The 115343-nt window shown below is 60.1% G+C and carries 101 protein-coding genes (1 of these 101 running past the window's edge); 34 read left to right on the top strand and 67 right to left on the bottom strand.

What is annotated here, in order from left to right; translation table 11 throughout:
* Nucleotides 1-345: the 5' portion of a GNAT family N-acetyltransferase gene (locus tag HB633_RS27575; RefSeq protein WP_213781335.1), read on the bottom strand. The gene continues 183 nt to the left of window position 1, outside the view; 345 of the gene's 528 nt are visible here — the first part of the coding sequence; its start codon is at nucleotides 343-345; the stop codon falls past the left edge of the window.
* A 241-nt stretch (nucleotides 346-586) separates the two neighbouring features.
* On the opposite strand from HB633_RS27575, the gene HB633_RS27570 reads away from it, so the two are divergent.
* Nucleotides 587-1573, top strand: a complete 987-nt coding sequence (locus HB633_RS27570) for a substrate-binding domain-containing protein (RefSeq protein ID WP_213781404.1) — start codon at nucleotides 587-589, stop codon at nucleotides 1571-1573.
* Nucleotides 1574-1623: 50 nt separating this feature from the next.
* Here HB633_RS27570 and HB633_RS27565 read toward each other — a convergent pair whose 3' ends face one another.
* From HB633_RS27565 to uxuA, 6 genes are all read right to left on the bottom strand, one after another.
* On the bottom strand, nucleotides 1624-2532 hold the full coding sequence (locus HB633_RS27565; protein WP_213781334.1) for an SMP-30/gluconolactonase/LRE family protein: 909 nt from the start codon (nucleotides 2530-2532) through the stop codon (nucleotides 1624-1626).
* Between the two features lie 26 nt (nucleotides 2533-2558).
* Entirely contained in the window at nucleotides 2559-3554 is a 996-nt protein-coding gene (locus HB633_RS27560; protein WP_213781333.1) for an ABC transporter permease, read from the bottom strand.
* Nucleotides 3551-4486: an ABC transporter permease gene (locus HB633_RS27555; RefSeq protein WP_213781332.1), complete on the bottom strand. Its 936-nt coding sequence runs from the start codon at nucleotides 4484-4486 to the stop codon at nucleotides 3551-3553. Before HB633_RS27555 ends, HB633_RS27560 begins: the two co-directional genes overlap by 4 nt.
* Nucleotides 4483-5982, bottom strand: a complete 1500-nt coding sequence (locus HB633_RS27550; protein ID WP_255581208.1) for a sugar ABC transporter ATP-binding protein — start codon at nucleotides 5980-5982, stop codon at nucleotides 4483-4485. Before HB633_RS27550 ends, HB633_RS27555 begins: the two co-directional genes overlap by 4 nt.
* A 61-nt stretch (nucleotides 5983-6043) precedes the next feature.
* Nucleotides 6044-7081: an ABC transporter substrate-binding protein gene (locus HB633_RS27545; RefSeq protein ID WP_213781331.1), complete on the bottom strand. Its 1038-nt coding sequence runs from the start codon at nucleotides 7079-7081 to the stop codon at nucleotides 6044-6046.
* A gap of 74 nt (nucleotides 7082-7155) precedes the next feature.
* The gene (uxuA, locus tag HB633_RS27540) at nucleotides 7156-8205 is read right to left on the bottom strand and encodes a mannonate dehydratase (RefSeq protein WP_213781330.1); all 1050 of its coding nucleotides are present in this window, start codon (nucleotides 8203-8205) and stop codon (nucleotides 7156-7158) included.
* 144 nt (nucleotides 8206-8349) lie between these two features.
* Between uxuA and HB633_RS27535 the strand changes: the two genes are divergently transcribed.
* A complete protein-coding gene (locus HB633_RS27535; protein ID WP_213781329.1) occupies nucleotides 8350-9084 on the top strand; it encodes a FadR/GntR family transcriptional regulator in 735 nt (244 codons plus the stop codon).
* On the opposite strand, the gene HB633_RS27530 is transcribed toward HB633_RS27535, so the two are convergent.
* Together HB633_RS27530 and HB633_RS27525 are read right to left on the bottom strand one after the other, a co-directional pair.
* Nucleotides 9081-10124, bottom strand: a complete 1044-nt coding sequence (locus tag HB633_RS27530) for an alpha/beta hydrolase (RefSeq protein WP_213781328.1) — start codon at nucleotides 10122-10124, stop codon at nucleotides 9081-9083. The two genes, HB633_RS27535 and HB633_RS27530, sit on opposite strands and share 4 nt — an antisense overlap.
* A 71-nt stretch (nucleotides 10125-10195) precedes the next feature.
* Nucleotides 10196-10510: a DUF4148 domain-containing protein gene (locus tag HB633_RS27525; RefSeq protein ID WP_213781327.1), complete on the bottom strand. Its 315-nt coding sequence runs from the start codon at nucleotides 10508-10510 to the stop codon at nucleotides 10196-10198.
* Between the two features lie 203 nt (nucleotides 10511-10713).
* Between HB633_RS27525 and HB633_RS27520 the strand changes: the two genes are divergently transcribed.
* Together HB633_RS27520 and HB633_RS27515 are read left to right on the top strand one after the other, a co-directional pair.
* Nucleotides 10714-11442 carry a hypothetical protein gene (locus HB633_RS27520; protein WP_213781326.1) on the top strand — a complete coding sequence of 243 codons (729 nt, stop codon included), beginning with the start codon at nucleotides 10714-10716 and terminating at the stop codon, nucleotides 11440-11442.
* 442 nt (nucleotides 11443-11884) lie between these two features.
* Nucleotides 11885-14056, top strand: a complete 2172-nt coding sequence (locus HB633_RS27515; protein ID WP_255581220.1) for a filamentous hemagglutinin N-terminal domain-containing protein — start codon at nucleotides 11885-11887, stop codon at nucleotides 14054-14056.
* A 12-nt stretch (nucleotides 14057-14068) separates the two neighbouring features.
* On the opposite strand, the gene yghU is transcribed toward HB633_RS27515, so the two are convergent.
* Entirely contained in the window at nucleotides 14069-14941 is an 873-nt protein-coding gene (gene yghU, locus HB633_RS27510; RefSeq protein WP_213781324.1) for a glutathione-dependent disulfide-bond oxidoreductase, read from the bottom strand.
* A 104-nt stretch (nucleotides 14942-15045) separates the two neighbouring features.
* A complete protein-coding gene (gcvA, locus tag HB633_RS27505) occupies nucleotides 15046-15936 on the bottom strand; it encodes a transcriptional regulator GcvA (protein WP_213781323.1) in 891 nt (296 codons plus the stop codon).
* Between the two features lie 103 nt (nucleotides 15937-16039).
* Between gcvA and HB633_RS27500 the strand changes: the two genes are divergently transcribed.
* The 3 genes from HB633_RS27500 to HB633_RS27490 all read left to right on the top strand — a co-directional run bounded on the left by HB633_RS27500 (nucleotide 16040) and on the right by HB633_RS27490 (nucleotide 19228).
* Nucleotides 16040-16882, top strand: coding sequence for a DMT family transporter (locus HB633_RS27500; protein WP_213781322.1), 843 nt, complete (start codon nucleotides 16040-16042; stop codon nucleotides 16880-16882).
* A gap of 337 nt (nucleotides 16883-17219) precedes the next feature.
* A complete protein-coding gene (locus tag HB633_RS27495) occupies nucleotides 17220-18113 on the top strand; it encodes a LysR family transcriptional regulator (RefSeq protein ID WP_213781321.1) in 894 nt (297 codons plus the stop codon).
* A gap of 110 nt (nucleotides 18114-18223) precedes the next feature.
* Nucleotides 18224-19228, top strand: a complete 1005-nt coding sequence (locus HB633_RS27490) for an aldo/keto reductase (protein ID WP_213781320.1) — start codon at nucleotides 18224-18226, stop codon at nucleotides 19226-19228.
* A gap of 68 nt (nucleotides 19229-19296) precedes the next feature.
* Here HB633_RS27490 and ilvD read toward each other — a convergent pair whose 3' ends face one another.
* From ilvD to HB633_RS27470, 4 genes are all read right to left on the bottom strand, one after another.
* Complete coding sequence (ilvD, locus tag HB633_RS27485; RefSeq protein ID WP_213781319.1) at nucleotides 19297-21159, bottom strand: dihydroxy-acid dehydratase; 1863 nt, start codon at nucleotides 21157-21159, stop codon at nucleotides 19297-19299.
* 146 nt (nucleotides 21160-21305) lie between these two features.
* Nucleotides 21306-21728 (bottom strand): VOC family protein, encoded by a 423-nt coding sequence (locus tag HB633_RS27480; protein WP_255581207.1) that lies wholly within the window; start codon nucleotides 21726-21728, stop codon nucleotides 21306-21308.
* Between the two features lie 117 nt (nucleotides 21729-21845).
* Nucleotides 21846-22547 (bottom strand): TetR/AcrR family transcriptional regulator, encoded by a 702-nt coding sequence (locus HB633_RS27475; protein WP_213781318.1) that lies wholly within the window; start codon nucleotides 22545-22547, stop codon nucleotides 21846-21848.
* A gap of 28 nt (nucleotides 22548-22575) precedes the next feature.
* Nucleotides 22576-23829, bottom strand: a complete 1254-nt coding sequence (locus tag HB633_RS27470; RefSeq protein WP_213781317.1) for a multidrug effflux MFS transporter — start codon at nucleotides 23827-23829, stop codon at nucleotides 22576-22578.
* 148 nt (nucleotides 23830-23977) lie between these two features.
* Here HB633_RS27470 and HB633_RS27465 point away from each other — a divergent pair, with 148 nt between their 5' ends.
* The 3 genes from HB633_RS27465 to HB633_RS27455 are packed head-to-tail and all read left to right on the top strand — an operon-like array spanning nucleotide 23978 to nucleotide 25279.
* Entirely contained in the window at nucleotides 23978-24313 is a 336-nt protein-coding gene (locus HB633_RS27465) for a metalloregulator ArsR/SmtB family transcription factor (RefSeq protein ID WP_213781316.1), read from the top strand.
* Nucleotides 24310-24837 carry an SRPBCC family protein gene (locus tag HB633_RS27460; RefSeq protein WP_213781315.1) on the top strand — a complete coding sequence of 176 codons (528 nt, stop codon included), beginning with the start codon at nucleotides 24310-24312 and terminating at the stop codon, nucleotides 24835-24837. Before HB633_RS27465 ends, HB633_RS27460 begins: the two co-directional genes overlap by 4 nt.
* Nucleotides 24838-24862: 25 nt before the next feature.
* Nucleotides 24863-25279, top strand: coding sequence for a DUF1801 domain-containing protein (locus HB633_RS27455; RefSeq protein WP_213781314.1), 417 nt, complete (start codon nucleotides 24863-24865; stop codon nucleotides 25277-25279).
* Here HB633_RS27455 and HB633_RS27450 read toward each other — a convergent pair whose 3' ends face one another.
* On the bottom strand, nucleotides 25280-25723 hold the full coding sequence (locus tag HB633_RS27450; protein WP_218626872.1) for a MarR family transcriptional regulator: 444 nt from the start codon (nucleotides 25721-25723) through the stop codon (nucleotides 25280-25282).
* Between the two features lie 69 nt (nucleotides 25724-25792).
* Between HB633_RS27450 and HB633_RS27445 the strand changes: the two genes are divergently transcribed.
* Complete coding sequence (locus HB633_RS27445) at nucleotides 25793-26941, top strand: NAD(P)/FAD-dependent oxidoreductase (RefSeq protein WP_218626871.1); 1149 nt, start codon at nucleotides 25793-25795, stop codon at nucleotides 26939-26941.
* Nucleotides 26942-26961: 20 nt separating this feature from the next.
* Here the strand turns inward: HB633_RS27445 and HB633_RS27440 are convergent, their stop codons facing one another.
* The 5 genes from HB633_RS27440 to HB633_RS27420 all read right to left on the bottom strand — a co-directional run bounded on the left by HB633_RS27440 (nucleotide 26962) and on the right by HB633_RS27420 (nucleotide 33389).
* Nucleotides 26962-28209: an amidohydrolase family protein gene (locus HB633_RS27440; RefSeq protein ID WP_213781312.1), complete on the bottom strand. Its 1248-nt coding sequence runs from the start codon at nucleotides 28207-28209 to the stop codon at nucleotides 26962-26964.
* 44 nt (nucleotides 28210-28253) lie between these two features.
* A complete protein-coding gene (locus tag HB633_RS27435; protein ID WP_213781311.1) occupies nucleotides 28254-29567 on the bottom strand; it encodes an MFS transporter in 1314 nt (437 codons plus the stop codon).
* Between the two features lie 171 nt (nucleotides 29568-29738).
* On the bottom strand, nucleotides 29739-30659 hold the full coding sequence (locus HB633_RS27430) for a LysR substrate-binding domain-containing protein (protein WP_213781310.1): 921 nt from the start codon (nucleotides 30657-30659) through the stop codon (nucleotides 29739-29741).
* A gap of 64 nt (nucleotides 30660-30723) precedes the next feature.
* Nucleotides 30724-31911 (bottom strand): hypothetical protein, encoded by a 1188-nt coding sequence (locus tag HB633_RS27425; RefSeq protein ID WP_213781309.1) that lies wholly within the window; start codon nucleotides 31909-31911, stop codon nucleotides 30724-30726.
* Nucleotides 31912-32324: 413 nt separating this feature from the next.
* Nucleotides 32325-33389, bottom strand: coding sequence for a sugar-transfer associated ATP-grasp domain-containing protein (locus HB633_RS27420; RefSeq protein WP_213781308.1), 1065 nt, complete (start codon nucleotides 33387-33389; stop codon nucleotides 32325-32327).
* A 653-nt stretch (nucleotides 33390-34042) separates the two neighbouring features.
* Here HB633_RS27420 and HB633_RS27415 point away from each other — a divergent pair.
* Both HB633_RS27415 and HB633_RS27410 read left to right on the top strand, forming a co-directional pair.
* On the top strand, nucleotides 34043-35062 hold the full coding sequence (locus HB633_RS27415) for a glycosyltransferase family A protein (protein WP_213781307.1): 1020 nt from the start codon (nucleotides 34043-34045) through the stop codon (nucleotides 35060-35062).
* A gap of 40 nt (nucleotides 35063-35102) precedes the next feature.
* On the top strand, nucleotides 35103-36410 hold the full coding sequence (locus HB633_RS27410) for an oligosaccharide flippase family protein (RefSeq protein WP_213781306.1): 1308 nt from the start codon (nucleotides 35103-35105) through the stop codon (nucleotides 36408-36410).
* Between the two features lie 5 nt (nucleotides 36411-36415).
* On the opposite strand, the gene HB633_RS27405 is transcribed toward HB633_RS27410, so the two are convergent.
* The 7 genes from HB633_RS27405 to HB633_RS27375 all read right to left on the bottom strand — a co-directional run bounded on the left by HB633_RS27405 (nucleotide 36416) and on the right by HB633_RS27375 (nucleotide 43898).
* Nucleotides 36416-37084, bottom strand: a complete 669-nt coding sequence (locus HB633_RS27405) for an HAD-IA family hydrolase (RefSeq protein WP_213781305.1) — start codon at nucleotides 37082-37084, stop codon at nucleotides 36416-36418.
* A 41-nt stretch (nucleotides 37085-37125) separates the two neighbouring features.
* Nucleotides 37126-38088: a hypothetical protein gene (locus HB633_RS27400; protein WP_213781304.1), complete on the bottom strand. Its 963-nt coding sequence runs from the start codon at nucleotides 38086-38088 to the stop codon at nucleotides 37126-37128.
* A gap of 3 nt (nucleotides 38089-38091) precedes the next feature.
* On the bottom strand, nucleotides 38092-39135 hold the full coding sequence (locus HB633_RS27395) for a hydroxyacid dehydrogenase (RefSeq protein WP_346730376.1): 1044 nt from the start codon (nucleotides 39133-39135) through the stop codon (nucleotides 38092-38094).
* 73 nt (nucleotides 39136-39208) lie between these two features.
* Nucleotides 39209-40189: a D-allose ABC transporter permease gene (gene alsC / locus HB633_RS27390; RefSeq protein ID WP_213781303.1), complete on the bottom strand. Its 981-nt coding sequence runs from the start codon at nucleotides 40187-40189 to the stop codon at nucleotides 39209-39211.
* Between the two features lie 20 nt (nucleotides 40190-40209).
* Nucleotides 40210-41721 carry a sugar ABC transporter ATP-binding protein gene (locus HB633_RS27385; RefSeq protein WP_213781302.1) on the bottom strand — a complete coding sequence of 504 codons (1512 nt, stop codon included), beginning with the start codon at nucleotides 41719-41721 and terminating at the stop codon, nucleotides 40210-40212.
* A 29-nt stretch (nucleotides 41722-41750) separates the two neighbouring features.
* Nucleotides 41751-42698, bottom strand: a complete 948-nt coding sequence (alsB, locus tag HB633_RS27380) for a D-allose transporter substrate-binding protein (protein WP_213781301.1) — start codon at nucleotides 42696-42698, stop codon at nucleotides 41751-41753.
* Between the two features lie 57 nt (nucleotides 42699-42755).
* The gene (locus HB633_RS27375; RefSeq protein WP_213781300.1) at nucleotides 42756-43898 is read right to left on the bottom strand and encodes a Gfo/Idh/MocA family oxidoreductase; all 1143 of its coding nucleotides are present in this window, start codon (nucleotides 43896-43898) and stop codon (nucleotides 42756-42758) included.
* A 172-nt stretch (nucleotides 43899-44070) separates the two neighbouring features.
* On the opposite strand from HB633_RS27375, the gene HB633_RS27370 reads away from it, so the two are divergent.
* Nucleotides 44071-45312 carry an ROK family protein gene (locus HB633_RS27370; protein ID WP_213781299.1) on the top strand — a complete coding sequence of 414 codons (1242 nt, stop codon included), beginning with the start codon at nucleotides 44071-44073 and terminating at the stop codon, nucleotides 45310-45312.
* A 90-nt stretch (nucleotides 45313-45402) separates the two neighbouring features.
* Complete coding sequence (locus HB633_RS27365; protein WP_213781298.1) at nucleotides 45403-45918, top strand: metal-dependent hydrolase; 516 nt, start codon at nucleotides 45403-45405, stop codon at nucleotides 45916-45918.
* 13 nt (nucleotides 45919-45931) lie between these two features.
* Here the strand turns inward: HB633_RS27365 and prpR are convergent, their stop codons facing one another.
* A complete protein-coding gene (prpR, locus tag HB633_RS27360; protein WP_213781297.1) occupies nucleotides 45932-47884 on the bottom strand; it encodes a propionate catabolism operon regulatory protein PrpR in 1953 nt (650 codons plus the stop codon).
* A 186-nt stretch (nucleotides 47885-48070) separates the two neighbouring features.
* Between prpR and HB633_RS27355 the strand changes: the two genes are divergently transcribed.
* Complete coding sequence (locus HB633_RS27355; RefSeq protein ID WP_213781296.1) at nucleotides 48071-48958, top strand: isocitrate lyase/PEP mutase family protein; 888 nt, start codon at nucleotides 48071-48073, stop codon at nucleotides 48956-48958.
* Between the two features lie 41 nt (nucleotides 48959-48999).
* Entirely contained in the window at nucleotides 49000-50328 is a 1329-nt protein-coding gene (locus HB633_RS27350; RefSeq protein WP_346730375.1) for an MFS transporter, read from the top strand.
* 46 nt (nucleotides 50329-50374) lie between these two features.
* Here the strand turns inward: HB633_RS27350 and HB633_RS27345 are convergent, their stop codons facing one another.
* The gene (locus HB633_RS27345) at nucleotides 50375-51523 is read right to left on the bottom strand and encodes a porin (protein WP_213781295.1); all 1149 of its coding nucleotides are present in this window, start codon (nucleotides 51521-51523) and stop codon (nucleotides 50375-50377) included.
* Nucleotides 51524-51817: 294 nt separating this feature from the next.
* Between HB633_RS27345 and HB633_RS27340 the strand changes: the two genes are divergently transcribed.
* From HB633_RS27340 to HB633_RS27325, 4 genes are all read left to right on the top strand, one after another.
* Nucleotides 51818-52216: a metalloregulator ArsR/SmtB family transcription factor gene (locus HB633_RS27340; RefSeq protein WP_255581204.1), complete on the top strand. Its 399-nt coding sequence runs from the start codon at nucleotides 51818-51820 to the stop codon at nucleotides 52214-52216.
* On the top strand, nucleotides 52123-52551 hold the full coding sequence (locus HB633_RS27335; protein ID WP_213781293.1) for an SRPBCC domain-containing protein: 429 nt from the start codon (nucleotides 52123-52125) through the stop codon (nucleotides 52549-52551). Before HB633_RS27340 ends, HB633_RS27335 begins: the two co-directional genes overlap by 94 nt.
* Before the next feature lie 20 nt (nucleotides 52552-52571).
* On the top strand, nucleotides 52572-53318 hold the full coding sequence (locus tag HB633_RS27330) for a thioredoxin family protein (protein WP_213781292.1): 747 nt from the start codon (nucleotides 52572-52574) through the stop codon (nucleotides 53316-53318).
* 101 nt (nucleotides 53319-53419) lie between these two features.
* On the top strand, nucleotides 53420-54388 hold the full coding sequence (locus HB633_RS27325) for a LysR family transcriptional regulator (RefSeq protein ID WP_213781291.1): 969 nt from the start codon (nucleotides 53420-53422) through the stop codon (nucleotides 54386-54388).
* Here HB633_RS27325 and HB633_RS27320 read toward each other — a convergent pair.
* From HB633_RS27320 to HB633_RS27310, 3 genes are read right to left on the bottom strand one after another with little or no spacing between them, the layout of a single operon-like run.
* Nucleotides 54371-55285: a glyoxylate/hydroxypyruvate reductase A gene (locus tag HB633_RS27320; protein ID WP_213781290.1), complete on the bottom strand. Its 915-nt coding sequence runs from the start codon at nucleotides 55283-55285 to the stop codon at nucleotides 54371-54373. The genes HB633_RS27325 and HB633_RS27320 overlap by 18 nt on opposite strands.
* The gene (locus HB633_RS27315) at nucleotides 55285-56055 is read right to left on the bottom strand and encodes a class II aldolase/adducin family protein (protein ID WP_213781289.1); all 771 of its coding nucleotides are present in this window, start codon (nucleotides 56053-56055) and stop codon (nucleotides 55285-55287) included. Before HB633_RS27315 ends, HB633_RS27320 begins: the two co-directional genes overlap by 1 nt.
* A 30-nt stretch (nucleotides 56056-56085) precedes the next feature.
* Nucleotides 56086-57405 carry an MFS transporter gene (locus HB633_RS27310; protein ID WP_213781288.1) on the bottom strand — a complete coding sequence of 440 codons (1320 nt, stop codon included), beginning with the start codon at nucleotides 57403-57405 and terminating at the stop codon, nucleotides 56086-56088.
* A gap of 259 nt (nucleotides 57406-57664) precedes the next feature.
* On the opposite strand from HB633_RS27310, the gene HB633_RS27305 reads away from it, so the two are divergent.
* Both HB633_RS27305 and HB633_RS27300 read left to right on the top strand, forming a co-directional pair.
* Nucleotides 57665-58705: a LacI family DNA-binding transcriptional regulator gene (locus tag HB633_RS27305; protein WP_213781287.1), complete on the top strand. Its 1041-nt coding sequence runs from the start codon at nucleotides 57665-57667 to the stop codon at nucleotides 58703-58705.
* 45 nt (nucleotides 58706-58750) lie between these two features.
* Nucleotides 58751-60085: an MFS transporter gene (locus HB633_RS27300; protein WP_213781286.1), complete on the top strand. Its 1335-nt coding sequence runs from the start codon at nucleotides 58751-58753 to the stop codon at nucleotides 60083-60085.
* A gap of 59 nt (nucleotides 60086-60144) precedes the next feature.
* Here the strand turns inward: HB633_RS27300 and HB633_RS27295 are convergent, their stop codons facing one another.
* The 5 genes from HB633_RS27295 to HB633_RS27275 form a co-directional block, all read right to left on the bottom strand.
* Nucleotides 60145-61338, bottom strand: a complete 1194-nt coding sequence (locus tag HB633_RS27295; RefSeq protein ID WP_213781285.1) for a phosphotransferase — start codon at nucleotides 61336-61338, stop codon at nucleotides 60145-60147.
* An 8-nt stretch (nucleotides 61339-61346) separates the two neighbouring features.
* Nucleotides 61347-61949: a nicotinamide riboside transporter PnuC gene (gene pnuC, locus HB633_RS27290; protein WP_213781284.1), complete on the bottom strand. Its 603-nt coding sequence runs from the start codon at nucleotides 61947-61949 to the stop codon at nucleotides 61347-61349.
* Between the two features lie 49 nt (nucleotides 61950-61998).
* Nucleotides 61999-64158 (bottom strand): TonB-dependent siderophore receptor, encoded by a 2160-nt coding sequence (locus HB633_RS27285; RefSeq protein WP_255581202.1) that lies wholly within the window; start codon nucleotides 64156-64158, stop codon nucleotides 61999-62001.
* A gap of 254 nt (nucleotides 64159-64412) precedes the next feature.
* Nucleotides 64413-65453 carry an alpha/beta fold hydrolase gene (locus tag HB633_RS27280; protein WP_213781282.1) on the bottom strand — a complete coding sequence of 347 codons (1041 nt, stop codon included), beginning with the start codon at nucleotides 65451-65453 and terminating at the stop codon, nucleotides 64413-64415.
* 21 nt (nucleotides 65454-65474) lie between these two features.
* Entirely contained in the window at nucleotides 65475-66299 is an 825-nt protein-coding gene (locus HB633_RS27275) for a methyltransferase domain-containing protein (protein ID WP_213781281.1), read from the bottom strand.
* 373 nt (nucleotides 66300-66672) lie between these two features.
* Here HB633_RS27275 and HB633_RS27270 point away from each other — a divergent pair, with 373 nt between their 5' ends.
* Entirely contained in the window at nucleotides 66673-67551 is an 879-nt protein-coding gene (locus tag HB633_RS27270; protein ID WP_213781398.1) for a crotonase/enoyl-CoA hydratase family protein, read from the top strand.
* Nucleotides 67552-67593: 42 nt separating this feature from the next.
* Here the strand turns inward: HB633_RS27270 and pdeR are convergent, their stop codons facing one another.
* The 3 genes from pdeR to HB633_RS27255 form a co-directional block, all read right to left on the bottom strand.
* Nucleotides 67594-69609: a cyclic di-GMP phosphodiesterase gene (gene pdeR, locus HB633_RS27265; protein ID WP_213781280.1), complete on the bottom strand. Its 2016-nt coding sequence runs from the start codon at nucleotides 69607-69609 to the stop codon at nucleotides 67594-67596.
* Nucleotides 69610-70094: 485 nt separating this feature from the next.
* Nucleotides 70095-71915: a diguanylate cyclase gene (locus tag HB633_RS27260; RefSeq protein WP_213781279.1), complete on the bottom strand. Its 1821-nt coding sequence runs from the start codon at nucleotides 71913-71915 to the stop codon at nucleotides 70095-70097.
* On the bottom strand, nucleotides 71915-72940 hold the full coding sequence (locus HB633_RS27255) for an extracellular solute-binding protein (RefSeq protein WP_255581217.1): 1026 nt from the start codon (nucleotides 72938-72940) through the stop codon (nucleotides 71915-71917). The genes HB633_RS27260 and HB633_RS27255 overlap by 1 nt, the downstream gene beginning before the upstream one ends.
* 500 nt (nucleotides 72941-73440) lie before the next feature.
* Between HB633_RS27255 and HB633_RS27250 the strand changes: the two genes are divergently transcribed.
* The 3 genes from HB633_RS27250 to HB633_RS27240 all read left to right on the top strand — a co-directional run bounded on the left by HB633_RS27250 (nucleotide 73441) and on the right by HB633_RS27240 (nucleotide 77641).
* Complete coding sequence (locus tag HB633_RS27250; protein WP_213781277.1) at nucleotides 73441-74532, top strand: hypothetical protein; 1092 nt, start codon at nucleotides 73441-73443, stop codon at nucleotides 74530-74532.
* Nucleotides 74533-74707: 175 nt separating this feature from the next.
* Nucleotides 74708-76285 carry a PAS domain-containing methyl-accepting chemotaxis protein gene (locus HB633_RS27245; protein WP_213781276.1) on the top strand — a complete coding sequence of 526 codons (1578 nt, stop codon included), beginning with the start codon at nucleotides 74708-74710 and terminating at the stop codon, nucleotides 76283-76285.
* A gap of 363 nt (nucleotides 76286-76648) precedes the next feature.
* Nucleotides 76649-77641, top strand: a complete 993-nt coding sequence (locus tag HB633_RS27240) for an Abi family protein (protein ID WP_213781275.1) — start codon at nucleotides 76649-76651, stop codon at nucleotides 77639-77641.
* 6 nt (nucleotides 77642-77647) lie between these two features.
* On the opposite strand, the gene HB633_RS27235 is transcribed toward HB633_RS27240, so the two are convergent.
* The 11 genes from HB633_RS27235 to HB633_RS27185 all read right to left on the bottom strand — a co-directional run bounded on the left by HB633_RS27235 (nucleotide 77648) and on the right by HB633_RS27185 (nucleotide 90890).
* Nucleotides 77648-79036: an FAD-binding oxidoreductase gene (locus HB633_RS27235; protein ID WP_213781274.1), complete on the bottom strand. Its 1389-nt coding sequence runs from the start codon at nucleotides 79034-79036 to the stop codon at nucleotides 77648-77650.
* 31 nt (nucleotides 79037-79067) lie between these two features.
* Entirely contained in the window at nucleotides 79068-79841 is a 774-nt protein-coding gene (locus HB633_RS27230) for an SDR family oxidoreductase (RefSeq protein WP_213781273.1), read from the bottom strand.
* Nucleotides 79842-79843: 2 nt separating this feature from the next.
* A complete protein-coding gene (gene rpiA, locus HB633_RS27225) occupies nucleotides 79844-80599 on the bottom strand; it encodes a ribose-5-phosphate isomerase RpiA (protein WP_255581201.1) in 756 nt (251 codons plus the stop codon).
* Between the two features lie 16 nt (nucleotides 80600-80615).
* Nucleotides 80616-81461, bottom strand: coding sequence for an SIS domain-containing protein (locus HB633_RS27220; protein WP_213781272.1), 846 nt, complete (start codon nucleotides 81459-81461; stop codon nucleotides 80616-80618).
* Nucleotides 81451-82173: an HAD-IA family hydrolase gene (locus HB633_RS27215; protein ID WP_213781271.1), complete on the bottom strand. Its 723-nt coding sequence runs from the start codon at nucleotides 82171-82173 to the stop codon at nucleotides 81451-81453. The genes HB633_RS27220 and HB633_RS27215 overlap by 11 nt, the downstream gene beginning before the upstream one ends.
* A complete protein-coding gene (gene xylB / locus HB633_RS27210; protein ID WP_213781270.1) occupies nucleotides 82170-83738 on the bottom strand; it encodes a xylulokinase in 1569 nt (522 codons plus the stop codon). The genes HB633_RS27215 and xylB overlap by 4 nt, the downstream gene beginning before the upstream one ends.
* 11 nt (nucleotides 83739-83749) lie before the next feature.
* The gene (locus tag HB633_RS27205; protein WP_213781269.1) at nucleotides 83750-85195 is read right to left on the bottom strand and encodes an aldehyde dehydrogenase family protein; all 1446 of its coding nucleotides are present in this window, start codon (nucleotides 85193-85195) and stop codon (nucleotides 83750-83752) included.
* A gap of 34 nt (nucleotides 85196-85229) precedes the next feature.
* Entirely contained in the window at nucleotides 85230-86243 is a 1014-nt protein-coding gene (locus tag HB633_RS27200; protein ID WP_213781268.1) for an ABC transporter permease, read from the bottom strand.
* A gap of 17 nt (nucleotides 86244-86260) precedes the next feature.
* Nucleotides 86261-87793: a sugar ABC transporter ATP-binding protein gene (locus tag HB633_RS27195; protein WP_213781267.1), complete on the bottom strand. Its 1533-nt coding sequence runs from the start codon at nucleotides 87791-87793 to the stop codon at nucleotides 86261-86263.
* Nucleotides 87794-87871: 78 nt separating this feature from the next.
* Complete coding sequence (locus HB633_RS27190; RefSeq protein ID WP_255581200.1) at nucleotides 87872-88984, bottom strand: sugar ABC transporter substrate-binding protein; 1113 nt, start codon at nucleotides 88982-88984, stop codon at nucleotides 87872-87874.
* 409 nt (nucleotides 88985-89393) lie between these two features.
* The gene (locus HB633_RS27185; RefSeq protein WP_213781266.1) at nucleotides 89394-90890 is read right to left on the bottom strand and encodes an acetyl-CoA hydrolase/transferase family protein; all 1497 of its coding nucleotides are present in this window, start codon (nucleotides 90888-90890) and stop codon (nucleotides 89394-89396) included.
* A gap of 228 nt (nucleotides 90891-91118) precedes the next feature.
* Here HB633_RS27185 and HB633_RS27180 point away from each other — a divergent pair, with 228 nt between their 5' ends.
* Together HB633_RS27180 and HB633_RS27175 are read left to right on the top strand one after the other, a co-directional pair.
* Complete coding sequence (locus HB633_RS27180; protein WP_213781265.1) at nucleotides 91119-91886, top strand: SDR family oxidoreductase; 768 nt, start codon at nucleotides 91119-91121, stop codon at nucleotides 91884-91886.
* Between the two features lie 177 nt (nucleotides 91887-92063).
* Entirely contained in the window at nucleotides 92064-92765 is a 702-nt protein-coding gene (locus HB633_RS27175; protein WP_213781264.1) for a response regulator transcription factor, read from the top strand.
* Here HB633_RS27175 and HB633_RS27170 read toward each other — a convergent pair whose 3' ends face one another.
* The gene (locus tag HB633_RS27170) at nucleotides 92766-94550 is read right to left on the bottom strand and encodes a hybrid sensor histidine kinase/response regulator (RefSeq protein WP_213781263.1); all 1785 of its coding nucleotides are present in this window, start codon (nucleotides 94548-94550) and stop codon (nucleotides 92766-92768) included.
* Between the two features lie 213 nt (nucleotides 94551-94763).
* Between HB633_RS27170 and HB633_RS27165 the strand changes: the two genes are divergently transcribed.
* Complete coding sequence (locus HB633_RS27165) at nucleotides 94764-95591, top strand: hypothetical protein (protein WP_255581199.1); 828 nt, start codon at nucleotides 94764-94766, stop codon at nucleotides 95589-95591.
* On the opposite strand, the gene HB633_RS27160 is transcribed toward HB633_RS27165, so the two are convergent.
* Together HB633_RS27160 and HB633_RS27155 are read right to left on the bottom strand one after the other, a co-directional pair.
* Complete coding sequence (locus HB633_RS27160; protein ID WP_213781262.1) at nucleotides 95572-97401, bottom strand: FAD-binding oxidoreductase; 1830 nt, start codon at nucleotides 97399-97401, stop codon at nucleotides 95572-95574. The genes HB633_RS27165 and HB633_RS27160 overlap by 20 nt on opposite strands.
* Nucleotides 97402-97433: 32 nt before the next feature.
* Nucleotides 97434-97748 (bottom strand): antibiotic biosynthesis monooxygenase, encoded by a 315-nt coding sequence (locus tag HB633_RS27155; RefSeq protein WP_213781395.1) that lies wholly within the window; start codon nucleotides 97746-97748, stop codon nucleotides 97434-97436.
* Nucleotides 97749-98057: 309 nt separating this feature from the next.
* Between HB633_RS27155 and HB633_RS27150 the strand changes: the two genes are divergently transcribed.
* Nucleotides 98058-99269, top strand: a complete 1212-nt coding sequence (locus tag HB633_RS27150; RefSeq protein WP_213781261.1) for an MFS transporter — start codon at nucleotides 98058-98060, stop codon at nucleotides 99267-99269.
* Between the two features lie 6 nt (nucleotides 99270-99275).
* Here the strand turns inward: HB633_RS27150 and HB633_RS27145 are convergent, their stop codons facing one another.
* The 12 genes from HB633_RS27145 to HB633_RS27090 all read right to left on the bottom strand — a co-directional run bounded on the left by HB633_RS27145 (nucleotide 99276) and on the right by HB633_RS27090 (nucleotide 111187).
* The gene (locus HB633_RS27145) at nucleotides 99276-100190 is read right to left on the bottom strand and encodes an ion channel (RefSeq protein WP_213781260.1); all 915 of its coding nucleotides are present in this window, start codon (nucleotides 100188-100190) and stop codon (nucleotides 99276-99278) included.
* A 172-nt stretch (nucleotides 100191-100362) separates the two neighbouring features.
* Entirely contained in the window at nucleotides 100363-101481 is a 1119-nt protein-coding gene (locus HB633_RS27140) for an FUSC family protein (protein ID WP_213781259.1), read from the bottom strand.
* Between the two features lie 399 nt (nucleotides 101482-101880).
* Nucleotides 101881-102750 (bottom strand): 4-hydroxy-tetrahydrodipicolinate synthase, encoded by an 870-nt coding sequence (gene dapA, locus HB633_RS27135; RefSeq protein ID WP_346730373.1) that lies wholly within the window; start codon nucleotides 102748-102750, stop codon nucleotides 101881-101883.
* Between the two features lie 108 nt (nucleotides 102751-102858).
* Nucleotides 102859-103824: an iron-siderophore ABC transporter substrate-binding protein gene (locus HB633_RS27130; protein WP_346730380.1), complete on the bottom strand. Its 966-nt coding sequence runs from the start codon at nucleotides 103822-103824 to the stop codon at nucleotides 102859-102861.
* A gap of 11 nt (nucleotides 103825-103835) precedes the next feature.
* Nucleotides 103836-104639 (bottom strand): siderophore-iron reductase FhuF, encoded by an 804-nt coding sequence (gene fhuF / locus HB633_RS27125; protein ID WP_213781257.1) that lies wholly within the window; start codon nucleotides 104637-104639, stop codon nucleotides 103836-103838.
* Nucleotides 104636-106717 (bottom strand): Fe(3+)-hydroxamate ABC transporter permease FhuB, encoded by a 2082-nt coding sequence (gene fhuB, locus HB633_RS27120; RefSeq protein WP_213781256.1) that lies wholly within the window; start codon nucleotides 106715-106717, stop codon nucleotides 104636-104638. Before fhuB ends, fhuF begins: the two co-directional genes overlap by 4 nt.
* Nucleotides 106714-107547 carry an ABC transporter ATP-binding protein gene (locus tag HB633_RS27115; protein WP_213781255.1) on the bottom strand — a complete coding sequence of 278 codons (834 nt, stop codon included), beginning with the start codon at nucleotides 107545-107547 and terminating at the stop codon, nucleotides 106714-106716. Before HB633_RS27115 ends, fhuB begins: the two co-directional genes overlap by 4 nt.
* The gene (locus tag HB633_RS27110) at nucleotides 107544-108551 is read right to left on the bottom strand and encodes a TauD/TfdA family dioxygenase (protein ID WP_213781254.1); all 1008 of its coding nucleotides are present in this window, start codon (nucleotides 108549-108551) and stop codon (nucleotides 107544-107546) included. Before HB633_RS27110 ends, HB633_RS27115 begins: the two co-directional genes overlap by 4 nt.
* Before the next feature lie 63 nt (nucleotides 108552-108614).
* Nucleotides 108615-108857, bottom strand: a complete 243-nt coding sequence (locus HB633_RS27105) for an MbtH family NRPS accessory protein (RefSeq protein ID WP_213781253.1) — start codon at nucleotides 108855-108857, stop codon at nucleotides 108615-108617.
* 100 nt (nucleotides 108858-108957) lie between these two features.
* The gene (locus tag HB633_RS27100; protein ID WP_213781252.1) at nucleotides 108958-109635 is read right to left on the bottom strand and encodes an RNA polymerase factor sigma-70; all 678 of its coding nucleotides are present in this window, start codon (nucleotides 109633-109635) and stop codon (nucleotides 108958-108960) included.
* Between the two features lie 166 nt (nucleotides 109636-109801).
* Nucleotides 109802-110131, bottom strand: a complete 330-nt coding sequence (locus HB633_RS27095) for a hypothetical protein (protein ID WP_213781251.1) — start codon at nucleotides 110129-110131, stop codon at nucleotides 109802-109804.
* 84 nt (nucleotides 110132-110215) lie between these two features.
* Complete coding sequence (locus tag HB633_RS27090; RefSeq protein ID WP_213781250.1) at nucleotides 110216-111187, bottom strand: LysR substrate-binding domain-containing protein; 972 nt, start codon at nucleotides 111185-111187, stop codon at nucleotides 110216-110218.
* A gap of 418 nt (nucleotides 111188-111605) precedes the next feature.
* Here HB633_RS27090 and HB633_RS27085 point away from each other — a divergent pair, with 418 nt between their 5' ends.
* The 3 genes from HB633_RS27085 to araH all read left to right on the top strand — a co-directional run bounded on the left by HB633_RS27085 (nucleotide 111606) and on the right by araH (nucleotide 115249).
* Nucleotides 111606-112610 (top strand): arabinose ABC transporter substrate-binding protein, encoded by a 1005-nt coding sequence (locus tag HB633_RS27085; protein WP_213781249.1) that lies wholly within the window; start codon nucleotides 111606-111608, stop codon nucleotides 112608-112610.
* Nucleotides 112611-112684: 74 nt separating this feature from the next.
* Entirely contained in the window at nucleotides 112685-114193 is a 1509-nt protein-coding gene (araG, locus tag HB633_RS27080) for an L-arabinose ABC transporter ATP-binding protein AraG (protein WP_213781248.1), read from the top strand.
* A 51-nt stretch (nucleotides 114194-114244) separates the two neighbouring features.
* A complete protein-coding gene (araH, locus tag HB633_RS27075; RefSeq protein WP_213781247.1) occupies nucleotides 114245-115249 on the top strand; it encodes an L-arabinose ABC transporter permease AraH in 1005 nt (334 codons plus the stop codon).
* Nucleotides 115250-115343: the final 94 nt, after the last annotated feature.

Below are 115343 nucleotides of genomic sequence, written 5' to 3'. Positions count from 1 at the left end.
TGTCATCAACTGGTGCGCAATGCCTTTTCGGCGTCCCCTGCGATGCACCAGCATCTTCGCAACATCGGCACGATGCGGCTGGTTCTCAGGCTGAGCCAGAATCAATTGCACGGTGCCGAGAACGCGCTCCTCGCGGTCTTCTGCGACAAGCAGCGCACGCTCGCCGCGCACCACACCTTCGCCGACGCCGCGCCAAAACGCGAGCGCTTTCTCGCGCGACAGCGGCAGCATGAAACTCACCGAGGCGCCACCTTCCACGCAATCGATCAGCACGTCGGTCAATGCTTCAACGTAGGACATGACTTCATTGGCGCCAATGCGTCGTACGCTTACCTCGTCGGACATGCGGTTCTCCGGATATTGACCAAGGCGGAATATTGCCAGCACCAAAAATTCATTGGTGCTGTTTTCATTGGATACGCTTGACGCAGCCACTGCTGTGCGCTCAATTGCGGCAAAATGATACCGTGGCGAGCGCGGCTCGAACCATGGACGGCGCTTGAATCACATCACATACGATAGGAGACAGCACGTGCAATCAGGCAGACTGGCTTGGAGGGTTCTCAGCGGGGCGGTATTTGCGGGGATCGCAATTTCGTCGGCATCACCGGCGTCGGCGCAAGTGGCAACCGGCGATACATCCGCGCAAAAAATCGCGTTATCGAACAACTATGCGGGCAACAGCTGGCGGCAGATGATGCTGAAGAGCTGGTCCAACGTCGCGGATGCAGCGGTCAAGCAGAAGGTCGTCGCGGCCGCCCCCACCTTCACCACCGCCGAAAGTCAGGCGACCGAACAAGTCCAGCAGATCCAGAACCTGATCCTACAGGGCTTCAAGGCCATCGCGGTCGACGCGGTTTCACCCACCGCGCTCAACGGTGTGATCAAGCAGGCGTGCGCGGCGGGCGTGACGGTCGTGTCATTCGATGGCATCGCAACCGAGCCGTGTGCTTACCGGATCGCCGTGGACTTCCAGGGCATGGGCAAGATGCAGGTGGACTATCTGGCCAAGCGCCTCAACGGCAAGGGCAACCTGCTCGAAATTCGCGGGCTCGCCGGCGTCTCGGTCGATGACGAGATTCATCGCGGCATGGTGGACGAGCTGAAGAAATATCCGAACCTGAAAGTGGTCGGCTCGGTGCATGGCGACTGGACGCAAACCGTCGCGCAGAAACAGGTGGCGGGCATCCTGCCAACGCTGCCGCAAATCGATGGCGTGCTCACCCAAGGTGGCGATGGTTTCGGCACGGCGCAGGCGCTGAAGGCCGCGGGCAGGCCAACGCCGATCATCATCCTCGGCAACCGTCAGGAGGAACTTGCATGGTGGGCCGATCAGAAGAAGAGCGGTTACGAGACCATGTCGGTGACCATTCCGCCGGGTGCATCGACGTTTGCGTTCTGGGTGACGCAGCAGTTGCTGGCCGGCAAGAAGATGCCGCATGACATCCGCATGCCGGTGCTCGAAGTGAAGCCCGGAGAGCTCGAAGCCGTGCTGGCGAAAACGCCGCCCGGGTCGCTCGCAAACAAGGAATACACGCGCGAAGAAGTGGTCGCGGTCGTGGACGGGAAGTAGTGAATTGGCAGCGCCGGTTTGAAAGGCCGGCGCTGCCTGATAGCCATTGTTCAGCGTGCAGCGCCCCGAACGCCGACATGCAGCGCATACACGGAGGAAGTCGCCGTAATGAACAAGCGGTTTTTGTGCAAACCACCGAACGTGAGATTGGCCACCACCTCGGGAATCAGGATCTTGCCAAGCAACACGCCATCCGGCGCATAACAATGCACGCCGTCGTCCGCGCTGGTCCAGACGTTGCCATGTTCGTCCGTTCTCAGTCCATCGGGCACACCGGTTTCCATCGATATGAAGACGCGTCCGTTGCGCAATGCGCTGTCGCTCGCGACATCGAAGACACGGATATGGCGCGGGCCGTTCTCATCGTGCGACGCGCCCGAGTCGGCAATGTACAGACGCGATTCATCCGGCGAAAACGCCAGCCCGTTGGGCTTGACGAAGTCATCGGTGACCAGTCGAACATGGCCGTCGTCCGGGGAGATGCAATACACGTTGCATCGGCCGATATCGCTCGGCGCGCGGAAGCCTTCGTAGTCGCTCATGATCCCGTAGTCGGGATCGGTGAACCAGATCGCGCCGCGCGAATCCACGACAACGTCGTTCGGCGAATTGAGGCGCTTGCCTTCGAAATGCGATGCAAGCACGACCACGCTGCCGTCATGTTCCGTGCGGCTGACCCGACGGCCGCCGTGTTCGCACGTGACGAGCCGCCCTTCCCGGTCGCGCGTATTGCCGTTGCTGTAATTCGAGTTGGATCGATAGACGCCCACGCCCATGCCCGGCGCCCATCGCATCATGCGGTTGTTCGGGATGTCGCTCCAGATCAGTAAATCGCTTGCCGGAAAATACACGGGACCTTCGGCCCATAAGCACTCGCTGGTCAGCTTTTGCAGCGGTGCGTTGAGCTGGACCAGCGTGCGAAAGCGCGGGTCGTGTACTTCAAGCTCATCGGATTTCATCTGCTTGTCCTTGTTTAAATTTTCTCTTAGCGCAATGCCTTGCCGCCAGCCGCTACCGTGACGACGATGATCAGCACTCCGTACACGATCGACCGGACACCGGCATCGGCGCCGACCGCGTTGAGTACGGCATTTGTGAGGAACAGGAACATCGACGCGCCCCACACGCCGGTAATGGTCGGCTTCCCACCTGTCACGAGCGTGCCGCCGATCACGACCACCGCAATCGATATCAGCATGTACTCCACGCCCATGTCGAGCGACGCGCCGCCGGACACCGCCGCGAGCAGCAACGCCGTGAACGCCGCGATCACCGATGACAGCACATACGCAATGCATCGGGTCCAGTGCACATCTACACCGGCAAGCCAGGCCGCGCGCGAATTTTGTCCGATGGCGGACAAGCGCCGTCCATAGATGGAACGATGCAGCAGTACGCCGAGCAACAGCGACAACACCAGCGCCGCCAGCGCAATGTACGGAATATGCAGAAAGCGTCCCGTCGCAAACGCGCCGAGCGCGGGAGGCGGCGGCGGAAGCTGACGGCCCTGTGTGATCGCGAGCGACTGGATGATGAAGCTCGACGACAACGTCGCGATGATCGGCGGAATCCGTAGCAGCCGGATCAGCGCATAGTTCGCCAGCCCGACCGCGATACCCACGCCGACCACGGCCGCCAGACCGAGCGCGATCTGGCCGTTCGATCCGTTCATCACGTGCATGCTGATCACGCCCGCGAGCGCGATCGTGGACGGCACCGACAAGTCGATGTTGCCCACGCCCGATGTAATGACCAGCATCTGCCCGAGGCCGACCAGCACCATGAACACGCCGTAGACCAGCGCCGTCTGCGCGACGTTGCTTGCAATCGAGAAGCCGAAGATCGTGACGATGGCGAACCAGACCAGGACCGCGCCCACGAACGACCACGCCCACGGCGCCTGAATGCTTTTGAGCTTTGCCAGAAGGCCGGCATTTGCCGCTGAAGCCGACTGCGTTTCGCTAGGTGTTTGCAGGCTCATTGACGGTCTCCGCGTTGCAACAGCACGCGCAGTGACAGCACGACGATCAGGATCGCGCCTTGCATGCCGACCTGCCAGTCCGACGAGATGTTCAGGAACGCGAGGAACGAGGCCGCAAGTGTCAGCGTGATCGCGCCCAGCACGGCGCCGACCACCGAGACACGTCCGCCAACGAACTCCCCGCCGCCGAGGATCACGGCCGCGATCGACAACAAGGTGTATCGCAGGGCGAGATTGGCGTCGGCCGATGTGGTCAGGCCCAGCAACGACAAACCCGACATCACGCCGAACAGCCCTGCAATGCCGTAAAGCGTCGCCTTGCTGCGCACGAGCGACCAGCCAAAGCGCCGCATTGCGCGCGGATTGCCGCCTGCGCCACGAATGCGCACACCCGCCGACGAACGCATCAACAACAGATGTCCAATCAACGCAATCAACGCCGACCAGACGATGGGCGCCGCAATCCACGGCGTCTGATAATTCATCGCTGTGCCAAGCCATTCAGGGCTTGTGCCGCCCGGCGACGGCAGCAACACGATCGCAAGTCCGCTCCACACGAACGCCAGTCCGAGCGTAACGACAATCGATGGAATCTGCCTCAATTCGATCAACGCGCCGACGGCCGCATAGGCCAGCACGCAGCCTGCCAGCGCCAGCGCGCCGAGCCAGGGCTGCTTGACCAGCAGCGTCGCGCCGATGCACGCCACTAGGCTGACGAACGGGCCTATCGATAAATCCAGGTCGTTGACCGTGATGATCGCGAGTTGCGCGAGCGTCGCAAGGACGATCGGCACTGCGAGATTGAGCAACAGGCTCGAGCCAAAGTAACTCAGCGTGGCCGGCTGCAGGAACAGGATAGGCACGAGCACGGCGACGAGCGATATGGCCGGCAGCATCGCGCGCAATCGCGCCTGGGTAATCGCAAACGTCATGCGGCTTGCTCCTCGAAACTCGCGGCCAAGAGCGCTTCTTCCGTGCATTCGTCGGCGTGAAGCACGCGCGTGACGGATGCCGAACGAAACACATAGGTCCGGTCGCAATGCGACAGTTCTTCATTCTCGGTCGTGTACCAGATGAAGGTACGGCCCTTGGCGGCTTCGTCACGTACGAGTTGATAGATATCGCGCTTCGTGCCGACATCGACACCGCGCGTGGGATCGTCCATCAGGACCAGATCGGCGTCCGACGCCAGCGCCCGTGCGAACAGCACCTTCTGCTGGTTGCCGCCGGAGAGCGAAAGAATGCCAGCGTTCATCGATGCACCCCGGATCCCGATCTTCGCGCGCCATGCTTCCACGACTGCTCGAGCCGCTGCGAAGTCAACGAGCCCGAAGCCCGGCCGGCGTTTCTCTGCGGGCGACCCGCCGCTCAGCCAGCGCAAATCGAGATTCTGCGCGATCGACCATACGGGAAATACGCCGTCGCGGCCGCGGTCGCCGGCAACGAACGCGACCTTCGCGCGCCCGGCTCCGCGGCCTGTTGCGGCCTCGTAAATGGCAAGCAGCGCTTCGGTCTGCCCTTGCCCTGCGAGCCCGGCAAAGCCGATCACCTCGCCGCGCGATGCCTCGATCTTGGTGCGCCGCCCTGCACCCAGCGTCCAGTGATACTGCGGCCCTGCCGCGCGTTCGACACGCTCACGCACGGCGCCCGTCGTCTTGTCGGCTTCGAGGTGCTGGCCCATCGCGGTGATGATGGCTTCGCGGCTGAGATTGTCGCGCCCGAGCACGCCCACGATACCGCCGTCGCGCATCACCATCACGCGGTCGGCCACCCGCTGTATCTCGCCGAGCATATGGGTGATCAGCAGGCAGGTGATGCCGCTCTCGGCCGCCTTGCGCACGAAGGCAAGCAACTGTTCGGCGGTGTGGGCATCGAGAGAAGACGTGGGTTCGTCGAGGATCACGAGACGCACAGGGGTGTCGGTGACCGTGAAAGCACGGGCAATCTCGACCATCTGCCGTTGCGTCAAGGTGAGATCAGACACGAGTTCGGTGCCGTTCAAACGGTTGCCGGGAAAGATCTCTTCGAGCTTTTTGCGCATGAGCGCGGTCACCTGCCGCCGCCATCCGCGTCCGCGCAATTGCGGATGCACGATGCACATGTTCTCCGCAATGCTCAGGTTCGCGCAGAGCGACAACTCCTGGAACACGCAACGCACGCCCGCGTGGCGCGCGGCATTGGCGTCGTAACGCGGCGACGGTGTGCCATCGACTTCGATCTCGCCTTGCGTTGGCTCGAACACGCCCGCAAGCACGGCCATCAGCGTGGATTTTCCTGCGCCGTTATGCCCCGCGATACCCACACATTCGCCCTGCAAGAAGCTGAAGTCGATGTCAGTCAGCGCACGCACGCGGCCAAACGTCTTGCTGATTCCCTGAAACCGGATCAGCGCTTGACCGCTTGTCTCTTTCATTTTTATTTCGCCCATTCACATGCTCCGCGTGTCTGGTTACGACGTGACGCGCCCGCCCGTGGCGAGCGCGTTCAGCTTACTTCTTGTCGAGCAGCGCGACGGTTTGCGGCAACGTGTATGTCACGTCGCTGATACCGCCTTGAGGCGTCGCCGAGAGCTTCGCCTGCAACTGCTCCTGCGAGATCTCCAGAAGCGGCACGTTGATGGTCACGTCCTTCGGGATCTTCTTGCCGGCGAGCACTTGCTGCGCGACCCAGAATGCAAACGAGACAGCGCCCGGCGGATTGGACAGCGAACGCGACTGGTAGCCATTCTTCGACTGTTCGTTCCACCAGTTGAGCTCTGCATACGTGCTGCCGATGATCATTGCGGGGACCGGACGGTTCGCAGCCTTGAAGGCCTGCGCAATGCCGAAGGACATCTCGCCCTCGGTCGCCACGCCATCGACTTGCGGCAACGTCGGCAGGATACCGGCCACTGCTTTTTGCGCCACCGACTGGGTCCAGTCGCCGTTCACAGAACCAACGAGCTTCAGTCCCGGATACTTCTTCAGACCGGCAAGTACGCCTTCGTGCATGAGGTTATCGACGGAAATACCCGCCACGCCGCGCACTTCGAGAATATTGCCTTTGCCGTTCAGACGCTTGGCGAGAAAGTCGACGCCCGCTTCGCCCCAGCCCTTGAAATCGAAGTTGACGCGGTAGGCACAGGGTTCATCGACAATGCCGTCGAAGGACACCACGACCACGCCGGCCGCGCACGCTTTCTTGATCGTGCCATTGAGCGCGGTGGGCGACACGGCGTCGATCACGATCGCGTTGTAGCCCTGAAGAATCAGGTTCTGGACCTGCTGCGCCTGCTCCGTGACCTGGTTTTCAGCAGTAGTGAAGGCCGGTGCGGCGGCGACTTTCTTGTCCTGAACAGCCGCCGTCGATACCGCGCCCCAGCTCTTGAGCATCGACTGACGCCAGGCGTTGCCCGCGAAGCTGTTGGACAGCGCAATCTTCTTCTGCGACGTGTCGCCGGTCGCCACCTGGGCGTGCGCCGCCGAGCCGAAGCATGACGCCACTGCCAGCGCAAGCGCGCCGAACCGCTGTTTTCCTGAACCGATCATCGATGTTGTCTCCTGTTATCACAGCGTTTTTGATTTTGATGCTGCGTGCGTTTGCGTGTGCATTCGCGTCTTCGCTACGCCACTTCCTTTGCCTTACGGATACCTTCCCAAAGTCCGTTCAGGTAAACCGCGCCAAGCGCGCGATCGTAAAGACCGTAACCGGGCTTGCCCGTCTCGCCCCAGATCATACGACCGTGGTCCGGGCGGATGTAACCGGTGTAACCGGCATCACTATAAGCCTGCATGATCGCCGCCATGTCGAGCGAACCATCTGCCGAACGATGCGCCGTCTCGTGAAAGTCGCCCTTGTCGTTCACCTTGACATTGCGCATGTGCGCAAACGGAATGCGTCCGCGCGCGGCGAACTCGCGCACCATCGCGGCGACGTCGTTGGCGGTATCGGCGCCGAGCGAGCCTGAACATAACGTAAGCCCGTTCGCAGGACTATCGACGATAGCCAGCACGCGCTCCAGGTCCTCGCGATTCTTGACGATGCGCGGCAAACCGAAAATGGGCCGCGGCGGATCATCAGGATGAATCGCCATGCGAATCCCCGCCTCTTGCGCCACGGGAATGATGCGCTGCAAAAAGTACTCGAGGTTTTCCCACAGCCGGGCTTCGTCGCATGAGGCGTATTCGGCCAGCAGCGCGCGCAACTGGCCTGCGTCGTAGCTCGTGTCCCAGCCGGGCAACTGGATGCCATCGTCAGGATTGATGTTCGCGACCGTGTCGACATCGAATGCAAGCGTGGTCGAACCGTCGGGAAGGCGCTTTTCCAGCGTGGTGCGGGTCCAGTCGAACACAGGCATGAAGTTGTAGCAGACGACCTTGATGCCGGCCGCGCCGAGGTTGCGAAGCGTCTCGCCGTAGTTCGCGATCAACGCGTCGCGCGAAGGCTTGCCGAGCTTGATGTCCTCGTGCACCGGCACGCTTTCGATCACGTCCAGCGCCAGACCCGCCGCGTGAACGGTGTCCCGCAACTCGACAATTTTCTGCAGCGGCCAGACATCGCCGACGGGCACGTCGTAGATCGCCGAAACGATCCCGTACATGCCCGGGATCTGGCGAATGTAGGCGAGCGTGACCGGATCGTCCTGGCCAAACCACCGGAAGGTCATCTTCATGTCTGTACCTTGCTGGAATGCAACGTGAACGCTCGAAATGCTATGCTCGCGAACGGCGCGCTGGTCAGGTGGTCAGGCCACTCGACCGCCGAGGCAGTATAGCGACTCGCTTTTGGGCGCGCAATTAATTGATGGAGTGAAGTGATGGACCTGCCGAATCTCAAAGCAGAGCGCTTGTATCAGAAGATTTCGACGCTGCTTATCGGCCTGATCAAGGACGGCACGTTTGGCCAGGGAGTGGCCTTACCAGCCGAGCGCGAGCTGGCAAAACAACTGGGCGTTGGCCGGTCGTCGGTGCGTGAGGCGCTGATTGCACTGGAGATAGCGGGCTGGGTCGAGATCCGCACGGGCACGGGCGTGTTCGTCCGTCAGCCCGATGAAACCCGCGCACAAACCACGGCGGCCGAGGCTGCGGCCGACGCGGAGTTCAGCGCCGCCGACTTGCTGGCGGCGCGCGCGGTGATCGAAGGCGAGATTGCCGCGCTCGCGGCAAAGAACGGCACCGATGCGCAGCGTGAGGCGCTGGCACGCAACATCGGCATGCTGGAAGCGCAGTCGGTCAACAACGCGGCGTTCCTCGACGAAGACAAACGCTTTCATTTGCTCATCAGCGAGATGACCGGCAACGCGGTGCTGACTGAAGTAATGACTGTTCTCTGGAACAAGCGCTACAGCCCCATGTTCACGCACCTCGAAACCTTTTACGCCGACAAGCACATTCCCGCTGCAATGAACGCGGACCACCGGCGGATCGGCGAGGCGATTCTCAATCGTGATGCACGCGCCGCGAAGAATGCAATGCGCGCGCATCTTCGCCACGTGCATCACAAGCTGTTCGCGGATACGCCGGATGAAGACGCGTGTAAGGACGCCGGTTAAAAACGAGCTACATCGATGATCGCGTCAGCGAACGCTTTCGGCGCTTCCTGCGGCAGGTTATGCCCTATCCCGCCGCTAATATTCCGGTGCGCATACTTGCCCGTGAACCTCTTTGCGTATGCCGCCGGATCCGGATGCGCCGCGCCGTTGGCATCGCCTTCCATGGTAATGGTCGGAACGGAAATGAGCGGCGCCATCGCCAGACGCTTTTCGAGCTCGTCGTATTGCGCCTCACCTTTGACCAGCCCCAGACGCCAGCGGTAGTTGTGAATCACCACGGCAACGTGATCCGGGTTGTTGAACGACTCGGCGGAACGCTCGAAGGTGGCATCGTCGAAATTCCATTTTGGTGACGCCGTATGCCAGATCAGCTTGTTGAAGTCGTGGCGGTTCGCTTCGTAACCCGCATAACCACGGTCGGTCGCGAAATAAAACTGATACCACCACGTGAGCTCGGCCTTCGGCGGCAGCGGCGCTTTGTTCGCCTCCTGGCTGCCGATCAGATAGCCACTGACGGATACCATCGCCTTGCATCGTTCAGGCCACAGGGCCGCGATGATGTTCACTGTGCGCGCACCCCAGTCGAAGCCGCCAAAGATCGCCTGGTCGATTTTCAAGGCGTCCATCAACGCGATGATATCGACGGCTACCACCGCCTGCTGGCCATTGCGCGGCGTATCTGCCGACAGGAACCGCGTCGATCCATACCCGCGCAGATACGGCACGATCACCCGATAACCCGCCGATGCCAGCAACGGCGCGACTTCCTTAAAGCTGTAGATGTCGTAGGGCCAGCCGTGCAGCAGGATGACAACAGGTCCGTCCTGCGGACCCGCTTGCGCATAACCGATGTTCAGCGCGCCTGCGTTGACCTGGCGAATGGTATCGAATGAAGCAAGCTGCGTTGACGCCTTCGCACCCGACGCCGTGCTGCTGGATTGTGCGTGGACCAGTCCGCTCAGACCCAGATCCATCAAACCGATGCCGGCGATGGTCGTTCCTAGCAGACGGCGGCGTCGCGTATTGATCTGATCCGACATAGCTGATTCTCCTTAAAAGATGAGTCGTGATGAGCGCTTGGCAACAAGCGAAAACAGCGCGCCTTCGAGATTCACGGATTCGAATAAATCGGGCCGAGACCGATGACGTCTGTGCCCGTCGCGCGCGAACCGGATACCGACGTGCCGGAAGCCGACGGGCCATACGACGACGCCGTAATGCCGTGTTCGGCATTCACGCGGGCCTGCGCCGCTTCGATATTCTTCGGATATTGCGTGTGATCGCTCGACGGGTTGTAACCCGCCTGTTGCAGTTCGACGAGTTGCGCACGGACATCGGCGCGGGTCAGCGGCTGGTTCGATTGCGCGAACGACAACGCGGGGATGGCGACAACAGCAGCAACGATCATCGATTGAACGAGTTTCATGATTTCCACCTTGAGAGAATGTTTCCTTGACGCAAGCGTCCGCTTGCGTATCCAGTTCGGCGAAGCCAGGTCGTCTGGCTTGGAATCATTAGAACCGGTGGACGTATCTGGCTTGTGTCGTGAAAGGCGGCTTGTGAAACGCTGTGTAACTCCCGGCGCGCCAGATACATTGGGATACAAACCGATGGATTTACAATGCCCGGATGAACCACTTCACCCAACAAGACCGGCTCACTTCATGGTTCTGGAGCGACGACGTCATCCGCAGCCGCTGCGTAAGCGGCATCGTGCTGACAGGCACGGTCGACATACCCGCGCCTCCCTTACGCCTTCTTGCAGATTGGGACAGGGAGATATCGTCGCGCCTGGATCTGGAACCCGGCGACGTGGAAGAAATGCCCTTGGCGCGAGCCCGCGCACGCTGGCCGGATTACAAGCATTGCGTGCAGGCAGTCGCCGGCTGGAGCGGCACGCTCGGACTGCCCGGGCTGCTTGCTACAAGCGATGTGGCGCTCATGGTCTGCCGCGGCGCGCGATATCACCACGACGGCGAGCAATACGGCAGCGCGGTCTTCTGCAATCTTTTCGTGAGCGACGACAAGGGGCTGGATCTGCATTTCCCATCGATGGATCTGCGTATCCCCTTGACCCGCGGCACCGTCGTCATCTTCGATACCTGTCAGCCTCACGGCGTCATCCGGCGCCACGGCGACGGTTTCAGTCCCACCGACTTCCCCGCGGAGCAGGACTTTACGCAACTGTTCCTGACGTGGGAGCTTCCAGTTGAAGACGAACACGTCACCGAGGCGCTCGACATCGTCTTCGACACAGCGCCTTCGACTTCGCCGCAACCGGAGGAAGAACAAGTATGGCTGAACGGAGCACATGTCACGCTTTGCCCCGATTCCGGCCGATGGATCGAAGTCGACTAATCGCCCGGCAACCGGCAATTTGCTGCGTTCAACCAAATCGGTCAAGATTTCAAGATTTTCGGCCCTTGCAAAATCGTCAGCCTGCTTTCGTTTACTCTTCGCGAGGGCTACAGATCAACATCACGCAAGCCGTGACACTTCGATCATCCACGCCGATTCAGCGGGCACCGTGAATTACCGGCGCCTGCGCGCCACAGCCGCTTTCAACAGCAATGTTTGCAGCAAACCACCAGATCGTTCTCCAGGTTTCAAGCCCGGGGAAAGAGCACGTCTGCGTGTTTGAAAAGTCGAATAAGCCACGCGTCCCGGGTTGGGCCAGCGTGTTCCCGGCACTCTAATCGGAGACGTCATGGCGCGTCTTATCTCGTTGAAACTGGTATCTGCTCCCGGGCGCTTGCGGCCTATCCCGTTGACGTTGTGTGCATGCGTGGGAATAAGCGTCATGCTGATTCCCGCGGCATACGCGGCCGGCCCGCTGCCCAGCGGCGGACACTTCGTGGCGGGGGCCGGCTCGATTGGCGGCAACGCAAATGCGGTGACGATCACTCAGGCCGCGGGAGCGCGCACGGTCATCGAATGGAACAGCTTTTCGATCGGCAACGGCAACAAGGTCAAATTTGATAACGCCAACGGCGCGACGCTGAACCGGGTGACCGGCGGCAATCAGTCGGTCATCCTCGGCACGCTCAGCGCGAGCGGCAGCGTGTATCTCATCAACCCGCAAGGCATTCTTGTCGGCCAGAATGGCGTGATCAGCACGGGTGGGCGTTTTGTCGGCTCGACGCTGGACACCACCAACACTGCGTTCATGCAGGGCGGCCCATTGACGTTCTCGGGCACATCGAACGCCAGCGTGATCAACCTTGGCAGGATTGCATCGAGCGGTGGCGATGTCTTCCTGATCGCACGAAGCGACGTAACCAACCGGGGTACGATAAGCGCGCCGGACGGCACGGCTGAACTCGCGGCCGGTGCGCAGGTGCTGCTGCAGGATTCATCGAGTGGCAAGCAAACGTTCGTGCAAGCGGGCAGCGGCGGCACGGTCATTAATAGCGGCACGCTGCGCGCGGCCCAGGTCAATCTCGAAGCGGCGGACGGCAACGTCTACGCGCTTGCGGGCAATCACAGCGTGATCCGCGCCACCGGCACTGCGACGCGCGATGGCCACGTGTGGCTTGTCGCCGATACCGGAACCGTACGCCAGACCGGTACCGTTCGAGCCGTCAATGCGGACGGCACGGGCGGCATTGTCGACACAAACGCGCAAACGTTGTCGTTCGGTAACGACCAGTCGAGCAGCCCGGCCGTCGTGGCGGGCCAGTGGAACGTGACAACGCCGGCCTTTACCGCCGGCGATGCCGCCGCCGGCGCGCTTTCGCGTAGCCTGAATAAGGGCACATCGGTCAACGTGGGATCGGCCGGCGATATCACGGTGAACGCCGATATCCGATGGCAAGGCCCGGCGTCGCTGACACTCGCCGCTTATCGGACGTTGACCGTCGGGCAGAACGCCACGGTAAAAAACAAGGGCAGCGCAAACCTGACGCTGCGCAGCGATGCATCGTCTATCGACAACGGCGGCAGTGTGATCAACCGCGGGGTGATCGACTGGTCGGGGAGCACCGGCATTGTCAGCGCGCTCTACGACATGAACGGCAGCTTCACGCCCGGCACGCTGCGCAGCAATACCGCGTGGAAGGCGCCGCAATACAGCGGCCTGCTCACCCAGATCACGGCGTACAAACTCGTCAACTCGATGGCCGATCTGCAAAGCGTGTCGCTTGATCTTGCGGGCATTTATGCGCTCGGCAAGGATATCGATGCAGGCGGTGTCATTTCCGCGCCGATAGGCAATCGCAACACGCCATTCACCGGCCAGTTCGATGGCATGTGGCACACCATTGCCAATCTGGCGCCGCAGATCATGGACTTTTCGAATGACCTGAACGCGGGGCTGTTTGGTGTTATCGGCCCGGCGGGCGTGGTGCGTGATGTTGGCGTCATCACGAGCAAGGTCGGAATATCGTATGGCGGCAGCGGACTGCTCGCCGGCGACAATCAAGGCACGATCGTCAACGCGTACTCGACCGGAAGTGTCTTCGACCCCTCCCAGGACGGCAACACGTTCGGCGGACTGGTTGGTAAAAACGAAGGCTTGATCGCGCGGTCATGGAGCAGCGCCAGCGTCTCCGGCGACGACATCAACGGCGGCCTTGTTGGCTACAACACCGGGACGATCACCCAGTCGTACGCAACCGGCGACGTCACGCCGCAATATTCGACCGGTTCCGGCGGCGGATTCGTCGGCTTCAATGAAGGGACGATCAGCCAGTCGTTCGCAACCGGCAAAGTCGGATTCGGCTCGCAAGGATCCGCCGGCTTTGCGTTTCTCAACAACGGAACGATTGCGCCCGATTCGTACTGGAACACGGAGACGACAACGCAAACGCAAGGCGTTCGTGCCGGCACGCAACTGTCGGTATCGAACGGGCTCACCACCGCGCAGATGAGCACGGAGGCGTCGTTCGTGTCGTACGACTTCAGCCCTACCGGCGTATGGGCATTGCCGGCGGGCGCAACCCACCCGGTGTTGCGCTGGCAGGTAGCCAACTAAGCAGAGCTGGACCTAGCTTGCGGCCAGCTTGTCCTGCGTCCTGGTATCGAAGTCGCTGGCGTCGTGGCGCTCGTGCAGTTGGCTCGATGGCTCACCGGAAACCCGGTTGACCATCCGGCCGCGCTGCACGGTCGGGCGTTCGCCTATTGCGTTTGCCCATCGCTGGACATGCGTGTATTCCTGCACCGATAAAAACTCGCCCGCTCCATATTGCCAGCCCTTGACCAAGCCGCCATACCACGGCCAGATGGCGATATCGGCGATCGTGTATTCGCTGCCCGCTATGTACTCGTGGTCCGCCAGACGTCTGTCGAGGACGTCGAGTTGGCGCTTGGTTTCCATTGCGAAACGGTTGATCGCGTACTCGATCTTCGTGGGCGCGTAGGCATAGAAATGACCGAAACCGCCGCCCAGATATGGCGCGCTTCCCATCTGCCAGAAGAGCCATGACAGACATTCGGCGCGCGCGGCCGGCTCTGTCGGGAGGAAAGCCTTGAATTTTTCCGCGAGATAAAGAAGGATCGCGCCCGACTCGAAAACCCGAATTGGTTCGGCGCCACTGCGGTCCACCAGCGCGGGGATTTTCGAATTGGGGTTCGCTCCCACGAAGCCGCTGCCGAACTGGTCGCCATCGCCAATCCTGATCAGCCACGCGTCATACTCCGCGCCGCTGTGACCCAGCGCCAGCAGTTCTTCCAGCATGACGGTGACCTTCACGCCGTTTGGCGTGCCCAGCGAATAAAGCTGGAGCGGGTGCTTGCCGACCGGCAGTTCCTTGTCATGCGTCGGCCCGGCAATCGGGCGGTTGATGTTCGCGAAGTGGCCACCATTCTCTTTATTCCACGTCCAGACTTTGGGCGGCACGTAATCCGAAGAATCGCTCATGCTCAAGGCTCCTTGCAGCTATTGGGGTGTTTGTCTCGAAATATCGAAGCGAGAATAGCAAACCAACGCAGATGTTGCCGGGAGCGCTCAAGCGGCGTTTTCGCTTACAAACCCATTCCCTCACGCTCGAGCCATGAGCGAAACAGCAAGACTAGATCATCGGTGGCTTTGCCGTCGGGGACATAACTGCAATAACTCCGCGATGGCAGACGAGGTTCCGCAAACGGCGCAACGAGCCGGCCGGCGGCAAGATCGTCCGCCACCAGCGCCGTTGGTCCCATTGCAATGCCAATGCCGTCGATGGCCGCCTGCAGCGTCAGATAAAAGTGATCGAAGGTCATGACCGCCGCAGGCCGCAGCGCGGGAATGTGCGCCTTTGCCAGCCAGTCCGGCCAGAGCCGCGGAAGGCTCGCCGTGTGCAGCAGGGTATGCCGGCTCAATTCCTCCGGCGCCCCGAGCGGCACGCGCTGCAACAGCGCCGGGCTGCAGACGGGTAGCCGTTCCTCGACCAGGAAAGCTTGCATCGAATAACCGTAGAACGTGTCCGGACCACCCCGGATCACGATGTCGTGGATATCCTTGAGACTCTCCACCGACTCGTTCGATGTCACCACCCTCACGTCCACATCCTGATGTCCGGCGTGAAATTTCGCCAGCCTCGGCACCAGCCAGCGCAGCGTGAACGTGGCGGGCGCATTTACCGACAGCGTCCGGGATACCGTTCCGGGAGAGCCATACCGCGTGGTCGCCTGCGAGAGCTGCTCGAACAACGGGCCGATCTCCTCCAGGTAGACGGCCGCCGCCTGTGTGAGCACCACGCGCCGGTTGTGTCGTTCGAACAGCGGCGCGCCCAGCCATTCTTCCAGCAGACGCACGTGCTGGCTCACCGCGCCGTGAGTCACGTGTAATTCGGCCGCGGCTTCCTTGAAGCTGCCGAGCCGGCCTGCGGCCTCGAAAGCACGCAACGCATTGAGCGGAGGCAAAGTCCGTTTCATTCGAAATAGTTTATCTAACGCGATTGTAGAATTTATCTGGTTTGTTCGCGCACGACAAGATAGTTATCCTGCTTACTAAACCCTTTCCGGCACCAAACTCGCAATGCTCACTTACACCGGTGGTCTCGTCCTCGTTGCCGCCCTGCTCCATGCGACCTGGAACGCGATGCTTCACGGCAACCACGACCGGTTCCTGTCCATGACTTGGATGAGCATCGCGATCTCGGCGGTGTCGACGGTCGTCGTGCTGTTCGCGCCGTGGCCGACGCGCTCGGCGTGGCCGTATATCGTGGCGTCGGGGCTGACGCACATTGTCTACAACATGAGTCTCGTGCGGGCGTACCGGCGCAGCGATCTGGGCGAGGCGTATCCGATCGCGCGAGGTTCGTCGCCCTTGCTCGTCACGCTCGGCGCGGCGCTTTTTGCGCATGAGGCGATAGGACCATTGCATGCGCTCGGGATCGTGATGATCTCGGGCGGCATCATTGCGCTCGCGCTGGAAGGCGGGAATGTGTCGCGCGCGGGGGCGCTGGCCGCGCTGACGACGGGCGCGACGATCGCGCTTTATACGGTGATCGATGGCATCGGCGTGCGCTTGTCCAGCGGCGAGGCGCTCACCTACACGGCGTGGATGTTCCTGTTCTACTGGCTCATGCCGGTGTTGTTCATCGCTACGCGCGGAGCTGCGGCCCTGTGGACGCCAGTGCGCAACGCACCCGTTGCGGTTGGGTCGTCGCTTGCGGGCGGGCTCGTGTCGATCGGGGCGTATGGCATCGTGATCTGGGCAATGCAGTCGGGCGCGATGGGAGCGGTATCGGCCTTACGTGAGACGAGCGTGGTCTTCGCGGTGCTGATCGGACGGGTGTTCCTGCGAGAAGCGGTCAGCGCAAGGCGATGGATGGCGTGCCTGATCGTTGCGGCCGGTGCGGTTTGCCTGGGGCTTTGATCAGCGATCCTTGATGTGATACAGGATGCTCGGCGCCGATCCTGGAACGTCATCGAGCAAGCGATTGCAAGCCATCCTATCTTTTTTACCCGATGCGTCTTCGATTCATACCCTTGACCGATGCGGCATCGCCGGACGTTCTCACGCGTCAACGCGCGCTTCGAGCAGCGCTCCGTCGGTGCGCATGCCGCGAGGGTCAAGCCGAGCAGCGCGGCGGGAACGGTAAGCATCTTCATGTGATTACGCACAAGGCAAGTCGTGGCTTGCAGATTCAACAAGCGTCAGCGACCACGACTAGACGATAGAATCCGCAAACACCCATGAGCCGGATTCATCAATGCCACGCGAAAATTTCAGCGACTTGCTCGCCTTCATCACCGTTGCCCGCATGCAGAGTTTCACCCAGGCGGCGGCGCAAATAGGCGTATCGCAGTCGGCGCTCAGTCACACAATTAGAGCGCTGGAAACGAGGCTCGGCGTTCGGCTGCTTACCCGGACCACACGCAGCGTTTCGCCAACCGAAGCAGGAGAACGGCTTCTCAAGACGGTCGCGCCCAGGTTCGACGAGATCGAGACCGAATTGAAAGCGGTCACGGAACTGAGGGACAAGCCGGCAGGAACCATCCGGATCACGGCAACCGATCACACGACACGCACGGTGCTCTGGCCGAAGCTATCGAAGGTCCTCAAGAAGTACCCGGATATCAAGGTCGAGATCATTACCGACTATGGTCTCTCCGATATCGTCGCGGATCGATACGATATTGGCATCCGTCAAGGCGATCAGGTCGCGAAAGACATGATCGCGGTGCGCATTGCGCCGGACATGCGCATGGGAATCGCGGGTTCTCCGGCGTACCTCAAGAACCACAATCCGCCTAAAAAACCGCAGGACCTGACCGCCCACGACTGCATCAACCTGCGTTTGCCGACATATGGCGCGTTCTACGCGTGGGAGCTTAAAAAAGGAGCCCGGGAAGTTCAGGTTCGTGTTGAAGGTCAACTGGCGTTCAACGGAACGTATCAAATGCTCGATGCAGCCCTGGCCGGTTATGGCCTTGCCTACCTTCCTGCCGATATCGTGCAACCACACGTCGCGGCCGGCCGTCTTCAATGGGTGCTGGAAGATTGGAGTCCCACGTTCCCCGGCTTGCACGCTTATTACGCAAGCCGCCGACAGTCGTCGCGTGCGTTGAAAGTGATTATCGATGCATTGCGGTATAGCGGATGAACAGCAACGCATTTATGAAACCTGTTCATGAGGGCATGCCATTTATTGGCGTTTATCGATAAACGGTCTCTCTCTATTATCTGGAATGGGCCACTCATTCGGAGAGATTCATGGACTATCGTTATTTGGGGCGAAGTGCCCTCAAAGTTTCACCGCTATGCCTTGGAGCAATGATGTTCGGCGGCGAGACGGACGAAACAGCGTCGAAGCGCATCATCAGCAAAGCGTTCGATCAGGGAATCAATTTCATCGATACAGCCGACGTCTACCATGCCGGCCGCTCCGAAGAAATCGTCGGGCGCGCACTGGCCGGCAAGCGGGATAGCTGGGTTGTAGTGACCAAGTTCGGCTACCCGACATCGCAAGGTCCCAACGAACAAGGCCAGTCGCGCAAGTGGATCATCCAGTCTGTCGATGCGAGCCTGAAACGTCTTGGCACCGACTACATCGACATCCTGTATTTTCATCGCGCGTTGATCGATGCCCCGTTGGAAGAAAGTGTGCGCGCTATCGGCGATCTGATCCGACAGGGCAAGATCAGGTATTTCGGTGTGTCGAATTTCAAGGGCTGGCGGATCGCCGAGATTGTTCGTCTCGCGGACCAACTCGGGATTGATCGGCCGGTTGCAAGCGAGCCGCTCTACAACATGGTGGATCGCACGGCGGAGGTCGAGCAATTTCCTGCGGCGGCGCGTTACGGCATTGGCGTCGTCCCATACAGCCCGCTCGCGCGCGGCGTGCTGACCGGCAAGTACCAAGCCGATACCGCGCCGCCGGACGATTCGCGTGCAGGCCGCGGCGACAAACGTATCCACCAGACGGAATTCCGACCCGAGTCGCTTGAGGTTGCACAAAAGCTCGCCTCTCATGCGGCTGCGCGTGGAACAAACCCGATCGCTTTCGCACTCGCCTGGGTGCTCAACAACAAGCTCGTCAGTTCGACGATCGCGGGACCGCGCACCGAAGCGCACTGGGATAGTTACATGGATGCGCTCACGCTGAAACTCGATGCCCAGGATGAGGCGTTCGTGGACAGCCTTGTGCAGCCTGGACACACGTCGACGCCCGGGTACACCGATCCGGGTTATCCGGTCGAAGGGCGGCGCGTGGCTTGAGCCGCCCTCGGTTGTTGGCTCCGGGCTCCGGGCTCCGGCTGCTTAGCGCGCCGGAGCCCGGGCAAACCTTACTTGCGCTTCAGTTGCGAAATATCGCGCACGGCGCCGCGATCAGCGGATGTAGCCAACGCCGCATACGCCTGCAACGCCAGCGACACCACCCGCTCGCGATTCACCGGCATCCACGCCTTGTCGCCACGCGCTTCCATGGCGTCGCGACGGCGCGCCAGTTCCGCGTCCGATACCGCCAGGTGCATCTTGCGATTCGGGATATCGATCTCGATCACATCGCCCTCTTCCACCAGCCCGATCGTGCCGCCTTCGGCCGCTTCCGGCGATGCATGCCCGATCACGAGCCCCGACGAACCGCCGGAGAAACGGCCATCGGTGAAAAGCGCGCAGCTTTTGCCGAGACCCTTCGATTTCAGATACGACGTGGGGTAGAGCATTTCCTGCATGCCCGGGCCCCCCTTCGGCCCTTCGTAACGGATCACCACGACATCGCCCGCCACCACCTTGTCGCCCAGAATGGCTTCGACGGCGTCATCCTGGCTCTCGAACACGCGCGCGCGGCCGGAAAACAGCCACTGCGATTCATCGACACCCGCCGTCTTGACGATACAACCCTTCTCCGCAAGATTGCCGTACAGCACGGCGAGGCCGCCGTCCTTCGAGTACGCGTCCTGCTTGCGGCGAATACAGCCGGTCTTGCGGTCGGTATCGAGTGAAGCGAAAGTCGCTTCCTGGCTGAATGCGACGGTTGTCGGAATGCCGCCCGGCGCCGCGCGGAAGAACTTCTGCGCTTCTTCGCCTGCGTCCCCCGCGACGTCCCACTTCGCGATTGCATCGCCCAGCGTGCCGCTATGCACGTTGCCGCAAGACAGGTCGAGCAGGTCCGCACGCGCCAGCTCGCCCAGAATCCCGAGAATGCCGCCCGCGCGATGCACGTCTTCAATATGGTATTTGTCCGTTGCGGGCGCCGCCTTGCACAGGCACGGCACGTTGCGCGAGATGCGGTCGATATCGGACATTGTGAAATCGACGCCCGCTTCCTGCGCCGCCGCCAACAGATGCAGCACCGTGTTGGTCGAACCGCCCATGGCGACGTCGAGCGCCATGGCGTTCTGGAAGGCCTGCTTGGTGGCGATGCTGCGCGGCAAGACCGACGCGTCTTCTTCCTGGTAATAACGGCGGCACAGGTCCACCACCAGACGCCCGGCCTGCTCGAACAAACCCTTGCGCCATGCGTGCGTGGCGACGATCGTGCCGTTGCCCGGCAACGCGAGGCCGATTGCTTCGGTCAGGCAGTTCATGGAGTTCGCGGTGAACATGCCGGAGCACGAACCGCACGTCGGGCACGCGTTGCGCTCGATCTCCGCCACTTCGGCGTCGCTCACGCTGGAGTCTGCGGCCTTGATCATTGCGTCGATCAAGTCGATCTTGGCGATCACCTGACCGTCCGTCGGCGACTTGACCTTGCCGGCTTCCATCGGACCGCCCGAGACGAACACAACCGGGATGTTCAGGCGCATGGCGGCCATCAGCATGCCTGGGGTGATCTTGTCGCAATTGGAGATGCAGACCATGGCGTCCGCGCAATGCGCATTGACCATGTATTCCACGGAGTCGGCGATCAGTTCGCGCGACGGCAGCGAGTACAGCATGCCGCCGTGACCCATGGCGATGCCGTCGTCTACCGCGATGGTGTTGAATTCCTTCGCGACGCCGCCGGCCGCTTCGATTTCCTTCGCGACCAGCGCGCCGAGATCGCGCAGATGCACATGGCCCGGCACGAACTGCGTGAACGAGTTCACGACCGCAATGATGGGCTTGCCGAAATCGCCGTCCTTCATGCCGGTGGCGCGCCACAAGGCGCGTGCGCCGGCCATGTTGCGGCCATGAGTCGATGTGCGTGATCGATAGTGGGGCATCTGTACCTCTGTATTGTGGTTATCGAATCTGTATTACGCCCGGGCCGGACGATCGGCCGCGAGGAACCAGAATTTTGCGAGACCACCGGTAAGACGTCCAATATCTTTTTTCGGTCCAACTAAGTCGTAAAAAGTATCAATTCGTCCTAGAGGCCGAAACTAGCTCGATACTTTTCGTCAGCGTCCGAACGCGTATTGATTTCGACCAACACCCCGCCCGGCACTTCGCAGAAAAAGCGCGAGCCGCGTTCGTGCTTGAAGACACCGGATTTCATTACGACGCCGGCCGCGATCATGCGGTCATGAAGCGCGCGGACGTCGTCGAGCGTCGCCAGTTCAAAACCAATGTGGAAGTTATGCGGCCATTCGACGGGATGGTCGCCGGCATCCTCGATCACGATGTCGAACCCCGGGCGTTTCAGAATCCAGCTCGCCCCGCGTCCGGCGACCGTACAGCCCAAATGCGTTTCGAAGAAGGTTGCCGTGGCGCTGACATTGGTCGACGGGAAGCTCGCGTGATTGAGCTTCATTGCGGTGGTGTTGATGGCTTGGGTAGTGATTGTGCTCATGTCGATCTCCGTTGTTGCGGAGCGCGCTTTCGCGTTCCGTACGGAAATGTTACGAGTAAAAGCTCGCGTTTTATACTCGCGTCGCGGCGTGGGGTTCGGGAATCGCGGAGGCCTGTGCTACGGGCGTTTCAGGCCGCGCGGCAGGATTTTGCGCGCAGGTTGCTCGCGTTTTTCAGCGGATTCCAACGCCTTTTGGGACGGCGTGCCCTCCCACATCATCGTCAGATAGCCCTGCACGGCCGCCGTGACGCGGCGAGTAAGTCCGGCCGTATCCGTCTCGCCGCGCTCGCCGGCGGCATCCACGAGACCGCGGATCATCGCGAATACGTCGCGTGCGGCGACCTCTGTGTCTGCTTGCGGCGGCGAATCCTCCCGAGCAAGGATTTCCAGCAGCAAGGTGCGCATGGATCCGGTATTCGGCAGCGCGCTGCGCAACTGCGGCCGGCTCTCTTCCACGTCGAGCAAACGTGCGAGCGTGGGCCGCGCGAACTGCTGCCACACCGCCACGCGAATCAGATGATCGAGCGCGGCCGGCCCGCTCGCGTGATCGAGAGCCGCGAGCGCCTCCCTATAGAAGCGTTCGTTCTCGCGCTCCATCAACCCGACGGTCAGCGCATCCTTGCTCGGGAAATACTGATACAGCGATCCAATACTGACGCCCGCGCGCTCGGCGACCGCGTTCGTATTGAACCCTTCGAGCCCTTTCGTTTCGAGCACCTGCGCGGCGGCTTCGAGCAGGGTCTCGACCATGCGCGCCGAGCGCGGCTGGCTGGGCGCCCTGCGCGGTTTGAGCGGCGACGGAGTGGGCTGTCGAGGCATTGCGTATGAACTGGCTCTACAGGAAGAGTTATGGCCGGACTGCCGATGCCGCAACAGGCGGAACCTGCGCCAGGTGCCGCAGCAGCTTGGTCACCATCGCGACAACGCCGAACGCGAGGATCACGAAGAACACCGCGAGCGGCGCCAGGATCTGCACCGAAAGAAAGCCGACCAGACCCATCGTCGCCGATGAAACCAGCAGCAGTGCGCAACCAAGGATCGCGCTCGTGAGCCCAGCGATATGCGGAAACAGCGAATTGCCCTTGGCCATTAACGTGGGGTACATGGCGCCTGCGCAGAACCCCATCACGAGCACGGGCGTTGCCAGCGTCCACACGCGCAGCCCGACGGTCAACGCAAGCAGGAGCATCACAACCGATGTTCCCGCCATCACGCGCGCGCCGAGCTGCAACCGCTGTTCTGCACTTGGCAGACGCGGGCCGTGAATGCGGTTCGACAGGCCGCCGAGGAAATACATCATGCCGATACCAAGCGCCAGATAGCCGAAATACGTCGGCGGTTTAAGCAGCGTGTTCTGCACCATGAACGGCCCGACGATGTTGAACACGAGCAAGATGCTGTAGCAGAGGCCTTGCGCAAGAAAACAGCTTTGGAACACCGGGCTTGCGAGCACCTTGCCCGCGTTGCTTATCAGCGTGCGCGGTTCCAGACGCACCGGCCGCCGCAAGGTTTCACGATACCGCCACCACAACGCCCACATCACGAGCGAATAGACGAGCAGGAAGACGAGGCAGGACTTCCAGCCGAACCAGGTCTGCAGATGCGCGCCGATCACGGGCGCCACGATCGGCGCGAGTCCCCACGCTATCGACATATAGGTGAACGCGTGCAACAGCGCCTGGCCCGAGAACGAATCAGTGATGATCGCCTTCGCGAGGAGATTGGTCGTGGCGATGCCGAAGCCCTGCAGGCATCGGGCGAGAAGGAAGGTTTCCAGGTTTGGCGCCGCGAGCGACAGCAGGCAGCCGATGGTGAAAATCACCAGGCCAAACGCCAGGACAGGCTTGCGGCCGTAGGCATCGGCGACGGGTCCAAAGACCAGTTGTCCCAACGCGTAGGCCACCATGTAGCCTGACACGCTCGACTGGATCGCCTGTGGCGATGTTGCGAAGAACTGCGCCATAGCCGGCAGCGCGGGCACGTAGATGTCGATTGCAAGTTGCCCTGCCGATGCGAACAGGCAGATCAAGAACAGCAAAAAACGCGGCGAATTCTGTATGGGCGCGGGCAGAACGGAGGGATTGGGGATCGTGTGGGTCATGAAGGCATCGAAGAGGGCTGCGGCAGCATCGCCGCGTATTGTGCCTGTCGTCGCGAAAATCGACACGATGCCCATTGCGAGTGCATGGTCTGACCGCCCGCGCCGCGCGCGCTTGACACGTATATTCCTTATCAGGTATATAAGCATTATGGAATCGACATTTGCTGTTATCGCGGAGCCGAGCCGCCGCGCCATTCTGAGTCTGCTGGCATTGTCCGAGCAGACCGTTGGGGATATCGAGGAGAAGTTAAGCCTCTCGCAGCCCTCGGTCTCGAAGCATCTAAAGGTTTTGCGGGAGGCCGGTTTCGTCGAGGCGCGGGTCGACGCACAGCGGCGCGTGTACCGGATCAGGCCGGAACCGCTCGCCGAAATAGACGCGTGGCTCGAGCCGTTCCGCCGGTTCTGGTCGGGCCACGTCGATGCGCTCGAACGCCATCTCGACCAGATTGATCCTGCGCCACCCAACAAGGAGACAAAACGATGAGCAATCGCGACAAATACATGCCGGGACCGGCTGCTGGCGCTGAAATCCAGAAGGATGGCGAGAAGTGGACGCTCGTTCTCACGCGAGAGTTACGCCACGCGCCCGAGAAAGTGTGGACCGCGTTGACCGACCCGGCCAGCCTGCGCGAGTGGGCGCCCTTCGATGCCGACCGAAGCCTTGCGTCTGTTGGTCCGGTCAGACTTTCGACGGTCGGCATGCCGACGCCGATCATCTCGGAGACGAGAGTGACGCGTGCCGAACCGCCCACTTTGCTGGAATATCGCTGGGGCGAAAACGACCTTCGATGGCAACTCGAGCCGCTTGGCGACGGCACGCGTCTCACGCTTTGGCACAACATCGACCGCAATTTCATATCGATGGGCGCGGCCGGCTGGCATATCTGCCTCGATGTGCTCGAGCGGTTCGTGGCCGGCGATCCGCTAGGGCGAATCGTAGGCGGTGAAGCAATGAACTTTGATTGGCCGCGCCTGAAGACCGAGTACGAGAAGCTATTTGGTATTTGAAGGCTGAACGTTTCAGGGGGAAAACATGACAAAGTCGAGTCCGGTGGACGACGCGCTGGCGCCTGAACTCATCGATAAAAGAATCGCCGATCTCGGCGACTGGCGTGGCCAAACTTTAAGCAGGGTGCGCACTCTGATCAAGGACGCGGACCCGGAGGTCGTCGAGCAATGGAAGTGGATGGGTACGCCCGTCTGGGCTCACGACGGAATCATTTGCACGGGCGAGTCGTATAAGTCGGTGGTGAAACTGACGTTTGCGAAAGGCGCTTCGCTCAAGGATCCGTCGAAGCTCTTCAACTCAAGCCTCGACGGAAACACAAGGCGCGCAATCGATATCCATGAGGGTGAGGAAATCGATTCGGCTGCATTCAAGGCGCTTATTAGTGAAGCTATCGCTCTCAATGTAACGGGCGTGAAGGACAAGAAGAAAGCGAAGCTTTGATCAGTTTTCCCGACTATCGCCTTCCTGCGCCGCAGCGTCGAGATTCGCATTCACTCTCAGCAGCAGCATCTCCAGTTGTTCTTTTTCTTCTTTACTGAAGCCCGTCAACGCCTGACGGCTTGCGGCATCCATGACGGATTTGCCCCGCGGCAATTGCTGGATTGCGGTGTGCGTTAGAGAGATCAATCGGCTGCGCCGATCATTCGGGTCGGCAATGCGTTCGACCAGTCCATCGCGTTCCATGCGGTTGAGCAACTGCGCCATGCTGGACTGCTCGACTTCGAGGAGTCGCGCCAGTTCAGCCTGAGACAGCGCACCCGCCTTCTTCAGCGTTACCAGCACCGGTACCTGACTCATAGCAAACCCGAGTTCGCGCAGAGGACCATCAACCACCCGCCCAAATGCGCGAGTGGCACGGCCAATGAGTTTCAAAGGATTGCCCAAGCCGACTCCAATCGCGTTGACATTAAATAGGTGACTATGTTTATATATAGGCACCTATTTTACCTATCGATGTGGCCGGTGACTACCAATTTGCGCATTGCCATTGTGGGCGGCGGCCCCGGCGGCCTGACACTCGCACGTCTGCTCCATCTCAACGGCCTCGAATGCACGGTCTTCGAGCGTGACTCGAACCAGCTTGAACGGCCCCAAGGCGGCACCCTCGATTTGCACGAAGGCTCAGGGCTTCTGGCGCTCGAACAAGCCGTATTGATTCCCGAGTTCGAAGCTATCGCTCGTTACGACGATCAAGGCAGCCGTGTGCTCAGCAAGGACGGCCGCCTCCTGTTCGAAGACGCCCCCGAAAGCGGCGACCGCCCGGAGGTGGATCGTACGGCGCTGCGTGCGATGCTTCTGGCGGCTTTGCCGGATGGCGCGGTGCGCTGGGGCTGCACGCTGCGCGAAGTACTCGCTCAGAACGACGGCACTTGGGCGCTAAGCCTCAACCATGGCACTGAAGGGCCGTTCGATCTTGTAGTCGGCGCCGACGGAACGTGGTCGCGAATCAGGCCGCTGCTCTCCCCCTACAAACCGCAATACAGCGGACTCACGTTTATCGAATTTGGCATTGACGATGTCGACCGTTCGCACCCGGCAATATCAAAGCTGATTGGTCGCGGCAAGATGGGCGTGGAAGGTGACGGCAAGGCAATCATCGCGCAACGTAACGGCAATGCCCATGTCCGGGGTTATGCGATTTTCCGCGTTCCCGCCGACTGGATCAGCAAGCGCTTCGACTTGAACTCGCCCGCTTCGATGCGCGAATCGTTGAAACGTGAATTCGACGGCTTCGCAAAGACGTTCATCGATTTATTCGATGCAAGCAACGAACACTTCGCCGCCCGCCCGATTCACGCACTTCCGGTCGGCCATTGCTGGACCAACCGTCGCGGACTCACATTGCTGGGAGACGCCGCACATGTGATGTCGCCTTTCGGTGGCGACGGCGTGAACAACGCAATGTTCGACGCGGCCGAACTTGCGCGTCTGCTCACCGAGCGTCAGGACTGGACTGATGCGGTGAACGAGTTTGAAACGATGATGTTTGCGCGAGTCATCGACTCGGCAGACGGCGCGGCCGAAGCCGCGGCAACTCTACTCTCGCACGTCGGTCAGGCGCTGACCGTTGAAATGCATCGAGCGCATGCCGCCTCAACTTGAGATGCAGCAGTAGCCGCAAATCAACGCGCCACGACCCTGCCCCGCTCGCTGACAATCTCGCCTCGCTGGAAAACGTAGTCGATCCGTTCGCCCTGTCCGGTCAGCACGCCGATATCCGCGAGCGGGTTGCCGTCCACGACCAGCACGTCGGCTATCGCGCCCGCCTTGATCACGCCGAGCCTGTCCGTCAACTCGACAATGTCCGCCGCAATCGTCGTCGCCGAGCGCAACGCTTCCAGATTGCCGAGAACGTCGGCGCGAATGCGCAATTCATCGCTTTGGAACGTGTGCATTTCGCCGAGCAGGTCCGAACCGAAGCCCATGGGGACCCCGGCGTTCGCGTAGATGGCGAGCGAGTCGCGCCCCGCGCGCCGCACGGTTTCGATCTTCGCGATCGAATCCGCGCCTAGACCATAGTCCGCGCCATGTAAGGCAAGCGCGTCGTAAGTGACCAGCGTAGGTACGACAAACGCGCCATGCTCGTGCATCAGCGCGGCGGCGGCTGCATCGACCAGGTTGCCGTGCTCGATGGTGCGCACGCCGCAGCGGACGGCCCGCGATATCGCGCGACCCGTGTACGCGTGCGCCATCACATACGTGTTTGCTGCATGCGCCTCCGCGACAATGGCTCGAATCTCATCCTCGGAATACTGCGTGTTGCCGATCGGATCGGTCGGGGACGCCACGCCGCCGGAAGCCATGATCTTGATCTGTGTCGCGCCCTTCTGAATCTCTTCGCGCACGGCCAGTCGCACGGCATCCACGCCGTCCACAACCCGTGCAATCGCCCCGGCTCGAAAGCAACAGGAACACGGCTCCAGCGTATCGCCGCGCGCACGGAAGTCACCGTGACCACCCGTTTGCGAGAGCGCTTTTCCCGATGGAAAAATTCGCGGCCCCGGAATCAACCCGCCTTCGAGCGCTTGCGTCAGGCCCCAATCGGCGCCGCCTGCGTCGCGCACGCTGGTGAAGCCTCGCGCCAGCATCGCCTTGAGGATTGGCAGCGCGCGGATAGCGGTGAGTATGTTCGGCTGCGCCGCGTTGGCGCCGAGATTTGCGCGTGACGCAAGTACGTGCACGTGACAGTCGATCAGCCCCGGCATGACCGTCTTGCCGCGTGCATCGATAGTGCGAGCGTTAGGCAGATCGACCGGACGATCGGTTACTTCGACAATATGGCCATTCTCGATCACCACGTGATGATGTTCGAGCAACATGCCTCGCGCCAGATCGAGTACGTTCCCGCCACTGATTACTGTAATGCTCATTGATTTTGTCCTGACTTGAAGAAGGATCGGCTTGCTTGACCGTGTCAACGAAGGGGTCGCTGTGGATCGCGTACGAACCGTGTGCCGGTCAGGCTGATTGCGGCCGCGATCATCACGTAGATGGCCGGCGCCATATTGCTGCCGGTCGATGCAATCAGCCAGGTAATGAAGAACGGCGCAAAACCGCCGAAGATGGTCACGGCGAAGTTGTATGCCACGGACAATCCTGTCGACAGCACCTTGGTCGGAAACAGCTCGGCGAAGGCGGCGAGAATCGGGCCGGTGTAGGTGGCGATCAGCACACCGAATACGCCCTGAAATACCATCAGCGAAGCGAGGCCCGGCGCGCGGTTGATGTACGCGAACATCGGCCATGCGAGAACGAGGATCAGCGCGGCGGCACCCGACAGAAAACGCCGGCGGCCAAAACGGTCGGCAAGCGCGCCGACGACTGGCGACAAACACATGATCATCAGGCCGCCGAACATGCCCGCGAGAAAACCGGTCGATTGCGGCAGATGCAACGTGCGCACCGAGTACGTCGGCATATAGAACAGCAGCACGTAAGTGCATACGGTCCAGAGCACGACCATCGAAAAGCTGGCGAAGGTCTCGCGCGGATAAGTGCGAAACACTTCCGCGAGCGGCGAATCGGGCTTCTCTTCCACGGCGACTGCGCTGAACGCGGGCGTCTCATCCATCTTGCTGCGAATGAAGTACCCCACTGGCCCGATCAGAATGCCGATGAGAAACGGCAATCTCCAGCCCCACGAATGCAGTGCGTCGGCGCTCAGGTTCGCCGTGACAAACGTGCCGACTGCCGCGCCCAGAAGCACCGCGAATCCGATGCTCGACTGAATCCAGCTGGAATAGAACGTCCGCTTCTCAGGGGGCGCGTACTCGGTCAGAAAAGCCGTGGCGCTACCCATCTCGCCGCCGGCTGAAAAGCCTTGCAACAGACGCGCAACCACAATCAGTGCCGGCGCCCACAAGCCGATCTGATCGTACGTGGGTGCAAGGCCAATCAGCGCAGTGCCGGCCGCCATCAGCAGGATGGTCAGCGAGAGCGCGGCCTTGCGGCCGACTTTATCAGCGTACACACCGATCACCATGCCGCCGACCGGCCGCATGAAAAAGCCCACGCCGAACGTGGCGACCGCCAGGAGCAGCGAGGTCAGTTCGCTCCCGGTCGGAAAGAACAGCTTGGCGATGATCACCGCGAAGAAGCTGTAGACAGTGAAGTCGAACCACTCGAGCCCGTTGCCCAGCACGGTGGCGATGATTGCCCGGCGCCGCTGCCTTTGCGGCGTAAGCGTGTCGACGGATATCGCGACGTCGGATGAAAGCGTTCCCTGCATGGTCTCTTCCTCATCTGGCGGCCCGTTGGCCGGCGCTGTCCAAAATGCGCCGGCCCGGAATTGAGCGGCGCTTTCGCTGTACACAAGCGATCGTAGAAGAGACCCGATTTGTTTTCGAAACGAAAGATTCGCATGCATGCATGCGTGGTGCGCATGCGAAAACATTTGCACTCAGACAGGCGATGCCAATGCGTTCTGTTCTTCCGCCTGTTCAAATAGCCAGCGTGTGAAGACCCGTGCGGCCTGATTCTGCGAGCGGTCGTTGGGTGAGAGCACGTAGTAACCGCCGCCATGACTCGCCGATGCATGCGTTGCGCGCACCAACAGTCCTTGTGCAAGGCAGGCATCGATCATGTGACGCCAGCCGAGCACGATGCCCTGGCCGAGAATCGCCATTTGCACGAGTTGCGGATAGTGATTCACCACGACCGATTGCGGCGCAGCCGGCATGGCCACATGATTTAGACGGAACCACTCCGGCCACGACATCCATTGCCGCTGGCCGTCTTCCTGCATCAACAAGGTTTCGTGCGTGAGGTCGGCGGGTTGCAATAGACGGCCGGCAAGGTAGCTGGGCGAGCACACCGGGTAGACGTCTTCGTCGAAGAGACGCCGCGCGGTGAAATGCGGTTCGGCGCGCTGGCGGATGTAATAGAGGCCGACATCGAACTCGGCTGGCGACAATGACGCGAGTCCGTCGCGCACGATCATCCTGATGCGCACATTTGGATGCGCCGCGCGAAACCCGCCGAGCCGCGGCGTGAGCCATAGAACCGCGACGCCCGATGAACAGGCGATCGTCAATTCCTGATCGCCGTAGCGCTTCATCACGTCGAGGGTCGCTTCCGAACAGTTGGCGAGCAGCCACTGCACGTGCTTTGCGTACCGGTCGCCAGCGATGGTCAGGCGCAAGGCGCGATGCTCGCGCACGAAGAGCGACCGGCCGAGAAAGTCTTCAAGTTGCGCAATCTGCCGGCTTATCGCGCTCTGTGTCAGATGCAGCTCGGCGGCGGCCTTGGTGAAGCTGGCATGCCGTACGGCCGCTTCGAACGCGATCAGGTATTGGAGCGGAGGTAAAGGAGCGATGCGCATGGGCGAGAAAACCGAGTGGCGTTGCCGCCATGATAGCGGGCGGCTTCCCTTTACAGCACCACGCTTAAGCGTCTGGGTTCGCCAACACAAAGTTGCGCAACGCGCTGTACTCCGGGTCGATGATCTTGCCGTCTATCAGAACGCCCCATGACGTATTTCCGCTATCCAGGCAGTAATACATCACCGACTCGATATTGTCCGTTTTGCGTGCGGCGTAAAAACGGGTAAGCCGCTCGGTGATATACGACGCACGGAACGCCTGACTATCTTCAGGGTTGGCATTCCACTCGGTGATCATGAACGGCACGCCGTAGCGTTTCTTGCAGTAAGCGGGAAGGTCGAAATTTGGGCCGCCGCCATTCACCCCGATGTTGAAGATATCCCCGTAGACCTCGTAGTTGTGCCAGGTCGTCAGGTCCCAGCGCAGTTGCGCATGACCCGTGGAGCCGTCGGGTTGCGTGCCGTCCCAAAGCGCGTCGGATGCGCCAATGTCCGCGACGCAAAAGTTGATGCCGCATTTGGCGCCCGGCTGCACCGACTTCACGCCATCGATCATGCCGCGCATGACACCTCGCATGACGGGCCAGTTCGTGTTGTTGAAGTCCGTGACCCTGTTGCCTGCCGACGACGAGTCAATCACCGTCTGCGACCTGCGTGTGAGTTCATTGCCGCATTCATACATGGTGACGCCGTAGGGCATGAGTGCGGCGGCTATGGTCGAGCCTGACTGGAAACCCTGGTTGTAGGCGGCGGCCTCGCTGCCCCAGACGACGCCGGATGCATCGGTCAGGCTTTCATCGATACAAACAAAGAGGTTGATGCCTGTTCCAACAAAAGCCTTGGCCATGTTCACAAGCGCGTTAAGCGAACGTGTGTCGAAGCACGTCAACCGATACATCGTGCATCCCAGCCCTTGAAGTATCGCAACCGTTTGCGCCGGCGTGTAGAGGTAATCGTAGTGCCCGTTCATCCCGTAAAACATACCCGACGCAAAGTCGATAGAAGAGTCCGTTGCAACGTTCGACTCTCCGGGCGCCACAACCTCGGATGCGGCGCCGCTGGCAGCAGCAGGGGCAACAGCCACGGGTGGATCGGCGGTCACCACGCTGGCGCCGGCCGGCGACGCCGCGACACTGACGCCTTTCGAACCGGCTGCGCCATCCGATCCGCCGCCACCGCCTCCGCATGCGGAAAGCACATAGCTGCCGCCGACAGCGCAAACACGGGTCAAAAAAGAACGGCGACTGAGCATGACGAGTTTCCCCGACGTCCGAGCATTGGACGAAGTTATTTTGTATGAAGAAATGATGTGCCGCGTGCGAGTAGGGTTCGCAGACGGTCAATGAGGAAAGCAACGGCAATCCGCGCGCACTTTCATCCGCATTAACGGCATATGCGTTCGAATGTTTAGCGTTTGCTGCAGATTTTTATGGGCTGGGCGATTAGCGAGGGAATGTCGTGGCGACGCGCTAGTGGGGCCAAGGTTTGAGTGTTGCGTGCGATTCCCGTCGAGCGGGATATATTCCAAGAGGGAAACCCGCCGATCAGACTTTTACCTTCAAGAATATAGCGTAGTGATCCTGATCAATTTGCAGCTGCCCTAAGATTCGGGCAAAGCGGTCTCTCCTTTTATTTTACGAACTTACGCCATTTCGTTCAGCAATCTCAACCCTCTCGGGAAGGCCTCAGCCGCTCCCATTTCAGGTCCGAAAAACAAGGGCCTTGGGTCGCCTCGCTGAACTTGACGTCATTGTGTTCAGCGTTCCATTCCATGACCTGCACGTTACCGCCAACATCAACGGTCAGATCCCAGCCGACACATCGCGCGAACGGAATTTTTTTGTGAAGATCGAGCACCGTGCCGACGCATTTTGAAAAGGCCGGTACGCTCAGGCCGTGGAACTTGATTTTGGAATCCGGATGCTCATCGAGTGCCATCCAGTTCGCCAGATATCCTTGTGCGTACAGCTTGCCGCTCTCGAGATCAACAGGTACACAGATCTCGCTGTCCGGTTGTATGTGAGTGTCCGTTGTCCTGCCGAGGCGTAAGAAGCAGGCCCGGATGGAAATCGCACCTGCGTCGTCCACAACTGATGTAAGCCGCAGCGTCGCAACGGCATTGGACGCAAAGTCATTGAACATCTTGTGCTGGACAATGAACCGCTGAATTACACCGTTCCCCAGTGCCTTTATTGCATCGACGTTGAAGTTTTCCCGATTGAAAAAGAAAACGCCCCTGCCTTGGAGAGAATTGTCGAGCTTGAAGACGATGTTCTCGGCACGTCCGAAGACGAACTCCTCGACTTCGGCTTGCGGAATTGCGATATGGTCTGCGGTAAAGAAAAGGTCGTTAACGAAGTAAGCGATATCCGGAAAAGTGTCGCTGCTGAAAATAATGCGGGACAAGGGCTTGAGGCTCGAGATCTTTCCGTACGGACCTTTCATTCTGGGTACGACAACGCTCCCGTAATAATTATCGGGAATCCAGCCTTCCTTGAAGGTGCCGGTGAACGCTGCATAGACTCGCAGCCAGGGTGCATAGCGACTGTTGCCGAGCACTTCTTGCGCGTACGTTTCGGCCAGCCTCAGGTTGACCGGATCGGTCTTGCCGTGTCTCTTCTCAAGCGCCTTGAATATGGTCCTGGCTTGCGACTCGTGGTCTCTGTCAAACTTGTGGCGGGCAGCTTTTTTGATGGACTTTCTGACCAATGTTTCAACATCAACGCGCATCGTGCATGTTCCGTTTTCTGTACGAGTTTATTTAGGAGGCCAAGGGCATCGCTTGATCAGAGATCTTTCGAGCAAGATGGATGCCTTTCGTTGGCCCGTCGCACAGTAAGTCACGGACACCATGTATTGGTCAATAGCGATAATAGAACCGTAAGCTTGCGCAATATAAATGTTAAGAATTGCTGATCATATCGAACTATCAGAATTACGTTACAAGCATATGGCGAAAACAGGTAACGATAGGCACACCACATAGCCTCTCCTATTTCCTCAGCTTAATCGGCCATTAGCTCCAGACTTTGCGCCGCTCCCTGCGTCATACGATTTGACCGGTTTATGCTTCACTGCAGCATAAACGCTATCATGCAGACCGGGCAATGAAGCCCGACTGTTCATCGATCATGTTCTTTCCCAGTTAACGGTTTGACGGCGCCGGCTTCTCATTTGAGGGAGCGCGCCGCCGCGCGCCGCTCCGACCGCGACTCTTGAGGGACTGGGTGGTGGCATCGCGGGTCCTGTTTCCAATCACGCCCTTCAATCACCCTGCACTTTCGAGACTTTCTGGAAACTGAAATCGTTCGGGCTGAGTTTCGAACACGCTTTGCAGTTTCCCTCGATTGCGGCACGGAATCTCCAGTCAGCACTGAGGCATTATGGAACCCGTTACGATCGTCATCTGCAACTACAACTATGAGCGCTTCCTTTCGCAAGCAATCGAGTCGGCACTTGCCCAGGACTATCCAGCCACGCGTGTCGTGGTCGTCGACGACGGTTCGACCGACGGTTCGCGCGCACTCATCGATAGTTATGGATCACGCATCTCGGCTGTCTACAAGGAAAACGGCGGCCAGGTCTCTGCCTACAATCGCGCTGTCGATCTCATCAACACGGACTATGCGATCCTGCTGGATTCAGACGACGTGCTCTATGCCAGCGCGGTGTCGGACGTGATGCAGGTGTTCAATAGCGGCGACTACGCAAAGGTTCAGTTTCGCCTTGACGTGATCGATTCTGCGGGCGGCATGATGGGCGTTCACGTGCCGCACTCGGAGCCGCCATCAGATTGCGGCAGCTTGCTCAGGCGCGGCTGGTTGTACCCGTCGCCACCGGCATCGGGCAATGCGTATCGCGTCAGCGCGCTGAAGCAAATTTTTCCTGTGCCTGAATCGAACATCAACCGCTATGGCGCCGATTTCTACGCAATCTATGGCGTCGTGCTGCTGGGTTCGGTTGCAACGATTCCCAAGTCACTCGGTGGATATCGGGTGCATCATACGAGTGCGCCGAGTGTGTCGTTTGCCAATGCGGAAAGCATGGTCAAGGGTTCAAGCGCGCTTAGCATGCGTTGGGCGACCTTGCAGGACATTGCGCGTTCGCGCTTGAAAGTCGATTTGCCAGTATCGTTTCATGATTTCTCTCACGAGAAAGCGCATTTTTGCTCGCGCGTTTATCGGGCACCACTTGCGACGCGCTGGCACTGGATGACGCGAGAGTCGCGAAGCTATCTGCATTCGATCATTGCAAACCCGTTCTGGAGCCTTAAAAAGAAAGTGGGTACGCTCGTGTTATCGAGCATGTGCCTTGTGCCTTATTCGCCCTTGTCGGATTTCGCGGTCCGTTATATTGCCAATCCGCTAGGCCGCCGTCGCGCTCCAGCGCGCCAGGCGAGCTAGGGCAGAAAACACGCCGCTTGGCGGGCTTGATCAAAGAAGTATGGATAAAAAAGAAAACGCCAAGATTCTAGTGTTCGTGTACGGCGGGTATGTGATGAGGTACCTTTACCTCATCATAGTGATCCCATTCTACGGGCGTGTGCTCGGCGTGACGGAATATGGACGCGTGCTTGCGGCCATGTCGCTCATGAATGTGATCTGGATGCTTGCAAGCTATGGGTTCACTTTCGTCGGCATGCGCGACGTTGCGAAGTCGCCCGAGCGCAGCCACCATAACGATGTGTTCTCGCTACATTCCAGCGCGCGGATCTTTACGGGCGCCGTTGGTCTGGCTGTAGGCGTCATCGCCACATTGTGCTCACCCACGCTCTCGGAACGGCCCCTCATGGGGCTTTTGGCTACCATGCTCGGCCTGGTGTCGGCGTTGAACCTGGGCTGGTTGTTTCAGGGACGTCAGCGTTTTCGCACGCCGATCATTATCGAAGTCATCGGCTTTGCGATCAGCCTGGTGCTGATTCTGTCGATAGTCAGAGGGCCGCAAGACTCGGTTTGGGTGGTCGCGAGCCTGCTGATAGCGGGCGTAATTTCGTCGGTGATCTCGTACGGGCTGACGTTTGCGCATGTGGGCTTGCCCCGGTTCCGCATGAGCGGCGTAATGGCGCTCATGCGCGGTTCCACCATGCTGTTCGCTTATTCAACAGGTTCGGCGGTGCTCACTGCATCGTCGACTTACTTGCTTACGCTGTTGTCGACACCCGACCAGGTGGGATATTTCGGCGCGGCCGAACGCTTCGCAACCATCGGCCTGAGCCTGATGGGTCCCGCTGCGCAGGTTTTTATCCCGACCATTTCACGGCAACTCGCGCAAGGCGACACGGACGGCGCACGTGCAAGCAGCCGGCGTGGCGCGACCCTGTTGATGGGTTACGGAGTGCTTGCGTTGCTGGCCGCGTTGAGCCTGTCGCCGTTCCTGATGCCATTGATTCTCGGCAAGGCGTTCACCCCGAGCGCACATGTGCTGCAGTGTCTTGCCGTGATGTTCCCGTTCGCCGCTTTCAACGAGTTCGTTGCGTTCTATGTGTTCGTGCCGCGCCAGAAAGATCGTCTGCTGGCGATAGCCGGGATCACGTCGGGTCTCGCCAATCTCGCTGCGGCGCTTTTTCTAGCACCTCTGTACGGCGCAATGGGCATGGCCGTCGCGCGCGTAATTGGCGAAGCGGCGCTTACCATCATGCTGATCGGCCTGATGATTCGGTCAGACATGATTGGATTGATTCCGGGCGTCGGGCGCGCGGCTGCAATGGCGCGTGGCGTCTTTCAGCATGCAGGACGCGGCAAGGATTTGTAAACCGTTCATGCAATCCGGAACAACAGCTGGCCCTCGTCTTCGACAACTTTCACGCCAAGAAAGTCATGGAGATAACCGGAGGGTCCGAGCGCATCGATCTGCGTCACATCCAGCGTGGAAGTCAACGCAATGACTCGTGATGATGCTGCTAATCCTGATTTGATCCCTGCTGCCGAATCCTCTAACACGAGGGCCTGCTCTGGTTCTGCGCCCAACGCTTTGGCGCCCGCAATGAAACCATCCGGCGCAGGCTTGCCCCGCACAATGTCGTCGGATGTGAACAAAAAGCGGGGAATCGGCAGTCCGGCTGCCTGCATGCGCCGTATCGCGAGGGGCCGTTCAGCGGAAGTCACAACAGCCCAGCGATCGTCGGAAAGCGATTCCAGCAAGGCCCGCGCGCCCGGTATTTCGACAATGCCGTCTACATCGTCAAGTTCGCGCTGCTTGAGCGCCGCCGTATCGGCTTCGATATCCGTTCCCGGCGGCGCCAAAGCACGAACGGTATCGATCACGCGCCGCCCCTGGCATTCGCGCAAGACCATGGCGGGGTCGAGTCCGTGATGGGCCGCCCAATCCGTGTAGGCACGAATCACAGGCGCGTGCGAGTTGATCAACGTCCCATCCATGTCGAAGAGAAGGCAGGAGGTGCGGAATTCGACTTGAGTAAGCAGCATGAGGAAGATGAATGATGTGCAGCGGACAAGCGCTAACGATGTCACTCAATGTCGCCAGTGACTGCTTCGAGCACACTGAGCGTGGTCGATTCGCGCGGTTGCAAAACGACCAGCGGCCCGTGCGACTCGATCTCGAAGTAAGGCAGTCTCGGCGCGTTGAAGACTTCAAGCGGCGAGCCATGAGCATACCTTGCATCGGGAAATACCGGGAAGCGTCTGCTTAACGTGTGCTTGCCTTCGGGCAGATCGAACACTACGTGTACGACGCCCGGCGAATGATTGATGCCCAGTTTGAACTCGACCGCTTCGGTGCATACCGTCGTCACATGCTTGTCCGAACCCGTCACGAAACCGGAATTGCGCACATCGCCCAGCGGACCTTTGGCGACAAACGGCATCACTGATTCGCGCCAGTCTCGCGGCGCATTTTCGATGGCTACGTCAACCCGCCCCGGCCGCCGCAACATCAGCACATCCCAGATCGCGCATGGACGCGCCGACTCTGCGCAGTTGATGAGTTCGTGCGACGTTGTCCAGGAGCCGTCGCGTGCGGACAAGACAATACGGCGCCTGATCTGCATGCCGCTTTGTCTGCATACGGAGCTGAGCAATTCGATGCCCATCGACCGGCTGTCGAACCACGTGCTCGCAACTTCGTAGGGACCGCTGTCCAGGTCGCGCTGCGGCGCGCCTTCGGGCCAGTCGGATTCGGGCGCGACCCAGGTCTTGCCGCCGCCCCACAACGGGAAGTCCCACTCACCGCAAAGCGTACGCCATTGTTCTGCGCTCCAGTCCGGGACATGGCCGGCAAGGGCATCGTTCACGTATGCCAGTTCGATGCCTTCATGCCGGATGCTCATCAGCCTCCCGCCAATGGCCGGCACGACAATGAGTTCGACCGTGCCCTCGCGCATCGATAACGCACTCCACCCGCGGTACGCGGTCCATTTCAATTCGCGGCGTGTGTCGGCGATTCCTGCAAAGTGCGATATGCGGTTCAGCATCGGTCAGCTCTTTGCCACCGGCTTGCTGCGCATCAGGCCGACCGTTTCAGGCTGCGCGATCTTGCACATCACCGGAGGCAAACCGCGTGCAATCAACTCGATATCCGCCAGCGCGCGGCGGCCGATTTCGCGCAACACAGCACTCAGTGCACCGGCTTGATGCGGAGAGAGCAACAGGTTGTCGATGGAACGCGCCCGGTGACCTGCAGCCAGCGGCTCCTCGGGAAACACATCCGTCGCCACGCGGATATGGCCTGACGCGGCTGCGTCGAGCATTGCATCGAAGTCCACCACGCCGGCACGGCTCACGAGCACAAACGCGGCGCCTGGTTTCATCGATGCGAATTCATCGCGCGTGAGAAAGCCCTGGTTCTGCGATGTCACGCCTGCCACCACGAACACGATCTGCGACTCGCGCAAGACCGTTTCCAGCGACGCCGGTTCGCAACCGAGCGACTCTATGTAGGCTGGAGGCAGCCATGGATCGAACGCCCTGACAACGCCACGAAACGGCGTGATGAGCGGCAGGATCGCACGCCCGAGGTCGCCCATGCCGATAAATCCCACAGACGCACCGTAAAGAGAAAACGCATCCCTGTTGGCATCAAGTCCATATTGCTCGGTGCCATTGCGAAAGCGCCGGTCCGCGTGACTGATTCCACGAGCCAGATCAATCGCCATTCCAAGTGCCGCTTCGGCTACCGGTTCCGCGAACACCGGACTCACGTTCAGCACACGCACGCCTTGCCTGAAGCACTGCGCGTAGTCCACGTTCGGCAGGAAATTTCCTTCCACATTCACGATTGCGCGTAGATTCGCGGCGCGTGCCAGACGTTCGGCAGGCATGTCGAACTGTCCGACGATGATGTGCGCATCGGCTGCACGCTGGTTGAAGATCTCGTCGGTGACGGGTCCTTCTTCGTGAATGAACACGTCGCCAAGCGCATGAAGGCGCTCCAGATCGGCGGGACTGAAAATGTCTTCGACGCTACGCGGCGAGGGCGCAACGAACAGACGGATTTTCTCTGCGATTTGAATCGAGGACACGGGGATGCTCCAGGAGAGGAATTGCTGAAACGGGGATACGTACCACGCTCGCACGCGTCCCTCGCAAATCGAATCAACGCGACTTTCGCGTGAACAGCTTGTCCGCTGTGACCGCTGCGATGATCAGCGCGCCCATCACGATCTGCTGATAATAGGTCTCGACGTTCATGATGTTATTGATCACGCCGATGATCAGTCCGCCAATGACCACGCCCGTAACCTGCCCGCGTCCGCCAAAGAAGCTCGTTCCGCCGATGATCGCCGATGCGATGGCGAAGGTCTCGAACCCGACTCCGGCATTCGGCTCGGCGGCCGCCGTGCGCGCCGTCGTGACAATCCCCGCGATCCCCGCGCACGTCCCCGCAATAATGAACACGACCATGGTGTGCAGCTTCACGCTGATGCCCGAATAAAACGCGGCCTGCGCGTTGCCGCCGAGCGCGTAGATATTGCGGCCGAGCTTCGTGAACTTGGTCAGGAACAGCAGGAAGCCGGCCACCACGACCGCGATGATGATGGGCACGGGCACGCCGAAGATCCGACCCGCAACAACGTCGGTAAATGATCGATCAAAGCCGAAGACCGATCGCGAGTCCGAAACGATGAGCGTCACGCCGCGATAAATCGCCGCCGTTCCCAGCGTGATGATGAACGGATGCAACTGCGTGAGATTGACAAGCGCGCCGTTAATCGCACCAAGCAAGGCGCCCGTGCCCACTCCGCCAATCAGCACTGCGAGCCAGACGGGCATGCCGGCCATCATCAGCTTTGCCATCACCATGCCGGAAAGCGCCAGCACGGAACCAATCGACAAATCGATGCCGGCAATCAGGATGGTGAAGAACACCCCGCACGCCAGCAAGACCATAACGGAGCTTTGCAGCAGAACCTGCACGAGGTTGTCGCGCGTGAGGAAGTATTGCGGCGACGCGATGCTGCACAAGATCAACAACAGCACAAGAATGCCGAACGTGCCATACGTCTGCCATATTGTGGCGAAATCGCGCCGTGGCGCTGCCGGCAACGGCGCGCCTGATGTGTTCGACTGATTCATCCTGCCTCCTTCGTGGTCGCTCATGACGTGGCGACTTGCATGATCGATTCTTCCGTGGCGTCGGCGTTGAAAAGCGTGCTTGCGACCGTGCCGTCCTTGTACACCGCAATGCGATCACACACGGCTATGAGCTCCGGCAATTCCGATGAAACCATCAGGATCGCCTTCCCCTCGTTCGCGAGGCCGCGCATGATCGAATAGATTTCCGCCTTCGCGCCTATGTCGATGCCGCGCGTGGGTTCATCGAAGATAAAGAGGTCGCTTTGCGCCGCGAGCCACTTTGCAATGATCGCTTTCTGCTGATTGCCGCCCGAAAGCTCGGTGATGTTCTGCGTCGATGAAGCGCACCGGATTCGCAGCCGCTCCTTGTAGCGCAGTCCGAATTCACGCTGACGCGCGCGATCGATCAGTCCCAGCGACAACGCACGTCTGGTGCTGCGCAAAGCAGGCGCCACGAAGATATTTTCTTCAATATTCAGGTTATGGAAGAAGCCCGTTGCGCGCCGGTCTTCCGTCACGAACGCAAGCCCTTGCTTCACGGCCTGGTATGGCGAATCGATCGTGATCTCGTGTCCATTCAGCGTCATGCGGCCGGCCGATTTGCGGCGCACGCCGAAGATGGTTTCCATCAGCTCGCTGCGGCCCGAACCCATCAAACCCGCAAAACCGAAGATCTCGCCGCGATGCAGGTTGAACGAGACATCGCGCACCCAGCCATCGCGTGACGAAAGATGATCGACGGAAAACACCACCTCGCCGTGCGTCGCGTCCTCGCCTTTCGGCCGGCCATGAACGATCTCGCGGCCGACCATCAGCGCGACGAGTCGATCCGTGGAGGTCGATTTGGCGTCGTACGTACCCACGTATTTGCCGTCCTTGAGTACCGTGACCCGGTCGCCGATCACGGGGATTTCCTTGAGCTTGTGCGAGATATAAGCGACACCAACACCTTCACGCTTCAGATCGCCGATCACGTTGAACAGCTTCGTAACCTCGGTATCCGTCAACGACGAAGTCGGTTCGTCCATGATGATCAGCCGCGCTTCGCTTGCGAGCGCCTTGGCAATTTCGACTTGCTGTTTCTCCGAGATGCCGAGGTCGCCAACCAGTGTTCGCGGATCGCGCGCGATACCGACACGCGCGAGCACCTCACGCGCCTTTGCGTTCATCTTCCGGCGATCGACCACGGGCACACCAAAGCGCCTGATGGTCGGAATGCGCCCAACGAACAGGTTCTCTTCAATGCTCAAATAGTCGATAACACTCAGCTCCTGATAGATCAGGCAGATGCCGAGCTGAGCAGACAACGAGGGCGAGAGCTTCGAATACTCGTTACCGCCCGCGATGATTGCGCCCGAAGTAGGCTCGTAAATGCCGCTCAGGATTTTCATCAGCGTCGATTTCCCGGCGCCGTTCTCGCCAAGTAGCACATGCACTTCGCCTGCGCGAACGTCGAAGCTCACATCGCTTAGTGCGGTCGTGCCCGGAAACAGCTTCGTGATGCCGCGCACGGCCACCAGTACGTCGTTCATCTGATCCTCGCTTGGTACCTGCGACCGGCTTACTTCGTGATCAGATGCGACTCGATCGGCGTGAATTCCGGCGTCTTGTTCGGATCGATGGCCGGCTTGTTCTTCAACGCATCCACCAACAGGTCCACGGCCTTTGCGCCCATTGCGGCCGAGTCCTGCGCAACCGTTGCGGTGAGTTCGCCGCGCTTGATCGAATCGAGGGCTTCAGGAACACCGTCGGTGCCGACCACGACAATCTTGCCGAGCTTGTCCGCGTTCTTCACGGCTTGCGCCGCGCCGAGCGCCATGGTGTCGTTCGCCGCGTAGATAGCCTTCAGATCAGGATTGCGTTGCAGGATATTGGTGGTGACGTCGAGCGCTTTCGAACGGTCCCAGTCGCCCGGCTGGCTCGCCACGAGCTTGATGGAAGGCACTTTCGCGAAGGCCTGCTTCGCGCCATCGCGACGTGCATCGCCTGAGACGTTGCCCGCTTTTCCTTCGATGATCGCGACCTTGCCGCCCGCGCTGCCAAGCTTCTGGACGATGAAATCGCCCGCTTTATTCCCAAGCGCCACGTTGTCGCTGGAGATGAATCCGATCACCGCACCGCCCGCCGCTTTCAGCTGACCCTGGTCGATTTTTTCATCGATATTGACTACGTAGATACCCTTCTTCGTCGCCGCGCTAACCGCCTGGATCAGGCTCACGGGTGAGATCGGCGCAACGCCGATTGCCTTGTAATTCTTGTTCAACACGTCTTCGACCAGACGCTGCTGCCCCTGAATATCTTCTTCGCTGTTGCCCGCGAGAATGTCGACCGTGACGCCCTTCGCCTTCGCTTCTTTCTGGATGCCATCGCGCATCGCAACCCAATACGGGTTGGCGAGCGTCTTTAATACGATTGCAATGTCAGCCGCTTGCGCCGGCGTCCACGCTGCCAGCGTTACAACCGCTGCTGCAACGCCCGTTGTCGATTTAAGCCACTTTTGTACGTTCATGCTTCGTCTCCTGTTGTTCCGCGTAAGCGGATTTTTATGTGTTGAACAAGCTGCCAACTAAATCTGCTTCCACGCACCTGCTTTCGATGAACCCAGCACCGCATCGATGATCTGCGCCGAGCGATAACCATCGTCGAACGTCGGCAGGCCGTCGCGCGTTTCGCCGCGAATGACTGAGTAGGTATCGGCAACGAAGGCTTCAAAGCATTGCGCATAGCCTTGCGCGTGACCCGCCGGCAACGTCGCGAGACGCCGCTGCTCGGCGCTGCCACGCGATGGATCGCGCACGAACAAGCGCGTCGAGTCGCGTTCGCCGAGCCACAGCTTTTCGGGTTCTTCCTGATCGAATACGAGGCTTGCGTTGGCGCCGTCGATTTCGAACCATAAGCGGTTCTTGCGTCCCGCCGACACCTGGCTTACGGTCAGCGTTGTCAGCACGCCCGTAACCGTGCGGAACAACGCGCCGGCGATGTCCTCGGTCGTCACGGCTTTGCGCGGCGCCGATGCATCGGCCGTCACCGCTGAAAACGTCGCGACCGATCCCGCCGGACGATCCTTCATCGTGGTCTGGAGCGTCGCGACAACGGATTCGAAGCGCTCGCCGCTTATCCATTCGATCAGGTCACACCAATGCGAGCCGATGTCGGCAAATGCACGCGACGGACCGCCCAAGGTTGCGTCGACGCGCCAGTTCGTATCGTCGCGGCCGAGCAGCCAGTCCTGAAGATAACTTCCGTGCATCAGTTGCAGCGCGCCAACGGTGCCGTCCTGCACGAGCGCGCGCGCTTCCCGCACCATCGGGTGATATCGATAAACAAATGGAATAGCCGCCACGCGCTGCGCCGACCGAGCAGCGTCCGCCAATGCTTTTGCATCGGCGAGACCGGTCGCAAGCGGCTTTTCGCAGATCACGTGCTTGCCGGCAGCGAGCGCCGCCATGGCAAGCGGGTAATGCGTTGAATTGGGCGTGCAGATATGAATGACGTCGACAGACGGATCGCCGATGGCTTCATCCACGCTTGAATAAGCGCGTTCAATACCAAGTTGAGCGGCGGCCTCCTTGGCGCGTTCGGGGCTCGACGTCGCGATGCCCTTGATCTGAGCGCCTGCCAGACGGCTTGCTCTTGAATGAACCGCACCCATCATGCCGGCGCCGACGATTGCCACGCCCAGCGCTCCAGCCAGTTTTGTCTCAGCCATTTTTTTAAACTCCATTGGGTTGACTGGACAATACCGACGCCCGACATGGCCGGACATTTTGTATTATTTAATTCGATTCCCGACATAAATACTTTGCCTATCGAGCTGAGAAACGCGCTTGTGGCCAATGCTCGGATTAAAGTAAGCTCGGTTTCCCAAGGCCCCCGCCGCTATGCACACTCAAAGCAATCAGCCCGCTCTCTCTCGCCTCGCCACTTTCGACCGCGCTTTCCGGCTCGAAGAGTTCGAGGTGCATAGCAAGCTTGCGAAGCTGATCGCTTCGTCGCAGGGCGTGAGCCGCGCGGACCTTGCGCGCAACACCGGCTTCGCGCGCTCGACCGTGTCGCAGTTGATCCAGCCGCTGATCGAATGCGATCTCGTGAAGGAACAAGCGCAAAGCGCGTCGGCGAGAGGACGTCCCGGCACCATGCTCGTACTCAACCCGCGCGCCGGCGTCATCCTGGTCGCGGATATGGGAGCAACGCACGGGCGTCTCGTGATCTCCGATCTCGCGCAGCGGCGGCTCGCCGAACGCGTGTTTGGCATCGATGTTTCGCTGGGTCCCGAACCGGTCCTCGAATCGATCATCGAGCAATTCCATCAATTGCTGCAGGAGCACCGGCTCCTCGATCAAACCGTGCGCAGCGTCGTGGTCGGCTTGCCGAGTCCGGTGGACTTCAGCCGCGGCGTTTGCGTGAGGCCGCCGATCATGCCGGGATGGGACGGCTTTCCCGTATCGGAATATTTGCAGGCGCGGCTCAAGACGCCGGTTCTCGTCGATAACGACGTGAACCTCATGGCCCTTGGCGAAGCGCGGACGCGGCCCGCCAATCAGTCGCCGCTATTGTTCGCGAAGGTATCGACGGGGATAGGCTGCGGCATCATCACGTCCGACGGCATGCTGCATCGCGGCGCCGACGGTTCTGCGGGCGACGTCGGCCATATCCGTGTGCCGGGTCGCGACGACGTGGTTTGCCGCTGCGGCAACATCGGCTGTGTGGAAGCGGTTGCGTCGACTAACGCGGTGCTCGCCAACCTGCAGGCGCTTCCCGAGTCCGACGCGCAAACCGTGGATGACCTGGTGCGTCTCGTTCGCTCCGGCGATCCACAAGCGGTGCGGCTGATACGCGCGGCGGCCGAGGAAATTGGCGAGATCATCGCGATGCTCGTGCATATGTATAACCCGGCGGCAATCGTGCTTGGAGGCCGCATGGCGAGGATCAGCGATGATCTTCTCGCGGGCGTACGCGCAGTGGTTTATAGACGAGCCCTGCCGCTTGCAACGCGCAGCCTGCTGATCCAGAACACAGCGCTGAATCAATATGCCGGAGCGATCGGCGGGACGGTGCTTGGAATTGAAAGCGCGCTTTCATCGAAGGGCATTGCTTCCATATTGCATCCGCTGCACGGCTGAGCAGAAGTGAAAAATACAGTAACCGCACCTGTCTTTTTGCTCGCGCATCTGCAAACATGGCGGCCCCAACTTCCAAGCAGCAACGTTCCAATGGCATCAAGCAAGGCACATCACGCCACCGGCTTCGCGGCCGGCGTCGTGGCGGCGAGTATCGTTGCTCATAGCGGCGCTGTCGGGCCGTTTCACGTCTGGGTCCTTCTGAGTTTCATGGCCGCGATCGCGGGCGCCACCGCGCCGGACTGGCTGGAAGTGGCGTGGTGGTCACGCAAGCGCCGGCTGTGGGTCACGCACCGTACCGTTACCCATTGGGGCATTGGCTGGATTGCGCTGCTGGTGGTTTCGTACCGGTGGCTCGGACACGACCGCCTCGCCGCGCCGGCATTTGGTTTCGCATGTGGCGGCCTGATGCATCTGCTCGCCGACTGGCCCAACCCGCTCGGCGTTCCGTGGATCGCCACGCGTCATTCGCTCAACTGGTGGAACAGCGGGCGCTGCGACCTGCTGGTTGTCGGAGCCTCGTGGACCGCGGCGTGGTTCGTCGCCGGCCATGCCGGGCTGCACGACATCCATGGGCTTGCGAACTTGACGCATTGGCTGGCGCGCTAAGCCCCGCTTCCTTTTACGAAACCTCCTTCAAAAGCCGCCACATGGTCGTGCGGCTGATCCCAAGTTGCTTTGCTGCGGCACTGCGATTGCCACCACACGCACTAAGCGTGCGATGCACTACGTCGGGCGTGAGGGGTTCATCGGGCGGAGGCTTTGACACGGCGCTCTGCTGCACACCCGCCTCCGCCAGCTCCGGAAACACCGCAAGCAAATCCTCTTGCGAACCGCGCTGCAATTCATCGAAGTGAATGGCCGCGCGCGTCAACAAGTTGGCAAGCTCACGGACGTTCCCGGGCCATGCGTAGTTTGCAAAAAGCGGCGCGAGCATACGCATGACTTCCGGCATGATGTCCGCGCGCAACCGGTACTCCGTTACGATTGCCTTGAGCACATGACGCGCGATCTCCTGCACGTCGCCGCGCCGCTCTTGCAACGACGGCAACTCGATATGCAGCACATTGAGCCTGAAATACAGGTCCGCGCGAAACCGGCCGTTCTCGACCAGCGCCTTGAGATCGCGATGCGTCGCCGCAATCACGCGGACATCGACAGGCGTCAACTGGCCAGAACCGAGCTTCATGACCGCGCGCTCCTGCAGCACTCGCAACAACCTGCTTTGCAATGCGGCCGGCATTTCGCCGATTTCATCGAGGAAGATGGTGCCCGTATGCGCCATTTCGAAAAGCCCTTGCTTGCCGCCGCGCCGGGCCCCTGTGAATGCGCCCTCTTCGTGACCGAACAATTCGCTTTCGACGAGTCCTTCCGGCAGCGCTGCACAATTGAATGCGACGAACGGATTGCCGCGCCGCCGGCTTGCCATATGAATACCCTGGGCGACCAGCTCCTTCCCCGTGCCGCTTGCGCCGGTCAGCAGCACGGTCGCTTCGTGCGCGGCGCCGGTCTGCGCGAGCCGGCGCACTTTTTCGAGCGCGGGTGAACTGCCTACAAGATCGCTCAGCCTATGCCGTGCCGTCAAATACCTGGGCCGTTGGCTCGTGCGCAGCGAGCGGTCGATACGTTGCGCGACCACAGCGTCCTGCATGGTCACGACCATCCCGGTCCGCGTGCCGTGCTCGGTCATGGGAACGCAATTCACGCTGAGCGCGCGGCCATCGATATGCTCGATCCGGTCTTCGATTGGCGTATCCCGTCCCGCCGCCTCACGCAGCAACGCGCCAACCTTCGACGCAATCTGCGCGCTGATGTCGTTCACGGCGCCGTCGCGATCCAGGCCGAGCAGTTCGAGCATCGCGGGGTTGACGGCTTCGAGTTGGCCGAGGTCATCGAAGGCCGCTACGCCATCACGAAGATGCCCGACGATCGTGTTCAACCGCAAGCGCTTCGACTCCTTTTCCCGGCTGACCTTTGCGAGTTCCACGGAGCGCTCGAACGCCTCTTCCACCGCGCCCAGCGAGTAGAGAAAGACGCTTTCGACCCCCGCGCTTTCGGCGAAATCGCAGGCCATGCCCGGCCCGATGATCGTGGCGCAACCCTGCGCGACCAACTCGTCGACGGCACGGCGCACTTCATCGATTGAACGATACGACCGCTGGATCACTTCGATGTTGAGCCACGAGCGCAACGCGGCAAGCTCCGTTGAAACAGAATCGTGAAGCACGACGCCGATACGCCCCCCCGGGCGCTTTGATGTCGCTTCCGCTATGCCGCGCAGCACGTCGAAACCGTTCACTTTCACGATCACCACGGGCACGGGCAAATGCTCTCGCAAGTAAGCCCCGTTCGAGCCTGCGGCCAGCACCACATCGACTTTTCCAGCATCGATCAGCGTGCGCAGCGTCTCGACTGCCGCGCCGTACCCTTCGCGTATGGGGAAGATCCGGGCGTGATCGAGGTAACGCGGCGCGAGCGCTTCGCACGGCCGCTGCAAGCGGCTGATGCTGACAACGGCGATGCCCGGCCTGCCATGGTGAGCGGTGGATATGGAAGCGTAATTTCCTGCGGCCACGACGCGACTCCTATGTTTCACAAGTGTTTCAAACTATTTCGATGAAACATGATGATGAAACATCGAAACAATGTCAACGCGTTCATCAATCAGCGCAAGTGCTTGTCTTGCAAGGAACTTCGGCTCGAATCAACAACTGGCATGGATGCTGCGAACAGCGTGACATACCCTTCACGAGGAACAGCCATGTCGCAATCTTCCGCCGCACGCCGCGCCGCCTTTCGCGCCGCCATACAACAACGCCAGGCCTTGCTCATGCCGGGCGCCTTCAACGCAATGAGCGCCCGCGTGGTCGCGGACGCCGGCTTCAAGGCGCTGTACATCACGGGCGCGGGCGTGACGAACATGTCGCTTGGCTTGCCCGATCTCGGTTTCGTGGGTTTGAGCGAAATCGCGGAGCACACGTCGCGCATACGCGATGCCGTGGACCTGCCGCTGCTAGTCGATGCCGACACCGGTTTTGGCAACGCGCTCAACGTTCGCCACACCGTCCGCACGCTGGAGCGCGCAGGCGCCGATGCAATCCAGCTTGAAGATCAGGTGAGTCCGAAGAAATGCGGCCATTTTTCGGGCAAGGCCGTCATCTCCACCAGCGAAATGGTCGGCAAGCTTCACGCAGCCGTCGATGCACGCGAAGACGCCAATTTCCAGATCGTCGCCCGCACCGATGCGTGCGCCGTGCATGGCTTCGAAGCGGCGATAGAACGCGCACACCGTTTTGCCGAGGCAGGCGCCGACGTCCTGTTTATCGAAGCAGTCGAAACGTTCGATGAAATCAAGCAGTTGCCGTCGCTTTTCGACACGCCTCAGCTGATCAACATCGTGGTGGGCGGCAAGACGCCGGTCGTCCCGCAAAGCGAGCTGGCAGCGCTGGGATTCGGCATCGTCCTGTATGCGAACGCTGCACTGCAGGGCGCCGTGCTGGGCATGCAAAAGGCGCTCGGCGCGCTGCGCGATGCCGGCAAGCTCGATGAAGACCCGACGCTCCTCGCGCCGTTCAACGAACGCCAGCGGCTTGTCGACAAGCCGCTCTTCGACCGTCTCGACAAACAATACGCAGCGGGCAGCGATTAACCCAGGCACGCCAGAACAAAGAGAACTCAGGAGACTTCAGCGTGACAAAAATCAGTACAGTGCCCTTCCCCGACGTCGAACCGCAGGCCCGCGTGAATCCGGTGCGGCTGCGATCGATCATCGGCGGGTTGATGGGCAATGTGATCGAGTGGTACGACTTCCTCGCATACAGCATCTTCTCGATCTACTTCGCGAAAGCTTTTTTCCCCGCCGATAACCCCACTGTCCAGCTGATGAACGCGGCGGCCATTGCGGCTGTCGGGTATATTGCGCGACCTGTCGGCAGCTGGCTGATCGGGCTTTATGCGGACAAGCGCGGCCGCAAGGCGGCGCTCATGTGGTCGGTCATGGGCATGTGCGTTGGATCCCTGATGATCGCGGTTACGCCGGGATACGCCACGATCGGTGCGCTCGCACCGGTCATCCTGATCGTCGCGCGTTTGTTGCAAGGCCTGTGCATGGGCGGCGAATACGGCACGAGTGCCACGTATCTCAGCGAGATCGCGCCCGAAAACCGGCGCGGCTTTTATCTCGGCTTTCTTCAGGTGAGCGTTGTCGCGGGCCAGTTGCTGGCGCTCGGTCTTCTGCTTGTCATGCAGCACGTACTGCTTACATCGGAGCAGATCGACCGTTGGGGCTGGCGCATTCCGTTTGTGATCGGAGGGCTGCTTGCGCTCTTCGCGCTGTATATGCGCCGCAACGTAATGGAATCAGAAGCGTTCGCCGAGAGCGCCAAAAAGCATGGCCCGCCGATCAGCCGTGAAATGCTGGCGCACTGGCGTCAGCTCGTGCTTGCAGTCGGCATAACCGTGGGTGGCACCGTCGGCTTTTATACGTACACGGTCTACATGCAGAAGTATTTGGTCAATTCAGTCGGACTCAGCAAGGAGTCGTCGACATTCATCTCCTCGCTCGCCTTGCTGCTTTACATGCCGCTGCAGCCGCTGTTCGGCCTGGCCTCGGACATGTTCGGCCGCCGTCCGGTTCTGATCTGCTTCGGCGTGTGCTGTACGCTGTTTTCGGTCCCGTTGTTCACGGCGCTGAGCCACACGAAAGATCCGCTTGTTGCGTTCCTGCTGTCGTTTGCAGGCCTCGCAATGTTGAGCGGCTTTACGTCGGTTCACATGCTTGCGAAGACCGAACTCTTTCCGGCGCGAATCCGTGCGCTCGCGGTCGGCCTGCCGTACGCGCTGACGACTGCGATCCTCGGCGGAACTACAGAGTTCGTTGCCTTGCGCTTCAAGGCGAGTGGACACGAGCAGTATTTCTACTGGTACGTCAGCGCGTGGGCGGCGGTGTCTCTTATTGTTTATATACGGATGCCCGAGACCCGTTTTCGAACCGCCACGAGTACCGGGCCTGGAGCCTGAGTGTTCAGATGCAGCGGCGCTCGCCGCTGCTTGCGTTGATTGCGTATCAGAACCGGTGGATCATTGCGACGCGATAAACCATCTGATTCTCTCCCGACGATACCCCCGCGGACGCAGGCGTTTGTGCAAAATCGAAGCCCGTACCCGTATTCGCGCTCACCACATGCTGATAAACACCTTGCGCATAAACCGATGTCCGCTTGCTCAAGTCATAGTCGAGCATGAGCGAGAGTTGATGCCACCTGGGCAAGAAATCGCCAACCGTGGAATGGACATGCGCTTCGGTGAATGTGTAGGCGCCGCCTAGCCAAAAGCTCGGCGTGAACAGATATTTGCTGTTGATTTCGAAGTTATCGAATTTCCATGAGGTCCATTTGCCGCCCGCAGGCTGAGTGGCAGCCGCGGCGAAATAGCCGTTGCTGGTGGGGTTATATACATCGACATGCGAATACGAAAAACCGATCTTCGTATTTTCGAACTTGTATGCAAGGCCCGCCACAATGTTCTGCTGCGATGAACCCGCGAAAACCGTATCGGTCGCAACGGCGCCGGTGGCGGTTCCCGCATTGTTGAGCTTGAGATAACCAACAGCCGCGGTCAGTCCGCCGTTCTGATACTGGCCCGCCGCGCTGTACATGCGATTGTTGGCGAAACCCGTGTCATTGCTGAAGCCATACATTGCTTCGCCCTTGAAGCCACGATATGACGGACTCGTGTATTTCACCGAGTTGTTGATGCGGTAATCGAAGTCGGCATTGTCGTTATCGAACGGATGAGACGAGACGTCCCCCGTCATGGAACCAGCGCTTGTGAGGCCGCTCCATAAATCAAGCGTCGGGTCGTACTGGCGTCCCAAGGTCAGCGATCCGTAAGTGTCGGATTGAACACCCACGTACGCTTGCCTGCCGAATTCCCGGCCGCCTTGTTTCAGCGTCCCATTGCTTGCGTCGAAGCCGTTCTCCAACTGGAAAATAGCGCGATAACCGCCGCCAAGATCTTCACTTCCTTTCAATCCCCAACGGCTGCCGTAGGTATCACCGCTTTTCATCTGGACCGTGCCGTGGTCTTTTGCGTTGCTGGTGAAGTTCAGTCCTTCGTCGATCACGCCATAAAGCGTCACGCTGCTCTGCGCATGCGCTGAGACCGCGACGCCGGCTATTGCCGCCGCAACGGCCATAGAAGCTACTTTCGTCATTTATCTTCCCGTGGTTTGGATTTGTCGAATAACCTTTTTATTTCGTATGACTAACCGTATGCCAAGCCGTGGTGACCGTCATGCCGCGCTGCTTATATCGACGTGTTGTCACGAAAGGATGCTAACGACGCACAAAAGTCACGTCTTCCGCCGCTTCAGCGGATGAACCTTTTATTTTTCACTGCGATTTGTCGTATGCGCGTAAACGCTTAGCTTCAAAACGGCCACGCCTTCCTTGACTTCTTCCAATCAACGCTTAAACTTAACTCCATGGTTAAGTATTCGGAAGCGGCCTTGAACCGCACATTCACCGCCCTGGCCGACCCGACGCGACGCGCCCTGCTTGCACGTCTGTCCGCCGGCGCGGACTTGTCCGTCAGCGAACTCGCGCAGCCGTTTGCCATGTCGCTGCCCGCCGTGATGAAGCACCTCGATGTGTTGTCGGATGCCGGGCTCATCACGCGGACCAAGACGGGCCGCACCGTCGTGTGCCGGCTCGCCGCCGGACCGATGGAGGAAGCCATGCAATGGCTCGCCCATTACGAGCGCTTCTGGACCGATACCCTCGATCGCCTTGCCGCCTTTGTGGAGGAAGACCCATGTCCGACAAACCCAGCCTCACGCTCCAGCGCCGAATCAACGCAAGTCCCGCCAAAATCTTTGCAGCGTGGACGGAACCGTCGCAACTCGTGAAGTGGATGCATCCTGCCAATAACAACGTGGTCCACGCGGAAATGGACGTGCGCGTCGGCGGGCGGTTCCGGATCGTCATGCGCACGCCGGCCGGCGAGACGCACGACGTGAGCGGCGTGTTCAAGGAGGTCGTGCAGGACGAAAAACTCGTCTACACCTGGGCATGGCGCAGCACGCCCGAACGCGAATCACTCGTCACGTTCACGCTGAGGCGCGACGGCGAACTCACTTTGCTTACGCTCAAGCACGAGCAGTTCTTCGATGAAACCGCACGCGATAACCATGAGTCCGGCTGGAACGAAATCCTCGACGGACTTGTACGGGAATTCGCCTGATCACTGGAGGAGGACGCAAGATGGAACAGCATCTGATAGTTTCGCAAGAGGAGTGGCTTGCCGCGCAAAAGGCGCACCTGGCCGAGGAGAAGGCGTTGACACATGCACGCGATGCGCTTGCCGAAAAACGCCGCGCGTTGCCGTGGGTGAAAGTCGAGAAGAGCTATACGTTCGAAACGCCGGATGGTCGAAAGACGCTCGCTGAGCTCTTCAACGGACGCAGCCAGTTGATCGTGTATCACTTCATGCTGGGGCCGGACTGGGAAGCGGGATGCACAGGCTGCTCGTTCGTATCGGATCACATGGACGGTGCGTTGATGCATGTGGAGCAACGCGACGTTGCTTATGTCGCGGTATCGCGTGCGCCTCTTCCAAAAATCGAAGCCTTCAAGAAACGCATGGGCTGGCACTTCAATTGGATGTCGTCATTTTGCAGCGATTTCAATTTCGATCATCACGTATCGTTTACGCCCGAGCAGCGCGCCACGGGCAAGATCGACTACAACTTCCAGACCCACGAGACCAGGGAGCCTGGCTTCGACAGCGACGAAATGCCTGGCGTCAGCGTCTTCTACAAGGACGAGGCGGACAATGTGTTCCGCACGTTCTCGGCCTATGGACGTGGCGTTGAGCCGCTTATCGGCGCTTACGACTTGCTCGACATGACGCCGAAGGGACGCGATGAGGAACATGGGATGACGGACTGGATGCGGCATCACGATCGTTACGACAACGTGCAGCAGGAAGCAGGAGGATGTTGTCATTGACATCGGTTGATGATGCGGGACAGGTCGGTCTGAATGTTTTGCCTGCTGCTTTCGGGGCATCCGCCCATATAATCAGCGGCTTCTGCCCGGACCATCCCGCCATGACTCAAAACGTTCGCGCCGCGCTGCTCAACGATCGCCTCGACTGGAATCTCCTGCGAACCTTCCTTGTCATCGCGCGCGAGCAAAGCATCAGCCGCGCCGCAGCGCACCTGCACATCACGCAGCCGGCCGTCAGCCATGCGCTGAAACGGCTCGAGGAACAACTCGGACGCAAGCTCGTTCAGCGCAACGGCCCACGTATCGACATTACGCGCGCGGGCGACGAAGTCCGCGAACTCGCCGAGGAAATCTACGGCAGCATCTCGCGCCTGAGCCGCGAGAACGGTGCGGCCGAACGCGACGTCTCGGGCTATGTCCGCCTCGCGACCGTAAGCGGCGTGCAATATCCGGCCTACGACGACTTCCTTGCACAGTTTCATCGCGACTATCCGGACATCGACATCGAGGTGCAGGTGATGCGCAGCGCCGACGTTCCCAGCGCGCTTTTGCAGCACACCGCAACGGCCGCGCTGAGTCTGAACCGGCACATGGGCAAGAAGATCGGGCACAAGCTATTTATGCCGCAACGCTATGCACTTTTTTGCGGCATGCACCATCCGTTGTTCGGGCGTCCTGACCTCACGACCGACGACTTGCTCAACGAAAACTTCGTCTCGTTCGCGGGCGACCAGATCGGCGCGTCGCTTTCGCCGCTGAGCTATTTCCGCGACCAGCACGGTTTCACCGGACGCGTGGTTGCGAGTTCGGCGAGCGTGGCTGAAGTGAAGCGTCTGATGGTAGCCGGATTCGGCATCGGCAGCTTGCCCGAGCATGTGGGACAAGCCGAAGTGCTCGCGGGACGCATGATGCGGCTACCGCCCGACGGAGGAGTGGCCGACCTCGATGTCGTTTTGCTATGGCCCGCAGACCTCAAGCCGCGACCTGCGGAGCGGGTGTTCCTTGAACGTATCCAGGCATTCGCCGACACGCATTCGCCGCAAACGGCCGGGTCAATATCCCTTGATTAAGTCCACCTGATTCGCAAGCGGTTCTCCACGTTCCAAACGGAGAATATTCGCTGCGATCTGCTCGCCGATGCACACCGCACTCGCAACCGACGCCATATGCGGCGTCACGATCAGATTCGGCGCACGCCATAACGGATGACCCTGTACGAGCGGCTCCTGCTCGAACACATCGATCACCGCGCCGCCAAGCTGACCACCCTCGAGTGCCGCGATTGCATCGTCAGTCACGAGATGAGCGCCACGACCAACATGAATCAGCTTGGCGCCTCGCGGCAGCATCGCGAAGAGCTCGCGGTCCAGAATACCGGTCGTCTCTGCGGTCAGCGGAAGAAGGCAGACGAGGATATCGACCTCGGCCAGGAATGGCGCGAGCTGTGTTGCATTGAATGTCTCGATACCGGGCAGCGACTTGCGCTCGCGTGACCATCCGCGAACCTTGAATCCCGCGCGATGAAGATCCCCGGCAACCTTCAACCCTAATGCACCAAGACCCATCACGCCAATGGTCCTGTCGCGCGCGGCAACCTGTTCAGGACGGTCCCAGATCTCATGCCGCTGGTTCGCCATCACATGATCGATGCGCCGATGAAAATGCAGCACGCCCCACATCACGAACTCGGTCATCCCTTGTGCGTGCAACGGATCCACTACACGGCAGAGCGGCACATCGGGCAACGCCGGGTCCTGCAGGATATGGTCCGCGCCCGCCGCAATGCTGTGAATCAGCTTGAGGCCGGCAACCCGCGCCAGTGCTCCAGCGGGTGGCTGCCAGCAGACGGCGACATCGGCTTCCTTTGAATTGGACGCGACTATCCGTGCATCGGGTAACGCGTCCAGCAAGGGTGCCGCGAACGGCATCATGTCGATGCTTTCGCTAAGGAGAATAATGCGCGTCATCAACTGGCGTAGTCCGTGTTGGCATTGGCGATGAGTCTTAGCGCTGCCTGCCATTGCAATGCGATGATTGCATCGGCTTCATCGCGGTCGAACTGACTTGCGGTAAGCCGGCACACTTGCGGTGATGGTATGCACAGCTCCGCATTGCCGGACAATGCACGAACCTGAATCTCGCAGGCGCGCTCGAGAAAATAGATGTCCTGGAAGGCTGCGGGAATCGTGCGTCCCCCCACGAGCAAGCCGTGATTGCGCAGGATCATCGCACGGTGCATCCCAAGATCATTCACCAGTCGATCACGTTCGCCAAGGTCGAGCGCAATGCCCTCGTATTCGTGATAACCAATGCGCTCGTAAAACTTGAGCGCATGCTGACTGATGGGCAGCAAACCATGTTTCTGCGCCGATACCGCCGATCCCGCCGCCGTATGCGTGTGGATCACACAGGCCAGATCGGGACGTGCCGTGTGAATTGCAGAATGAATAGTGAAGCCCGCCGCATTCACGCGATACCGCTTTGCATCATCATCTGCACCTTGCTCGACCACACGCCCCGCGCTGTCAATCCGCACCAGGTCCGAAGCACGCATTTCATGAAACAGGACGCCGTACCGATTGATCAGGAAATGATGATCGCGACCGGGCACACGCGCGGTGATGTGAGTATCGATCATGTCGGTCATCTTGAAGTGCGCGACCAGCCTATACAACGCGGCGAGCTCGGAGCGCACTTTCCATTCGTCATCGGGATAACGATTTGCTTCATGATTCATGATGTAGTCCGTCGATTTCTGAGTGAATTTCTATAAAGCTTGAGGCGCGCCGTCGGTTGGGGCATCGGCCTGATCGGCCCGCGCCTGATATCGCGCGAGGCCCACGATGCCAATGAGCGAAACCACGGACAACGCGGAGAAGAACATCGCAAGCGGCAGCCATTGCCCTTGATAGCGCTGCGCGAGCATGGTGCCGATCAACGGCGTGGTGCCCCCGGCGACGGTCGCACACAGCTGATAGGCAATCGAGATGCCGGAGTAACGGAGGTGCGTAGGAAACGCTGCGCTCATGAAACCCGCGATCACCGCATACACGGCTGACAAGACCACGACAGCCACCGCAATGCCGATCACAATCAACACCGGATTCTGCGTGTTGACCAGTACGAACATGGGATACGGGGTGAGGATGGAAATCAGCGCGGCCCATGTCAGGAAGCGTGCTTCGCCGAAGCGCTCGGAGAGCATGGCCGAGAACGGTTGCGACACGAGCTGGATGATCGTGATAATGAACAGGCAATCGAGTATCACCGACTTCGGCATCTTCAGATAAGTCGTAACGTACGAGATCATGAAAGTGTTCGTGAAGAAGAATCCGGCGGACCCGATGGTCGTTGCAGCAGCCGCAAACAGGATCGGCACCCAATGCGACCTGATGACTTCGCTCACCGGCGCCTTGACCCGCCCGTTTACTTCTTTCATGCGCTCGAACTCAGGCGACTCGTTCACACCCGACCGGATCACCATGCCGATGATCAACAACACGAAGCTCGCCAGGAACGGCAACCGCCATCCCCACGCAATGAAATCCTCGTGACTAAGCGACGTAACCAGGCGAAACGATATCAGCGACAACAACAAGCCGGTCGGACTGCCCATCTGCGGAAACGATGCAAACAGCGTCTTGCGTCCTTTAGGTGCGTGCTCGCTCGACATCAAAACCGCGCCGCCCCACTCGCCGCCCACGGCAATGCCCTGCACGATGCGCAATATGATCAACATGACCGGCGCCATCACCCCGACTGACGCGTACGAAGGCAGCAGGCCGATCCCCGTGGTTGCCACGCCCATCAGGAACATGGTGAGGATCAGCATCTTCTTGCGGCCGAGCTTGTCGCCCCAGTGACCGAATACTGCGCCGCTCAACGGGCGCGCTATGAAGCCAACAGCAAAAGTTGCAAACGACGCAAGCGTGCTGACAAAATGATTGGTGCTCGGAAAAAATATCTCGCCGAGCACAAGTGCTGCGGCGGTGGCGTAGGTATAGAAGTCATAAAACTCGACTGTCGTGCCGATGTACGCCGCGAGCGCTGCGCGAACGGGCTGGCGAGTATGAACCTGGAGACTCATGAAGTGCCTTGTGCGGTTCGGCCGGCGAGAATTCGCGCGGCGGTTTGTTGGGAGGACCGCCGATTTATCCCGCACCAATAATGCTCAGTAAAATGCCGGTTTTTAATTTTCATTATTATTGGCGTTCATAGTCGAACGGTCCGTGAACGCCCCCCGCATTTACCCGCGCCGCCGTAAACCCTGATCCCCGAGATCTTGTAGCCGCTCCATTCATCGCCTATTCTCTGAAACGTTTCAGTCGATGGCGAATGGGTGATCCATGAGCGTGCCTGACAGAACTCTTCCAACGCTGCGCGATGTCGCGAATGCGGCGAAGGTGTCTGTTGGCACAGCGTCGAAGGTGCTGTCCGGCGCTTCAGGCGTAAGCGCCGAGCGCGCCCGGCGCGTCTGGGATGCAGCGCGTCTTATCGGATACCGGCGCAACGGCATCGCCGCGGATTTGCGCCGCGGCCGTCCAACTTCCATTGGCCTGGTCCTTCCCGATCTTACAAACCAGTTTTTCGTCGACGTTGCACGCGCTCTCGAAAATCATGCATTGCAGCATGGTTATCAACTGATTCTTGCCCACGCCAACGAAGACCCCGAGCGTGAAACCGAACGCATCCGTTTTGTCATGTCACGTCAGGTGGCGGGCATGATCATCATTCCGTGCAGCGGTTATGACCACGCAATAGCCGAGGCGCGCGAATGCAACGTGCCGCTCGTGATGGCGGATCGCGTGGACGACACCTTTCCCGCGAACACGGTGACGACCAACAGCCGCAGCGCATCTGCCGACGGCACGGCGCACCTGATTGCGCTCGGCCACCAGCGCATCACCTTCCTCGTCAACACGCTGGAGCTGGTGAACTCGCGAGAACGGGCAGAAGCTTATGTCGAGGCAATGCGTGACGCGCATCTCGCCAAACACATTGCAGTGGTCGAGTGCGGAATGACGGCCACGCAAAGCCACGCGACCACGCTCAAAATATTGAGTGGTTCAATGCGCCCGACCGCCCTCTTCACAGGCTGCAACGTCACGACGCTGGGCGCGCTGCGCGCCATCCGCGATGCCGACCTGCGAATCCCATCAGACGTGTCGCTGCTTTCCTTCGATGACGCCCCGTGGATGTCCGTGCTGCGCCCGTACCTGACATCGATACGTCAGCCTGTGGAGGCCATCGGTCACGCCATCTGGCAGTTGATGCTCAAGCTCTTGAACGGTGAGCAGCACGAATTCGTTCACTTGAGTTTCAGGGCTGAATTGCTGGTGCGTGAAAGCACAACGTATGTATCCGCCGAAACAGCCGTACCTGGATGAAACGTTTCAGACGAAATCACAACTTGAAAACTGGAGACATGGCAAATGGACCTTGAGAAAAGCACACTGGCGCGCGTGACGAAGCGGCTAGTCCCCTTCCTGATGCTTTGCTATTTCATCGCATATCTAGACCGTGTGAACGTTGGTTTTGCCGCGTTACAGATGAACAAGGATCTCGGCTTCTCGCCGAGCGCATTCGGCTTTGGCGCGGGGATTTTCTTTATTGCGTATTTCTTCTTCGAGGTGCCGTCCAATCTGCTGCTCGAGAAATTCGGCGCACGAAAATGGATCGCACGGATCATGTTCACTTGGGGGATCCTGGCGGCCGCCATGGCTTTCATCCCGCATATCGCGCAATACACGGGGATGTCCTCCGCGCATGTTTTTTACACGCTGCGCGTGCTGCTCGGGATTGCAGAAGCGGGATTCTTCCCCGGCATCATCTTCTTGCTGACGCTGTGGTTTCCGGCGGCTTATCGCGGGCGTGTGGTTGGCTATTTCATGGTCGCGATCCCGTTGTCGACAGTCATCGGTGCGCCCATCTCCGGTGCGCTGCTGAACCTGGACAAACTCGGCGGTCTGGCTGGCTGGCAGTGGGTCTATCTGATCGAAGCATTGCCGGCTCTTTTCCTTGCGTTCGTGGTGTTCTTCTACCTCACCGATAAACCCGCCGATGCAAAATGGCTCACCGACGACCAACGCAACTGGCTCGTCAACCGTCAAGCTGAGGAACGCAGGCAACGCGAAGCCGTACGCAGCTTCAGCGTCAAGGAAGCCTTGTTCAATCCGCGTGTGCTCGCCGTCGCGCTGATCTATTTCGGCGCAAACGCAACGAATTACGGCTTGAGCTTTTTCCTGCCGCAAATCGTCAAAGGCTTCGGCCTGACGAATGTGCAAACGGGGCTGGTGACGTCCTTGCCTTACATCGTAGGCGCAATCAGCATGGTGTACTGGGGACGTCACTCGGACCGCAAGCTCGAGCGCAAATGGCATGTGGCGATCGCGTTGCTGGTCGCGGCAGGCGGGATCGCGGCATCGACGGCACTGGACAACCCGGTGCTGAAGATGATTGCGCTTTCTATCGCCGGGTTTGGCATCTTTGGTTGTCTGCCGGTGATCTGGACCTTGCCAGCAGCGTTTCTATCTGGCGCTGCCGCGGCCGGCGGTATTGCCGCGGTGAACTCGCTCGGCAATCTCGCCGGTTTCTTCGGACCCTATGCGATGGGCTGGATCAAGGACAGTACCGGCAGTTTTGCCGCTGGTTTGCTGTGTCTGTCGGGCGCGGGGCTGGTCGGTGTTGCTGCCGTGCTTTTACTCAAACACGATACCGCGCTGGAGAACGCGCCGCGCACGACGTTTGCCGAGGAACGCCATACGTAAGCGGTGCGACCTCGTTTTTCGCTCGCGGTCGCTTCCGATCGTGGGCGAAAAACTCATCTCTAAACCGATGCTCTGAAAGCGCGCTTGCGTTTCTCCAGATGATCGAGAAGCGCCTTTCCCGCGGGCTCGGAGAACCATCTTGCATGGCCGAGCAAATAACCATCGTAAGCAACGTCCGCAGTTTGCCGCGACCGGAGCGTGGCGTGAAAATACGCGACCTCGGAAAGCGCAAACTCGGTATGCACGATCGGCAATAACGCCACGAGCGCTGCATATTCGTCATCGCTCAAGGGCGTAAGCGATTCATACCCGTTCAGCAACGCGTCAATATGGTCCAGGTGCACACGACGAGCGTCTTGCGCCGATAGCCACTCGATAGCATTGCGCTCGATCGCGACCGCGAGATCGTAGACGGCGCAAGTCCGGTCCGATAAACCAAAGTCGAGAATGGTGCTGACTTGCGCGCCGGGCGTGTCGCCGGTCCAGAGAAGGTTGGAGGCGTGCCAGTCGCCATGCGTCCAGAGCGGGCGCAATGCGGGCAGGAAAGGCGCGAGCCGTGCATGCCAGGGCAGAATGACCCGGGTCACGTCCGAGCGCCAGTCACGCTCTTCAAGCGCGCTGACCAGCAAGGGTTGCGCGCTGATCCACCGGTCGAGCGCGCCGATGAGATCAGTTTCATTGAGCGCCCGGAAACTCGAAAGCAGCGGACGAATATGCCGCGCCGGCGCGGCGTAATCCCGCGCTGCGACATGCAGGCGCGCGAGCATGTGCCCGGCTGCGAACGCATGGGAGGTATCGGCGAAAGGCGTCCATGACATCGCCCTTCGATACACATCCAAGCCATCCGCCGCGCTATGCACCTCGTACGTCCATTCGCCGCGGGTCACCGCCGTTTCGCCCTCGGGTGTGGCGAGAACCTCCACAACCGGTAGTCCGTGCGACGCGAGATGCGCGATAAAGGCATGCTCTTCCGCGAGCCCTTGCACGTCGCGGATGCTTGCATGATGCCGCTTCATGAAGAGCGTCTCGCCGCTCGACGTGGAGATCAGCACCGCCGCGGAAAACGGCCGGGGACTATGCCACGTGAGTCCGGTCAAGGCACCAATCGAAGGGAACCGGTCAAACACGGCCTGCGCTTCTTCACGCGTGATCAGCGGCCAGTCACGCTCGGCCTGCTCGCCATCGACGCCGAATTGCAAAGGCGCAACCTCGGCAGACGATGCAATTGGCAAAAGCGGTTTCGCCTTGGACATGTTGGTCCTCAGGCCGCATGTGGCGTTTGCGCCGGCTCGGCACGCGCAGCGGCACGGCTCCAGTCCCGCAAGCCAATCAGCGCCAGTACGACAAACAACGCATACAGCCCCGACGTTGGATAAAGACCCTTGAATACAAACATCCCGACATACACAACGTCCACCACGATCCAGAGCCACCACGACGCAATAAAACGCCGCGCCGTCCAGTATTGGGCAACGAGGCTGAAAGCTGTCAACGACGCATCCACGTACGGCAACGCAGCGTCCGTCAGCCGCGCCATCAACGTCCCGAGCACCACGCTTCCAATCACTGCGAGCAGCAAGCCAGGCATGAGCGCCTTTGGCGTTACAGCTTGCACACTCACCTCGCCGGACTCCGCCGTTATGTTCCGCGTTTTTTGCCCGAGCCAGACCCACCATCCGTAAATCTGCAATACGGCAAACGCGCCCTGCAAAAGCATGTCCGAGTAAAGCTTCGCATCGAAAAAGATCCAGCCGTACAGCGCCACGGATACTAACCCTACGGGCCAGCAAAGCATTTTGCGTCGCGCGGTCAGCCAGATAGCGAATGCGCTCACGACCACACCGATGATTTCCAGAACGGACATTACATTAGCCTCGACTCAGGGATGCGTGGAAGCGCTGCATTAAAAAAACCTAGAAATCATAAGTCAACGATAAACGTGCAATACGCGGCGCGCCAAGGAACAGATACGCGTCGCCCTGAAGCTCGCCGCTATCCTGCCAGTAGTACTTGTTGAAGAGGTTATCGACGGAGAGCCGCACGACTGTCTTGTGGCCGCCGAGCTTGGTCGTATAACGCGCGCCGAGATTGAAGACGAAATAGGAAGGCACGCTCGCCGTGCCCTCTTCGTTTGCCGCTTTGCTGCCGCTGTAGTTGACGCCGCCCAGCAAATCAAGTCCCACGACATGCGGAACCGCATAGTCTGCATAAAGCGCCGCGCTCAGCCTCGGCACGTTGATCACTTGATGCCCTTCGTAAGCAGTCGTGCCCGAGTCGTACGCACGCGCCCTGATCGCGGCAATGCTGGCCGTCAGCGTGAGCCGGTCCGTCGCCCGTCCCGCTGCGCTCAACTCAATACCCTGGTGACGCTCTGTTCCCTGTTGCGCGAACGTATAGCCTGCATCGGTGGAATCGGGCTTTGCGTATTCGAACGGCTTGTTGATTGCAAACACCGCGGCCGTGAGATTCAATCGATCGAGCCAGTCATACTTGGCGCCCACTTCGACCTGATTGGACACGACCGGCGGAAGAAACGCATACGCATTGCTCGCCCGCACGGGTGCCTGATCGCCGAGCGAAAGAGCCTTGCTATAAGACGCATAAAGCGAAAGAGGGGCCACCGGTTTATACACAACGGCTACTTGCGGCAGGAAGATGGAACGGTCGGTATCAATAGCCGGGCCATCCATTTCGGTCCAGCTTCGTTGACGCAACAACACGCCGCGCCCTCCGGCGAGAATTTGCCAATGATCGTTGAATGTAATCCGGTCCGTGCCAAAGACCGAATACTGGCGCGAATCGAGTTGCGGAAAGGAAGCGCTCGGCGAATTCGGCGATGGATCGAATATAAGGTTCGGTCCGTAAATGTTCTCGCTGCCAACGTAGTCGTACACCGCGTTCGAGAGATCGACCACGCGCCGCTGCACGCTAACGCCGAATGTTACGTCATGCTTGAGCGACCCGGTCGAGAACTTGCCAGTGAGCACGGCACGAACTTCATCGTTACGCCGATACTCCCCTGGACTGCGATAGTCGTACACATCGAAATCGCCGTTCGATGCAAAGAAGAACGGTGACGTTCCGCCCGCCCCGCAACTCGCGACGTAGCCGCAGCCATAGGCAAACGCAACGTTGTCGTCGATCATCGTATGGCTGCGGCTGGCGGCTATGTAGCCCTGCCAGTCATCGTTGAAGCTGTAGTCGAAGCGCGTGTTGAGATTGAGCGCGTCGGTGGTCACGGGCTTCGTCCACGGTTGCAATCCAAGCAGCTTCGATGCTGACGCAGCGGACGGCACCACGGTCCCGCCCAACAACTGGTACCCCGACGCCGAACGCTGGATCAGTTGCTGGAACTCAGCATCGAATTGCAGGCTCGCGCGCGGGCTGATGATCCAGTCGGCCGCAATCGAACCGAACGTGCGTCGGCCATTTGCGCCATCGACATACGAGTGGATATTCTCCTTTGCCGCATTGATTCGTAGCCCGAACTGATTCTGGTCCCCGAAGCGCCGTCCAAGATCGACGGCTGCGGAAGTCGATCCTCGGCTGTCGACATCGGTCGTGATGCTCGCGACATTCTGCGGGCGCTTGGTCACGAAATTGATAATGCCGCCAGGCGCGACCACCCCGCTTTCTATACCTGCGAGCCCTTTCAGGATCTCGACCCGGTCCTTGTTTTCCAGCGCGACGTTCTGCTCGCCGGAAATGGTCAAACCGTTGATCTTAATGGCGCTGGCAAGGTCGACCGGGAAACCGCGAATGGTAAAGCCCTGGTAGTAGCCGACAGGCGCGTAATCATTGTTCACCGATGCGTCGTTGCGGACCACGTCGCTGAGCAACTTCGCCTGCTGGTCATCGAGTTGCGCGCGCGTGACGACCGATACGGAAGCTGGAGTGTCGCGCAACGGGGTATCATCGAAGCCGGCGACAGAAGCGCTGCGTGCTCTATAGTCGTAGTCATGGGTGGCCGTTACGCTAACCGCCGGAAGCTCGGCAACATTATTGGGCGCTAATGGTGAATCCACCTGCGCAAACGCTGCCTGCGTGCCGAACAAGGCAGTGACGGCGACCATGACAACGGATTTTCGATGCGCAACGACTTGCCATTGATGCGAGGACCGCGCCTGTATGAGTCTTTTGTTCTTCATTGTTCTTGGATAATGCTGACAGGCGTCCGCCGGCTCTATGCGGCATAAATAAAGGAAAGCGGATTTCTTTGAGCAACAAAAATGATTGGAATGCGCCTAGGCGTCAAGGGCTGGGCTGTTTTCAGAACCCGCCTGTTCCGCTTCAGGCGACATATTACAGATAAACTTTCCGGTCCAAATCAATAAGTCGATGCCTTGACGATCTCGGCCACGCCCGCGCGTTTCAAGCCTTGCGGGGCTAACCAGCGCTCGACGGCATCGAGCATGGCGGGATCGGCAAGCAGATCCCAATGACCGAGCGAACCCATGCTGCGAACTTCCGCGTGTGGTGCCACTATTTTGAACGCCGCGGGATACAGCGATGTATCGAAACACTCGTCATTGTCACCCGACAAGACCAGCACTGGTATATCCGGACCTATAGGTTCCTTGTTCGTAACCCAGAGTCCCGGGCCGAATGCGAGTGTTGTATTGAACGACCAGCTCGCGATGTAACGCTCGTCGAGCGCGCGCGCCGCTGGAGCAAATTCAACTACCGTATTTCCGTTGAAATGCGTAATGCCCAGCGCACTTAGTAAGCTCAATAAGCGCAAGCGCACACCACGAAGACGGACCCATCCGCCAAAATAAGGACGATTGACAGGCGACCCGAGTCCAAGAAAAGGAGCCAGAAACAGGTAAGCCGATACCAGCCGATGGAGCGGACTGCGCGAGATGGCCAGAATGAGACCGCCACCCGCTGAATGACCTCCCAGCACGATCGCGCAACCGCTGTGCCGGCGCGCGGCGAACGTAATGAAGTCGGCGACATCCGAGATCATCTGGCGGGGTTCTTCGACTGCATGACCGGGGCGCCCCGGCGAAAGGCCGTGGCCGCGCATATCGAGCGTATAGACGTCGGCGATATCACGCAGCGACAGGTGCTGCGCCAGCACGTTCATCTGGTCGCCAAAGCATCCCGCACCATGCACGAGAATCACCACGCGGCGGGTGCTGCGCGAGACGTAATGGCGATAAGCCACGGGGTAGTTATCGGAAGTCGCAAACGCTTCGTGCGGCGGCAGAGCGGCTTGCTTTGCGTCGGGCGCAACAGCGCCTCCCGCCGACGCAAGCCGCTCGAAACTTGCCCGCGTCAGGTCGGGGAGGACAGACTTGCTGAAGGCGCTTACGGCACGCGCATAGCCGTGCAGAGTACGCCAGCTGAGTTGAGTATCACGCATCTTGGTTGCCGTTCGCGAGACTCAGTCTTGCTTGACGCCGCTCACGATCATCACGGGCAAACCCGCGACAAAACGCCCGGTCCTGCCGCGTTCTTCGAACTCCGTAATCCATCGCGTCACTTCATCGTCGGTGAACAGCTTGCGTGCGTGCATGCCGGCAAGCACGCTTTTGAAGTCTAGGATCTTGTTGACCGATTGTGGATCGAACGCGCTCACGCTGCGCATGCTGAACGTGACGTCCCGCAGGCCTGCGTCGTGGAACATGGCGTACAGATCGCGAGCGAGGTAAGGATTGACGCACGACTCCGCGATCGACTGCATGATGCGTCCGGTCAGCACATAGTCGCTGCTTGCGACCCAGCATCCCGGCATGTCGGGTTCGCTCACGACAATGCGCCCGCCCGGCCGCGTCACGCGAATCATCTCCTTGAGTGCCTCTTCAGGCCTTGGAACGTGGATCAGCACGCGATCTGCGCGCACTGCATCGAAACTATGCGCCGGGACGCCAAGCTCATTGGCCGGCGCATTCCTGAAGCTGAGCGATGGCACGTCCGCATGACGACGGCGCGCTTCTTCCAGCATGGCCTCGCTCAGATCGAACCCCACTGCGGTGCCGCCAGGCACGACCTGCAAGGCCAGCTTGCCCAGATCGTCGCCGGGTCCGCAGCCTATGTCGGCGATATTCATGCCGGGCTTGAGCCCCATTAATTCGAACGTCTCCTGCTTGTAGACGCGAAACGAATCAAGCGCCTGCATGACGTCGAGCCGTGCGACAAAAGTGTCCGCATCCACAGAATCGACACGCGAGAAATCACCAAGCTGGGAAGAAGATTGTGAGCTGGTCATCGGGTGGCCTGGTGGTCGAAATGTGGTTGAACGAACTGCGCTGCCTTTAATTCTTGTATGTGCCCGAAATAGGTATCCACGTCATGTCTCCAGCTGATCAACACGTTAACGGGTAATTGGTGGCCAAAGTTGAGCGCACTCAACAGGAACTATAACGCGACGATTCGCCGTTGCTAAGCGAACACTTTATCGACCTCGGATGGTTCGCTTTGCAACGTTAATTCAGCGCGTTTTTTGAGTGGTTTTATGCGCTCCATAAATGCTTTGCGTGAGTGTGGGCTGCCCCTCGTATACCCCCGCCGATACGAAATTCTGTGCTTTACCCTCTCATGGCTTTACCCAAGTTCAACCCTTTTTAATTTGGATCATCGCCATGAACCTCAAAAACAACCCTGCTTGCCGTCCCTTTCTCGAAGCCGGCGACCTCTCACAAATTTCCGCCTATTACGAGGAAGAACGCCACACGATGTGGATGATGCTTCGTTCGCGTCCGCGCCCTTGTTTCACGCAAGATCTCGTCAATGACATCATTGACCTCGCGCGTGCGGCAAGAGAGTCCGGCCTGCGTTTTGACTTCTGGGTCACGGGTTCTCTCGTGCCGGATATCTTCAACGTAGGCGGCGACCTGGACTTCTTTGTCGATGCCATTCGATCAGGCCGGCGTGAATTGCTGATGGCCTATGCGCGTTCGTGCATAGACGGGCTCCACGAAATTTATAGCGGATTTGGTACCGGTGCCATTTCGATTGCAATGGTCGAAGGCACCGCGCTCGGAGGCGGATTCGAGTCGGCCCTGGCGCATCACTTTCTTCTCGCGCAGAACGACGCAAAAATGGGTTTCCCAGAAATCGCCTTTAACCTGTTTCCGGGCATGGGCGGTTATTCACTGGTCGAACGCAAGGCGGGTATGCGGCTCGCCGAAGAGTTGATCAGTACCGGAGAAGCACATACCGGCGACTGGTACGCGGAGAAGGGAATTGTCGATCAGACTTTCCAGCCTGGCGATGCATTCCTTGCGACGCGAACCTTCATAGATGGCATTCGTCCCAAGCTCAACGGCATCCGCGCGATGATCAAGGCGCGGCAACGTGTATTGGCGTTGCCGCGCGCTGAACTGATCGAGATTACCGAGGACTGGGTCCGGGCTGCCTTTACGATCGAAGAGAAGGATCTGGCTTTCATGGAGCGGCTGGTCATGTTGCAGAACCGCCGTGTTTCCAAGCTGAAGATGGCAAGCCTCGACCATCACTAAGCGGCCTTGATTTCTACTAACTCTCTTTAACCAAGGAGAAGCTCAGGCGATAAGCCTGAGCTTTCTTTTCTCGGCAAGCCAGGCTTCAAAGGCTCGTGCAGGCATGGGCCGCGCATACAAGAATCCTTGCACGAGATCCACGCCCAGGCCGCGCAGGAAATCCGCTTCAGCTTCGCTTTCCACGCCTTCAGCGACCACCGACAAACGCAGCTCATGGGCGATCGCGACCATTGCGCGCACAAGCGCCTGCGGTTTGCTGTTTACATCGATTCCCTTGATGAAGCTCCGGTCAAGCTTGATGGCGTCGAGCGGAATGCGCGACAACTGCGACAACGACGAATATCCCGTACCGAAGTCATCGAGATGTACACGCACGCCCATCTTGCGGAACTGCGTGATCAGCACGAGCGCCGCCGCTTCGTCTTCGATAAAACAGCTTTCGGTCAGTTCCACATCGAGCATGCAAGAACGCGAGCGCGTATCTGCAAGCACTTCCGTGAAATGCTTGACGATATCCGTATCGCGTAACTGACGCGCGGATACGTTGATGGAGATGCGCAAGTCCAGTCCCTGCTTCTGCCAGTTCGACGCCTGCGTGGCGGCCGCTTGCATGACCCACCGTCCGAGCGGGCCAATCAGCCCTGACTCTTCCGCATAAGGAATGAAATCGAGCGGCGATACTACGCCGCGCTCCGGCGAGTTCCAGCGCACCAACGCTTCGACGCTGTCGACATCGCCGTTCCTGAGATTCACCTTCGGCTGATAATAAAGCTCGAGCTGGTTCTCCTCTAGCGCGCGGCGCAGGTTCGTGTCGAGCCACACATATTCCGCAACCTTGCGGTTCATTTCCGGCGTAAACACGCGATACGTATGCTTGCCGCCGTCTTTAGCGACATACATGGCCGTGTCCGCGCTGCGAATCAGGCTTTCGAGCCGGTCGCCATGCTCGGGGTACACCGCAATGCCGATCGAACAACCGGTATAGAGCTTGATCAGCCCGAAATCGAACGGCTGATGCAAACTGCCCAGGATGGTTTCCGATGTCTTGGTCAGCAACGGAATGGTCGACTTCCTGATGACCACGACGAACTCGTCGCCGCCAAGCCGCGCGAGCGTATCGCCGGGAGCGAGGCAGCTCTTGATCTTCGCCGATACCTCGCGGATCAGCCGGTCGCCAACTACGTGTCCGTAGTGGTCATTCACCTTCTTGAAGTTGTCGAGGTCGAGAAACAGAATGCCAAGATGTTCTTCGCCGATGCTATCCCCGGCCTCCCTTTCTGCGGCAATTGCGTTCTCGATCTCTTCCTGAATGGCCTTGCGGTTCAGCAGCCCGGTTAGTTCGTCGGTCGTCGCCTGCTTGACGAGCAGCTTCTGCGCCTTGCGCTCTTCGGTGATATCCGTACCCGAGCAAATCAGAAAGCGCTCGTCCACGCCGCTGCCGCTCTGGACGAATTTATTGCGGAAGAGAAAGAGGCGTGGTCCCGTGACGGTATTGATATATCGCTCGACCTGATAAGGCTTGCCGCTCGCGAAGAAACCGTTGATGTTGGTTCTCGATGCCGCACCTTCGTCGTCCGACATGAACAGGACATAGGCGCTCTTGCCAATGACATCTTCCTCGCGCATGCCGGTCACTTCTTCGCACATGCGGTTGAAGCGCTGAATCAGGCCATGCCCGTCAAGAATCACGACGAGCGAATTAACTTCGGAAACAACCTGCTCGGCGAATGCGAGACCATGCACGAGGTCACGGGCGACCGACGAGGTGTCCGTGTAATCCGATGCCGTTCCGGCCCATTCGCGGATGTTGATCTTTTTGCCGACCAGATGAAGCCGGTACGGATAACCGAAAATCTTGAGATCCAGCGCGAGGTGCGACGTTACGCCCGTGAGTGCGCGGATCTGTCCGGCCTGAGACGCGTCGAGCGGAACGCTGACGTTCGCGGGACCGCGCACAGTCGCGAGCTCGAGCGCATTACTGTCGCTCGACAGCCGCCAGCACGGGCTGGTCGTGCCAAACCACGTATACAGGTCTAGGCCGTCTTCTTCACCTATCATCAGCAACTCCAGAAAAAATTCTCTGACTGCCGCCCCGTCAGCGCGTCTCGTCAGATTTACCCAGTGCCGGCGTCTTGCGCCTTGCTGGAGATAATCTCAAACCTGCGAGTCCGCTTCACGGCACCACGAAATTCCAATCCTCCGTGTGCCGGCCCAAACAGTAAGTCGCCTATATTCTATTATTTGATCATATCTTACGCGGACTGCAGACTCAGCGCCCAGATTCGAAACAAATTAGCGACGCAATGCTGCAAAACCCCAACATGATAAATCCGACAGAAATGCACTGGAACCGACAAACTTTTGTCTAATCAATGTAAAAGCACAACCGTATTTTTATATAACGTTTTATGCATCTAAAACAGGATAATTGACCACCTCAGGGCGTTCTTGTTTCGTCTCACGGTGTAAACACCATAACGGCGTCCCGGCAGGAAACCTTAACGAAGGATTTCGCCTTTCCGCGCATCGACGTTACTTTCCGGTCAGAGAACTGCGTCGGCATCATCAGGCGTGACCAAAAAGTCGTCGGGTTCTCTGCGCCGGACGACGCCCATCGTGGCACGGCTGCGCTGCGCATCGGGCAGGTCCTGATACCGCAAATACGAGCAGTTTGCATCGGATTTCGCGGCGTACATGGCGGCGTCGGCATTGAGCAAAAGCGCTCCGGCCGAGGCGCCGTCCTCTGGATACTGGCTGATGCCAATGCTCGCCCCCACCGTCATGCGGCGCTCGTTGACAAGCAGCACGTCGTCGAGCGTTTGCTTGATACGCGATGCAATTTCCCGCGCGGGCCCGGCCGAACGCGGGCCGTTGATCAATACCACGAACTCGTCGCCGCCGAGCCGCGCGACCATGTCGGCGCTCGTCAGCAGATCTTGCAGACGGCGCGCGACTTCGACGAGCACATCGTCGCCGGCCGAGTGTCCGAACTGATCGTTGATCTGCTTGAAGCGGTCGAGATCGACGAACAACACGGCAAGCGCCTCCCCGCTCGATTCTGCGCCGCGGATCGCTTCCTCCAGCCGTTCCATGAAGAGCATCCGGTTCGGGAGCCCGGTGAGCACATCATGCCGCGCGAGGTGCGCAAGTTCATGGTGCCTGCTGTGCAGTCCATCGATCTGCGAGCGGATCTCGCGGCGCATGCGGTCGAAGCAGCGCGCCAGCACGCCGATTTCATCGGTGCGCCGGACAGGCAGCGCCTCCATGGTGTGATCGGCGAAAAAGTGCGTCGCGGCGTGCGCGAGCGTTTGCAGCGGCTGGACCAGCGCGCGGGCAAACATGACCGCCAGAATGATCGCGAGCAGGCTCGATATCAGCACCATTCGCACGATACTGTCGCCCAGCATGCTGGCGCCGTTCAAGGCATCGGAAAGCGGGCGGGCCAAACCGAGCACCACAAAACGGTTCCCTTCGGATGCGCCGAACGGCCGGCGTATGAAAGTGAGGATCCGCGACGGCGCTTCATCGGGTTGCGCGAGTCCGTTGAGCATCACGGCGGATCGCCCGTCTTCGAACAGCGGCCGCGTCGCGGGAAAGGTTTCCTGCATGAAGATCCGCCGGCCTTTGTCGAAACCGAATGTCTGCGATACATCCGGATGCACCAGGAAATCGCCCCATTCGTTTGCAAGGTAGACCTCGTAATTGCCGGGCAGGTCGACCTGCAAGCGTTCGAGCAGGCGGGCAAGATCGACATCGATCACAACCACGCCGACTACCACGCCCCGTTCATCCACGACCGGCGTTCCCAGGCGCAGCGTCGGGCGCCCTTGGGCGGAGTGCGCGCCCTGCTCGTGATTGACCGTGATAGGCGATACATAAATATGGCCGCGCCCGAGCGCCAGCGTCTCGAACACATACGCGAACTGGCCTTTCTCCTGCAGCCCGCCCTCCTCGACCCGCACCGCCTGGCTCGCATCGCGGTCAAAGCGGATCAGTTCGAGCCCGTGGTGTTCGCGCGTGATCAGCCGTACCTGCAGGTATTCCCGGTGATGCGTCATGAAACTGAAAAAGACCTGGGCCAGCCTTTCGCGTGCGGCATTCTTGCCGGCACCGTCATCGGCTTGGGCGATCGCCGCCGATGACGGCAGCGAAGCGAGCACCTGAGCATCGGCGGCAATGTCCTCGATGGCAACCGACGAGCGCTGCGCGAGCAGTTCCGTCGATGTCATCAGGCTGCGCTCGGCTTCCTTCACAAGCAACGTACGATTCGCACGATATGCGTAATACCCGGTCGCGCCCGACGCAAGCACGCCGATGCATGCCAGCAAGACCGACAACTTGAATGTCAGTCCGGGACGCAGCATCAAAAACGCTCCGGCCGGTCGCCCGAGACGATCCGGCTCCACAACGCTTCGCGCCGCCGGCTGTCTTCCACCGGTTTGATCCACACGATATGCGCGTGCTCGCTGCTGTCCGGCTCAGCGTCCAGGGTGTTGGCAAGGCCTTGGCGCTGCGTCAGTTGTTCGCTCACACGCGGCTCCAGCATGTAGTTGATCCACGCGAGCGCAAGCGGCCGATTGCCTGCGGATTTCGTCATGGCCCAGCAATCCAGCCAGGCGAGCGCGCCTTCGTCGGGGATCACGTAACCCACGTCCGCACCCGCGCGGCGCAACAACGCGACCTGTTGCGTACCATAGTTGCCGAGCATCAATGCCGCTTTATGTTCGATAAAAAACGCAGCCGCCTCTTCCGGCAACGTGTAATACGTGAGCAGGTTGCGGCGCAAATCGATCAACCGGCGCGTGATGGCCCGCAATTGCAATGCACTGAGCTGGAAGGGATCGGCATAACCCAGCGCCAGTGCCGTGAAAGAATAATTGTGCTGGCCGCTGTTGAAATCGAGAACCTTGCCGCGATAACGCGGATTCCAAAGCTCATTCATGGAGCGCGGCGCGACGGCGATCTGCTTGCGGTCGTAGATCAGTCCCATCGATGAATACGTGAACGGGATCGCGTACACATTGCCATCACGTATCAAGCCGCCGATGGACTGTAGATCGCGAAAGCGCGGCAACTGCCGCGTCGTGTTGGGAATGCTTGCGAGATCGAGCGGCGCGAGGAGATTTTCGCGCGAGTAGCGCTCGATCTCCGCGGTGTTGGCGGCGAAGACATCGAATGCAGGCGCCGCTCCCGCGCGTATTCTGTCGTGCAGCGACTCGTCCGAATCGATTAGCGTGACTTCGACCCGGGCGTTGTAACGCGACTCGAAGTCCTTGACGATGTCGCTGTCCGCATAGCCGGGCCACGCCAGTACCCGCAGGACTTTTTCGGAAGCCATTGCCGGTTGCGTCAACATCGAGCAGACGCTCAATATTAACGCGCACGCCATGCGCCGGAAGATCGCAGAGGTCCCGGAAGTCGCGTCGACGCACACGAGCGGCAGTTGCCGGACGGATCCCTGGGCCCCACGCATTGAACTGTCCTTGTTTATTTGACGTGCGCAAACCTTAAGACTGATCGCTTTATCAAGGCTCGGCCCATACCGGGTTATCGGCAGGCTGCTTCGAAGCTTTAAGCTTGGGCCGGAACGCACGCGGATGCGATCAATTCATACCCGGGCTTCCCGAAGCGCGGGGCCGCCGAAAACGCGACGCGCAACATATACTCTCTGATGGCTCATTTTGGAAGTGATCATTAAGCCGGTCTAAAACCTTACTCAAAATTTCAGCGGTATCGCTGCGCAGGGCTTCCCTACAACAAGTAATTGAATGCACGTTTTATCGTTTGCGCAGCGTTTGCAGGTCGAAAAAACCGGGCTATGGAGAATGCGATCGGCCCTCGCCTATAATGCCGGCTCTGATTTGAATTCACGGTGGAGAGCCTTACCTAATGAGTCAAGCGCATGGCCGAAACTCGGGATCTCGAGAAAACGGTCCACGTCAACCGCGCCGCCCTTCGAAAACGACGTCCCGCCGCGATAACAAACCGTTCGCGAAAGCTCAACCTGCCCGCGATCCCGCAAACGCGCAAGCCACCGCATCCATCTTCAAGACGCGTTCATTCAAGTTGCTGGTCGATGCCGTCGGCGCCGAGAATATCGCGTTGGGTCTCGACTCGAATCTCACGCGCGTGACTGAGTTGATCAATGGCCTCAGGTTCACGCCCGAGACCGCTTTTCATATTGAAACGACGCTTGGTTTGCCCGACGGATTTTTCGACCAGCCGAATCCGGTGCTTAGTCCGGAGATGGTCACGCGCTTGAAGTCGCCGCTGGATTTCATGCAGGCAAACGCGGAAAACACACCGGGCGAGCATTTGCCCAAGGAAGCGGAAATGCGGAAGAAGAACAATGTTCAAGCGCAGGCCGGCAAGCTTGCTGAGAAACCCGCAATAAAACCATCGCCGAAGAAACCGCAAGCACCTTCGAAGCCGGGCCTTCAGCAATCGCTGCCGCTGACCGACGACGCCTCGGTCGAAAAAATCCGCCGCGCCAATCTTCACGTGCTGACATCGCGCAATGGATCAAAAGCGCGGCTGAGCGCGCTGATGGAGTTGAGCGGATCGAACATGGCGCATCGGCTGCACGGCCAGAAACGCCTGGACGACGCCGAGGCGAACCGCTTCACCGAACGCCTCGGCCTGCCCGTCGGCTGGCTCGATAGCGCCCGCACGGCAGCGGATATTCCCGCTTCGGTGACGGCGTTGCTGCTGCCATCACGCCGCGCGGCTGGTGTTCAGGACGACGCGAAGGCGCGCGTGCAGCCTGTAATACCCGAGGCCGCAGACGAAGCACCGGCGCAAGCCCAGTTGAGCATGGACGCTCCCATGCAGCCGGTATCGACCGCCACGCGGCTCGATCATCTGGAGGGCATTCAGCCAATCGCCGAAGCGTTGCTCAAGACGCTTGCGGGCAAGGCACGGGCGGGTCTTCTGGATGAAGCCAAGGCGCTGGAAATGCTGCAACAGGCCGTGCTTCTCTAAGCTTCCGATCTGCCCAGGGTCGCGACGGCACGGCGCGCAATGCGCTGTGCCGGCCGTCCTTTCTCATCTCTTAAGCATAAAAACCCTAAAGTAATTGTGGGTACATGCCGTTACCTACGGGTAGCGCAAATACAGAGAACTGCGCGTACGTTCCAGCAGAGAGAAAGGACACTGAATGCGAAACAACCAGCCTGTCACGCAACACGAATACGAATTTTCATCGAGCGAAATGCTGGTCTCCGCGACCGACCTCTCCGGCAACATCAAGTACTGCAATCCGGCTTTTATCGATGTGTCCGGGTATTCGCGCGATGAACTCATCGGCCAGCCGCACAATCTGATTCGCCATCCCGACATGCCACGCGACGCGTTCGCCGATATGTGGACCACCATCCGCAGCGGCCGGCCGTGGACGGCGCTTGTCAAGAACCGCCGCAAGAACGGCGACTTTTACTGGGTTCGCGCGAACGTGACCCCGGTGATCGAACATGGCAAGGCGGTAGGTTTTCTGAGCGTGCGCGTGAAACCCGGCCGCAATGAAGTCGCGAGCGCCGAAGCGCTGTATGCGCGCATGCGTGCCGGCGCGATGGGCTCGCTGCGTCTCGAACACGGAGTGCTCGTGCGCAGCGGGATCGCAGGCAGAATCGGCGCGATGATGCGCATGCCGGTGACAACGCGCGTGGCGCTCGGTTATGCCAGTACACCCCTCGCGTTGCTCGCGACCGGGCTGATTGCTTACAAGGGCGCGCCGCCATTGCCGTTGTGGATTGCGTTTGGCGTAAGCGCGCTCGTTGGCGCGTTCGGCTGGGCAAGCGTGGCGCGCCAGATCGGCACACGCGTGGGCGCCATGTCCGGTTATGCAACACGCATGGCGGCGGGCGATTTGACGGTATCGATGGAAGCCGGCAAGCGCGACGATCTCGGCGAAGTCCAGCACGCGCTCAATCAACTGAAGGCGAACCTCTCGGCCATCGTGCTCGATGTGCGCGGACAGATCGGCGGCATGATGGACGCCGCGCGCGAGATCTCGAGCGGCAATATGGACTTGTCGAGACGCACCGAGTTGCAGGCGGCATCGCTGGAACAAACGGCCGCGACCATGGACCAGTTGACCAGCACCGTGACCGGTAATGCCGATGCCAGCGTGCGCGCGCTCGAACTCGTGAAAGAAGCGCAAACGGCGGCAAGCGATGGCGGCAAGATCGCTGTGCGCGTCGAGGAAACCATGGCCGGGATCAACACGGCGTCGCAGCGCATTGCGGACATCACGGGCGTGATCGATGGCATCGCATTCCAGACCAATATTCTCGCTTTGAACGCGGCGGTCGAAGCGGCGCGCGCGGGCGAGGCCGGCCGCTCGTTTGCGGTCGTCGCGACCGAGGTGCGCAACCTGGCGCAGCGATGCGCGGCGTCGGCGAGGGAGATCAAGGTGGTGGTCGAGACGAGCGTCGCGCAGATCGCCGAAGGTACGGATCTCGTGTCGCGCACGACCAGCCAGATGCGGGCAATCGATGCGGCCGTGCATCGGGTATCGGCGATCATTTCGGAAGTGGCGAACGCAAGCAGCGAGCAGGCCGAGGGCATCCGCCAGGTGAATCAGGCCGTCGCGCATCTGGATGGATCGACTCAGGAAAACGCGGCCTTGGTGGAGCAGGCGGCGGCGACCGCGCTGCGGCTCGCCGAGCGCGCGGATGTGCTCGATGAGGCAGTGAGGTTGTTTACCGTGGAGGGGGCAGCGAAGGTAGCGGTGTAAAACGCGATCCGAAGGCTTGAGTCAACTTTCTGCGCAGCGGGTGGTATCCGCCGCTGCGCCAGCTCCAGGCACGCCGGACCAAAACATTTACGGGTTGGCCATTTGGCTGACTCGTTTCTGCAGCGCAATTTCCATATTCTCGATAACCCGTCGACGAGCCGGTACCTGGTAAGTCGCGGAATCCGACGACCGTCTACCTCAAGTAAAGGCGGGAGACGCGATGTGATGTTCAAGCCCGAGAAAGGCAAAAGGCCGCACATGGCGGCCTTTTGTTTCTTTGGCGACTTGGGATCCTGAGGTCTGTCGGAGAACCGAGAGCGCAACAAGACTTGTTCCCAGCGCGTACGTGAGGAATATACCGCGATGAGCAGTTTGAAGCAAATCCATATAGTGAATGCACTGAAAGCGTTGTCGCGTGCACGCCTTAAAAACTACCGCACATTCTTCGCCGCCGTCGACGATCGGGCCGCGTATGGGCTGTATTGCTGGAACGATGCAATCTCGGCTGCATTGTCGAGAGCACTTGGATTTACTGAGATCGCGCTTCGAAATCAGTTCCATACCGCGTTGAGCGCACGATATGGCGTTGGCACATCCATGTCGCGCGACTGGTACGCGCATCTGTGTCTCAATCCTAAATCGACCGGCCTGATTCAAAAGATTACGCATGAACGACGGCGTGCAAGTGGCGCCTATCAACTGGTGCCGCGTTTGCCCGCGCCGTCGCCGGACGACGTGGTATCGAAGTTGAGTTTTGGCTTCTGGCCACACGTTCTTGACATCAGCTTTGACAATGCAAATCGTCCGCTCGAATGGGCTGCGATGCTCGTGGAAATCATGCCCGGGCACAGACACAACTCTATTGCCTTCTGGAATCGGCTGAAAAACCGCGACGTCCTGTTTTCGCGAATCGATTTTTGCAAAGACCTGAGAAACCGGATCGCGCATCTGGAACCAGTCTGGAAAGCGGGACCATTGATGACGGAAGGCCGCGCGCGGGCTGAGCGGAATATCCGGCTGGAGCGCTTCGCCCCATCGACCCCGGCGGAGGCATTGGCGCGCCTTCAAATCGCTTATGACCGTGTGCTTGAGTTGTTGAAATGGCTCTCGCCCGATCTTCACGAAGTTTATATGGACGGCGAGACTCATCATTGTTTCGAGTCGCTTAACCGGCTTGCCGCGCTCGACGCATACAAACGGCACGGCGGACATCGACGAATGGCATCCGTGAATCTGAATGCGTATCGATCGTTGCGACGTTTGAAGAAGGAACTTAGAGGCATCGGCCGCCACCACGGCGCAGCAGAAGTCCGCAATGACGGACGTCCACTCGCCCGGTGGATTCCAGTGGTCTAGCAACCCCTACAAAACCTTCCCCGGATTAAGCAGCCCGTCCGGGTCCAGCGCGGCCTTGATTGCGCGCATCGACTCGATGTCGTTCTCCGAGCGCGAGAAGTGCAGGAAGTGTTTCTTCTTCGTGCCGATCCCGTGTTCCGCCGATATCGACCCGTGGAAATCGCGCGTGACGTCATAGATGATATCGTCGATTTCATCGTGGTCGTGCTTGCCCATGCCCGGCACGTCGACCACCACGTGAATATTGCCGTCGCCGAGATGGCCGTAGATCATCACGGTCGCGTCCGGCCAGCGTTCGCGCAAACGCACGTCGCAGCGCTGCGCCGCCTCGCCCACTTGCGCGATCGAAAAGCTGACATCGTAGGCAGCGTGGTTCGGAATGAAGCGCTGATACTCGCCGGGTGCGTCGCGGATCGCCCAGAACGCAAGCGCTTGCGAATCCGACGACGCCAGCGCTGCGTCGCTCACGACACCCTCTTCCAGCATCTCGCCCAGGAACTCTTCGAACGCATCGGCGTGACGCACCGGATCGGTTCCGACGCTCTCCAGCAAGACATAAAACGGATGCGCTTCATCGAGCGGCGCGCGCAGCGTGTCGAGGTTGGCGAGCACAGCGTCGTAGTACCCTTTCCACATGACCTCGAACGCCGATACCCCGGGCGCCAGCCGCGATTGTGCGCGCGAAAGCAACGTGGTCACGGCATCGTAGGAAGGCAATCCACACCACGCAGTGGCAGTTGCGGTGGGCTTCGGACGCAACCTCAAGACAGCGCGCGTAATGATGGCAAGCGTGCCTTCACTGCCAATCAACAGATGCCGCAAGTCGTAGCCGCTGTTGTCCTTGATCATCTTGTTGAGGCCGCCGATCACCTTGCCGCTTGCGAGCACCGCTTCAAGACCTAAAACCTGGTCGCGCATCATGCCGTACTTGATCACGCGGTTTCCGCCGGCGTTGGTCGCCAGATTCCCGCCGATAGAACAACTTCCCCTTGCGCCCAGATCCAGCGGAAAGTAGAAACCCGCCGCCGTCGCGGCTTCCTGCACGACCTGCAGCGGCGTGCCGGCTTCGACGGTCATCGTGCTGGAAACCGGATCGATCTCGATGATCTTGTTCATGCGGTCGAGGCTGATTGCGACCTCTTGACCGTGCACGTTCGCGCCGCCAACTAGTCCGGTCAGTCCGCCTTGCGTCACTACCGGTTGCCCGTGCGCCGAGCAGATACGCAAGGCGTCCGCAAGCTCGGCGGTATCGCGCGGACGGACTATCGCAAGCGGCACGCCGCCGGCCAACCCACTCCAGTCCACCACGCGCCGATCCCCGAACTCTTCCGGCAACGACACGACTTGCGAACCCAAAGCCTCGCGCAGCGCGTGAACCGCTTCCTGTGCCGCCATTTTTTTGTCTCCAATAATCCTGATTCTTCGCCTACCAGATCGTATATCCGCCATCCATGACCAGATCGGATCCCGTCATGAAAGCACTCGCATTCGACGCCAGAAAGATCACGCCCGGCGCAATCTCTTCGGGCTTCGCAAGCCGCGCAAGCGGCGTGCCATCGATCCACGCATCGCGCCACGCTTCGTTTTCGAATCCGCGCTTGGTCAACTCCGTCGCCACATAGCCGGGCGAAATGGAATTGACGCGCACGCCAAACGGCGCCCATTCGGCAGCAAGTGAACGCGTAAGATGGATCACGCCAGCCTTCGATGCGTTATACGACGCCTGCGGTTGCGGCTTGTTCGCGATCGACCCGCTCATGCTCGCAATGTTCACGATACTCCCAGCGCCCTTTTCCGTCATGAACCGCGCGGCGCTGCGGCAACAATAGAATACGCCGTCCAGGTTGACCGCCATAACCGTGCGCCACGCGTGGTCATCGGTATCGAGCGCAGCCGTGTTACGTACGATGCCCGCATTGTTCACGAGCACATCGAGCGCGCCGTACTGCGCGACGACCTTGTTGAACGCGTCGTCGACGGAAGCCGAGTTCGTCACGTCCATCTGCACGAACAGGCCGCCGACTTTATCTGCCGATGCCTGTCCGCGCTGCGCGTCCAGATCCGCGATCACGAGTTGCGCGCCGGCATCGCGCAGACCATTGGCGATCGCAAAACCGATGCCTTGCGCACCGCCTGTCACCACGCAGACCTTGCCGTCGAGCTTGAAAGCGTCGAGCGTGTTTCCATTGGCCGCTGTCATGATCACGACCGGATTACGACGATGTCGGCGCTGCCATCCGCATGGCCGACGATCATCTCGCTTGCAATGCCCACGAACAAGCCGTTTTCCACCACGCCGGGAATCGCGTTGAAACGCGGGGCGAGCGAGAGCGGATCGGCGATGGCTTCGAGGTGGCAATCGAGGATGAAATTGCCGCTGTCGGTCAGCAAACGTTCACCATTTTTCATGCGCGTGGTGATGCGCACGCTTTTATCGAAACCGGCGTTGACGAACAATTCGCGCAGCAGCCGTTCCGTGCTTTGCCATCCGAATGGAATCACTTCAACGGGCAACGGGAAGCGGCCGAGACGCTCGAATACTTTTTTATCGTCGACAACGGCGACCATTTTCTTAGATGCAGCGGCCACGATCTTTTCCCACAGCAGACACGCTCCGCCGCCTTTGATCATGCTGCCTTGATGATCGATTTCATCGGCGCCGTCGATGGTGACATCGAGCTGATCGATCGTGCCGAGATCGGTCAAAGGTACGCCAAGTTCGAGCGCCAGTTCGCGCGTTGCGTTGGACGTAGGTACGCCCACGACCTCGAAGCCCTTTTCAACACGCGCCGCCAGCGCCCGCACGAACCAGTGCGATGTCGTGCCCGAGCCGAGCCCGACCTTCATGCCCGGACGCAGATAATGATCAATTGCCTTGATGCCCGAAGCCAGTTTCGCTTCGTCCTGTGCCGATGCCGGTTTCATCGTGGCGTAACCCGGTTCGATATGCGTGCCCATGTATGTCTCCTTTCAATCAATCCATGAATTTGTCGGTGAACCACGGGTCGAGTGCCGCGAGGTTATCGGGGAGTTTGCGGCCTTGCCGAAGCCCGAGCATTGCTACGAGCATATTGACCACCAGCAGATGGTTGATGCGCGCGGTGAGCGGCGTGTAAAGCTCGGTGTTCTCGTAAGCCGGCACGCCGATGGCGAGGTCACACGTTTGCGCGAGACGCGATCCCGGCGCGCAAATGGCGATGGTCACCGCACCATTGCGCCGCGCCATGCCCGCGGCCATCACGAGCGCCTTGGTCGAACCGGAATGCGAGAAGAACACGGCGACTTCATCGTCGCGCAAGGTCGGCGCAAGTAACAATTGCTTCTGCGAATCAAGGACGACACGGCAATGCAGCCCTAAGCGGAAGAATTTATGTTCGGCATCGAATGCGATGGTCTCCGAGATGCCGAGACCGAAGAGGAAGATCCCCTTTGCATCGATAAGACGGCTCGCCGCCTCATCAATGGCTGCCGCCTGAACATCCGAATTAAAGCGCTGAATTGCGTGCAATGAGTTCGTGATGATCTTGCCGCAAACGCTTTCAGGCGTGTCGGCATCGGTGATCGATTCATATTCGAACGGCGCTTGCGGAATCAGGCCTTGGCCGAGTTGCACCTTGAAGTCCTGATAATCGGCGCAATCAAGCCGGCGGAAGAAACGCACGACCGTCGGATCGCTCGTTTGCGCGGCTAGCGACAACTCCGCCATGCTCATCTTGAGCACAGCTTCAGGTGAGTTCAGCAAGACGTCGGCTATGCGCGAACTCGCGCCCGTCAGCTCGGGACGTTCGAGCGCAATCCGGCGCAAGAGGTCATTTCTCATTGGGCTCCCGAAGAATCGCGTCGGCGGGCGCGGCACTGATGGCAAGCAGATCGACAAAAGCCGCAAGCCTTGATGAAGAAGGCACGTCCACCGCCGGCCCCGTTCCCCAATTGACGATGAAACACCGCACGTTGGCATCGCGCGCGCATTGCGCATCGATGCTCGTATCGCCGATGTAAAGCGCCTGATCCGGCCTCACGTTCATGCGTTCCAATGTGACCAGCAAATGCCGCGGATGAGGCTTGCGTTCGGGCAAGGTATCGCCGCCGACTATCGACGTGAAGTACCGTTCCAGATCGAAATGATTCAGCACGGCTTCGGCCAGGAATTGCGCCTTGTTCGTGCACACGCCAAGCGCAATACCCGCAGCTTGTAGCGCCGGAATGGCATGCAGCGCGTCCTGGTACACCGTCGAATGTTCGACCGGATGCTGCTTGTAAAGCGTGAGATAAGTTTCGACATCAGCGGCGACACGCGCTTGATCGAGCGTGAGTCCAAGCCCTTTATAAAGCTTGTCGATCAGGCCATACGATCCTTCGCCAATGAACTGTTCGACGAAGCGGACCTCTTGCGGCGGCAGGCCGCGCGTCGCGAGCATGCGATTGACGGCGCTCGTGATGTCCGGTGCGGTATCGACTAGCGTGCCGTCGAGATCGAAGACGATGCCGGCGACCCGCGTGCCGGCAGAAAGGGCGGCGTCAGTTGTTGTCATGTTGCCTCGATCGAAGAAGTCGGTTGCAAGGGGACATTTGTATTCGTTTGAGCGGTCTCCGCCGCGATCTGCGCAACGACGGGTTGCAGGGCGTCGTAGAGGCCGCGGAACGTGTTGAAGCGCGCCGCATAGAGCGAATCGAGCGCGCGATCGGGCGCGGTGCGGCTCGTCACTTCGAGCGTGGCGACGGCTTCATCGAGAGTCGACCACCAGCCGCTGCCCACGCCCGCCGCAAGCACCGCACCATACGCGCCGCCCTCGGCTGCGCCCGTGACGGTCGTGACTTCGCGCTGCAGCACGTCGGCGAGAAGTTGCGACCAGAACGGCTCGCTCATCGCGCCGCCGGATGCGCGGATCTCATCGCAAGCCAGTCCCGACGATACACACAGCGCCGCGATTGTACGGATATTCAGCAGTACGCCTTCCATGACGCTGCGCACGAGATGCGGGGCGCCGTGCATGGATGTCAGGCCGATCCACGCGGCGCGACCGTCGGCGGCAACGTGCGGGCAGCGCTCGCCCAGCAGGTAAGGCAGGAATAAAAGGCCACCGGAACCGGCGGGCGCTTCGCGCGCCATCGATATCATGCGTTCGAAGCTCAGCGTGGCCGTTGCCGGCGATACGCCTGCCAAAGCCTGTTTCAACCACTCGAATGCGCCGCCTGCGGTGAGCGTCACGCCCATCACATGCCAGCGTCCGGGTGCGTTGCCGCACGAGATCTGCAACTGACCGGTCGGGACCGGACACGAACGCATCCCGCCCGCAACGATCCCCGCCGTTCCAAGCGTCACACCGAGCGGTCCGCTGTCGATTACTCCCATCGATGTAGTCTGGATCACCGAATCGCCACCGCCACCAAAAACCGGCGTGGCGGGCTGCAAGCCCCATCGCGTGGCGAGTTCAGGCAACAGAACGCCCGCCCTGTCCGATGACTCCACGACCCCGGGCAAGATGCTTTCCGGCAGGTCAAGCAAACGCATCAGCGGTTTCGACCACCGGCGGTTGCGGACATCGAAAAGTCCCGTGCCCGATGCATCCGATACATCCGTCACGTGCTCGCCCGTCAGCCGCAGGCGCAAGTAATCCTTCGGGTTGAGCATGCGATGCAAGCGCGCGAACAGCTCGGGTTCGTGCTCGCGCATCCACAGCAGCTTGCCCGCCGTGAAACCCGGCAGCATGCGATTCTGTACAAGTTCGAGCAAGCCCTGCAAACCGCCTGCCTTCGCGGTGATTTCATCGCAATAGGGCGCTGCGCGCTGGTCGCACCAGAGGATCGCGGGACGCAGGACGTTGTCGTTTTTATCGAGCGCGATCAGACCGTGCATCTGACCGCTCAGGCCAATACCCTGCACCGCGCGCCGGTCGGGCAAACGTGCAAGCACGTCTGTCACGGCCTTGTCCGCCGCACGCCACCAGTACTCGGGGTCCTGCTCGGCCCAGCCTGGACGCAAGCTCATGACCGGATAATCGCCCGTGGCTTTCGCGGCCACCTGGCCGCGGCTGTCGACGGCAATCACCTTGCAAGCGGAGGTGCCAATATCGATGCCGAGAAGATAACGTTCCATCGACGTCCCCGTCATGCGCCGTGCCGAAGCCGCACGTGCTTGAGATGCAGGTAGCCTTCCATGCCTTCGTGCCCGTGCTCATAGCCCGAGCCACTTTGCTTGCGGCCGCCGTAAGGCGCGTTCATGATGCCGGCATCGACGTGATTGATCGATACGTTGCCGAAGTCGAGCCGCTTGCTCAGCGTGAAGCTCTCCTTGATGTTTTCCGTGTACGCGTAGGCCGCAAGGCCCGAAGGCGTGCCGTTTGCTTCGGCGATGGCGTCATCGAGCGAACGATACGGCGCCACGCCAATCACCGGCCCGAAGGTCTCTTCGTGCATTACCAGCATATCGGGCCTGCAATCGGCGATAACCGTCGGCGCGTAAAAGAGACCACGCGTTGCGCCATCCGGACGTCCGCCGCCGCACAGGATCTGCGCGCCGCGTTCGCGTGCATCGGCGACGTGACGCTCGACTTTTGCCACGCCCGCGCGGGTTGTCATAGGGCCGACATCGGCGTCTTCGCGTTGAAGACCGTCCGCGACAACGAGGCCGCGCGCGCCCGCCGCCAGTTGCTCGATGAAGCGCCCATAGACCGACTCGTGCACATAAGCGCGATTGATCGATATACAAATTTGCCCGGCATTGCGAAACGCGCGGCGCAACGTGCCTGCGACCGCACGTTCTATATCCGCGTGCCCCGTCACGATCAACGGACAGCTTCCGCCAAGCTCCAGCGAAAGCGGCGTGATACCGCGCACCGTCCGGTAGATATCCTCGCCGGCCGCTTGCGATCCGGTGAACGCGACTTTATCGATGTCGGGATGACCGACCAGCAGACGCCCCGTTTCGCGCGCGCCCATGACAAGATTCGCAACGCCCGGCGGCAATCCGGCTTCGTCCAGGCATCGAAACAATTCCTGCGCGCTCGATGGCGTGTATTCCGATGGCTTCACAACAATCGTGCAGCCCGCCGCCAGCGCCGCCGCGAGTTTCCATCCAATCAGTTCGACCGGATAATTCCACGGCGCAATTGCCCCGACCACGCCCACAGGTTCCTTCTCGACAATGCTGATGAACCCTTCGTCCTCATTCGGGATGGTGCTGCCGAACACACGTACCGCTTCTTCCGCGTAGTAGTGGAACGCCTTCGCGAGTTTCTTCGCTTCGCCGCGCGCTTCGCCGAGCGGCTTGCCCATCTCTTCGGTGATCGCCGTGGCGATGCGGCGTTCGGCTTGCGCGACTTTATCGCCGATCGCATGCAGGATTTGCGAGCGCTCGAACGGGTTGGTCCATCGCCATGTTTGCCAGGCTTTTTTGGCGGCGGCCACGGCGGCATCGACAACTTCAGCACGTGCATCCGGCGCGCGCGCGATGACCTTTTCCGTGCCCGGGTTCATCACGTCGAGCCATTCGGTCGCGCCGCTGTTGCTGAAGCGGCCGTCAATGTACATCTCGCACTGTCTTGGATCGGTCATGTCGTTGAATGCCTGGAAAGTACGTTGAGCCGGCTCATTGCGCGACGAAGTTCACGCGAATGGCATCGACCGCCACGGCGATAAAGATGAGCACGCCGCCGATCATCTGCACGTAGAAAGATGGCACCGACGTAATCGCAAGCCCCACGTGAATCACCGTCAGCAACAGGACGCCGCCGAGGATCCCCGCCGCGCCGCCGCGTCCGCCGAACACGCTGACCCCGCCGATGATCGGCGCGGCAATCGCGTAAAGCAAAAATCCTTCGCCTTGGTCCGACGTGATCGCCATTTGCCACGCGGCAAGCAAATAACCCGCGACGCCGGAAAGAAAGCCTGACAACGTGAACGCGATGACCTTCACGCGGTTCACGCGAATACCGGCTGAATTCGCTGCGAGCGCGTTGCCGCCGGTCGCGTAAAGGCTTCGGCCGAGCACCGTCTTGCGCAACATGAAACCCATGCCGATCAGCGCAACCAGGAACACGACCGGCATGACCGGCCAGTTGCCGATGGTGTATTGCCCGATCCAGATGAAGCTGTTGGGCATGTCCGAGATGGTGTTGCCTTGCGTGACCGCGAGCAGCGAGCCTTGCAATACGATCATCACGGCGAGCGTCTGGATCAGCGAGACCATCCGCAAGCGCGTGACACACAGGCCGTTGAAGAAACCGATAGCCGTCGCCGCAGCAATTCCAAGCGGCACGCCGATCGCTGGCGACATGCCAAGGCGCGTGCTGATGATCGCGCCGATTGCCGCCGAAAATCCCATGTTGCTCGCTATCGACAAATCGATCTCCGCGACCATCAACGGCAACGATACCGCCAGCGCAAGCAGCCCGAGCACGGTCGCCTGCACAAGCACGTTCTGCAGGTTGGAGACCGTGAAGAAGAACGGATTGAGCACGCCGAATACGATCACGAGGGCGGCAAGCCACAGCCACACCACATTCTGGAACAGCCATTGCACGCTGTTTTTCGCGGGCCGCTTGGCCGCTGTGACCGGCGCCGATGGCGGGACGCTTGCGGAGATGTTGCTCCTCTGTTGCATGATCCGTCTCCTGGGTTTTAGTGTGTAAGTGCGCTGCTGGCGGCGCCGAATGCCGACTGCAGGATAGTGTCTTTATCGATGTCCGCGCCGGTGTATTCGTGACTCACCTGGCCATCCACGAACACGCAGACGCGATCCACCATCCGCACCATCTCGTCGAGGTCGCTCGTGATCACGATCACGCTCAAGCCTTCGCGCGTAAGGGCATCGATGATGCGGTGGACCTCCTCTTTCACGCCTACGTCGATACCGCGCGTGGGTTCATCGAGGATCAGGAGCTTGGGGTCCGTGGCGAGCACGCGACCAAGACACACCTTCTGCTGGTTGCCGCCGCTCAACGTGCCGAGCAGCACTTTCGGCGTCGCCGCCTTGACCCGAAGATGTTCGAAGTAGCGCTTGACTACGGAACGCTCGGCGGGTGCATCGATCACGCCCGCCTTCGATACCTTCGCCAGGCTCGACATGGTGATGTTCTGCGCAATGCTTTGCAGGCCGACGAGTCCATCGCGATGCCGGTCATCGGATAAATACGCGATGCCGTTCGCAAACGCCGTCTGCGGATGATCGGGAAAATCCATCTCACGACCGTCATGTTTGATGCGGCCACGGATTGCACGATTAAGCCCAAACAACGCGAGGCCGAACTCCTTCGCGCCGGAGCCCGGCAAGCCCGCAAAGCCGACAATCTCGCCGGGCTTGATGCTGAATGAATCGATATTGATGTTGCGTGCTTCGAGTCCGCTGACCTGCCAGGATGCATCACTCGAAGTCTCACGCTCACCACGCGTCCGGTGAAACAACGGCACGTCGCGCCCGATCACAAGCTCCGACAACGCATCCGAATCGATACCGTCGAGATTGTCCATCTCCCCCGCGAGCCGCCCGTTACGCAGCACGGTCACGCCGTCGCAGATGCTCAGGATCTCTTCGTTGTAGTGCGAGATGAACACGAAACTCACGCCTTGTGCCTTCAGGCTTTGCATGAAGCTGAAGAGGTGATCGCGGTCCGCAAGCGTGAGCGCAGCGGTAGGTTCATCGAGGATCAGCAGCTTGCCGCCGCTATACAGCGCACGAAGAATGTTCAGCTTGCGCTTGGCGACCGCCGAGAGTTCGCGCGCGGACATGCGCGGGTCGAGCCCGGTGCCTTCCAGCGCTTTTACCGCGTTCGCCATCAGTGCACGCTGATCGACCGTCTTGGTGAAGCCGCGCTTCACGGGCCAATGTCCGAGCATCAGGTTGTCGGCGACCGACATGGACTCGACGATCATCGGCTCTTGCGTGACGAGGAACACGCCCCGCGCTTCCATCTGCTTGACGTCGAAGCCCTGGACCTCTTCGCCCGCGAATTCAATAGTGCCTTCCGTCGGCGATATCAAGCCCGAAATCAGCCCGACAAGCGTGGATTTGCCCGCACCGTTTTCCCCGAGCAGGCCGTGAATCGTGCCGCGGCGGATGTTGACCGACACGCGATCGAGCGCGACGACCGCCTTGTATCGCTTCACGATGTCGCGGGTCCTGAGAATGTATTCCGTGCTGCTGGTATCTGCCATGTCCGACCATCCGGTTGCTGTTACCGGTCCACGCCGTGACGCGGACCGGAAGACTCAAACATGCGCCAGGCCGGTGGCTCAGCTGTAGCGCAGACCCCATTCGTTGTAAGCGATGTTGCCCCACTGGCGCTTGTCCTTGACCGAGCTTCCATCGACGACAAAAGGCTGGATCACGAGACTCGGACCCGTCACGGACTTCGTGATCTCGGCCTTCTCCCAGAAGTACTGGCTGTTCTGATACGGCCCAAGCGGCACGGGCTGGCCTTTTAGCGAGTATTTGTCGAGCATCTCGACCGTGATCTGCGCGTAAGCAATCGGGTCCTGCGATACGACCGCGTCCATGTAACCGTCGCCGATCCACTGCAGCGCGGCCGGTTCACCATCGATATTGACGAAAATCACATGGCCCTGCTCGCCAACTTTCTTCCACTTACCTTTTTGCTGCAACGCGGTGACAATGCCGCGCGCCGGTGAATCGCTGGGTGCATGGACCGCGTCGAGATCGGGATATTCCGAGAGCGTGGCGAGCGTTACCGACAGCATGTTCTTGAGCAGCCCTTCAGTCGGTCGGCTGATCAGCTTGATGTCGGGATACTTCTTGAACGTCGCCTCGAGCCCTTCCTTGCGCAAGCGCCACGCGACCGATTGCAGCGCGCCGTAGCAGTTCAGCACCGTGCCCTTGGCCGAACCATTCTTTTTCTTGAGCGCCGCAATGATGGCTTCGGCCGCCATCACGCCGCCAGCGTAATTGTCGAAGTCGACGGTGATCGAGACATCGCCGGCAAGCGCGGGTGTATCGATGATGCCGACCGGAATCTTCTTCATGTTGTACTTCTTGATCACGCTTGCGATAGCCTGACTATCGATCGGATCGGCGATGATCGCAGCCGGATTCTTGAGCAGCAGGCTTTGCCATTGCTCGAGCTGGGTCGTGGTGCTGAAGTTCGCGTTGACCGCCTGGAAGGTCCAGCCCTTTGCCTCGACCGCCCGTTTCACGGCTTCCTGTTGCGTCGCAAAGAAGTAGTAATCGAGGCTCTTGTTACTGAAGGGCACGAGCGGTTTTTGCTGCGCGAGCGCTAGTTGCGAAAGTGAAAGCGCACCTGCTGTAGCGGCCATATCGACCAGAAACTTGCGACGGGAAACAGGCTTTGAAGCTGACTTTGAAGCGACGGCCTTTGAATCATCATCCATGGTTTGTCTCCTCTCATGGCAGTACAGGCGATTTCTGCTTTTCGACTGCTCGCGTCGGTCGCCGAAGTCGTAGTGAACAGTTATTCGAGTCGTAGTATTACGACGCAATGTAGAGTAGTCGACGGTCAACCACAATCTAGGGTTTACGTGGCTTAAATGCTTGTATTGTCGCAATAAATTTGCTGCAGTGCGTTTACAACGACCCTAATACCGTAAAAATTACGATGTTGCGCGGTGCGCGTCAGCTCAATACGCGCATCTTTCCGTAGTAACACTACTTTTTGATACGGCTTTGGCAGGAACGCGGTAGAACCGCTTAACCCAGATAGACATGCAAGAGCGCATCGGCTAATAGGCGAAAACCGATGTGCTCTTGAAGAAAGGAAGATTTTCGAAGTTGTTCAGGAGATCAGCGCTGCATGGTTCCGGTTTCGGCGAAGCGCGTATGAAACCCGAACGCGGCATGCAAATCGTGCGGCGTATGCCCTCCGAACTTCGATGCATCGCGGAAATAATCTCGTAGCAAATCGCGATACTGCGGATGAGCGCAGTGCTCGATGATTTGCAATGCCCGTTCCCTCGGCGCGAGCCCCGTCAGATTGGCGAGACCCGTTTCGGTCACGATCACATCGACATCATGTTCGTTGTGGTCGCAATGCGGGACCATCGGCACGATGCTCGATATGGCGCCGTTCTTCGCCACGGACTTGGTCGCAAAAATTGCGTAAGACGCGTTGCGCGCAAAATCGCCCGAGCCACCGATGCCATTCATCATGTGCGTGCCGCCCACATGCGTGGAGTTCACGTTGCCATAAATATCCGCTTCGAGTGCTGTGTTGATGGCAATCAATCCGAGCCGGCGAATCACTTCGGGGTGATTGCTTACTTCCTGAGGGCGCAACACAAGCTTGTCTCGATAGCGCGATAGATGCTCGAACACGCGCCGCTGGCAATCGGCGGACAAGGTAATGGACGCGCCCGATGCGAAGCTCACCTTGCCTTCATCCATGAGCTCGAACGTGGAATCCTGAAGCACTTCGGAATAGATGGTCAGCGCTTCGAAGGGCGAACGGGCGAAGCCCGACAACACCGCATTCGCAATCGTGCCGATACCCGCCTGCAGCGGCGGCAACGCTTTCGGCAAGCGTCCGCGCGACACTTCATGCTGGAAAAATTCGATCAAATGCCCGGCGATACGCGCCGTATCGGTATCGGGTTTCTCGACGGTCGACGGACTGTCCGGCATATCCGTTATCACGATTGCCGCGATCTTTTCGAGCGGCACGTGAATGGTTTGTTCGCCGATGCGGTCATTGCAGTGAACGATCGGCAACGGCTGGCGTGAAGGACGTTCTGCCGGCGACCAGATGTCGTGAAGACCTTCGAGCGCGGCAGGCTGTGCGAGATTCAATTCGATGATCACCTTCTGCGCGCATGCAGCGAACGTCGCGGAATTTCCGATCGATGTGGTCGGCACAATGCCGCCGCTTTCGGTGATCGCGGCGGCCTCGATGATCGCGAGGTCCATCGAACCAAGGCGGTTCGTGCGCAAGTGTTCCACCGTCTCCGACAAATGTTGGTCGATGTACATCACCTCGCCGGCGTTGATCGCGCGGCGCAATGTGCTGTCCACCTGGAACGGCATCCTGCGTGCAAGGACGCCTGCCTGAGTAAGCTTCCTGTCCGTATCGTGTCCTAACGATGCACCCGTGATCAGCGTGATGGCGAGCGGCTTGCCTTCACGCTGCGCCCGCTGCGCGAGCGCGGCGGGCACGGCCTTGGCGTCGCCGGCGCGCGTGAAACCGCTTGCGCCGACGATCATGCCGTCGTGGATCAACTGCGCTGCTTCGTCACTTGACATGATCTTGCCAAGCAGTGATTTGCATCGAATGCGTTCTTGAAACATGGTCGTCCTTGCGTGTTCCGCGAGCCCGCCACGTATTGACGGGACTGCGTTCTGGTTGCGGTGGCGTCAGCATGCCGCGCCACCTTCTCCACGCCTATAAGGTTCTGCCGAAAAATCAGTGCAACAGCGTGCTGCGAAATGCGACTCCGCGCCGCATCGATCCAGCCAAACTACAATGCGTCCTTGTACCTCCAGTGCACGACAACCCGCCATCACAAGGACCCACGCATGACACAGCTTTTCGATCTGAGCGGACGCACGGCGCTTGTCACCGGTTCGGCGCGTGGCATTGGCTTCGCGCTCGCTGAAGGACTCGCGAACGCGGGCGCCAGCGTGATCATCAATGGAACGCGCGCCGATACCGTGAACGAAGCGGTCTCGCGTCTCGCGAACAAAGGCTTGAACGCTCAAGGCCGAGCGTTCGATGTCACCAACGAACGAGCCGTCCACGATGCCTTCACCCACTGGGACGAACAAGGCGTGCAGATCGATATCGTCATCAACAACGCCGGCATACAGTTTCGAAAGCCACTGATCGAGCTCGAGCTAAGCGACTGGCAACGCGTGATCGATACCAATCTCACGAGCGCGTTTATCGTGTCGAAGCAAGCAGCAAGGCGCATGATCGCGCGCGGCAATGGCGGCAAGATCGTCAACATCGGCTCGCTCACGAGCGAAGGTGCGCGTGCGACCGTGGGCGCGTACACCGCCGCGAAGGGCGGCATCAAGATGCTGACGCGCGCGATGAGCGCGGAATGGGCGGCCGAGAATATCCAGGCGAACGCGATCGGCCCGGGGTATATCCTCACCGACATGAACAAGCCGCTGGTCGAGAATCCCACCTTCGACGCGTGGGTGAAAAGCAGCAACCCGTCGCAACGATGGGGCACGCCGGAGGAACTTGTCGGCACGGCGGTGTTTTTGTCATCGGCGGCCTCGAGTTATGTGAACGGGCAAATCATCTATGTAGATGGCGGATGGCTTGCCGTGCTTTGACGCCTGACTGCGCATTAAAAAAACCTTTCGTTCGTTCGTTTAAGTAGCGCACGCGGATACACCGATAAAGAATCCGTTTGCCACAACGAACACAAGCTACGTATTCTTCAAGAGACCGCTTCAAAAAAGACCAAAAGACCGCCATTCGATCAAGCAGGCCTGCAACACGGAGATGCCATGAGGTTTCTGGTGGCCGATGACCACGAACTGATCCGCCAAGGTGTGAAGGCGTTGCTGCGCGGACTCGACCCCGACGCCCAGTTCGACGAAGCTGATAGCTGGGAAACGCTCGCCGCGGCGGCCCGGCCGGACGCGAACCACGACCTCGCCATCGTCGATCTGCACATGTCCGGCATGGAAGGCGCGGCGTCGCTGCAAACGCTGCTGAAGGCAAATCCGGCATTGCCGCTGGTGGTGTTGTCGGCGGAAGAATCTGCAGACGAAATGCGTGCGGTGCTGGCAGCCGGTGCACTCGGTTTCGTGCCGAAGCGCGAACCTGCGAGCGTCATGCTCAAGGCGATCGAACTCGTGCTTCTCGGCGGCGCCTACGTTCCTATTGAAGCACTTAGTCTGCTCGGACCTGGACAGGTCACAGCCCCTGCCGCAGAGCGTTCGGGGGCGGCGGTCGTAGAGGCGATACCGGTAGGCATCCAGCCGCATCATCGGCATCTGATGGAGAACCTGTCACCCCGGCAGCAAGAAATCATGCGGCTCGTGTACCGCGGCTGGACCAACAAGATGATCGCGCGTGAACTCGGGGTCGCAGAGGGAACGGTCAAGGTGCATCTGTCCGTCATGTTCCGGGCGCTCTGCGTACACAACCGGTCGGCGGCGATCGCGTTGATCAGCGGCTGGCTGGAAACGGGCCGCACGCTTTAATTACGATGCCGGCGGACGACGCTCCAGGGCGGCATTGCGTTCGCCTTGCTGCCAGAGGGCATCGAGCGTGCGGCGCAAGCGGGCCGGCGTCACGGGTTTGTGCAGCACGGGAATGCCTTGCGCGGCGAGCGTGCTGAGTTCGGAGGACGCCATATCGCCCGTGATCATCAGCGTGACGATGTCGCCATCGCCCCGTTCCCAGAGCGCCTGGCGCACTGCGCGCACGGCTTGCGCGCCGGTACGGTGATTGCCGAGCTGGTAGTCGCACAGGAGCGCATCGGGAACAAAATCGTCTTCAACGGCCTGCACCGCCGCCCGCTCGTCCCGCACGCTTCGCACAATGCATCCCCAGCGGCCAAGCAAACGTTCGAGCGCGGCGAGAATGGCGGGGTCGTCGTCGATGCAAAGGATCCGCCGCCCCGCCGCCGTTGGTCCGACCGATGCCGGATCGCTGAGCCTTGCGGTGATGGTGATCAGATCCGGGTCGCCGCGCTTGACGGGCACGCCGACCGTCGTGCCGCGCCCCGCGGCTGAACGCAGCGTAACGTCGCCGCCGAGCAGATTCACCAATCGTCTGACAGTCGGCAAACCGAGTCCATGTCCTTGCCGTGGTTTGTTATCCGGCAGCCTTGCTTGGTAGAACTCTTCGAATACGAGTTCGTGTTCCTCCGGTGCAATGCCGATTCCCGAGTCGCGTACCTCGATCCGGCCACTTCGATAGCCCATCCATATTGCGCCGCGCTCGGTGTATCGAATGGCATTTGATATAAGGTTTCCAAGCACGCGTTCGAGCAGGACGGGATCAGAAAAGGCGACTGCATCGGTCGGCGCGATGCGCAACGCGAGACCCTTGGCGGCGGCGAGCGGACGGTATTGGGTATCGATGCGGCCGAAAATCTCCGAGAGCCGGAAATGCAGCGGTATCACTTGCGTAACGCCGCTCTCGAGGCGCGCGAGGTCGAGTACCTGATTGAAAAGCCCGTTCAGTGCTTCGACATTTGCAATGATGCTGTCCGCTGTTTCGCTGCGCTGAGCAGCGGACGCCAGCGTGTCCTTCAAAGATTCCGCCAGCAGGCCGATTGCGTGCAGCGGCTGGCGCAAATCGTGACTTGCCGCCGCGAAAAAACGCGTTCTCGCGCGACTGGCTTCCTCTGTCACGCGCTGCTGTATGGCAAGCGATTCAGCAAGGCGCTGTTGATTTACCCGCGCCTCGACGACACGCCGAAACAGCGTCCGATAGCGCGCGGCGTACACGTTCATCGCGACAAAAAACACCACGAGCACCACGCCGACCACAATCCGGTCGCGCGTGGGCGAACTGAAGTTCAGCACCATTGCTGGCACCAGGAGCAACGGTATCGCGCTGGAAAAATTGCACAGGTCGAACCCGCTCGACATGAAGACGCCCGCCGCCAGCGTCACCAGCAGCACCGTATGCAGAACAGGAAGATCGGCCTGCTGGCTGTGGAACGCGAACCAGATCGAAAGCCCGGGCGCGCTGTACAGCACGATACTGCGAAGCGCGTGAAGGTTGATCCATCTGCGTGGCGTGAACGTTTCCGGCCAATAGCGGTTCCAGGCCCATAGTGCAATTCCGCCAAAATTAGCAATGCTATAGAAGACAATCCAGGCCGTGAAAAGCCCGTGCTGCGCAATGGAGCCAAAATAAACGGCGCTTAACGCCGCAATGGATAACCAGTGTGTAAAGAATGCAATGGGGTCCTGAGCATAGAGAACCTTGGCGAGGTCTTTATCTATTTCGCGCCGCATTGGATCGTTCTGCATCTTGTCAGCCCCTTTTTTTGCCGGATGCGCGCCTGGCTGACGCACGTGGGAACGACTTGCTGAAACGACGCTGGCTATAACGGTGGGGGCGTCGAGCGCCTTGAGACCTTACACAAGTTTACCCGACGGCTATTACTTTAGCCATATGGCGCAACCCGCGTCCGGTAACCATACTTCGCTCGACATCCAATAAAACATACGAGGGAGAACAACATGGACACCATGACAATGCACGCGCGTGCGGCGAGCCCCGACACCGCGATACTTCCGGATCTCTGGCGCCGCCGCACACATCTGTCGCACGACGAAATGGTGTCGATGTACCATCTGGTGCGCGGCGCGTTGCGCGCGTACCACCCGCTCGAACTCCAGTCCCTTCGCGAAGACAAGGAAGAACTCGTCGCGCAGTTTATCTACGCCAAGGTGCTGCGTCTCGAGCCGGGTCATACCACGGCCAAATCCAGCGCCGAAAGCGCGCCATCGAATAACTACGCCATTTGCGCTTATTTCAGGCGCTATCTGATCGATTGCCTGCGCAGCGCGAGCCATCAGCGCAATGTATCGATGGAAGTGAGCGGCATCGACCAGCAAGTCGATGAACATGCCCAGGCTATCGAAGACCCCGTCAGTTCGGTGCTCCTGCAATATGGTCTCGATGAAGCACGCGTGCGGCGAATGGCGCGTTCCTTTATACGCACGCTCGACCGGCATGAGCGCGTGGTGCTTGCAGGAACGCTCGGCCGCGATTCCGGCCGCAAGGGCGGACTCTCGCGTATCGCGGCGGACCATAAGGTGCCTTCTTATCATTATCGTGCTGTCAAACTGGGCGTCGCGCTAAGGAAAACGGTGCGTCCGGCGGATTTTGCCGCGACAAAGATCGGCTGCTGGTTGACGGATATAGTCGGCATCGCGATCAGCGTGGAGCATCAGCCGGTCATGCTGGTCGTGCTCGACCTGCTTGCGGCGGAGTCCGTCAACGGGGTAAATGGCTACCCGTTTGAACACGCGGGCGAATACCCGGCTACGCCGGCAGCCGCGTAAATCCGTCGTCGCTCCATTGTTCCGAATTCACGCCGTGATGCACGAAGAACAAACCGTCGGGATCGTATTGCTTCTTGATTGCCAGCAGTCTCGGATAGTGCGCGCCCCAGAACGCGTCCTGCCAGTCGCGCTCGAAAAAATTGCTCTCCGATACATACGATCCCGCGCGCGGCACCACGGTGCGAAGCGCCACCGACGCCGCTGCGATCCGGTTGGCCGCGGATCGGGCAGCGCGGATATCGGGTTCGTGCCCCGCGATACCTGGAAATGCAGGCGGCCCTTCGCCCGCGATGATCGCGAGCGCGAAGGCATCGAGTACGGCAGGGTTCATGGCAGTATCGCGCGTGGCCGTCCGCGCATCGTTCGATGCACCCGCGAGTCCCTTGTTGAAATGCAGCGTCACGCCCCACTCGCGCGTGCTGGCAAATAACGCGTCGACGAGACGCGCCCGTTCGCCCTCGTTCAACAGCGACGCAGGCAGCCACGTCGAGTGGTAGCCGTACAGGAACTGCCCCGCCTCCGCTGCATCGTTGCTCCAGAAGACGTTGTCGGCAGGCGCGCCCGGACGGTTGTCTGCGGTCATCACGCCTGGCGCATGGGCCTGAATGAAGGCCGGGTCCCAGAAGCGCTGCGCGGGTACTGCGATGACCTTTCCGGCCTTAGGCATTTGAAAGTCGCCCGGCGATTTCGCGACCCAGTCAAAGAACGGTTGCCAGACATGCGCGGCCTGATCGTCATCCAACCCTTGGAAGAGCATCGAAATATTGAGGGTGTTGTTACCGCGAAAGCTCACGGTCTCGCCCCAATGCGGATTGAAAAGACTGCTTGCATAAAATCGCATGAACTCGCCGGCGAGGCGCTTGAACGCGGTATCGGAAAATGCCCTGACCGTGCCGAAAACCGCGCCGAATTGCGCCGGGAGCTCGTGCGTCTTGAGCGTCAGGCGCGTCACGACCCCAAGGCTCCCGCCTCCGCCGCCCTTCAGCGCCCAGAAGAGGTCCGCATTCGAGCACGCGTTTGCGATCCGCACGGCGCCGTCGGCGGTGACGACTTCGGCTTGCAGCAGAGACGCCGCCGCCGTGCCGAACTGCTTGGAGAAGTTGCCGAAGCCGCCGCCCTGAACGAGTCCCGCAACGCCTACGGTCATGCATCCGCCGCCTTGGACATAGCGGCCGGCGCGTGTGGTGACGGCATCGTAGACGTGGCTCCAGAGCGCGCCTGCGTCTACCGTCACGGCCGGTTGTGCTGCTTGCCGCCCTTCACAACCCTCTGGAATGAACGCATCGTGGAGCGTGACTTCGTGCATGGCATGCGTCCAGATCAACAGCGAGTCCGCCGCGTTCGATGTCCCCTGATAACTGTGCCCACCGCCCTTCACCACGAGCCTCAAGCGATGTCTGCGGGCGAAGTCCACCGTTCGCGCCACGTCGCGTGCGCTGGTTGCATTGAGCGCGTAGACGCTTGGCGCCGATGTCCATGCATCAAGGTACCCGGACGTTTGGGTGAGCGCGGGTGTATCGCTGATGAGATACGGGTTCTTGATCTGCTCGAAGAGATCCGTGCATGCGTTGCTCGACGGCGATTGCGCGCACGCGGCAAGCGGCGATTCGACCTTGAGCAGATGGCCGCCGACTGCATCGTTCAAGGCGCTCCATTCCCGCGCCGACGGCCACCCGGGTTCGCCCGGGCGCACGCGCCGCATGGTAGGCCCGTCAGATGAAGCCGCGAGCGCGGGCAGTACCGGCACGCCGCCAACGAGCGGCGCGGCCAGCGCTCCCTTGAGCAAAGTCCGCCTGTCCAAAGCGCACATGGTGTCGCGTCACCTCATTATTATCGACGTATCTACCTGACCGTCTGAATCACCTCGAATCCTTCGAACTCCGGATGCCCGAGATAAAGCGAGCGCGTTTCATTGCCGGCATTGCGATGTGCCGCGCGGAAAGCGTCGCTTTTGGTCCAGCCTTCGAAAGCATCGTAATTCGACCAGATCGTATGGCTGGAATAGAGTACGTGATCTTCCTTTTGAGGACCTTTCAGCAGGTGGAACTCCACAAAACCCGGGACTTCCTTGAGATGCGTATCCCTGCTTGTCCAGAGGTCTTCGAATGCGGTCTCGGATCCGAGGGCCACTTTGAAACGGTTCATGGCGATATACATGAGGTCAGCTCCTTTGCTCGATAAAGTGCGACGGCGCACCAGTTTATCGCCATCGTCCGGGGCTTGTGCGAGTTGGCCTGGAACGTCCGCTGCGGCTTGCGTAAGGCCGGTGGCCGCAAGCAAGCTCGTGCTGCTGGTGGTATCGTGCCGCATCCGGATGTGCTCGCCATATGTTTTCCGGCGGGCATTTCAGCTGGCGTGCGCCGCCGCGCAGGCTTAGTCAGCGTTCCCGGCATTCGCAAGAATCTCGCATTCGACCCGCAGTCCGCATCAAAAACGGCATTCCATCATTCAACCTGTGGAGCATGCATGTCCCCGAATTCCCCGTCGGCCGCCACGGGTCCAGCCCAGGTCAAGATGACCAGCGGCCTGATCGCGCTGTTCGCTTTCTGCTGCGGCGCCATAGTCGCCAATCTGTATTACGCGCAGCCGATCATCGAAATGATCGGGCCGGATATTCACTTGTCGAGCGGCGCGGCAAGCCTGATTGTCTCGCTCACGCAGATTGGCTACGCGCTCGGGTTGTTCTTTCTCGTGCCGCTCGGCGACCTTCTGGAAAACCGCAAGCTGATGATCGCGACGGCGCTCGTTTCCATCGCCAGCCTCGCGGCCGCCGCGCTCGTGCATCAGCCGCACGCATTCCTCGCCATCTCGCTTCTGGTCGGGTTCAGCTCGGTCGCGGTGCAGATCCTGATCCCGCTCGCGGCGCACCTCGCGCCGGATGAAACCCGCGGACGTGTCGTAGGCACGATCATGGGCGGCTTGCTGCTCGGCATCCTGTTGTCGCGGCCCATATCGAGTTTTGTCGCGGGGTATTTCGGATGGCGCGTGGTATTCGGTTCGGCCGCCGTCCTGATGGCGATCGTGACAGCGGTGCTCGCGTTCACCATTCCATCGCGTCAGCCCGATCACAAAGCCACCTATGTACAACTGATCCGCTCGCTCGGGACGCTCGTTGCGACCATGCCGGTCCTTCGTCATCGGGCGCTGTATCAGGGACTGATGTTCGCCACGTTCAGCTTGTTCTGGACTGCCGTGCCTGTGGAACTGATTTGCCATCATGGGTTGACGCAGAACGGCGTGGCGCTCTTTGCGCTGGTCGGTGCAATGGGCGCAACGTCGGCACCACTTGCAGGACGGCTCGCCGATGCCGGTCATTCCAGGCTTGGGACACTGATCGCGTTGATCCTCGGCGCGTTGTCGTTCATGCCAATGCTGATTCATCCCGCCTGGGGCGTGGCCGGCCTTGTAGTCACCGGGGTGGTGCTCGACTTCGCCGTGCAGATGAACATGGTCATCGGCCAGCGCGAGATCTATGCGCTTCATGCCGCGAGCCGTAATCGTCTGAACGCGCTTTACATGACGAGCATTTTCATTGGCGGCGCGTGCGGGTCGGCGGTCGCGAGCACGTTGTTCGAGCATGGTGGCTGGACCATGATTGCAAGCGTCGCCAGCGTGTTTCCGGTTCTCGCGTTATTGCATTATTGGTTTGTCGGGCGCCCGGCTACGCGGCTCGCTTGAACCGCTTCAAAGCGGCACGACCTCGTTGAACTTCGAGTAGTCGATATGCGTTTCGCCGTTCTCCACCGAGAGCAGATCGACGTATCGATACCCCATGAGGATCGCCTCGGGCGGCCAGCTGCGGCGCGCCTGCATGGGCTGCATGGTGGTTTCGTCGAGGCCTTCCACCATCAGCATCAATTCGGCGTTGGAGGCTTCGAGCGACTCGAGCGTCTGCCCGTGGAGCGGACTGTTTTCATCGATCACATGCATCAGGCTCCAGCTCAGCAGAAACGCCGGATGCTGATCGCGTATGAGCGGCAAGTCATGCACCTTGCGCGAGAAAAACCCTTCGGGCGTGGTCTCTGAACGTATCACGCGCATCCGGGCCTTCGCTTCGACAATAACGTTCTGCCGCGCGTTCGCGGCGCGCACCATCAGCGTCAGACGGCCATCGATAGGACGAACCACAGCATTGTTCGCAAATAGAATGCGCGCGCGAGGCCGCGAGAACCGCGCGAAGATCATGCCGGTCGTGAGCGCAATGCCCGACATGCCGACAAAGATCTCGCTTGTTGCAATCGCGTGACCGTAGAGGGTCGCGGGATGCATGTCGCCGTAGCCGACCGTCGCAAGCGTTTCGACACTGAAGAAGAACGCGCCGAGCAAACCGGCGGGCGCCTGGTTTGCAATCGCGTGTTCGCCCATCTGGAACAAAAGCGCGAACCCCAGGTTGAGCAGAAGGAACAATAGCGCGACAACGGCGAAAAAGACCGGCCACCGGGCAGTCAGCGCGATGTGATAGATGTCATGCCAGAAGTAAGTCTTGAGACCGTGCGTAGTCACGTGATGCCGGTCATCGAGAATGATGCGCCGATGCGGCGGCGCCGCATGAGGTTCTGCCGGCTCGCGGCGCGCTGACTGTGGTGTTTCGTGTGGCATGTTGGGTCGTTCTCGTAGGGACGGCCGAACATTTTGTGGCTGGCCGCCGAAAGGCGCCATATTAATCGCGAAGTTGTACTCAGGACACATCAATCCGTCTGATGATTGATATCGCGCGTTGAACGAATCGTGGCGTGGGAAAGACTGAAGTTCATTCGAACCCGGTTGCCGTTTATTTGCCGGGGTCCAAGGACCGGATCGGAAAAACGAACATGGCGGCGGCCAGACCCAGCAATCCGCCAAGGAGCGTTTCCCAGCCGCGGGCGGCAAGCAAGGGAATCGAGTGCACGCCACTTGCTGCAAGCGTGACGATCAACGTGAAAGCAAACGCCGCGCAGGCGATGTCGTAGCGCTCGGGCAATGCCATTGCGTAAATGACCATCGCGAACGCGGCCGCAGCCCAGATCAACAAAGGCGCATGCTCTGCAACCGGCAGACAGGCAAGGCCTAATGGAACGCCGATCAGCGTACCGGCAATTCGCCGGCGCACACGCTCTATGGTGCCGGTCGCCGAGGCTGCGACGACATAAGTGCACGCGGTAATTGCCCATGCGGACTCGGCCATGCCAATCAGGCCGTTCAACACAACGATGACCAGTGCGCCAAGGGACGCCTGCAGACCCATGAAAAACTCGGGCGACCACTTCCTGCGCGAGGATTCCGGGCTGCCTGCCAGAGCCGCCGTCAAGACCGGGCGCTCGGCAGGCCCGCTCAGCATTCGCGGCACGACGGACGCCAGCGCCGCGATGAGTGCCGCGATCCCGATAGCGCGCAAATCATTCGCCGTCAAACGGGCGCCATATGCGAGCAACTGGCCAATATAGATTTGCGATCCGACGCCGGCGCCTAAAATGCCGAACTGTTTGAGATATCCGACCAGAAACGCGCCAGTGACGAGGATCAACTCCGGTGCCGCCCTGCCGGCGACTCGCAGTGGCTCGGCGAAAACCGCAAACACAGCAGCGCCCAACGCGGCGGAAAGGCATAACAACACGAGGTCGCGGCTCGACTCCGGCCGCGTCGTTTTTCCTTCGGATACGCTCGCCCAGAGTGCGAAGCTTCCAGCGAGATAACCCAGAGGGATGCTGCTGGAAACAACATGCGCAATATCCTGCAACGTCCCGAGCGCGACCGCGATGCCATACGCGGTCACCAGTCGCAATCCCTTCACCCGGCGATGTGTGCCCGGGTCGACGCGCGCAAGGAAACGGCCAATCGTTGAGATTGGCCGCAGGGCGCCCCAAAGACATTTGGCGCCTTGACCCGGCGATCGTTGCGGGTTGTCATGCATGGGGTTGTCCGTGAAATTTCTTCTGAAACGAACTAGCGGAAACTCACAGATCCATTCCGCATATAGAGCCGCCTAATAAAGCGTTGTAGACGGTTTTATCCCAGGTCGCTGAAAAAATTTTCGCCACGGACGGCGGCGGACACTACCAAAGAAGTAAGCCCGTAGTGACCCGCGCCACGAAACCCTAGAACGCGTGCTTCATGCCCAAGATGCATTGATAACGCCATACAGCGTTACGGTGCTTTGTGCATGCGCTGAAACCACATAACCAGCGGATAGGGCAACCGCCAGAAAAGACGTGTTAAGGGACTTCTTCATATCAACATCGCTCTGGTATTACGGCGCTGACAGCGCTCTAAAAACGGATTCTGTTTGATGGAAAAGAGGCAGGTCGTGCGTTCAGGCCATGATCGCAAGCTGGCGGGAACACGCGTCGAGCGCGATGCGCAGTTGCTGTTTGAGCGCGGCCGACGCTTCAATGACCGGCAAGCGGGTTTCACTTTGGATCAAGCCTTCGAGGGCGAGCGCCGCCTTCACGCCGGATGGATTCGGTGCGCCGAACAGGAGCTTGATGACGGGCTTGAGCGCGTCGAAGAACACGGCGGCATCGTCCAATCTCGCCGTTAAAACCCGTTCGTGGATCTCGGCCAGGACATCGGCGAAAAGATGGGCGCTCGTCAAAATGCCACCGGATCCACCCGCCTTCAGGCAGTCGAGATACGCGTCGTCGTTGCCGCAGAGAACGCTGATCGGAAGCTGGCAAAGCCGCTCGAAAGTCGCCGGCACGCAAGCCTTGATCGCCACAATATTGGCGCGCTCCACGAGGCGTTCGACCGTATTGGTTTCAATGGCCACACCCGTTCGATGCGGCACGTCGTACAGGATGACAGGGCGTTCCGTGGCGCGCGAGACTTCATCGAAGTGCCAGCGAATGCCGTTTTGATCGGGACAGATATAAGCCGGCGCGGACACCAGATATCCACCGATATCCCAGCGGTCCAGCTCGCGGATTTCCTGCACCATGTCACGTGTATTCATGCCGCCGATACCGACCACTACCGTCAGGCGCGTGCCGACCACCTCGAACAGTGAACGCAGCACCTTGAGCCGTTCGTAGTGATCGAGCAGCGCCGCTTCGCCGGTCGTTCCAAGCGCAACAAACCCGCTGATCTCCTGGCTCAGGTAACGCTCCGCGAGACGCTGGAGCGCATCAGTATCGACTTGTCCGTCCTTAAAGGGCGTGACGATAGGCAACCATATTCCGGACACCACGTTCAGCTCCGCATTCTTTTGATTGGATCAAACGAAGCGTATCGGATCGCGTGTAAACGGCGTGTCAAAAAACGGCAGGATCGCGTATAGAACGCGGGTGCGCGATCAGCGCGGTGGCAGCGGCAATGCCAACAGTTTGCTGGTCATCTCGTCGGATAAACGCAGGGCCGACATGGGGCCGCCGAAGCCCCAGATGTTCGGCTCGACCAGCGACACACGCCCTACCCGCTTTGCAGGAACGAAGCGCCAGACGGGAGATGTCAGTTGGGTATCGATGGGGACGTCCGCGGTCGACGCGGTCACGAACAATACAGCGAGATCGGGCTTCTTGAGCAGATCGGCCGACGTTACATAGATGGTGCCCTCGCGCGTAGGCTCGGATGGCCATAGCGATAAACCCAGCGCCCGCGCCACGCCCGCGGCCGTGCTGTTGCCCGTATATGCCCAATAACGATCCGGCAAGCCGAGTTCCTGCAGTAGCGCAACGTGCTCGCCGCTGCGGCCTGCACGCGCCAGACGTTGCGCATTACGAGCAAGGCCGGCATCGAGTTTTGCTTCTACGGCTTGCGTCTTTGCCTCGCGCCCGGTCAGGCAGCCTATCGTGCGAAAAATCGTGCGGGTCCAGTCGAGTTGCGTCTGCGGCTCGCCACCACGTTGCTGCATGTCCGGGCTGAACTGGAACAACACCGTGGGCGCGATCCGGTCCAGCGCCGCGAAAATCGGCGCATGCCGATACCCCACACCAATGATCAGATCTGGACGCACCGATGCAATCGCTTCGAGGCTCGGCTCCTGCCGCGTGCCGACTTCCGGCACGCCATCGAAACGCTTGCTTTCGTAACCGATCCAGCCGGCGTAATAGGCGTTATCGACGAGACCGACGGGCGTTATGTCGAGCGCAGCCAGATCTTCCGCGAACATGAATTCGAGGACGACAACGCGCTTCGGCTTTTCCGGCATTGTCTTGCTGAATTGCGAAACCGTCTGGTTGTCCGCAAGCGGTCCGCACACAGGCGCGCCCGGCTCCGCCGCCAATGCCAACGACGTCATGACCACGCAAACGAGCCCCAGAAACAGTCTCTTCACGCGATAGCCTCCTGCAGCGCGAGCGCTTCGTCGGGCATCGTCAGCAACAAGGGACAGCTCGAACAGAGTTGCGTCTCTCCGGGAATTTCGTAACGCACACAGCACACGCGGCGTGCGCGAAACGGGTTGGGCAGCAGCACCGAGCGCGGCTTCATCTGGCGAATGGGCGTGCGCAGCGGATTAGGTTCTCCATTCGCGCTTGACGTCGATCCGAAGAGCCATGCAGCATCGCCATGATCGTCTGCTTCGCCCGGCAGCAATGCGCATTGCTCCATCAGATAGTCGAGCAGATTGCCAACGTTGCTCCACAAGACGCGCGGTGCGATGCGCGTCATTGCAGCAAGCATTGCGATTACCGCGTCGAGATGTTCGAGCAGGCCGGCGTAGTTGAGCGCGGTGTTGTCAGTGCGAGGCTTGAGTGCATCGGCGGTGAAATGCAAAGCGACTGGCATGCCTTCGCGCAGGACCAGCCGCGTTCGCGCCGGCGACATGTCGAGCGGACGTCGGAGCAAACGCGCCGCGAGAATTCCGGCTGGCGCTGCGAGCCCGAAATAATACTTGCTCCATTGCGATAACAGCGCACGCGCTTGAAGCTCGGCATCGCCGCCATAGTGACGGACCATGGCATCGAGCAACGTGTTCCGATGCGCCCCTAAAGACGACAGCAGGATGCTGACGTCGTTCGTTTCCAAAGCATGATCGGGCGCACCGAGCCACACGTTCTGCAGATACGGCGCGATCGATGCCGGAGCGAACGCAGCAAGACATTGCGAAGCGCTTGATGCCAAGTCCTGGCTCATCGGCCGCTCCGCTTTTCGCGCCTTGCCTGCATCACGAGAAGCGCAAGCAAATAAGGCGCTCCAATCAACGCCGTTAGCACGCCGGCCGGAATCTCCCGCGGCGCGAGCAACGTGCGTGCGGCGATATCCGCCGCGGCGAGCACCATGGCGCCGATCGCAGCCGCGAGCCAAAGCCGCGTCCGATGTGCCCGTGCGCCCAGCATGTTCGCCAGATGCGGCGCCATCAATCCGATAAACCCCACGGGCCCCACCGCCGCGACCGCTGCGCACGCAGCCAGCGTGGCGACGGTGAGCACGAGCGGCCTCAGCACGCTGATCGGCACGCCGAGCGCGACCGCCTGATCATCGCCGAGTGCAAGCAAATCGAGCGGCCGCGCAAGCAGCGCGAGTACCGGCACCGCGAGCACGCACCATGGCAGCAGCGTCGCGACTTCGCCCCAACTGCGCCCGTATGTCCCGCCGACCAGCCATACCACGAAGCGCGCGGGCTGCACGCTTTGCTGCGTGATCAGCCACTGCGACAACGTGGTCCACAACGTACCGATGACAATCCCGGTCAACGCCACCGCGAGCGGCGCGTAATGATGCCGCCGGTTGAGCAACAAGGTAAGCAGGAGTGTCACGCCGCCGCCGATCAACGCGGCGCCCGAAAGAATTGCATGGCCGGCGAGCGGCCAGATCATCAGCGCGACCAGCGTCGTCAGCCCGGCTCCCTGCGTCACGCCGAGCACTTCGGGACCGGCCAGCGTATTCCTCACGATGCTTTGCATCAACACGCCGCTCGATGCCAGGAGCGCGCCCGCGAGCAATGCGCAAAGGAGTCGCGGCAGGCGCAGATCGAGCAGCATGCGTGCAATATCGTCACGATGTTCGAGCACACCCAGCCAGCGCTCGGGACCGAGCCACGTCGGGCCAAAAGATGCACCAATCGTCAATATCACCACGCCAGTTGCGAGCAAGATCGCTGCGACGGCGGGCCACGGCAAAACGCTCATCGCGCGGACAAAACGCGTACTGCGAGCTTCCACAGAACGCTCCTGGCCTGCATGCAGGACACCAGCCCACGCGGTGCCGCTGCGGATCATCGCGAGCATCAGCGGCGTGCCGACAAACGCGATGGCGACACCAGTCGAAAGCGTTGAATCGAGATCGAGGGAGAGCACGGCGGTATCGGTGACGAGCACGAGTGCGCCGCCCACGAGCGCGGACAGCGGCACGAGCGCGCCGAGCTTCGACGCCTTCGCTCCGCGAATCTGCCGCAGCACATTCGGCGCGATCAATCCGACGTAAGACAGCGGACCCGCAATGGACACGGCGACACTCGCAAAACCAACCGCGACGACGAGCGCCGCGAGCCGCGTGGCATCGATACGAACGCCGACGGCAGCGGCTGCATCGTCGCCCAGAGACAGCGGGTTAAGCGGACGCATGACAAACGGCAGCGCGACGAGCGGCACGACGAGCCACGCAAGCGCGGACTTCAACCCTGCCGCGCCCGGCTGATACAAGCTGCCGCTCGCCCAAAGCGACGCACCCACCACGGTTTGCTCGAAAAACGCCAGCAAAAGTGTCGATACCGCCGAGAACAGCAGCATGCAAACGCTGCCTGCCAGCACGAGCCTGAGCGGCGTCGCGCGCCATCCGCCCGCTGCCGCCGCAACGCACGCGGCCGCCGCGAGACCGCAGACAAACAGCAAGGGCACGGACGCCGCGCCGAATATGGACGGCAGGATCATCGCGGCGAGCAAGCCGAGTTGCGCGCCGCCCGTGATGCCGAGAAGATCAGGCGATGCCAGCGGATTGCGCGTCAGCGCCTGGAAGAGCGAGCCTGCAACTGCCAGACAGCCGCCCGCGACGAGCGCCGCCGCAATGCGCGGCGCGTTCAGATCGAAAAGGAACACACCGGCGAGTTGCGCGGCGTCGCTGCCGGGCGCGGCAGCGAGCCACGCATTTACATCGGGCGCAAGACGCAAGAGCGCGACCGCGACGATCAAAAACACGAGCAAGGTGATCAGCAAACCGACGCGGCTTTTGACGGGCGCTCGCCAGCGCTCGGAAGATGAGGCAAGCGTCGTCATGCCACCAGATCCCTAGCCACGTTGCCTGAGAATTCCGCCTCATAAGCCGGCACACACATCGGTGCGCCTGTTTGCGGATGCGCGATCTTCAGCATCCGTACGCCGAACGTATCGTTGAGATGTTGCGGATCGAGCATGGCATCTGGCGCGCCCTGGGCGACGATCCGGCCCGCGCGCATCAACACGATTTCATCGCTGAACGCGGCGGCCTGATTGAGGTCGTGAAGCACCCATACGATGGTCAGTCCGCGCTCGCGGTTCAAGCGCCGCAATTCGCGCAGGATATCAAGTTGATGATGGATGTCGAGATAGGTGGTGGGCTCGTCGAGCAAGACTATAGGCGCCTGTTGCGCGAGCGCCATCGCAATCCAGACACGCTGGCGTTCGCCTCCCGAAAGCGCGGCGACATCGCGTGATGAATCGGCGGCGAGACCGCTTGCTTCGAGCGCTTCATCGATAGCCGCGTGATCCGCACGCGTCAGTCCACGCAGCCAACCGCCATATGCGTATCGCCCGTATGCGACCAGTTCGCGCACGGTCAGCCCGGCCGGAATCTGGTTGAACTGCGCGAGCATGGTCAGTGTCCGGGCAAGCTCGCGCCGCCGCAATGTACCAATTGGTACACCGTTCACTTCGACATGTCCGTCGAGCGCGGGCTGCAATCCCGCAAGCGTTCGGAGCAACGTGCTTTTTCCGCAACCGTTCGGGCCGCAAAGTGCGGTGACCCGCCCCGCTTCAATACTGACGTCAAGCCGATCAAGCACTACATGTTCCCCGTATCCGACCGTCAGCGAGCGCGCGGCCAAAGCGGGTCCTGCGGGTAATGTCATCGTGCGTCCGTCCGCTCGCTGTAACTCTGCGCCATCGCGACCACGACTTTGCGCGGCCCTTCGAACGGATCGCGTGCGTGCGCGGTCAGCATGTTGTCGAGCATCAGCACGTCGCCTGTCATCCATGGAAACACGATGCGCTGCTCGTCCAGCACGCCGCGGATTTCCGCAAGCGCTTCGGCTTCGATGGGTTCACCGTCGCCGTAATAGACGTTGCGCGGCACGTTCTCCAGGCCGACGGCGTCGACGAGTGCTTCCTGCATGTCTTCATCGAGCGCCGAGAGATGAAAGAGGTTCGCCTGGTTGAACCACACCATGTCGCCGGTGCGCGGATGGCGCGCGACTGCCTGACAGCGTTCACGGGTACGCAAGAGCAGTTCGTCGTCGTCACCATCGCGCCATTCGTAGTCGATTCCGCGCGCCGCGCAAATCTGTTCCACTACCGCGGGGTTATCGGAGCCGAATGCGTTTTGCCAGGGAAGATCGAGCCCTTGCCCAAAGTTGCGCACGTAAAGCAGCTCACGTTTGGCAAACCGTTCGACCAGCGCGGGATCGAGCGCACGGTAAATCGCGCGGCTATCCGCTATCGGCGTCGCGCCGCCCGATCGTGCCGCGAGCGCGCAATGGAACCAGATGCGCAGCGGCCATTCGCGCGTGTACGACTGCTCGTTGTGCAGCGGTATGGAGCGATGCGGCGGATATTCCGTCGATGTGTACACGGCGCCTTCTACCTGGCTGCGCGGCGTGGATGCAAACTCATAGCCGATAAGCGGATCTCCGCACGACGCGGCGAAGCGCTGGAATACCTCTATGGATGCAACCTCGAAGCCCGTAAAGCGCAACGCGCCGCACCGTTCGAGCGTACTGTCGATGATCGTGCGCAGCGGCACGACGGCTTCTTCAAGCGAAATGCTGACGCCGGATTTAGGCGACACCACGGTCGGCAATCCTGGTTCGATGCTCAGATCGTCCAGCGTCGGAAGTGCCTCTGGGAGCGAGTTCATGCGAATTTCTCCTGCCGCAAATAGCATGGCCCGGGCTACACACAACGCGCCGGGCATGCATGTTCAGGACGCGGCGCCATCCATATGACGGCGCAGGCTGGCGGGACGCATGTCGGTCCAGACGGTTTCGATGTGAGCGAGACACGTATCCTTGGAACCCGTCACACCGACGGCACGCCAGCCTGCAGGGACCGCGCGAAAGGTCGGCCAGAGTGAATACTGCTCTTCGTCGTTGATGACAACCGTGTATTCGAGTTCGGTCGCTTCGCGTGCGAAAGCGGTCGGGGTGTGTTGGGCTTGCGTCATGATCGGCGGCCTGGTCAGAAAAACTGGAAAGGTCGGCGGCCGCAAACCTTAAGCTCACGGCGCCATCTGTATTGAATAGACGCTTCGCGAATCCGAATTTTTACCGGCGACGCGCGCAACCGTCGAAATAACGCGGATGAGCGTCGCCGCGATTGCAGGCATCGAGGCTATCGGCACAATGCTTCTCGGCGTCGCGCACCATGAAATGAACCAGCGTTTGCGAAACGTTGAGCGCGCTCGCCGTGCTTTTCAGCGTCTCTTCGCGCAGTCGAACCATCTCGAAGGCCACGCGGCTTCGGGTGGGCAATTGTTCGAGCGCGGCCAGGACCTGACGCAGCGTATCGCGGGTCTCGGCCATGACTTCGGGCGTGCATTGCGGGGATGGCACGTCGAGGCCATCGTCTTCATCGGCGTGATAGGTGTTTTCGAGCGTCTGCGAACGGCATGCATCTATCGATGCGTTGCGCACCATCCGCGCTACGTACGCAGCCGGCTGGCGCACGGCGTCCTGATTCGGAAAGTCGATGAGCTTGATGAAGACATCGTGGACCACGTCTTCCGCCCGGCTGCCGCAGCCGACAAAACTGCGCGCCATGTTCACCAGCATCGGCCGGTTGGAGATGGCGACGTCGAGCAACGTGCGATCGCGTTGCGTGGTCGTTTGAACGACTGGTTGGGCGTCCGGTACGGGCCGCCATCCGGTCTCGGAGGTGAAAAGCGAAGGAGGTGTTAGCGGTATGGCGGGCGATTGTGTCGGCCGATCGAGCACTTCCGTCATAAAGATGCCCCTCATTTCTAGGTTGGGCCTCAATATAACCTAAACGAGAAGCATTCTCAAATACACCTTACATTTAAGGTCTTTCTTGCTTTCAGTCTTAAATCTGGGTAGGACATGACGCTCTGAACCAGCCGGGCAGCGGATCAGAGCGAAGCTCGCCCCAAGCCTACGCGGCGGCGCCGACGCCCGAATTCGGGCCAGTCCGGGACCGACGGTAGCGTCCGGCCGATTCCCTTTCTTCGTCCCGACGCAGGTCGTCGATATAAGCTCGGGCAGCGGCTTCGGCGCGGTGCCGCGCGGTTGCCGGTTGCGGAAACGATGCCGCATCGAGACCTGGTACAGGCAAGCGGTAATCCATCACCGCTGCTGCCGTCCCGGCCACCACAGCACGCGCAACAAAGCTGGTTGGCGTGGTGGTATCGGTAAGATTCAGTGCGCTTTGCGCCCAAGCCGTAATCCGATATCCACGATAAATACTTTCGCTAAAGCTGAACATGGTCTTCTCTCCAGAATCCGTTTAGGGATTGCTAGAGCAGTCGGCGTGCCTAAGCGCTTACCTAAGAGCTTTTAAGGCCGTACATCAAGCGATGGCATTCACGCGCGCGCCGTAAACCTCCAAAGCGGCATCGTGCAGTGCACGCAGCACGACAGTCGCCGCCGGCGACAACAACCGCGTCTGCCGGGTGATGATCCCGAACGCATCCATGCGGCACGGCAAGTCAATGGCGAGCCGCTTCAGCGTGCCGAACTCCTCGTATTGCCGCGCGACCTCTTCCGGCATCACGGCGAGCATGTCGCTTTGCAGCAAGATGCCGGAGATCGCGACAATGTTATTCGTGTTCACCACGTTGTCCGGCGCAGCGAGACCGATCTGCGAAAACACCATATCGAACCGATGCCGCAGCACACTGCCCGGCGGATGCAGCACCCAGCCCTCGCCCACAATGTCGGCCATGGTCAGCCCACTTGCATCTGCCAGCGGATGCCCGGGACGCACGACCACGCAAAGCGGTTCCTCGGCAATAGGCTCGTAACGCACCGCGTCCTTGAACTGGCCCTGTCGTTCGAGCACCCGGCCGACCATGATGTCGAGATGGCCCTGGGCCACCAGCGGCAGCATCACATCCGATGTCTCCACCTGAAGCCAGATCTGCAACTGCGGATAGCTCGCCTTCACGCGTGCAATGGCAAGCGGCACCATCGTTGCGGCTGCGGCGGCGATCGCGCCCAGTTGCACCTGACCCACGAGCCCCGCGCGTAATGCGGCGATTTCATCGTGCGCCTGGCTCAGATTCGACAACACCATGCGCGCGTGCCGGATCATGACCTCGCCGTAGAGCGTGGGATGCATGCCATGGGGCGTGCGGTCGAAGAGCCGCACTTCCAGCACATCCTCCAGTTCCTTCAATAACCGCGATGCCGCCGGCTGCGTCATGCCCAGCACATCAGCGGCGCGGCGCACGTTGCCCTCTTCCTCCATTGCCGCAAGAAGGAGTAGTTGCCGCGTCTTGAGGCGCGTGCGCACGGATATGTTCGAGTAGTTTTGAGCCATGCAATGCGCCTGCTTCCAGATTATTACGATGGCCAATCGTAGCTGATCCTGACCGGCAGACGCCAGATTGCATACGGTTCCATCCCAAATCGTAGGAGCGCCGCAGACATACCCGATTTGATATCGGTATCGTCAAAAAACTGATTGGAAAGGAATCGGCTGCTTCCTTAAGATGCAGTCAAACTTTAGAACCTGAGACTCCGCCTTTTGCGCTCGCGACGAGCTTTCAAGGCGTAAGCGGTTATCGAAAAACCGCGATTTGCATCACGCAATCAATAAACACGCGACAACCCAATCCCGTTGTCAGCGCGAATCGATTGACCCGCAGGACCGCAAGAAGAAGCGAACGGGCTGCAAGCCTGCGCTTCGCTGCATGTCACCCACGCGTGCAGCCTTAATTCAACCAGGAGACAACACCATGAACCACAAGCTTCGTCGTCTGACCTTGTCCGCCATTGCCGCAGCCACCCTCGGCATCACGTTCGCCCCGCAAATGTCCGCTCATGCCGACGAACCGCTCAAGGTCGGGTTCCTCGTGAAGATGCCCGAACAGGCGTGGTTCATCAACGAACAAAAAGCAGCGTCCGCCCTTGGTCAGAAGGAAAAATTCTCGGTGGTGAACATCGGCACGCCCGATGGCGAAAAGGTTTTGTCGGCAATCGATAACCTCGGTGCGCAAGGCGCGCAGGGCTTCGTGATCTGCGCACCCGACGTGCGTCTCGGACCGGCCATCCAGGCCCGCGCCAAACGCTACAACATGAAGTTCGTCACGGTCGATGACCAGCTCGTCGATTCAGCCGGCAAGCCCCTGCCGAACGTGCCACACCTCGGCATGTCCGCCTTCAAGATCGGCAACCAGGTCGGCACCGCCATCTCCGATGAAATGAAAAAGCGCGGCTGGAAACCCGAGGAAGTCGGCGCGCTGCGCATCACGGATTACGAACTGCCGACCGCGAAGCAACGCACGGACGGCGCCACGCAGACGCTTCTGGCGAGCGGCTTCAAGAAAGAAAATATCTTCGATGCCCCGCAAAAAACCACCGACGACGAAGGCGGTTTCAACGCGGCATCGCCTGTCTTGTCGCAGCATCCGAACATCAAGAAATGGGTGGTCTACGCGATCAACGAAGAGACCGTGCTCGGCGCCGTGCGCGCAACCGAACAATTGCATATTCCATCGGCAGATGTGATCGGCGTGGGTATCAACGGCGCGGGTGAAGCGTTCGCCGAATTCCAGAAGAAGGAACAAACAGGCTTCTACGGGACCATCGCCGTGAGTTCGACGAACCATGGCAAGGACAGCACGCAGAACCTCGTCGACTGGATCAAGAACGGCAAGCAGCCGCCCGCCGATACACAAACCACCGGCAAGCTGATGGTCCGCAGCAACTGGCAGGACGTGCGGAAAGAACTGGGTATCTGAGCGATTGGCTACGGGCGTTGTGCATGTCATGCGTGTCATGACGCCCGCTTCAGTTTTCAACCAAGGAACGCTCAATGATGGATACCGCAGTCGCCACGGCCGCGCCTTATCTTTTACTCGATAACATCACCGTGCGTTTTCCCGGCGTGCTTGCGCTCGACTCGGTGTCGCTCGGTGTGCGCACGGGCGAAGTCCACGGGCTGATGGGCGAGAACGGCGCGGGAAAATCGACCTTGCTCAAAGTGCTTTCCGGCGTGAATTCGACAAGCGGAGGGAGCCTTTCGCTCGACGGCGTCGAGCAGCAATTCACGACCACGAAGGCCGCAATCGAAGCGGGCATCGCGATCATTTATCAGGAGCTGCATCTCGTGCCCGAGCTTACCGTGGCCGAGAACCTGATGCTTGGCGCAATGCCGAACCGCTTCGGCATGCTCGATGAAAAAGCGCTGGTCAAACGCGCGATATCCGAGCTGGATCGATTGGGTGAAAAGATCGATCCGAACATGCCCGTCAAGCACTTGTCAATCGGGCAGCGCCAGATGATCGAGATCGGCAAGGCGCTGATGCGCAACGCGCGCGTGATCGCCTTCGATGAACCCACGAGTTCGCTGTCATCGCGCGAGACGGAACAACTCTTCAAGATCATCCGCGCGCTTAAAAGCGAGGGTCGCGCGATCATCTACGTGACGCACCGCATGGACGAGGTCTATGCACTTTGCGATCGTGTGACGGTGTTTCGCGATGGCCGGCGTATCGAAACCTTTGAAGAAGTCGATGGACTCGAACGCGATCGCCTGATCAGCTGCATGGTTGGGCGCTCCATTCACGATGTGTACGGATATCGTTCGCGCGACATCGGCGACGTACAACTCGATGTGCAAGCGCTGATGGGTCCGGGGTTGGCGGAACCGGCATCGTTTAGCGTGCGCAAGGGCGAGATAGTCGGGTTCTTCGGGCTTGTGGGCGCTGGCCGGTCGGAATTGATGAAGCTGATCTACGGCGCGGTGAAACCCGTGTCGGGCCAGATCGTGCTCAAGGGATCGAAGCGCAAATTCAGGTCGCCGCGCGACGCGGTGCGCGCGGGCGTGGCGTTGTGTCCGGAAGATCGCAAGCAGGAGGGCATCGTTTCGATCGCCTCGGTTTCCGACAACATGAACATGAGTTGCCGCCGGCATTTCAGTCCGTTCAATATCCTCAACAGCCGCAAGGAATCCGCGACGACGACCGACTACATTGCGAAACTCGCCATCAAGACGCGCAACGGCAATACGCCTATCGGCACGCTTTCCGGCGGCAATCAGCAGAAGGTCATCCTGTCGCGCTGGCTTGCCGAAGAAATCGATGTGTTCCTGATGGACGAGCCTACGCGCGGTATCGATGTGGGCGCACGCAGCGAGATTTACGGCCTCTTGTATGGGCTCGCGGAAGCGGGACGCACCGTCATCGTGGTATCGAGCGATCTGGCCGAAGTGATCGGCGTGGCGGATCGCGTGATGGTGATGCGCGAAGGAAAGATCGTCGGCAACTTGCCCAAGGCGCAGGCCACACCCGATCAACTCATCAAGCTCGCCCTGCCCGGCTGATTTCACAGATAACACCGCAGCGCCCAACGCGCTGCGAACGATAGAGACATCATGCAAATAACCCCTGTCACCAATCAGTCGAATCCCGCTCAAAGCACGGGCGCGCGTGCTCGCGCCGCGCGGACCTGGGACCTCATCAACAAGTCGGGCATCGTCATGGTGTTCGTGATCCTGTTCGTGACTTTGGCCTTCACCGTGCCGGGGTTTGTGAGCTCTCGCAACATTCAAGGCCTGTTGCTGTCGGTCACTTTGATCGGTTCGATCTCCGTCACCATGATGTTCGTGCTTGCGCTCGGCGAGGTGGATTTGTCGGTGGCGTCCATCGTAGCGTTTGCGGGCGTGGTGGCGTCCACGTTGATCACGGCCACGCATAGCGTCACGTTGGGAATAGCTGGCGGCGTGCTCGCCGGCGGCGCGGTTGGACTCGTGAACGGCGTACTGATCGCGCGCTGGAAAATCAACTCGCTGATCGTCACGCTCGCGATGATGGAAGTGGTTCGCGGTTTGGCTTACATCACTTCGAACGGCGACGCGGTGATGATTTCAGAAGAGCGTTTCTTCGATCTTGGCGGCGGCTCGTTCCTCGGAATTTCGTTTCCGATCTGGTCGAATATCATCGGATTTTTGGTCTTTGGTTTCTTGCTGAAGAAGACCGTGTTTGGCAAGAATGTGCTGGCGGTGGGCGGTAATAGCGAAGCGGCATTGCTGGCGGGTTTGCCCGTCATGCGCATCAAGATCACGGTGTTTGTCCTGCAAGGGCTTGTGACAGGGTTTGCCGGGGTGATGCTGGCATCGCGGATGAGTCTTGGCGATCCCAAGACGTCGGTCGGTCTGGAGCTTGGGGTTATTTCCGCTTGCGTGCTGGGTGGGGTCTCGTTGACCGGTGGCGTGGCTACGATTTCTGGCGTGCTGGTTGGGGTGCTGATCATGGGGTCCGTGCAGGACGCAATGAGCCTTATGAATGTGCCGACGTTTTATCAGTATCTGATTCGAGGCGGCATTCTGTTGCTGGCCGTGTTGTTCGATCAGTATCGGAGGAGTAAGCGGGTCGCTTGAGGTGGACGCTGGCGCTTGGATGGGGGGCGTGGTGGCCGGGTTGCTGCTTTTTAAGGTGTCGCGCGTTTCGTTCTGGCTGATTTCTTTAGCACTT

This window comes from Caballeronia sp. dw_276, from assembly GCF_018449635.1.
Taxonomy (GTDB): Bacteria; Pseudomonadota; Gammaproteobacteria; order Burkholderiales; family Burkholderiaceae; genus Caballeronia.
The sequence above is the reverse complement of the archived record's forward strand: the minus strand, read 5'-3'. Positions and strand labels throughout refer to the sequence as shown.

What these genes read in the sequence shown, in the direction of transcription:
- rpiA (WP_255581201.1), bottom strand. Translation starts at nt 80,599, where the DNA reads ATGGGCACGCATATCGAACCGGGTTACGCCACGATGAAACCGGCATCG.
- HB633_RS27100 (WP_213781252.1), bottom strand. Translation starts at nt 109,635, where the DNA reads ATGACGGAAGTGCTCGATCGGCCGACACAATCGCCCGCCATACCGCTA.
- HB633_RS27445 (WP_218626871.1), top strand. Translation starts at nt 25,793, where the DNA reads ATGTGGCCGGTGACTACCAATTTGCGCATTGCCATTGTGGGCGGCGGC.
- HB633_RS27405 (WP_213781305.1), bottom strand. Translation starts at nt 37,084, where the DNA reads ATGCTGCTTACTCAAGTCGAATTCCGCACCTCCTGCCTTCTCTTCGAC.
- HB633_RS27235 (WP_213781274.1), bottom strand. Translation starts at nt 79,036, where the DNA reads ATGGCGGCACAGGAAGCGGTTCACGCGCTGCGCGAGGCTTTGGGTTCG.
- gcvA (WP_213781323.1), bottom strand. Translation starts at nt 15,936, where the DNA reads ATGAAACGGACTTTGCCTCCGCTCAATGCGTTGCGTGCTTTCGAGGCC.
- HB633_RS27530 (WP_213781328.1), bottom strand. Translation starts at nt 10,124, where the DNA reads ATGTCGGATCAGATCAATACGCGACGCCGCCGTCTGCTAGGAACGACC.
- HB633_RS27280 (WP_213781282.1), bottom strand. Translation starts at nt 65,453, where the DNA reads ATGCGTGATACTCAACTCAGCTGGCGTACTCTGCACGGCTATGCGCGT.
- HB633_RS27310 (WP_213781288.1), bottom strand. Translation starts at nt 57,405, where the DNA reads ATGAGTCTCCAGGTTCATACTCGCCAGCCCGTTCGCGCAGCGCTCGCG.
- HB633_RS27170 (WP_213781263.1), bottom strand. Translation starts at nt 94,550, where the DNA reads ATGCAGAACGATCCAATGCGGCGCGAAATAGATAAAGACCTCGCCAAG.
- araG (WP_213781248.1), top strand. Translation starts at nt 112,685, where the DNA reads ATGATGGATACCGCAGTCGCCACGGCCGCGCCTTATCTTTTACTCGAT.
- HB633_RS27375 (WP_213781300.1), bottom strand. Translation starts at nt 43,898, where the DNA reads ATGGCTGAGACAAAACTGGCTGGAGCGCTGGGCGTGGCAATCGTCGGC.
- HB633_RS27095 (WP_213781251.1), bottom strand. Translation starts at nt 110,131, where the DNA reads ATGTTCAGCTTTAGCGAAAGTATTTATCGTGGATATCGGATTACGGCT.
- HB633_RS27215 (WP_213781271.1), bottom strand. Translation starts at nt 82,173, where the DNA reads ATGACAACAACTGACGCCGCCCTTTCTGCCGGCACGCGGGTCGCCGGC.
- HB633_RS27440 (WP_213781312.1), bottom strand. Translation starts at nt 28,209, where the DNA reads ATGAGCATTACAGTAATCAGTGGCGGGAACGTACTCGATCTGGCGCGA.
- pdeR (WP_213781280.1), bottom strand. Translation starts at nt 69,609, where the DNA reads ATGATAGGTGAAGAAGACGGCCTAGACCTGTATACGTGGTTTGGCACG.
- HB633_RS27370 (WP_213781299.1), top strand. Translation starts at nt 44,071, where the DNA reads ATGCACACTCAAAGCAATCAGCCCGCTCTCTCTCGCCTCGCCACTTTC.
- HB633_RS27275 (WP_213781281.1), bottom strand. Translation starts at nt 66,299, where the DNA reads ATGACCAGCTCACAATCTTCTTCCCAGCTTGGTGATTTCTCGCGTGTC.
- HB633_RS27190 (WP_255581200.1), bottom strand. Translation starts at nt 88,984, where the DNA reads ATGGATGATGATTCAAAGGCCGTCGCTTCAAAGTCAGCTTCAAAGCCT.
- HB633_RS27300 (WP_213781286.1), top strand. Translation starts at nt 58,751, where the DNA reads ATGGACCTTGAGAAAAGCACACTGGCGCGCGTGACGAAGCGGCTAGTC.
- HB633_RS27090 (WP_213781250.1), bottom strand. Translation starts at nt 111,187, where the DNA reads ATGGCTCAAAACTACTCGAACATATCCGTGCGCACGCGCCTCAAGACG.
- HB633_RS27240 (WP_213781275.1), top strand. Translation starts at nt 76,649, where the DNA reads ATGAGCAGTTTGAAGCAAATCCATATAGTGAATGCACTGAAAGCGTTG.
- HB633_RS27330 (WP_213781292.1), top strand. Translation starts at nt 52,572, where the DNA reads ATGGAACAGCATCTGATAGTTTCGCAAGAGGAGTGGCTTGCCGCGCAA.
- HB633_RS27115 (WP_213781255.1), bottom strand. Translation starts at nt 107,547, where the DNA reads ATGACATTACCCGCAGGACCCGCTTTGGCCGCGCGCTCGCTGACGGTC.
- HB633_RS27245 (WP_213781276.1), top strand. Translation starts at nt 74,708, where the DNA reads ATGCGAAACAACCAGCCTGTCACGCAACACGAATACGAATTTTCATCG.
- HB633_RS27565 (WP_213781334.1), bottom strand. Translation starts at nt 2,532, where the DNA reads ATGAAATCCGATGAGCTTGAAGTACACGACCCGCGCTTTCGCACGCTG.
- HB633_RS27500 (WP_213781322.1), top strand. Translation starts at nt 16,040, where the DNA reads ATGCTCACTTACACCGGTGGTCTCGTCCTCGTTGCCGCCCTGCTCCAT.
- HB633_RS27230 (WP_213781273.1), bottom strand. Translation starts at nt 79,841, where the DNA reads ATGACAGCGGCCAATGGAAACACGCTCGACGCTTTCAAGCTCGACGGC.
- yghU (WP_213781324.1), bottom strand. Translation starts at nt 14,941, where the DNA reads ATGAGCGATTCTTCGGATTACGTGCCGCCCAAAGTCTGGACGTGGAAT.
- HB633_RS27305 (WP_213781287.1), top strand. Translation starts at nt 57,665, where the DNA reads ATGAGCGTGCCTGACAGAACTCTTCCAACGCTGCGCGATGTCGCGAAT.
- HB633_RS27425 (WP_213781309.1), bottom strand. Translation starts at nt 31,911, where the DNA reads ATGCTCAGTCGCCGTTCTTTTTTGACCCGTGTTTGCGCTGTCGGCGGC.
- HB633_RS27455 (WP_213781314.1), top strand. Translation starts at nt 24,863, where the DNA reads ATGACAAAGTCGAGTCCGGTGGACGACGCGCTGGCGCCTGAACTCATC.
- HB633_RS27415 (WP_213781307.1), top strand. Translation starts at nt 34,043, where the DNA reads ATGGAACCCGTTACGATCGTCATCTGCAACTACAACTATGAGCGCTTC.
- HB633_RS27545 (WP_213781331.1), bottom strand. Translation starts at nt 7,081, where the DNA reads ATGATCGGTTCAGGAAAACAGCGGTTCGGCGCGCTTGCGCTGGCAGTG.
- HB633_RS27175 (WP_213781264.1), top strand. Translation starts at nt 92,064, where the DNA reads ATGAGGTTTCTGGTGGCCGATGACCACGAACTGATCCGCCAAGGTGTG.
- HB633_RS27205 (WP_213781269.1), bottom strand. Translation starts at nt 85,195, where the DNA reads ATGACCGATCCAAGACAGTGCGAGATGTACATTGACGGCCGCTTCAGC.
- HB633_RS27480 (WP_255581207.1), bottom strand. Translation starts at nt 21,728, where the DNA reads ATGAGCACAATCACTACCCAAGCCATCAACACCACCGCAATGAAGCTC.
- HB633_RS27180 (WP_213781265.1), top strand. Translation starts at nt 91,119, where the DNA reads ATGACACAGCTTTTCGATCTGAGCGGACGCACGGCGCTTGTCACCGGT.
- xylB (WP_213781270.1), bottom strand. Translation starts at nt 83,738, where the DNA reads ATGGAACGTTATCTTCTCGGCATCGATATTGGCACCTCCGCTTGCAAG.
- HB633_RS27285 (WP_255581202.1), bottom strand. Translation starts at nt 64,158, where the DNA reads ATGGTCGCCGTCACTGCCTTGTTCGGCACGCAGGCAGCGTTTGCGCAG.
- HB633_RS27400 (WP_213781304.1), bottom strand. Translation starts at nt 38,088, where the DNA reads ATGCTGAACCGCATATCGCACTTTGCAGGAATCGCCGACACACGCCGC.
- HB633_RS27385 (WP_213781302.1), bottom strand. Translation starts at nt 41,721, where the DNA reads ATGAACGACGTACTGGTGGCCGTGCGCGGCATCACGAAGCTGTTTCCG.
- HB633_RS27355 (WP_213781296.1), top strand. Translation starts at nt 48,071, where the DNA reads ATGTCGCAATCTTCCGCCGCACGCCGCGCCGCCTTTCGCGCCGCCATA.
- HB633_RS27085 (WP_213781249.1), top strand. Translation starts at nt 111,606, where the DNA reads ATGAACCACAAGCTTCGTCGTCTGACCTTGTCCGCCATTGCCGCAGCC.
- fhuB (WP_213781256.1), bottom strand. Translation starts at nt 106,717, where the DNA reads ATGACGACGCTTGCCTCATCTTCCGAGCGCTGGCGAGCGCCCGTCAAA.
- HB633_RS27470 (WP_213781317.1), bottom strand. Translation starts at nt 23,829, where the DNA reads ATGACCCACACGATCCCCAATCCCTCCGTTCTGCCCGCGCCCATACAG.
- HB633_RS27515 (WP_255581220.1), top strand. Translation starts at nt 11,885, where the DNA reads ATGCTGATTCCCGCGGCATACGCGGCCGGCCCGCTGCCCAGCGGCGGA.
- HB633_RS27220 (WP_213781272.1), bottom strand. Translation starts at nt 81,461, where the DNA reads ATGAGAAATGACCTCTTGCGCCGGATTGCGCTCGAACGTCCCGAGCTG.
- HB633_RS27365 (WP_213781298.1), top strand. Translation starts at nt 45,403, where the DNA reads ATGGCATCAAGCAAGGCACATCACGCCACCGGCTTCGCGGCCGGCGTC.
- HB633_RS27435 (WP_213781311.1), bottom strand. Translation starts at nt 29,567, where the DNA reads ATGCAGGGAACGCTTTCATCCGACGTCGCGATATCCGTCGACACGCTT.
- HB633_RS27195 (WP_213781267.1), bottom strand. Translation starts at nt 87,793, where the DNA reads ATGGCAGATACCAGCAGCACGGAATACATTCTCAGGACCCGCGACATC.
- HB633_RS27185 (WP_213781266.1), bottom strand. Translation starts at nt 90,890, where the DNA reads ATGTTTCAAGAACGCATTCGATGCAAATCACTGCTTGGCAAGATCATG.
- HB633_RS27475 (WP_213781318.1), bottom strand. Translation starts at nt 22,547, where the DNA reads ATGCCTCGACAGCCCACTCCGTCGCCGCTCAAACCGCGCAGGGCGCCC.
- HB633_RS27145 (WP_213781260.1), bottom strand. Translation starts at nt 100,190, where the DNA reads ATGCCACACGAAACACCACAGTCAGCGCGCCGCGAGCCGGCAGAACCT.
- HB633_RS27430 (WP_213781310.1), bottom strand. Translation starts at nt 30,659, where the DNA reads ATGCGCATCGCTCCTTTACCTCCGCTCCAATACCTGATCGCGTTCGAA.
- HB633_RS27550 (WP_255581208.1), bottom strand. Translation starts at nt 5,982, where the DNA reads ATGGGCGAAATAAAAATGAAAGAGACAAGCGGTCAAGCGCTGATCCGG.
- HB633_RS27315 (WP_213781289.1), bottom strand. Translation starts at nt 56,055, where the DNA reads ATGAATCATGAAGCAAATCGTTATCCCGATGACGAATGGAAAGTGCGC.
- alsC (WP_213781303.1), bottom strand. Translation starts at nt 40,189, where the DNA reads ATGAATCAGTCGAACACATCAGGCGCGCCGTTGCCGGCAGCGCCACGG.
- ilvD (WP_213781319.1), bottom strand. Translation starts at nt 21,159, where the DNA reads ATGCCCCACTATCGATCACGCACATCGACTCATGGCCGCAACATGGCC.
- HB633_RS27560 (WP_213781333.1), bottom strand. Translation starts at nt 3,554, where the DNA reads ATGAGCCTGCAAACACCTAGCGAAACGCAGTCGGCTTCAGCGGCAAAT.
- HB633_RS27495 (WP_213781321.1), top strand. Translation starts at nt 17,220, where the DNA reads ATGCCACGCGAAAATTTCAGCGACTTGCTCGCCTTCATCACCGTTGCC.
- HB633_RS27105 (WP_213781253.1), bottom strand. Translation starts at nt 108,857, where the DNA reads ATGACGCAAGCCCAACACACCCCGACCGCTTTCGCACGCGAAGCGACC.
- alsB (WP_213781301.1), bottom strand. Translation starts at nt 42,698, where the DNA reads ATGAACGTACAAAAGTGGCTTAAATCGACAACGGGCGTTGCAGCAGCG.
- HB633_RS27555 (WP_213781332.1), bottom strand. Translation starts at nt 4,486, where the DNA reads ATGACGTTTGCGATTACCCAGGCGCGATTGCGCGCGATGCTGCCGGCC.
- HB633_RS27465 (WP_213781316.1), top strand. Translation starts at nt 23,978, where the DNA reads ATGGAATCGACATTTGCTGTTATCGCGGAGCCGAGCCGCCGCGCCATT.
- HB633_RS27345 (WP_213781295.1), bottom strand. Translation starts at nt 51,523, where the DNA reads ATGACGAAAGTAGCTTCTATGGCCGTTGCGGCGGCAATAGCCGGCGTC.
- HB633_RS27520 (WP_213781326.1), top strand. Translation starts at nt 10,714, where the DNA reads ATGAACCACTTCACCCAACAAGACCGGCTCACTTCATGGTTCTGGAGC.
- HB633_RS27420 (WP_213781308.1), bottom strand. Translation starts at nt 33,389, where the DNA reads ATGCGCGTTGATGTTGAAACATTGGTCAGAAAGTCCATCAAAAAAGCT.
- HB633_RS27155 (WP_213781395.1), bottom strand. Translation starts at nt 97,748, where the DNA reads ATGTATATCGCCATGAACCGTTTCAAAGTGGCCCTCGGATCCGAGACC.
- HB633_RS27535 (WP_213781329.1), top strand. Translation starts at nt 8,350, where the DNA reads ATGGACCTGCCGAATCTCAAAGCAGAGCGCTTGTATCAGAAGATTTCG.
- HB633_RS27150 (WP_213781261.1), top strand. Translation starts at nt 98,058, where the DNA reads ATGTCCCCGAATTCCCCGTCGGCCGCCACGGGTCCAGCCCAGGTCAAG.
- HB633_RS27110 (WP_213781254.1), bottom strand. Translation starts at nt 108,551, where the DNA reads ATGAACTCGCTCCCAGAGGCACTTCCGACGCTGGACGATCTGAGCATC.
- fhuF (WP_213781257.1), bottom strand. Translation starts at nt 104,639, where the DNA reads ATGAGCCAGGACTTGGCATCAAGCGCTTCGCAATGTCTTGCTGCGTTC.
- HB633_RS27160 (WP_213781262.1), bottom strand. Translation starts at nt 97,401, where the DNA reads ATGTGCGCTTTGGACAGGCGGACTTTGCTCAAGGGAGCGCTGGCCGCG.
- pnuC (WP_213781284.1), bottom strand. Translation starts at nt 61,949, where the DNA reads ATGTCCGTTCTGGAAATCATCGGTGTGGTCGTGAGCGCATTCGCTATC.
- araH (WP_213781247.1), top strand. Translation starts at nt 114,245, where the DNA reads ATGCAAATAACCCCTGTCACCAATCAGTCGAATCCCGCTCAAAGCACG.
- uxuA (WP_213781330.1), bottom strand. Translation starts at nt 8,205, where the DNA reads ATGAAGATGACCTTCCGGTGGTTTGGCCAGGACGATCCGGTCACGCTC.
- HB633_RS27140 (WP_213781259.1), bottom strand. Translation starts at nt 101,481, where the DNA reads ATGCATGACAACCCGCAACGATCGCCGGGTCAAGGCGCCAAATGTCTT.
- HB633_RS27410 (WP_213781306.1), top strand. Translation starts at nt 35,103, where the DNA reads ATGGATAAAAAAGAAAACGCCAAGATTCTAGTGTTCGTGTACGGCGGG.
- HB633_RS27525 (WP_213781327.1), bottom strand. Translation starts at nt 10,510, where the DNA reads ATGAAACTCGTTCAATCGATGATCGTTGCTGCTGTTGTCGCCATCCCC.
- HB633_RS27270 (WP_213781398.1), top strand. Translation starts at nt 66,673, where the DNA reads ATGAACCTCAAAAACAACCCTGCTTGCCGTCCCTTTCTCGAAGCCGGC.
- HB633_RS27490 (WP_213781320.1), top strand. Translation starts at nt 18,224, where the DNA reads ATGGACTATCGTTATTTGGGGCGAAGTGCCCTCAAAGTTTCACCGCTA.
- HB633_RS27260 (WP_213781279.1), bottom strand. Translation starts at nt 71,915, where the DNA reads ATGCTGCGTCCCGGACTGACATTCAAGTTGTCGGTCTTGCTGGCATGC.
- HB633_RS27165 (WP_255581199.1), top strand. Translation starts at nt 94,764, where the DNA reads ATGGACACCATGACAATGCACGCGCGTGCGGCGAGCCCCGACACCGCG.
- HB633_RS27250 (WP_213781277.1), top strand. Translation starts at nt 73,441, where the DNA reads ATGAGTCAAGCGCATGGCCGAAACTCGGGATCTCGAGAAAACGGTCCA.
- HB633_RS27460 (WP_213781315.1), top strand. Translation starts at nt 24,310, where the DNA reads ATGAGCAATCGCGACAAATACATGCCGGGACCGGCTGCTGGCGCTGAA.
- HB633_RS27200 (WP_213781268.1), bottom strand. Translation starts at nt 86,243, where the DNA reads ATGCAACAGAGGAGCAACATCTCCGCAAGCGTCCCGCCATCGGCGCCG.
- HB633_RS27320 (WP_213781290.1), bottom strand. Translation starts at nt 55,285, where the DNA reads ATGACGCGCATTATTCTCCTTAGCGAAAGCATCGACATGATGCCGTTC.
- HB633_RS27325 (WP_213781291.1), top strand. Translation starts at nt 53,420, where the DNA reads ATGACTCAAAACGTTCGCGCCGCGCTGCTCAACGATCGCCTCGACTGG.
- HB633_RS27255 (WP_255581217.1), bottom strand. Translation starts at nt 72,940, where the DNA reads ATGGCGTGCGCGTTAATATTGAGCGTCTGCTCGATGTTGACGCAACCG.
- HB633_RS27295 (WP_213781285.1), bottom strand. Translation starts at nt 61,338, where the DNA reads ATGTCCAAGGCGAAACCGCTTTTGCCAATTGCATCGTCTGCCGAGGTT.
- HB633_RS27335 (WP_213781293.1), top strand. Translation starts at nt 52,123, where the DNA reads ATGTCCGACAAACCCAGCCTCACGCTCCAGCGCCGAATCAACGCAAGT.